The organism is Nocardioides luteus, assembly GCF_014648595.1.
GTDB classification, from domain to species: domain Bacteria; phylum Actinomycetota; class Actinomycetes; order Propionibacteriales; family Nocardioidaceae; genus Nocardioides; species Nocardioides luteus.
Map to the genome: position 1 here is coordinate 56337 of NZ_BMRK01000001.1, position 113658 is coordinate 169994.

Consider the following 113658-nt stretch of genomic DNA (forward strand, 5'->3'; position numbering starts at 1 on the left):
GGTGAACAGGCTGAGCGCGGACAGCAGGGCGGAAGGATCGGCGACGCCCTGGCCGGCGATGTCGAATGCCGGACCGTGCCCGACGCTGGAGAACGGCACACCGGCACCGATCGTGACTGCCGCGGCGGTGCGGCCGGCGAGCAGCTTGACCGGGATGTGGCCCTGGTCGTGGTACATCGCCAGATAGCCGTCGCACTGAGGGTCGCCGAGCAGCACGTCGGCCCCGGTGGGGTCGGTGATGTCGATGCCCTCGCTGCGGAGCCTCTCGGCCGCCGGACCGGAGACGGTCAGGTCCTCCTCGCCGAAGAGCCCGCCCTCGCCGGCATGACAGTTGATGCCGAACATCCCGAGCCGAGGTGCCGGCGTGCCCATCGACTCCAGCGCGCGGTGGAGCGCTCGACCGGCGGCGGCGACCAGATCGACGCTGAGCCGCTGGAGCGACTCGGTCATGGACAGGTGCAAGGTGACATGGGCCATCCGCAGACCGCCGCCGACCAGCATCAGGAAGACCTCGTCCGCCGAGGTGCCGGTCAGCTCCGCGACGAGCGGCGGATAGCCGGCGAAGCTGATGCCGGCGGCGTGCACCGCGGTCTCCGAGTGCGGACCGGCGACGATCCCGCGGTATCCACCGTCCGCCGCGAGCTCCACGGCGGCGCGTGCGTACGCGATCGTGGCAGCCCCGGCCTCGGGGCGTACCTCGCCCACCCGGAGCTGGTCGGTGCTCAGGGCACCGACGTCGACCAGGTCGCACACCCCTGCCTCGGGGAGCCTGCCGGGCTCGGCCGACCGCAGCTCGATCCCGTACGCAGCGGCCGGCCCTTCGAGCGTGCACCGGTCGCCCACGACGACCGGTGCGGTGACGCCGAGCTCTGCGACCGACTTCATCGCGATCTCCGGCCCGATCCCGAAGGGGTCGCCGGTGGTGAGGAGGAGCCTGGGGGACACGCTCACAGCGGCAGCACCAGAAGGGTGTCGGTGCGGCTGCTGTCGCAGACCACCACGCGCTTCTTCAGCAGCGCCCTGCCGTCGACGAAGGCGTGCTCGTCGAGGTAGCGGCCGCTGGCGAAGACGTCGGTCGGCCCGTTTCCGGTGATGCGGACGACCAGGAAGGAGGTCTCGCTGGTGGCACCGTCCTCCCGCTCCGAGAGGATCGCCGGCTGGCCGAGCAGGTGCCGGTAGGCGTGCGGCTCGTAGATGTTGGCCTCCTTGAGCGCGGAGACGCGGTCCTTGAGCATCGCCTTGTTGTTCGCCCAGATGACGCCGGCAGGCAGACCACGGCGGTGGTTGTCGGCGGTGGTCACCTTGTAGAAGGCGTCGTCGGTGAAGTGCTCGGGCCAGTCCTCGATGGGGCCGTCGTCGATCGCACGGACGTAGCTGCCCTGGGCACGACTGATCAGCGTGAAGGCGTCCATCACTTGCTCTCCTCGATCTCGAAGCCCATGGCCTCGCGGTAGACCTTCCAGAAACCGCGGATGGAGGCTTCGGTGACCCGGCTCTCGCTGGAGACCGCTTCGTGGCCGCCCATCTGGACGGTGGCGAACTCGCCGCTGGCGCCGGCGATGCCGCGCTGGACGAAGCCGCCGATGGCGCCATCCTCCATCGACACGTAGCCCGCCGGGCCGACCAGGTTGGACTGCTTCATCCGGACCAGCTGCTGCTCCTCGGTGTCGTCCTCGAAGCCGAGGTAGGTCCAGTTGAGGTCGGTGCTGTCGACGCTGGTCGGCAGCACCTGGCGTACGGCGATCGAGTTCTGGATCTGCTGCAGCACGAAACCTGGGTAGACGGAGAGGATCTGGAGGGTGATGTCGTCGCCGACCTCGCTGAAGCTGTCGACGAGCGAGGGGTCCTCGAGCTGATACTCCGACTCCGAGCGGATCTTCTGGTCCTTGTAGTGCTGGCCGGACTCGGCCTCGCGGTTGATCGCGGACCAGCTGACGTGGTGGGCGCCGCTCTCCGAGACGATGATGCCGCCCTTCTGGTTCAGCTTGTTGAGCCCGAAGGTGGTGAAGAACAGGTGCAGGATGCTCGCGTGGTAGGAGTCCTTGACGTTCTCCATGTAGAGCTTCCAGTTGTTCGGCAGGTTCTGGGTGAAGCGACCCAGCACGACGGGCTTGCGGCCGCCGAGGACACGCTCGATGCGGTCCAGGATCTCCTGGCCGAGGTACTCCTCGATATCGGGGACGTCGTTGTCGAGGCTGCCGAAGACGAGGCCGTGGACGTTGGCGAGCCGGAGACGGCGGGGGCTGTGCGCCTTCTTGCAGAAGTCCGAGCCCATCCCGCCCTTGCCGTTGATGCCTTCCTCGAAGGCGACACCGGTGAGGTCGCCCTGGAGGTTGTAGGTCCACGCGTGGTAGACGCAGGTGAAGTCCTTCGCGTGGCCGTAGTGGTCCATCGCGATGAGGGAGCCACGGTGCGCGCAGCGGTTCTCGAAGGCGTAGATCTCGCCGTCGAAGTCGCGAGTCACAAGGACCGGCTGCTCGCCGATGAAGGTCGCGCAGTAGTCGCCGGGCTCGCTGAGCTCGGCCTCGAGGCACAGGTAGCTCCAGAACGGCCCGTGGAAGATGTTCTGCTGCTCTGCGCGGTAGACCTCCTCGTCCTGGAACACCCAGTAAGGAACCTTGCTGAGTGCCTCAGGCCACTCTCGCGCGGCCGTGGTGGTCGCCTCTGACATCTGTCCTCCAAATTGCCGATTTAACTTGCGTTCGGATAACGAACACATGTATGTTTTTCGAACGGGGTATACCAAAGTGGCTTTTGTCACAGGTGTCAAGAGGGAGTGGTGTTGTGAGCGAGGGAATGGCCGGGCTGGCGAAGGGGCTGGCGGTGCTGGAGGCGTTTGGGCCGGAGACGCCGAGGTTGACGATCAGCGATGCTGCGCGTGCAACCGGTCTCAGTCGGGCCGCGGCCCGACGGTGCCTGATGACCCTGGTCGAAGCGGGATACCTCGCCTTCGACGAGAAGTTCTTCACGCCGACGCCGCGCGTCGTTCGGCTCGGGGCGGTCTATGCCGAGGCCGTGCCGCTGCCACAGCTGGCAGGACCTCATCTGCTGGCCCTGCGGGAAGCCTTGGACGAGTCGGTCTCCCTGGCTGTGATGGAGGGGGACGAGTCTCTCTTCGTGGCGCGCAGCGAGGTGTCGCGGGTCTTCAGTGCTGGCGTACGGGTCGGGGCGCGGCTCCCGCTGTACGCCTCCGCCACGGGCTATGTCCTGCTGGCCGGCCTCGACGAGAACGCGCTCGACGCCTATCTCGAACGTGTGGAGATGGTGGCCTGCACGCCGCGCACGATCGTCGACCCGGGCCGGCTGCGCGAGCGGATCGCACAGGTCCGGGAGGAGGGTGTTGCGGTCAGTGACGAGGAGCTCGAGGTCGGCCTGTTCGCGCTGGCGGTGCCGGTGCGGGACTCGCGCGGAGACATGGTGGCGTCGATATCGGTCAGCGCGGCCGCGGCGCGTCTCGATGTCGCGGATTTCCGGGACCGATGCGCCCGGGTCATGCGTCAGCACGCAGACCAGCTGGGGCGTCAGCTCTGATCGTTCCGCACCGGAGGCGGCCTGAGCGAAAGACATGTGACACGGTGTCGCGCGTACTCTTGTTATCGGGACACGTGTCCGGGTAACGTGAGATTCGTTGTCAGCAGCTCACGCTGGATCCACGGGCAAAGGAGCACCGTCATGACCGCTGTGCAGGATGAGAAGTCCACCGGGTACGTCCGTCAGGGCAAGCAGGCCTATCTCGACACGCTCCGCACGCTCTCCGAGGCGTCGGTCGAGGTGCACTTCGACCCGTTCAAGGACATCGACTGGGACTCGCCGGAGCTCGAGGTGCGGCCGAACGACGAGCGCTGGATCCTCAACGACGCCGACGAGATCGGCGCACATCCGTGGTACAAGGCGCTGCCCGAGGAGCGCCGGATCGAGATCGGGATGTACCGCTGGGCGCAGGTCGCGAAGGTGGGCCTGCAGTTCGAGCAGCTGCTCATCGGCGGCGTGATGAACCACCTGGTCTGGTCGAAGAACAACAACCCGGAGTTCCGCTACGCGACCCACGAGGTCACCGAGGAGACCCACCACACCCAGATGTTCCAGGAGTTCGTCAACCGGGTGAACCCTGACGTCGCCGGTGCGCCGACCCGGTTCAAGGTCCTGGTGCCGTTCATGGCGGCGGCGGGCGCGTTCTTCCCGGAGGCGTTCTTCACCGGCATCCTTGCCGGCGAGGAGCCGATCGACCACCTGCAGAAGGGCGCGATGCGCGCCGGCGGCAGCCACCCCGCTGCCAACCGGATCATGCAGATCCACATCGCCGAGGAGGCCCGCCACATCGGCTTCGCCCACCAGTACCTCGAGCAGCACGTGCCCGAGCTCGGCCGGTTCAAGAAGGCGCTGCTGGCCCTCATCTTCCCGCTCATCATGCGCCAGCTCTGCGACGTGATCATGGTGCCGAGCAAGCAGGCCCGGGACGACATGGGCATCCCGGACGAGGTCGCCCGCGAGATCTGGTGGGACTCGGCGGAGTCCCAGAAGCTGCTGCGCGACCTCTTCGGTGACGTACGCCTCCTCGCCGACAACCTCGGCATCCGCAGGGGTCCGGCCAAGCTGTTGTGGAAGCTGTGCGGCATCGACGGCCGCGCCTCCCGCTTCCGCGCCGAGCCGCGCGCGGCGTCCTACTGAGTCCCGCCCGGTCGCCCCGAGAACGGTAGACAAGTGCCTCACGTCGTCACCCAGTCGTGCTGTGCGGACGCCTCGTGCGTGGTCGCCTGCCCGGTCAACTGCATCCATCCCGCCCCGGGCGAGCCCGGCTTCGCCGAGGCCGAGATGCTCTACGTCGACGCCAAGAGCTGTGTCGACTGCGGAGCCTGCGTCACCGCGTGCCCGGCCGACGCGATCGTGCCCCACACGACGCTGACGGCTGCCCAGACGCCGTTCCTGGCGATCAACGCGGAGTACTTCGAGGTCTTCCCGCACGCGGACCGCACCCCGCTCGCCCTGGTCCACCCTCAGCGCCGGCTGACCCGGAACGGACCGTTCCGGGTCGCGGTGGTGGGCGCCGGACCGGCCGGGATGTACGCCGCCGACGAGCTCCTCAAGCACCCCGAGATCAGCGTCGACGTCTTCGACCGGCTGCCCACGCCCTACGGCCTGGTCCGTGCCGGCGTCGCGCCCGACCACCAGAACACCAAGCAGGTCGAGAAGCTCTTCGGGCAGATCGAGTCGCAGCCCGGCTTCCGCTACTTCCTCGGCGTCGAGGTCGGCAAGGACGTCTCCCACGCCGAGCTGACCGCTCGCTACCACGCCGTGGTCTACACCGTCGGCGCGGCGAGCGACCGGCCCCTCGGGATCGAGGGCGACGACCTGCCCGGGTCGCTGAGCGCGACCGACTTCGTGGGCTGGTACAACGGCCATCCCGACAAGCAGGACCTCCCGGTCCACCTCGACGCGGAGGCTCTCTCCTCCGGCCGGGTCGTCCTGGTCGGCAACGGCAACGTCGCGCTCGACTGTGCCCGGATCCTCGCCGAGGACCCGGAGCGGCTGGCCGGCACCGACATCGCCGACGGTCCGCTGGCGGTGCTGCGCGACAGCGCGGTCCGGGAGGTCGTCATCCTCGGGCGCAGGGGGCCCGAGGAGGCGGCCTTCACGGTGCCCGAACTGGTCGGGCTGGTCGGCCACACCGGGGTCAACGTCGTCGTGGACACAGGTGACATCCCCGTCGCGGAGGCGCTCAGCGGCCCCGGCACCACCAGCCGGCTGCTGCGCGAGATCGCCGGCCGCGAGGTGCGGCCGGACCTGCGTACGATCGTGCTGCGGTTCCGCAGCTCCCCGGTGCGCGTCCTGGGCGACGACCGGGTCACCGCCGTCGAGGTCGGCCGCAACCGGCTCGAGCGCGACGAGGCCGGTGTGGTGCGCGCGGTGCCTACGGGCGAGACCGAGGTGCTCGAAGCCGGGATGCTGCTGCGCGCGGTCGGCTACAAGGGCGTACCCGTCGCCGATCTTCCTCACGACGCAGCGACCGGCACGGTGCCCAACGAGCGCGGCCGGGTGCTCCCCGGTGTGTACGTCGCGGGCTGGGTCAAGCGCGGTCCCAACGGCTTCATCGGCACCAACAAGTCCGACGCCGAGGAGACGGTCGAGCAGCTGCTCGACGACCTCGACGCCGACCGGATCCCGGCCCCGGCCGCCGACCCCGACGACATCACCGCGGTCGTACGCAGCCGCCAGCCCGGCATGGTCGACCTGGCCGGATGGCAGGCGATCGACCGGGAGGAGAGGCGGCGTGGCGACGAAGCCGGCCGTCCCCGTATCAAGATCACCGATGTCGAGCAGATGCGGGGCATCGCCGCGAAGTCAAAGAAACCCCGATACTCTCTAGGACGTCGTAAAGAGCGCTGAGACGCTCGCGACCGACATCACGGGAGCAGGGGGAACGCAGGTGGCAGGGGAGAAGCGCGACGGTCGGCAGGACCGTTGGCGCAAGCACAACGCACAGCGCCGCCAGCAGATCATCGACGCCGCCATCGCCGCCATCGAGGCCGGTGAGCCCGGCGCCGAGGTGCAGGTGCAGCAGATCGCGGTGCGCGCGGGCCTCTCCCGCACGGTCATCTACCGCCACTTCGAGGACCGCGCCGACCTCGACCGCGCGGTGCAGCAGGCGATCCTCGACGGCCTCTGGTCCGACCTGATGCCCGGGATCACCCTGGACGGCACCGTGCCGGAGATCATCGAGCGGGTGATCGGCACCTACGTGCGCTGGGCGCGGGCGCATCCGGCGCTCCACCTCGCCGCCGACCACGACATCGACGGTGGCGACGACGGCCCCTTCCAGCAGGGCATGGAGCAGCTCGCCAGCCGCATCTCGGGCATCGTCGGCACCGCCATCGTGGCGCTGGGCGCCACTCCCACCGAGGAGGAGGCCGAGGCGCTCGACCCGCTGATCTACGGTCTGGTCGGCGCGGTCTTCGGTGCCGTACGCCGCTGGCTGACCCGCACCAACGACCGGCTGCCCGCCGAGACGCTGGAGCGGCTGACCGCCCAGTCCATCTGGTTCGTCATCGACGGCCACGCGCGCGGGTTCGGGATCGAGCTCGACCCGGACATGCCGCTGGAGAAGCTGCTCAGCCAGGACCCGCTGGCCGTCTGAACGCTCCGCCGCCGCTCCGCACATGCCGGTGCCGTCCACGGTGCCACGAGCCCTTAAGTAGGCTTCTGGACGTGGAAGAGATCGACGGCGTACTCACCCAGGACGGGATCGGCGAGGGCGACGGGCTGGAGCGGCTGTGGACGCCCTACCGGATGGCCTACATCCGCGGCGAGAACAAGCCCAGCGACCCCTCCGAGACGAAGTGCCCCTTCTGCCGCGTGCCCACCCTCGACGACGCCGAGGGGCTCGTCGTCCACCGCGGCGAGACCTGCTTCGTGGTGCTCAACCTCTATCCGTACGCCCCGGGCCACATGATGGTCTGCCCCTACCGCCACGTCGCCGGCTACGTCGAGACCACCGACGAGGAGGCCACGGAGATGGGGGTGCTCACCAAGCAGGCCGTACGCACCCTGGCCGGCGTCTCGCAGGCCGAGGGCTTCAACATCGGCATGAACCAGGGCACCGCGGGCGGCGCCGGCATCGCCGCTCACCTGCACCAGCACGTGGTGCCGCGCTGGGTGGGTGACCAGAACTTCATGCCGATCATCGGCCGCACCAAGACGCTGCCGCAGCTGCTCACCGACACGCGTGACCTGCTCGCCGAGGCCTGGGCGACGAGCGCGCAGTGACGCCACCGGCGCCCCGACCGGCCGGCCGCCTCACAGGTGCGGGACCAGCTCCTCGCTGATCCAGCTCCGCAGCCGGGTCGGGGTGGTGGTCGCCGTCGAGCGCTCCTGCTCGGGCTCGAAGCCGTCTCGCAGCCCGGTGGACATCCCCAGCATCGCCTCCGCCATGGCGGGCGGCATGCCCGCACGGAGGTACTGCTCGCGCATCTGCTCGTCGGCGATCCGCTCGACACGCACCTCGTGGCCGACCTCCTCGGTGAGGATCGCTGCGACCTGGGCCCAGGTCAGGTCCTCGGGGCCGTGGACGGCTTGGACGCGGCGGCCGCCCCACTCGCTGTTCAGCAGGGTGAGCGCGGCGACCTCGGCGATGTCCCGCGGGGCGACCCAGCTCATCGGAGCGTCGAGGGGCAGCACGGTCTGGAGCAGACCGGCTCCGACCGACTCGGCCTCGAACAGGAGGTTGGTGAAGAAGTAGCCGCACCGCAGGTGCGTGACGTCCGCGCCGCACCCGTCGAGCGCGACCTCGGTCTCCGCGAGGCCGTCGATGTCACCTGCGCCGTGCCGCTTCTCCGCGCCGACGCTGCTCTGGAAGACGACCCGCCCGATCCGGTTCGCCTCGACGGCGGCGATGACGGACTCGGTCGCGCGGCGATGGTCGGCGATCGGGTCGGGAGAGCCGGCGGGCGGGTTCACCCAGTAGAGGGCGTCGACCCCGGCGGTGGCGGCGACGACCTGCTCCGGCTCGCACGAGTCGGCCCGGACCGGGTCGACGTGCTCGGCGAGGGCGGCGGAGATGTCCTCCGGGTGGCGGGTGAGCAGCGTCGGCCTGACGCCCGCCCGGACGAGCATGTGCGTCAGATGTCGGCCGACGTTTCCTCGCGGTGTCGTGACGGCGATCTTCATGGAGCTCCTCTTCTTCGTCGAAGCCTCCACGCTAGATGGAGATGAGGCCTGATCCTGGCCGCATCTGGGGTCATCATGGAGCCATGGACTCACCTTCGTCGCGGTCGCTGGAGCTGTTGGCGCTGCTCCGCTCGGGGCGGGAGTGGACCGCCCGCGATCTCGCCGCCCGGCTGCAGGTCAGTGAGCGCACCGTGCGCCGCGACGCGATGCGTCTTCGTGAGATGGGGTACGACGTAGGCTCGCGTCCCGGCCCGGGTGCGGTCTACACGCTGCGGCCGAGCATGAGGATCCCGCCGCTGCTGCTCGGCGCGGACGAGGTCTCGACGATCATCACGAGCCTCCTGGTGCTCGAGGCGTGGCTTCCCGACGACGTCACCGCGGCCACCGCGCGTACGAAGCTGGAGCAGGTGCTGCCCGGGAGCCTGCAGCGTCGGGCCGCCGCGGTGGCGCTCTCCACCCAGGTCCTGCGCGATGCTCCGGGAGCCGTCGACTGGGAGCTTGTCGGCACGATCGCCGACGCCGTCGCGGACGGTGCGCGCCTCGCCTTCGACTACACCGACGAGCACGGCCGCCGGTCGAGCCGCGCGGTCGAGCCGTACCGACATCTCCTGCGGAAGCAGCACTGGTACCTCATCGCCTACGACCTCGCCCGCGACGACTGGCGTCTCTTCCGGCTCGACCGGATGCGGTCCGCGGCGGCCTCGCCGGGCTCGCACGAGCGCCACGCGTTCGGCTGGGACTCGATCGACGACTGGCTCACGAGCGACTTCGGGCGAGCGACGTCACCGGTCAGATCGACGAAAGACTAGGCCTCGCGCAGATAGGCGAGGACGGCGGAGACCCGCCGGTCGGTGGCCGGGTCGAGCCGCAGCTTGGCGAAGATGTTGCCGACGTGCTTGCGCACCGCGGCCTCGGTGACGAAGAGCGCGGCGGCGATGCTGCCGTTGGTGCGGCCCTCGGCCATCAGCCCCAGCACCTCCCGCTCGCGCTCGGAGAGCACGTCGAGCGGACCGTCGGGCTGGTGGCGGTCGAGCAGACCGCGTACGACCTGGGGGTCGACGACCGTCTCGCCGCCGGCCACCCGGCGCAGGCTGTCGAGGAAGTCGCGGACGTGGCCGACCCGGTCCTTGAGCAGGTAGCCGATGCCGCCGCCTCCGGTGGTGTCGAGCAGCTCGGCCAGGTAGGCGTCGGCGACGTAGGCAGAGAGCACCAGGACGGCCAGGTCGCGGTGGCGCCGGCGGAGCTCGGCGGCCGCGCGCAGCCCCTCGTCGGTGTGGGTCGGCGGCATCCGGATGTCGGTGATGACCACGTCGGGACGGGTGTGGTCGGTGAAGGCGAGCAGCGCGTCGGCGTCGCCGACCGCGGCGATCACCTCGTGGCCGGCCCGCTCCAGAATGGCGAGGAGCCCCTCGCGCAGCAGCGCGGAGTCCTCGGCCAGCACGATCCTCAGGGGAGCGCGGTCGGGCACGTCATCCTCACCTCCGTCGGTCCGCCCGGCGGGCTGGTGACCTCCAGGTCGCCGTCCAGCGCGGCCAGACGGGTGGCGAGGCCGGCGAGCCCGCCTCCGGGACGCATGGCGGCGCCGCCGGACCCATCATCGCGTATCTCGACCTCCAGCCGGTCACCTGACACACGGCCCTGGATGCGGGCCGAGGTGGCGCCGGCATGCCGGACGGTGTTGGTGAGCGCCTCGGCGACGACGAAGTACGCCGCGGCCTCGACCGGTGGCGGCAGCCGGCCGTCCACCTGCAGGTCGACCGCGACCGGCAGCCCGGCGGCGTCGGCGAGCTCGTGGACCGCCGCGGTGAGCCCGTGGTCGACCAGCACCCGCGGGTGGATCCCGCGGACGGTGGCACGGAGCTCGGCCAGCGCCGTCTCCGCCTGGGAGTGGGCCTGCCGGACGAGGTCGAGCCCGGCGCCCTCGGGCATCTCGAGCTCGGCCAGGCCGAGGGTCAAGGTCAGCGCCACCAGCCGCTGCTGCGCGCCGTCGTGGAGGTCGCGCTCGATCCTCCGGCGCTCGGTCTCGAAGGCGTCGACCAGGTCGACGCGGGAGCGGCGCAGGTCGGCGACGGCCGCGGTCAGCCGGGTCTGGGCGGGCTCCAGCAGCAGGCGCGCCAGGCTGGCCTGGGCGGCGGCGAGGAGGGTGGTGGCGTACAGGCCGACGACCAGCAGCACGAGCCCCGGCACCGCGGCGATCCAGGCCTCGGTGGGCGTGGTGATCTGCCAGGGCCCGAACGCGACCGGGGCGTCTGCGCGGATCAGGACGGGAGCCAGGACGAGCACGCCAGGGAGAGCGATGAGCAGGTTGAGCGCGACGGCGTCGACCAGCCACAGCACCGTGCCGAGCAGCACGGTGTAGCCGACCTCGGGCCCGGAGATCCGCAGCCGGCGCAGCGCCCGGAGCCGGTCGCCCCAGGCGATCGGCTGCGGTGGCTCGATCGCGTCCCGGCCGGCCTCGGGGAGGATCAGCCGGAGACGCTTGCGCTCCACGTCGGCGACGAGAGCCGCCAGCAGCGGGACTCCGGCCAGCACCAGCACCCCGACCAGGATGACCAGGGTGAGCAGCCCGACGCCGACCAGCGCGAACAGGGCGACCGCGACGACGACACCGACCGCGGCGCCGGAGACCAGGTAGGCCAGCGCGCGCCACGGCCAGCCGGATGCGAGCAGCCGCCAGGGCCAGGAGCGCAGCGCGGTCCAGACGTCGGGTGGTGGACTCATGACCGGGAGCCTAGGCAATCCCGGCCCCGGTCGGGGTAGCGCACGCGCTACCTCGTCGTGGCGTCTGCGCCCGTGTGCGCAGCGCGCAGGAGGCGTTTGCTGGTCGACATGACCGTCACCCTCGCTCCCGCACTCCCGGCGCCCTGGCCTCCCGGCCCGCCTCCGGCCGTCGTCCTCGACGGCGTCACCCGCACCTACCGGTCCCGCTCCGGCACGGTCGATGCCCTACGTGGCGTGAGCCATGCCTTCGCAGCCGGGACGTTCACCGCGATCATGGGCCCGTCCGGCTCCGGCAAGTCGACCCTGATGCAGATCGCCGCCGGCCTCGACCGGCCCACCCGGGGCCGGGTCTCGGTCGCCGAGACCGACCTGTCGGGCCTGAGCCGGACGGCCCTGACGAAGCTGCGGCGCGAGGCGATGGGCTTCGTCTTCCAGCAGTACAACCTGCTCGACGCGCTCACCGCCTACGACAACGTCGCTCTGCCCGCCCGTCTCGCCGGCCGCCTCCCGCACCGGGCCGCGGTCGTCGGGGCGCTCGAGCAGGTCGGCCTCCACGGCCTGGCCCGGCGGCGGCCGCCGGAGCTGTCCGGCGGCCAGCAGCAGCGGGTCGCCATCGCCCGCGCGCTGCACGCCCGGCCGGCGGTGCTCTTCGCCGACGAGCCCACCGGTGCGCTGGACCGTCACGCCGGACGCGACGTGCTCGAGCTGCTGCGGGGCCTCGTCGACGCCCCCGCGACGGACACCCCGGGCCAGACGGTGGTGATGGTCACCCACGACCCGCTCGCCGCCTCGTACGCCGACAGCGTGCTGTTTCTCGCCGACGGCCGCATCGTCGGGCAGATGGAGCGCAGCGACCCGGCGCAGATCAGCGCCCGCATGGCCGAGCTGGAGCCGACGCCGTGAGCCTCTTCGCGATCCTCGCGCACAGCCTGAAGACGCTGCGCCAGTCGTGGCCCCCGTACGCAGGCGCCGCGGTCGCGCTGGCCGGCGGCATCGCGCTGATCACCCTGGCCACCAATCTGCTGGGTGCGCTCGGCGCCGGCACCGAGGCCCTGGACGAGCAGACCCGCCGTCAGATCGACGACCTGGGCTCGCTCTTCGGCATCGTGGCCAGCATCTCGCTGTTCATGGCCCTGTTCGTGGTCTCCTCGACCTTCGGGTTCGTGGTGGCGACCCGCCGCCGCGAGCTCGGCCTGCTGCGCCTGCTCGGCGCCACCCCGCGCCAGGTGCGCATCCTGCTGCTCGGCGAGGCGCTCGCGGTCGCGGCGCTCGGCGCGGTCGCGGGCTGTCTGCTCGGCACCGCGGTGACGGCCCCGGTGCTGCGCATCCTGCACTCGCAGGGCGTCACACCGGTCCTGCTCCAGATGCCGAGCCAGCGCACCGCATGGATCATCGCCGCCTCCTGCGGAGTCACCGTCGCCCTGATCGGTGCCTGGCGTGCGGGCGCTCGCGCGGGACGTACGCAGCCGGTCGAGGCGCTCCGCGAAGCGGTCCTCGAGCGACGCCGTCCCACCGTGGTCCAGACGCTGGTCGCCGTCGGCGCGGCCGTGGCGCTCGTCGCGACCGCCGCCTACGCCCGCGAGATGCCGCTGCTCTTCGCCCTGATGGTGGGCCTGCTCCTGCCGATCGTCGCCGTGGTCGGCGCCAACGCGGCGGGCGGTCTCCTCTACACCGAGCTCGCGGCGCTCGTCGGTGGCCCGGTCGCACGCCGCGACCCCTCGGCCCACCTGGCCCGCGACCTCGCCCGCACCAGCGGGCGGATGACCGCCTCGGTAGCGGCGCCGGTGGTGGCCATCCTGGCGGTGGCCGGCTCGATGGTGGTCACGGTCGGAGCCACCGCCGACTGGAGCGAGGGCGCCGACCGGGCCGCGCTCAGCGCCGAGCTCGTCGTCGAGGGGAGCGAGGAACCGGACGCGATCGGCGAGGTGCCGGGCGTGCGGGTGAGCGACGTTCGCCGCACAGCACGGGTGGGGTTCGCGGGCGAGCGCACCGAGGTCGAGGTCGTCGACGTCTCGAGCGCGGCCGCGACCCGGAGTCTGCAGGCCACGAAGGGTGACCTCTCCGACCTGCGCGGGCGGGCGATGGCGGTCACCGAGTCCTACGTCACCGACATCGGCGGCCGGATCGGCGAGACCCGGCGGATGCGGGTGGGGGACCGGAGGATCCAGGTGCGGCTGGTCGCGATCGTGCCCGACGCCCCGAACCTGTGGGGCGACATCATCGTGCCCGACGACCTCCCTGGCATCGGCAGGCGCGCCCGCGACACCGGGACGGTCTTCGTGAGCACCGACGCCGGCGCCGACGTCGCCACCACCGCACGGTCGATCCGGGAGACCGGCGCCGAGGTGAGCGCTGCCGCCGGCTGGATCCGGGCGGTCTCCGACCAGACCCGCGAGATGAACACGCTCGTGCTGTGGGTGATGCTCGGCCCGGCCGGCGTCTACGCCGCGATCGCAGCCGTCAACGCCGTCCTGATCGGGACCAGCCAGCGGCGCCGCCAGACGGCGACCTCCCGGCTCCTCGGCGCCACGCCGGGCCAGGTGCGCAGGACCGCGCTGTGGGAGACCGTTTTCACCGGGGCCGGGGCGATCGTGGTCGGTGGCGCGATCACCGCCTTCACCGGTTGGCTGGTGCGGCAGGCGGTCGTACGCGACGTGCCGGACGCACCGCTGACGTTCCCCTGGCAGGCCCTGGCCGGGATCACCGCGGCCTGCGCGGTGGTGCTGCTTGCCGCCGCCGTCGCCGGGGCGTACGCGCTCCGGGAGAGGGAGGCGTCGCGCTGAGGTGACGGCGGCGGGCGAGGATCAGACGATCGCCCAGACGATGGCCGCTGCCACGAAGCCGACGAGCGAGAGCACCGTCTCCAGCACCGTCCAGGTCGCCAGCGTCTGCTTCACGGACATGTTGAAGTAGCGCGAGACGATCCAGAAGCCGCCGTCGTTGACGTGGCTGAGCACGATCGAGCCGGCGGCGATCGCGACCGCGATGACGGCGAGCTCGGGCTGGGAGTAGCCGGAGCCGAGGGTCGGCGCGATGATGCCGCCGGTGGTCACGATCGCCACGGTCGCCGAGCCCTGGGCGATGCGCAGCGCGCAGGAGATGACGTAGGCGAGCAGCAGCACCGGCAGGCCGGCGTCGGAGAGCACCTCGGCGAGCGCGGCACCCACGCCGGTCGCAGAGATGACCGCGCCGAAGAACGCACCGGCACCGACGACCAGCAGGATCATGCCGACCGGCCGGAGCGATGCGCCGGTGAACTCCGAGATCTCCTCCAGGCTCATCCCGCGCCGGATGCCGAGGAGCCAGAAGGCGAGCAGCACGGCGATCGTGAGCGCGACGGCCGGGTTGCCGAGGAAGGTGAGCACGCTGAGCAGCCGGCCCGGGTCGAGCAGCATCGTGCCGAAGGTCGCGCCGAGAATCAGGACCAGCGGCACCGCGATGACGCCGAGCACGAGGGCGAGCGAGACGGGCGCGGTGGTGGTCTCGGCGTCCTTCTCCGCCTCGGTCTCGGCCACCAGGAGATCCTCGGGCACCGAGACCGGAACCCGCGGGGCGACCCACATCGGGAAGAGGATGCCGGCCGCGGCGAAGGCGGGCAGGCCGCAGAGCAGGCCCATGATGATCAGCCAGCCGAGGTCGACGCCGAGGAGCCCGCCCAGGGCGGTCGGGCCGGGGTGGGGCGGCAGGAAGGCGTGGGTCATCGACAGGCCGGCGAGGACCGGCAGGGCGTAGAGGACCAGCGAGCGGCCGCCGCGGTGGGCGGCGACGTACACCAGGGGCGCGAGCACGAAGATGCCGATGTCGAAGAAGACCGGGATGCCGAAGATCAGGCCGACCAGGCCCATCGCGACCGGCGTGCCGCGCTCGCCGAAGAAGCCGATCAGCCGCGAGGCCAGTACGTCGGCACCACCCGAGCGCTCCAGGAGCGAGCCGAGCACGGTGCCGAGGCCGATGATGAGCGCGATGTGGCCCAGCACCCCGCCGAAGCCGGTCTCGATGAGCGACTCGCTCGAGGAGAGGGCGGTGCCCACCATCTCCTCGACGGACAGGCCGGCCACGAGGGCGAGGCCGATACCGCTGATGAAGAGCGCGATGAAGGGTTCGAGCTTGACCTTGATGATCAGAAAGAGGAGCACGGCGATCGCGGCTGCGCAGAGCAGCAGCAGACCGGTCGTGCTTGTCTGGAGCCAGTGCATGGGTTCTCCGGTCGGTCGGGGTGGGGGAGGGGGTTCAGCGCAGAGCTGCGCGGAAATGGGCGGCGTTGGTGGTGATCTGCTCCCACCTCGCCTCGTCGACGTCGGCGGGCTGGACAACCGACGTCCCGGCGGTCACGGCGAGGGCGCCGGCCCGCAGGAACTCCGCGGCGTTGTCCTCGTCGACACCGCCGGAAGGGATCAGGTCGACCTCGGGGTACGGACCCCGCAGGTCGGAGAGGTGACGCGGGCCGAGCGCCCGGGCCGGGAAGATCTTGACCGCGTCGGCGCCGAGGGTGTGAGCGGTGAGCACCTCGGTCGGGGTGAGCGCACCGAGGATCACGGCGGCGCCCGCGGCGTGGCCGGCGGCGACGATCTCGACGGCCTCCGGCGGCAGCCCGGGCGTGACCAGGAACCGAGCGCCTGCGGCGAGGGCGGCGCACGCCTGCTCGGCGGTCAGCACGGTGCCGGCACCGACGACGATCTCCTCCTCGCGGGTCTCGGCGCTCACGCGGGCGAGCAGGTCGGTCAGGCCGGGCGTCGTGTAGGTCAGCTCGACGGTGCGGATGCCACCGGCGGCCAGCGCGCGACAGAGGGCGACGGGGTCCTCGAGGCGGCTTGCGCGGACGACCACCAGCGCCCGGTCGGCACGGAGCGTGTCGATCGCAGGATCGCTCATCGGGCTCGGGTTCCTTCGTCGGTGCGGCGCAGAGCGCGGCCGGGCAGGGCGTCGGTGCGGTGGCCGTCCTCGATGACCGCGGTGCCGTTGACCAGCACCCAGTCGATGCCGCGCGCCTGCTGGCGCGGCTCCTCGAAGGTGGCGGTGTCCTGGACGGTGTCGGGGTCGAGCAGCACCAGGTCGGCTGCGTACCCCTCACGAATCAGGCCGCGCTCGTGCAGCCGCAGCCGGGCCGCGGGGCGGCCGGTCAGGTGGTGGATGCAGTCGACCAGGTCGAGCACGCCCAGCTCGCGTACGTAACGGGCGAGGTAGCGGGGGAAGGTGCCCCAGGCCCGCGGGTGCGGCCGCTCGCCGACCAGGAGCGCGTCGCTGCCGCCGCAGTGGGTGCGGTGGCGCATGATCGTCTGCACGTTCTCCTCGTGGCCGACGTGCTGCAGGATCGTGGTGGCCATCCGGTCGCGGACGAGCAGGTCGAAGAAGACGTCGGTGGCCACCCGGCCGCCCTCCTCGGCGATCTCGGCGACGGTGCGGCCGACGTATCCGGACAGCTCGGGGTTGCGTACGCCGCTGATCTGGATCGTGCGCCAGTCGGTCACGCAGCCGTGGCAGCCGTCGGTGCCGACATGGTCGAGCTCGTGGGCGATGCGGGCCCGGTCGGTGGGGTCGGCGATCCGGGTGAGCAGCGCATCCGGGCCGCCCGAGGTCGCCCAGCTGGGCAGCACGGCGTTGAGCGTGGTCGAGCCGGGTAGGTAGGGGTAGCTGTCGAGGGTGATGTCGACGCCGTCGGCCAGGCCGGTCTCGATGAGGTCGATCAGCTCGCCGGCGCGGCCGCGGTTGGGCTCGAAGTTCATGGTCGCGTGGGTGAGATGGAGCGCGCAGCCCGAGGCGCGGGCGACGTCGATCATCTCCGCGTACGCCTCCAGCGCGCCGGCGCCGTAGGAGCGGTGGTGCGGGCTGTAGTAGCCGCCCGCCTCGGCGACCGTGCGGCACAGCGTGGCCAGCTCCTGGTCGTCGGCGAACATGCTCGGCGGGTAGGTCAGGCCGCTGCTCATCCCGACGGCGCCCTCCTCGAGACCGACCCGCAGCAGCCGGGCCATCTCGGTGATCTCGGTGGGGGCCGCGGGCCGGTTGTCGGGGCCGACGACCATCAGCCGCAGCGTCCCCTGCGGCACCAGGTACGCCGCGTTGCACGCGATCCCGCGGTCGAGCCGGTCCAGGTAGCCGGCGACGGTGTCCCAGTCGAAGTCGAAGTCGTCCGGCTCGCCGTTCCAGCCCGCGATCTGGCGGCGCAGCTGGGCGCGGGTGGTGGGGTCGGTGGGCGCGAAGGAGAGACCGTCCTGCCCGACGACCTCGAGCGTGATCCCCTGGCTCACCTTGGCCGTGTGGTCGGGGTTGACCAGGATCTGCAGGTCCGAGTGGGCGTGCATGTCGATGAAGCCCGGGGTCAGCGCCCGCCCGGCGGCGTCGATGGTGCGCCGGGCGGCCGGGGCGCCGCCGTCGGTGTGGATGCCCGTGATCCGCCCTGCGTCGACGCTGACGTGGGCGGGGAAGGCCGCGGCGCCGGTGCCGTCGATGACGGTCGCGTCTCGGATGAGCAGGTCGGTCATGGTCGCTCCTCGGGTCTCAGAACCAGGTGCGCACGAGGTCGACGACGATCGGGTCGGCGGCGTCGGCGTCGTCGAGGACCGGGATCAGCCCCCACTTGTCGAAGGCGGTGCACGGGTGGGAGAGCCCCAGGCGGAGCTCGTCGCCGATCTCGACGGGCGCAGCAGCGTCGGTGTCGGCCTCGGGGTCCCAGCGCAGGAACCCGTGCTGGTCGTTGAGCGCGGTGACCGCGACGCCGGTGATCGGGGTGGCCGGGTCGCCGGTGTGCCGGGCGCGCACCAGCTGGGCCTCCGGCATCCCCTCGTCGAAGGGCAGGTCACGCTTGCCGGCGTCGAAGAGCGCCAGCCCTGGCTCCGGCTGGGACGAGATCCGCACCCAGCCGTGCAGCGCGCTGCGCAGGGACGGGCCGGTGGTGCGCGGAGCGCTGCCCAGTGGCGAGATGCCGCGGTAGAAGCCGTCGTCGTGGGTGATGTAGGCGCCGCTGCGCAGCACCACCCGGGCCTCGTCGGAGGCGACCAGCGGGGCGAGCGCGTCGGCGACCTGCTCGAAGTAGGCGCTGCCGCCGGCGCTCACCACCGGGGTGCGCCCCTCGGGCACGAGGTGGGCGACCCGCCGGTGCAGGGACAGCAGGCTGTCGACGTACGCATGGACGACGGAGAGCGCGGCCTCGTCGCTGCTGTGCGAGAGGGCGCCCTCGTAGCCGGTCACGCCTGCGAGCTCGAGGTGGGGTGAGGCCGCCACTGCTTCGGCGACCGCGATCCCGGTCTCCTCGTCACGGGCGCCGGTGCGGCCGCCCGCACCGCCGCGCTCGACGAGGACGGCGAGCGGACGTCGCGCGCCCACCTCGGCGGCATGAGCAGCGAGCGCGTCGTGCATCAGCGCGACCGTCCGCGGCGAGTCGGCCCACACGAAGACCTCCAGGTCGGGGTCCGCGGTGAGCTGGTCGGAGATCCAGCGCAGGGCGAGCGGAGAGACGATCGCGTTGGCGACGATCACCCGGGAGACGCCGAAGGCACGGGCCACGGCGAGCTGCGGGAGGTTGGCGACCGTGATCGCCCAGGAGCCCGCGGCGAGCTGCTCGGCCCACAGCTGCGGCGCCATCGTGGTCTTGCCGTGCGGGGCCAGGGCGACGCCGCGCTCGGCACACCAGGCGGCCAGCACGTCACGGTTGTGGGTCATCGCCGCCCGGGAGAGCGAGAGCAGGGGAGTGGGGAGCTGGGAGAGCCGGGGCGCCTCGTCGAGCACCTCGGCGACGGTGCGTCCCCACAGCGCGGGCGGGATCGCCTTGTGACGCCAGTCGACCCGCTCCTCGCGCAGCGCCGCGACGGCGCTCGTGTCGATGTGGGCTGCCGGGTGATCCATCGCCCGTCCTCTCTGCATGTTGCAAATTATGCAACGACGATTGCGTAATTCGATTCTGTAGTTGTAGCATCGGTCGCGCCGACCGGTCAACGGTCGGCATCGGACCAACAGGTCGGGCCAACCGGACCACGAGGGAGGAGCTGCATCCGTGGGCAGCAGCGGAGACGTGCGGGCGGTCTGCCTGGGCGAGGCGATGGTCGTCCTGCGCCCCGACGGCGACCAGCCGCTGGCGGCGGCGACCACCCTGCTGCGCTCGGTCGGTGGTGCCGAGGCCAACGTGGCCGGAGGCCTGGCCGCGCTCGGCGTGCCGACGGCCTGGGTCTCGCGGCTCGGCCAGGACCCGTTCGGCGACGTCGTCGTCGACGACCTCACCGGCCGCGGCGTGCAGGTCGAGGTCGACCGCGACCCCGCACGTCCCACCGGGCTCTACGTCAAGGAGCCCGCTCCCGGCGGCAGCCGCATGCACTACTACCGCGCCGGCTCCGCCGCGGCCGCGATGGACGCGGACCTGCTCGCCCGGCCCGGCGTCGTCGCGGCGCTCGCCTCGGCCGAGGTCGTGCACACCTCCGGCATCACCCTCGGCATCCTCGAGGAGGACTCGGGCCTCGTCGCCCGGCTCCTCGCGCTGCGCGAGAAGCACGGCTTCCGGCTCAGTGTCGACCTCAACTGGCGGCCCGCGCTGTGGACCGGGGCCAGCACCGCGCCGCTGCTCGCCCTGCTCCGTGCCGCCGACGTCGTCCTGCTCGGCGCCGACGAGGCCCGGGCCGCACTCGGCGCGCAGACTCCGGAGGATCTCCGTGAGCTCCTCGGTCCGCGGCCACGGCTGGTGATCAAGTCGGACTCTCATGCCGCGGGGGAGTACGACGTCGACGGCCGCGCGACCCAGGTGCCGGCGCTCCGGGTCGACGTCGTGGAGCCGGTCGGTGCCGGCGACGGCTTCGCCGCGGGCTATCTCGCCGGGCTCGTCGACGGGAGCGGTCCGGTTGCCCGGCTGCGCCAAGGCCACCTCGTCGCCGCTACCGTGCTGGCCGCACCCGGTGACCATGCGGCCCCGCCGCCCGCCGACGTACGCTCCCGGCTGCTGGCATCCTCCGAGGAGGAGTGGGCCGCGACGCGGGTGAGCGCCGACGGCATCGTCTCCCCGGCGCTGACGAACGATGCGCCGACGACCGACGAGGAGACCCGATGAGCCAGAGCCTCTCCCGCGCGCTGCGGATCCTGATCGAGCTCGGCGAGGGCGAACGGTCCCTCGACCAGGTCGCTGCCAGCCTCGAGGTCCACAAGACCACCGCCATGCGGCTGCTGCACACCCTGGAGGCCGACCGGTTCGTACGCCGCGACGACCGCCAGCGCTACCACCTCGGCTCGCGGCTCTTCGCCCTGGGCGGCGCCGCGCTCGCCCAGCACGCGATCCGCGACGTCGCCCAGCCCCATCTGAACCGGCTCGCGGCCGAGGCCGGCGGACAGGCGGTCCACCTCGCTGCCTACGAGAACGGCACGGCCATCTACATCGCCAAGGTGGAGAACACCCACGCCGTGCGGATGTACTCGCGCGTCGGGCTGCCCGCCGCCCTGCACGCGACCGCCGTCGGCAAGGTGCTGGTCGCCGGCCTGCCTCCCGGCGAGCAGGAGGCGGTGATCGCCGGCATCGACTTCCGGCCCTTCACCAGCCGCACCATCGCCGACGCGGCGGCCTACCGCGAGGTGCTCGCGAAGACCCGGGAGCAGGGCTGGGCCGAGGACGCCGCCGAGCACGAGGACTTCATCAACTGCGTCGGGGCGCCCGTGCGGGACGAGGCCGGGCGCGTGGTCGCCGCGGTCTCGGTCTCCGTGCCCGACGTCATCCTGCCCCGCGAGGGCGTGCGCGGTCTGGTGCCGCAGCTCCTCGCCGCCACCGAAGCGATCTCCGCCGACTGGGTCGGCGCGAGATAGTGAGCCAACCCCGAGAGGAAACCCGTCCCATGTCCGACATCCGCATCTCCACCGACCAGGCTCCTGCCCCCGCCCACACCTTCTCCCAGGGCGTCGTCCGCGGAGGTCTGCTCCAGGTCTCCGGCCAGGGCCCGGTCGACCCCGAGACCAACGAGTACCTCCACCCCGGGGACGTCAAGGCCCAGACCGTACGCACCCTGCAGAACGTCGAGGCGATCCTGGCCGCCGCGGGCGCCGGCTTCGACGACGTCCTCATGCTGCGCGTCTACCTGACCAGCCGCGACGACTTCGCTGCGATGAACGAGGCGTATGGCGAGTTCATCGGCTCCCGGGTGGTCGAGGGCGGCATCCTCCCGTCCCGCACCACCGTGATGACCGGCCTGCCGCGCGAGGAGATGCTCGTCGAGATCGACGCGCTCGCCGTCGCCCGCTAACCCAGGATCCGAGCGAGCTCCCGGCCCAGGAACGGCGCCAGCGTCCGCGCGTAGCGGGCGGTGATGTGGTTGCCGTCGCGGTAGACGATGACGTTGCCGACCACCGCGGGGCAGATCTGCGCGTCGCAGAAGAGGTGGGTCAGGTCGACCAGGTGCGCGTTGGGGTCGCGCTCGACAGCGTCACGGTGGGGGTCCGCGACCAGCACCTCCGCGCGCGGCCGCCCGCACGCCGCGCCGGCGGTCTCCGGGGAGTGCCGCTGGATGCAGCCCAGGGTGGTGCGCAGGTAGTCGGCGTTGTCGGGCTCGAACATCGGGTTGTCCACCAGCGCGATCACCGGGACATCGGTCGAAGGTCGGTGGCCCCACGCCTCGACGAGCCCCTCGACCGTCGACTCATACGGCGTCTCCCCGGGCAGCGGCTTGGTCGTCTTCCGGGCGGAGTGGGTGACGACGATGGCGTCCAGGTCCTTCTGCTCCGGAGCCTGGAGGTACGCCTCGAGCTGCCGGTTCCACTCCGCACAGGCGGGGCGGTTGTCGGCGACGTCGCGACCCAGCGGGCGGGCGTTCCAGTGGCACGCCGCGCGCGAGGCGACGTCGATGCGCCACCCCCGCCGGTCGCCGATCAGGTCCAGCGCACCGACAGGAGCCACCGCGTGGGAGTCGCCGACCATCAGCAGTCGCTTGTCATAGTCCTCGAGCGTGCCGTTCGAGCAGGCGCTGAAGCGCACCGGGCGCTCCTCGAACGACCAGCACTCGCTCCGGTTGTCGTCGTCCTCGCCGATCGCGGCCACCGCCGGGACCAGCTCACCCCGCAGGTCGGTGTTGCGGCACGGCTCTCCCCGGGTGGCGGCCGCCAGCGAGGCCGCGCCCAGGCACTCGGTCTCGTAGGGGTCGGCGGCGGCGAGCCGGGCGGCCGCCGCGATCGCCCGCTCCTCGGCGCGGTCGATCGCGACCAGGCCGCCCCAGCCCGCGCCGATCGCGAGCACGAGCGCAGCCAGCGTGGCGACCAGCGCTCGCGGACCGCCGGGCCTGATGACGTACGTCTGGACCTGGCGGGTAACCAGCCGGTTGGTCGCCCAGGCGAGCAGCGTCGAGACGACCAGCACGCCCGCGGCCGAGGCGACGGTGAGCCGCTCGGCGCCGGAGTGGTAGAGCCAGGCGATCAGCAGGGGCCAGTGCCACAGGTAGAGCTCATAAGAGATGTCGGCGACGAACCGCAGCGGGCGGGTCTCCAGCAGGCGTCGTGGCCCTCGCGGTGACGGCGTCGAGCCGATCATCACCAGCAGGGCGCCGGCGACCGGCCACAGCGCGGCCGGACCGGGGAAGTGGTCGGCGCCGTCCATCACGAAGCCGCAGCTCACCACCAGGGCGAGGCCGGCCCAGGCTGCGTACGGCTTCAGCGACTCCGGGAGGGAGAGCCGGCGCAGCGCGAGCGCGGTGAGGGCGCCCGCGCCGATCTCCCAGAAGCGGGTGATCGAGTTGAAGTACGCAGCCGCCTGGTCGGCGCCGGAGACCTTGACCGCGTAGGCGAAGGAGACCACGAAGGCCATCGCGGTCAAGGCGAAGAGCAGTCGGGCGAGGGTGATGCGGCTGGACAGCCGGCGGCCGGCGCGGGCCAGCAGTGCGACCGCGAGGATCGCCAGCGGCCAGGCGAGGAAGAACTGGCCCTGCACGGCGAGCGACCAGAAGTGCTGCACCGGTGTCGAGGACGGCCCGGCGGCGCCGTAGGTGAGCTGGTTGGCGATGAGCTCCCAATTGAGGGTGTAGGTCGCCGCCGCCACGATCTCGCGGGTCGTCTGGGCCCACAGCGTCTGTGGGACGAGGACGACCATCAGCACGGCCGTCGCCGCCAGCACCAGCAGGGCCGGCGCGGCGAGCCGCGCGAACGTACGCCCGTAGTGCTCGCTCAGCCTCACCCGGCCACGTTCGGCCCGGCCGACCAGCGACCGGGTGGCGAGGAAGCCGGAGATCACCAGGAAGACGTCGATGCCGCCGGAGACGCGGCCGTTGCCGAAGAGGTGAAAGGCGACCACGAGGGCGAGCGCGATGCCGCGCAGACCGTGGATCTCGCTGATGTGGCCCGAGGCGCGGCCGGGGGAGGCCTGCCCAGATTTGGGGCTCTTGGGGTCGGGCTCTGGTGGAGCGGGCGGGGTCGTGCGGAAATCCGAGGTGGCGGTCATGTGATCGCTGTTCCAGTGACGTCGTCGGGTGGGGAGCCGTCGCACCGTACCGGGCAGTAGTGACGTGCAGGCGAACGGGCGGTGTTCGAAATCGTTATCGACTTCTCCTGAGATCCGCCTCGTAGCGCCGCTGAAGGAGATAGGTTGCACCCCGACGTGACTTAGATCACATCCAGGACTGAGGAGTTTCGACGATGAACACGCACAAGATCGGCCGCCTGATGGCGGTCGCCGCGGTCGCGACCCTGTCGACCGCATCGCTGGTGGCCTGTGGAGGCTCGGACGAGGGTGGCGGTGGAGACTCGGGCGACTCCGGCGGCACCGACGTCGGGGTGATCCTCCCCGACGCGACCACGTCCCCCCGGTGGGAGTCCCAGGACCGGCCCAACCTCGAGAAGGCGTTCGCCGACGCCGACCTGAAGGCCACGATCCAGAACGCCCAGGGTGACACTGCCAAGTTCGGTCAGCTGTGCGACAGCATGATCAACCAGAACGTCAAGGTCATCATCATCACCAACCTCGACTCCGAGTCCGGCGCCTCCTGCCTGAAGAAGGCCGCCGACGCGGGTGTGACGAGCATCGACTACGACCGGCTGACCCTCAACGGCGGCGCCTCCTACTACGTCTCCTTCGACAACGTGAAGGTCGGCGAGCTGATGGGCACCGGCCTCGACGAGTGCCTGACCGCCGCCGGCAAGAAGGGTGGCAACATCGTCTACGTCAACGGCGCGGCCACCGACAACAACGCGGCGCTGTTCAAGTCGGGCTACGAGAAGGCGCTCAAGCCGAAGATCGACGACGGCACCTACAAGCTCGTCGGCGACCAGTCGGGGGAGTGGGACGCGACCAAGGCCGGTCAGGTCTTCGACCAGATGTACACCGCCAACGGCGGCAAGATCGACGGCGTGGTCTCCGCCAACGACACCATGGCCGGCGGCATCATCGCTCGGCTGAAGGCGAACAAGGTGCAGGGCAAGATCCCGGTGACCGGCCAGGACGCCTCGGTCGAGGGTCTGCAGAACGTCCTGCAGGGCTTCCAGTGCGGCACCGTCTACAAGAACACCGCGCTCGAGGCGAAGGCGGCCGCCGACCTGGCGATCGCGCTGATCGACGGTGACGAGAGCGCCGCCGAGGAGCTCGTCAACGGCAGCGTCGAGGACACCGAGGCCGGCAAGGACGTGCCCTCGGTGCTCGCCGAGCCCGTCTGGATCACCAAGGACACCGTCGGCACCGTGATCGAGGACGAGCAGGCCGACGCTGCCGAGGTCTGTGCCGGAGCCATCGCCGACCTGTGCACCGAGAACGGCGTGCCTCAGTGAGTCCGCTGCTGGAGCTGCGCGGCGTCGAGAAGTCTTTCGGCGCCGTGCAGGTCCTGCGCGGCGTCGATCTCTCGGTGCAGGCCGGCCGGGTGACCGCCCTGGTCGGTGACAACGGTGCCGGCAAGAGCACCCTGGTGAAGGGGATGGCCGGCATCCACCTCTTCGACGCCGGCGACTACCTCTTCGAGGGCGAGCCGGTGAAGGTCACCAGTCCCAAGGACGCGGCCGCGCTCGGGATCGAGGTCGTCTATCAGGACCTTGCGCTGTGCGACAACCTCGACGTCGTCCACAACATGTTCCTCGGCCGGGAGATGCGCCGGCTCCGCCTGGTCGACGAGGACACCATGGAGCAGCGTGCTCGCGAGACCCTCGACGGTCTCTCGGTGCGTACCCTCAAGTCGGTGCGTACGCCGGTGGCCTCCCTCTCCGGTGGCCAGCGGCAGACGGTGGCGATCGCCCGCGCCGTGCTGTGGAACTCCAAGCTGGTCATCCTCGACGAGCCCACCGCGGCTCTCGGCGTCGCGCAGACCGAGCAGGTGCTGCGGCTGGTGCGGCGTCTGGCCGACCGCGGCCTCGGCGTCGTGCTGATCAGCCACAACCTCAACGACGTCTTCGAGGTCGCCGACGACATCGCGGTGCTGCATCTGGGCCGGATGGTCGGTCAGATCGAGGCGGCCTCGACGACGCGTGAGCGGGTCGTGCAGGCCATCACCACGGGCGTGGTCCCGGAAGGAGGTGCGGCATGAGTCTCGACACCGACGACCCGACCGTCGCCGCCGCGCCGGACCCCGAGCCGGACAACTCGCTCGGCGGGATCTTCCGGGCCTACCTGGCGAAGCTGAAGGGCGGTGAGGTCGGCTCGCTGCCGGCTGTGCTGGGGCTGGTCGCGCTGGTCGTGGTCTTCTCGGCGCTGCGGCCCGAGCAGTTCACCAACTCGTTCAACTTCGCCAACCTGATCGGCCAGTCCGCCGGCGTGACCGTGCTCGCGATGGGCCTGGTCTTCGTGCTGCTGCTGGGCGAGATCGACCTCTCGGCCGGATTCGCGGGCGGCACCTGTGCCGGCGTGCTCGGCGTCTTCCTCACCCGGCAGGACTGGCCGCTGATCCCAGCGCTGCTGATGGCGCTGGCCGCCGGTGCGATCATCGGCCTGTCGATCGGGCTGCTGGTGGCCAGGCTCGGCATCCCGTCGTTCGTGGTCACCCTGGCCGCGTTCCTCGGGCTGCAGGGCGTACTGCTGTCGATGATCGGCGAGGGCGGGACGATCCCCTACCGCAACGACTTCATCAACGGCCTCAACAACGCCAACCTGCCGGTCTGGCTCGGCTGGGCGCTCGGCATCGTCGGCATCGTGGGCTATGCGGCCTCGACGTACGTCGCCGACGCGCGTCGCCGCGCCAAGAACCTCACGGTGCAGCCGATCCTGCTGTGGGCGCTGAAGACCGGGCTGCTGACCGTCGTGGTGCTCGCGGTGGTCGGCTATCTCTCGGTCGAGCGCAGCCGCAACCCGGCGCTGACCTCGCTCAAGGGGGTGCCGGTCTCGCTGCTGGTGATCGTCGGCCTGCTGATCGTGCTCACCTTCATGCTGACCCGCACCGCCTGGGGTCGGCACGTCTACGCGGTCGGCGGCAACGCCGAGGCGGCTCGCCGTGCCGGGATCAACGTGTTCCGGGTGCGGCTGTCGTGCTTCATCCTCTGCTCCACGATGGCTGCGGCGGCCGGGATCATGATCGCCAGCCGCACCAACTCGGTGAACCCCAACACCGGCGGCGAGACGACCCTGCTCTACGCCGTGGGCGCGGCCGTCATCGGCGGCACCTCGCTCTTCGGCGGCAAGGGCCGGGTCATCGACGCCGTCATCGGCGGCACCGTGGTCGCGGTCATCGACAACGGCATGGGCCTCCTGGACCAGCCGCAGGGCACGGTCTGGATGGTCACCGGCCTGGTGCTCCTCGTCGCTGCCAGCGTCGATGCGCTGTCCCGGCGCAGGGCCTCGGCTACGGGGCACGTGTAGCGGCGGGGGTCCGTTCCTTCGTCGAGGTGTCGGCACGCCTCGATGAGGGAACGGGCTCACCGGCGCGGTGGCGGCGCAGCCCGAGGATGCGTACGACGATGGTGGCGAGGTTGGCGACGGCAGCGACCGTCACCCAGATCATCAGCGCCGGGGAGAAGTGGGCGAGCTGGACCAGGCTGATGTCGCGGCCGCCGCCGTAGAGGAACCCGATCAGGTAGGGCAGACCGAAGAGGAGCACGGTGGGCGCCAACCGGGGCAGCAGCCGTGCGGTGAGCCTCGAACCGGCTTTGTCGCCGTGCTTCCGCACCCAGCTGCGCGTCCGGGCGAGCCGGCGGACGCCGAGCGCCGTCGTGAGCAGCGTGAGCGCGGCCAGGACGAGGTCGGTCCACACCCGGATCGGCGACATCGGCTCCACGGCGCGCCCGTCGATGATGTCGGCGACGCTGGTGGCCAGGGTGCCGGTGCCCTCGTTGCCGAGGCCGACTCCGCTGTTGCCCATCACCACGACCCCGTGGCCGCTCTCGGTGAGGAGGACGTCGGCGGTGTAGGTGAACCAGATCCCGCCGTGGCCGACCTCCTGCTCCCCGTGGCGGTCGCCGACCTCCCAGCCGAGCGCGTAGCGGGCATCCGGTCCAGCGGTCTGCATCTGCTCGATGGTGCCCGCCGGCAGCACCCGGGTGCCGTTCGCGGCGACACCGTCGCGCCGCTGGACCAGCAGCCAGGTGGCCAGGTCGTCAGGGGTGGTGATGACGCCATCGGAACCGTCGACGAACCGGTGCGGCTCCGCGGCCGGCGGCGTCAGGCCGTACGCGTAGAGGTGGCCGTCAGCCACGTCGGCCGGAAGGTCCTCCGGGGTGACGTCGATCGTCGTCGTCCGCTTCATCCCGGCCGGCTCGAAGATCGCGCGCTCGAGGTAGTCGCCGAACGGCATCCCCGAGACCCGCTCCACGATGCGCGCGGCGAGATGGAAGTTGGTGTTGGTGTAGGCGTACTTCGCGCCCGGGTCGGTGGCCAGCCCGGCCTGCCGCGCGCGCCGCTCGGCCTCGGCCAGGGTCGACGGCTGCGGCAGGCTCTTCTCTCGCAGGGTGAGGTCGGTGATCCCCGAGGTCTGGCTCAGCAGGTGTCGCACCGTGATCTCCGCGCCGCGGCGGTCCTCGAGCCGGAAGTCCGGCAGGTAGTCGTAGACCGGCGCGTCGAGGTCGACCCGTCCGGCGGCGACGAGCTGCATCACCGCCGCCGCCGTCATCGTCTTGCTCACCGACGCCACCGGCATCCGAGTGTCCGACGTGACCGCGTCCCCCTCCGCATCCACGCCGTACGTCGTGGCGTGCCGGTTCCCGTCCGGTTCGGTCACGACCACCGCGATCCCGGGATAGCCGCTCTTCTCGGCGAAGTCCGCCACGGCCTCCGCGATCGCCTCCCCCTCCTCCGCAGCGGCCGGCTGGGCGAACGGCACGACGAGCACGAGCACGATGGCGAGCAGAGCTCCAAGACGTCTGATCATGCTCCCGATCGTCGTCCCGCCGCGCGTCAGCAGTCGTCAGCCCCCGGACGGATCAGGCGTACGTCCCCGGAATGATCCCGACACGAAGAGCACGCCCACTCGGCGCATCTGCCCCATCTGAGCACGCCGAGTCGGCGGATCTGCCCCGCGTGAGATCGCTGAGTCGGCGGATCTGCCTCGCGTGAGATCGCTGAGTCGGCGCGTCTGCCCCGCGTGAGGTCGTCGAGTCGGCGCGTCTGCCCCGCGAGCGATCGCCGAGTCGGCGCATCTGCCCCGCCTGAGATCGCCGAGTCGGCGCATCTGCCCCGCCAAAAGACGTCGAGTCGGCGCAACTGCCTCGAGACGTCAGCGTACGCGGGGCAGACACGCCGACTCGCCGCGAAATTCTGGGACAGATGCGCCGACTCGGCGTCCGATTGTGGGGCAGTTGCGCCGACTCGGCGTCTGATTGTGGGGCAGACGCGCCGACTCGGCGTCCGGGGGTTTGGCTATGCGGCCGGCGGCGCGGTGCTGCTGCGCTCGATGAGCTCGGCGGGCAGGCGCAGGTGGCGCTCGGTCTGCTTGCCCTCGAGGAGCTCGAGGAGGAGCTCGAGGGCGGATCGGCCCATCTCGTGGAGCGGCTGGGCCACGGTGGTGAGCGGGGGAGTGGCGTCGCGGGCCTCGGGTACGTTGTCGAAGCCGATCACCGAGAGGTCCTCGGGCACCCGCAGGCCGAGCGACTCGGCCACCTCGATCACCTTGATCGCGGAGATGTCGTTGGCGGCGAAGACGGCGGTGGGACGCTCCTCGGCCGGGAGCGAGAGCAGCTCACGGGCCGGGGCCTCGGCCAGCTCGGGGTGGTAGCCACCGACCCGGATCAGGTCGGAGGAGACGCTCAGCCCGGCGTCGTAGAGGGCCTCGCGGAAGCCCTTCTCGCGCAGCGCCGCGGAGCGCAGGTCGGGGCGGCCGCCGAGGAAGGCGATGCGCCGGTGGCCGAGACCGACCAGGTGGTCGACGGCCAGACGCGCGCCGGTGACGTTGTCGGCGTCGACGGTCATCGGCCCGTCGGGTCCGGTGTGGGGGTCGATCGCGACGACCGGGATGGTGGTCTCGTCGGTGATGATCATCGACGGGGTGACCACGATGGCGCCGTCTATGAGGGTGTGGCCGAGACGGGAGAGCGAGCGCCGCTCCCAGCCGGAGTGGTTGTGGGCGCCGGAGCGGCCGGCGTGGGCGAGCAGCTCGTAGCCGGTGCCGTCCAGCGCTGCCGAGATCCCCTTGAGGAGCTCGGCGGAGTAGGGCTCGAACTCGGCGACGAGCACGCCGATGACCCCGGTGGACTTGCGACGCAGGCTCGAGGCGATCAGCGAGGACTGGTAGCCGAGCTGGTCGATGACGGCGAGGACCTTCTCGGCGGTCGCCTCGCTGACCCCGTAACGCTCGTTGATCACCTTGGAGACCGTGGCCACCGAGACTCCTGCCTCACGGGCCACATCCGTGATCGTCACCCGGCGGGGGCGTGGCTGATCGAGCGTGCTCATGCTCTGACAGTAGCCCACTCGAGGGATTGTCGATAACAGGCTACGAAAACGTTATCGACAACGATTGACATGTAGCCCCTCACGCGCCATGCTCGACCACACGATGTGGCGGCAGTCACATGATGTCCCATACCCCGAGCAGTGACGAAGAGGTCCCAAGATGTCGAGGAAGACACAAGCGCTCGCCGCGCTGTGCGCCGGATTGATGATTGCCGCCACCGGTTGTGGTGGCTCGGGCGACTCCGGTGGCGGCGACGACAACACCATCGTCTGGTGGCACAACTCCAACAACGACCCCGGCATGGGGTACTACGAGCAGGTCGCGAAGGACTTCGAGAAGGCGAACCCCGGCGTGGACGTCAAGGTCCAGGCCTTCGCCCACGAGGACATGCTCACCAAGCTCGACGCCGCTTTCCAGAGCGGTGACCCCGAGCAGATCCCGGACGTCTACATGGAGCGTGGCGGCGGCGAGCTGGCCGACCACGTCGAGGCGGGCCTGACCAAGGACCTGTCCGAGGACGCGGCCGAGGAGATCGACATGATCGGCGGCTCGACCGCCGGCTGGCAGGTCGACGGCAAGACGTACGCGCTGCCGTTCTCCATCGGCATCGTCGGCTTCTGGTACAACAAGGACCTCTTCGAGAAGGCCGGCATCACCGAGACGCCGGAGACGATGGACGACTTCTACGACACCGTCGAGAAGCTCAAGGCCGCGAACATCCAGCCGGTCTCGGTCGGCGGCAAGGACGCCTGGCCCGCCGCGCACTACTACTACTGGACCGCGGTCCGGGAGTGCTCGCAGGACGTGCTCGACTCGGCGGTCAAGAGCCTGGACTTCTCCGACCCCTGCTTCGAGAAGGCCGGTGAGGACGTCGAGGACATCGTCGCGAAGAAGCCGTTCAACAAGGGCTTCCTCTCGACGGGCGCCCAGGAGGGCCCGACCTCGGCCTCCGGCCTCCTCGCGACCGAGAAGGTCGCCATGGAGCTCGCCGGCCACTGGGAGCCCGGCGTGATGCAGGGCATCACCGAGGACAAGAAGGGCCTGGGCGAGAAGACCGGCTGGTTCCCCTTCCCGACCATCGAGGGCGGCCAGGGCGACCCGGGCGCGCAGATGGGCGGCGGCGACGCCTGGGCGGTCTCCGAGGGCGCTCCCGAGAAGTCGGTCGACTTCGCCAAGTATCTGCTCTCCACCGACGTCCAGAAGGGCTTCGCCGAGAACGGCATGGGTCTGCCGACCAACCCCGACGCGATCGAGTCGCTGACCGACCCCGCTCTGGCCAGCCTGATCAGGGTCCGTGACAGCGCTCCGTACGTCCAGCTCTACTTCGACACCGCCTTCGGCCAGTCCGTCGGTGGCGCGATGAACGACGCCATCATCAACGTCTTCGCGGGCAAGGGCTCGGCCGCCGACATCGTCAAGGCCACCCAGGCCGCCGCGGACAAGGAAAAGTGAGTCGAACCTGTGACACACGACGTGACCGACCCCGCTCGGGCGGTGCCAGGACACGCCACATCGGGCACCCGGCGTACAGCTTCTGTACGCCGGGCCCCCGGCGGTACGAAGGGTGCCGGACCCAGTGGTGACACCTGGCGCAAGCGCCTCGAGATCCTTGTCTTCGTCACCCCTGCGCTGGCGCTCATCGCGCTCTTCGTCGCCTGGCCGATCATCACGGCCGTGCGCTTCTCGGTCTACGACTGGAAGGGCTTCGGCGACCTGACCGACTTCGTGGGTCTCGAGAACTACGCGGAGGTCCTCGGCGACGAGGTCTTCCGCAGCGCGGTCGCCCACAACGCGGTCATCGTGGTGGGCTCGATCCTGCTCCAGCTGCCGCTCGGTGTGGCGATCGCGCTGCTGCTCAACCGGAGGATGCGGGGCCAGGGCCTGCTCCGCACCATCATCTTCGTGCCGTACGTCCTGGCCGAGGTCATCGCCGCGGTCGTCTGGCTGCAGCTGCTGCAGCCGCAGTACGGCTTCGTCGACGCGCTGACCACGCAGGTGGGTCTGACCCCGCCCGACCAGGGTTGGCTGGGCACCCCCGAGTACGCCCTGTGGATCGTGCTCCTGGTGCTGACCTGGAAGTACCTCGGCCTGGCGGTGCTGCTCTTCCTGGCCGCCATGCAGGGTGTCCCCGAGGAGCTCTACGAGGCCGCGCAGCTCGACGGCGCCTCGTGGTGGCAGACGCAGCGGCAGATCACCATCCCGCTGCTGGGCCCGACGATGCGCACCTGGGCCTTCCTCTCGATGATCGGGTCGATCCAGTGCTTCGACATGATCTGGGTGCTCACCCAGGGCGGTCCCGCCAACGCGACGGCCACCATGGCGACGTACCTGATCGACGAGGGCACCAAGCGCCACAACTACGGCATCGCGGGCGCCGCCTCGGTGATCCTGTTCGTCATCGCCTTCGCGATGGCGCTGGCCTACCAGGTCCTCGTCCTGCGCCGTGACACCCAGGACGACACCAAGCGCTACACCCGGGCGGAGAGCGCCCTGGTCGGAACCCTCTTCCGCAAGCGAAAGGCGGCGTGATGGCCACCGTGACCCTCGACCCCCTCGCCGAGCCCGGGAACGGCTCGGGCGGACCCTCCCGCAAGCAGCGCCGCCGCAGCACCTTCGGTGGTGGCAACCTGTGGGTCTACCTGATCGCGCTCGTAGTCGTCGCGATCACCGTCGGGCCCGTCCTCTACGGCGCGCTGGGCGGCTTCCGCAGCAACGCCCAGCTCGCCGACAAGCCGGCCGGGCTGCCCGACCCGTGGGTCTGGAAGAACTACGCGGGTGTGCTGAACAACCCCTCGTTCTGGCAGTACGCACTCAACTCGACCATGATAGCGATCATCACTACGGTGGTGACCGTCGTGTTCGGGCTGATGGCGGCGTACCCGCTGGCCCGCTACCAGTTCCGGGGCCGCGAGGCGCTGTTCATGGTCTTCGTGCTCGGCCTGCTCTTCCCGGCCGCCGTGGCGATCATCCCGCTGTTCATCATCATCACCCGCAACCTGCAGATGGCGAACACGTGGTGGGGCGTGGCCCTGCCGCAGGCGGCGTTCGCGCTGCCGATGACCGTGGTCATCCTCCGCCCGTTCCTGATGGCGCTGCCCAAGGAGCTGGAGGAGGCCGCGCTGATCGACGGCGCCAGCCGGATCGGCATCTTCTGGCGGGTCCTGATGCCGCTGTCCGCACCCGGGATGATCACCGTCGGGGTGCTGGCCTTCGTGACCTCCTGGAACGCCTACCTGCTGCCGCTCCTGCTGCTGCAGGACAAGATGCGCACGCTTCCGCTCGGCGTCGCCGACTTCTCCACCGAACACTCCGCCGACACCGCCGGTGTCCTCGCGTTCACCACGCTCGCGATGATCCCGGCTCTCGTGCTCTTCCTCGCCTTCCAGCGCCGGCTCGTCAGCGGCCTGCAGGGCGCGGTGAAGGGCTAGTAGGGACAACTGTGACTGACAACGCCCCCCTTCCCGCCTGGCCGCACGTCTCCGACCGTGTGCGTGACCTGCATGCTCAGATGACCTTGGAGGAGAAGCTCGCCCAGATCGTGGGCTACTGGCTCGACCGCGGCGGCGACGTCGTCGCGCCGATGGCCAACGAGATGAGCAGCAACGTCTCGGGCGGGCGACTCTCGGAGATCACCGCCCACGGTCTGGGCCACTACACCCGCGTGTACGGCACCCGGCCGGTCGAGCCCGCCGAGCGGGCCGCCTGGCTGTGGGCCGAGCAGAAGCGGCTGGTCGAGGAGACCCGGCTGGGGATTCCCGCGCTGGTCCACGAGGAGTGCCTGACCGGGCTCGCGACCTGGGAGGCGGCCACGTTCCCCACGCCGCTGGCCTGGGGTGCGACCTTCGACCCCGATGCCGTCGAGGAGATGGCGGGGATGATCGGGGCCGACATGCACGCCCTCGGCATCCACCAGGGCCTGGCGCCCGTTCTGGACGTGATCCGGGACGCGCGCTGGGGCCGGTGCGAGGAGGCCATCGGCGAGGACCCCTACCTCGTCGGGACGGTCGGCACGGCGTACGTCCGCGGGCTGCAGTCCGCCGGCGTGCACGCCACGCTGAAGCACTTCGTGGGCTACTCGGGCTCGCGTGCCGGACGCAACCACGCCCCGCTCTCGGCGGGCCCGCGCGAGATCGCCGACATCTTCCTCCCGCCGTTCGAGATGGCGGTCCTCGACGGTGGCGTGCGGTCGGTGATGGCCTCCTACAACGACATCGACGGCGTGCCGCAGCATGCCTCGGTCGACCACCTCACCACGCTGCTGCGCGAGACCTGGGGCTTCGACGGGGTCGTCGTCGCCGACTACTTCGGCGTCGCCTTCCTCGCGGTGATGCACGCGATCGCCGCCGATCGCGGGCGGGCCGCCGCGTACGCGCTCGAGGCAGGTGTCGACATCGAGCTCCCCAGCGGTGACGCCTACCTCGAGCCGCTCGCTGCACTGATCCGCTCGGGCGAGGTCTCCGAGTCGCTCGTCGACCGTGCCGTGCTGCGCGCGCTGAAGCAGAAGGAGGAGCTCGGTCTCCTCGACGACTCCTTCGCAGCCGCTCTGGAGGCGGGGGCTCCGGAGTCGATCGACCTGGACTCCCCGGCCCACCGGTCGGTGGCCCGCAGGCTCGCCGAGGAGTCGGTCGTGCTGCTCAGCAACGACGGTGTCCTCCCGCTCGCGGGCGACGTCGGCAAGGTGGCGATCATCGGCCCCAACGCCGACCGCTCCGAGGCGCTGATGGGCTGCTACTCCTTCGTCAACCACGTGATGGTGAGCTACCCCGACAAGCCGCTGGGCATCGAGCTGCCGACGATCGCCGAGGCGATCCAGGCCGAGCTCGGCGCCACCTCCTACGAGGTCGTCGCCGGGTGCGACGTCGAGGGCACCGACCGCTCGGGGTTCCCCGCCGCGGTCGCCGCCGCCGAGGACGCCGACGTGGCCGTGGTCGTCGTCGGCGACCAGGCCGGCCTGTTCGGCCGCGGCACCGTGGGGGAGGGCAACGACTCCGAGTCGCTCGAGCTCCCCGGCGTCCAGCGTGAGCTGGTCTCTGCCATCGTCGCGACCGGCACCCCCGTCGTGCTCGTCACCGTCACCGGCCGTCCCTACGCCATCGGCTGGGCGCTCGACGGCGAGACCCGTCCCGCCGCGGTGCTGCAGGCGTTCTTCCCCGGGGAGGAGGGCGGCGCCGCGCTGGCGCGCATCATCTCCGGCGCGGTCAATCCCTCGGGCCGGCTCCCGGTCTCCCTGCCGCGGGTCTCCGGCACCCAGCCCTACAGCTACCTCCAGCCGCTGCTGGGTGGTCCCTCCGAGGTCACCAGCACCGACCCGACGCCGGCGCGCCCGTTCGGCTTCGGGCTCTCCTACACCACCTTCGGCTACAGCGGGCTCTCCGCCGACCGCACGGTCGAGGCGGGAGGCACCTTCGGTGTGGAGGTGACCGTCACCAACCTCGGCGACGTCGCCGGTGTGGACGTCGTCCAGCTCTACGGACGCGACCTGCTCGCCTCGGTGGTCCGCCCGGTGACGCAGCTGCTCGGCTACCAGCGGGTGGCGCTGGAGCCGGGGGAGTCGGCGGTCGTACGCTTCGGCGTGCCGACCACCCGCCTGGCCTTCGCCGACCGCAAGCTCGACCGTGTGGTCGAGCCCGGCGAGATCGAGGTCTGGGTCGCCGCCTCGGCAGGGGAGAAGGTCGCCACCGCCGTGGCGGAGGGCATCGCGGAGCTCTCCGACGTCGAGGCCGCCTCGGCCGCCGGCGAGTCCGGCACCGACAAGGCGCTGCTCACCATCATCGGCGACGTGCACCGGGTCAGCCCCGCCGATCAGCGGATCACCAGGGCGACGGTCTCGCGCGGCTAGCTGCCCGCGCGAGCCACCTGACGAGCGAGGTGGGCGGCGGGGTCGGCGATCACACGACGTACGACGGTCCCCGCCGCCCCACGCACGGCTGCGTCGCTGCCGAGCCCGGAGACCAGCAGCCGGGGAGCGGTGCCGGAGTGATGGCCGATCGAGGCGGCCGTCGGCGCGGTCAGCCAGGGCGCGAGCGTCGCGAACGCGCCACCGAGGACGATCGCGGAGGGATCGAGGAGGGTGAGCACCGAGGAGAGCGCGACGCCGAGGTGTCGCCCGGCCTCGGTGACGGCGTCGAGCGCCGCCCGGTCGCCGGCCTCGCAGGCGCGGGTGAGCTCCTCGACCGTGGACACCTCGGCGCGGGCGAGGATCTCCTGCTGACCGGCCATCCGCTCCAGGCACCCGTGGCCGCCGCAGGCGCAGAGCGGGCCGGCGGGATCGACGACGACGTGGCCGAGCTCGCCGGCGCTGCCGTTGGCGCCGCGGAAGACCTCGCCGCCGATCACGATGCCGCCACCGATGCCGATCTCGCCGGAGACGTGCACGAAGTCGCGCAGCGGAGCGCCGTCGTGCTGGTGACCGCCGAACCACATCTCGCCGAGGGCTGCCAGGTTGGCCTCGTTCTCCAGCTCGACGTCGAGCCCGACGCCCTCCCGGACCGCGTCGGCGAGGTCGACGCGGTCCCAGCCCAGGTTGGGGGTACGCGCCAGCGTGCCGTCCACGGCCAGGCCGGGCACGGCCACGCAGGCGCCGGCCAGCGGCAGGGCCTGGGCGTCGGCGCTCCCGGCAGCCGCCCGGGCCAGCTCGATCAGGTCGGCGACCACGTCGGCCACCTCGCGGCCGCGGTTGTCGCGGCGTACGACATGGTGGTAGCGCGGAGCTCCGGTCAGATCGGTCACGACGGCGGCCAGGTAGTCGATGTTGACCTCCAGGCCGAGCCCGGCGACGCCGCCGGGAGCGAGGCTGAGCGCGGTGGCCGGCCGGCCCCGCTCGGTCGCCGCAGGCGCGCTCTCCTGGAGGAGCCCGGCGGTGATGAGGTCTGCGACCAGGCCGGAGACCGACGACTTCGTCAGGCCGGTGCGGGCGGCCAGCCGGGCCCGGGAGACCGGACCGGTGCGGACGACCTCGCCGAGCACGAGCGCGAGATTGCTCGCCCGCATCCCGGCATGTTGGGCAGGCTCGCTTCGGACCGTCATGCAGGGGATTAGACCAAGTTCTGAACTTTGGGTCAAGAGATCCATTCGATCGCTGCAGAGCGGTTGACAATGTGACGGTCGTCGCGTTTCATCGTCCCATATAGTCCGAGTCGTGAACTAATGTGAGGAAGCAGACTATGACGGATTACACCCCCACCGCGGAGGACAAGTTCACCTTTGGTCTGTGGACCGTGGGCTGGAACGGTCAGGACGTGTTCGGGTCGGCCAGCCGGCCCCACCTCGATGTCGCCCACTCGGTGCACAAGCTGGCCGAGCTCGGCGCCTACGGCATCACCTTCCACGACAACGACGTCTTCGCCATCGACGCGAGCGACGCCGAGCGCCAGGCGGAGATCGACAAGCTGAAGGCCGCCCTGGACGAGACCGGCCTCAAGGTGCCGATGGCCACCACCAACCTCTTCGGCCACCCGGTCTTCCGTGACGGCGGGTTCACCTCCAACGACCGTGAGGTGCGCCGCTACGCGATCGCCAAGGTCGCGCGCAACATCGACCTCGCCGCCGAGCTCGGCGCCACGACGTACGTCATGTGGGGTGGCCGCGAGGGCGCGGAGTCCCACGCCGCGAAGGACATCACGGCGGCGCTGGACCGCTACCGCGAGGCCGTGAACCTCCTCGGCGACTACGTGGTCGAGAAGGGCTACGACATCCGCTTCGCCATCGAGCCGAAGCCCAACGAGCCGCGCGGCGACATCCTGCTGCCGACCATCGGTCACGCGCTCGCCTTCATCAACAGCCTCGAGCGTCCCGAGATGGTGGGTCTCAACCCGGAGGTCGGTCACGAGGAGATGGCCGGGCTCAACTTCGCCGCCGGCATCGCCCAGGCGCTGTGGCACGGCAAGCTCTTCCACATCGACCTCAACGGCCAGCACGGCCCCCGCTTCGACCAGGATCTCCGCTTCGGCGCCGGCAACCTGCGCGGCGCGTTCAACCTGGTCGACCTGCTGGAGTCCAAGGGCTACGACGGCCCGCGCCACTTCGACTTCAAGCCGCCGCGCACCGAGGACGAGGAGGGTGTGTGGGCCTCGGCCGCCGGCTGCATGCGCAACTACCTGATCCTGCGGGAGCGGGCCAAGGCGTTCCGCGCGGACCCGGAGGTCCAGGCCGCTCTCGAGGCCTCGCAGGTCCCGGAGCTCTCCGTGCCGACCCTGGCCGAGGGCGAGACGCTCGAGGACATCCGCAAGGCGACCTACGACATCGAGGCCCTCGACCACGGCTACGCGTTCGAGCACCTCGACCAGCTCGCCATGGACCACCTCCTCGGCGTCCGCTGACGCGGGGGACTAGGTTCGCGACATGCCTCTTGTTGCCGGGGTCGACTCCTCGACCCAGTCCTGCAAGATCGTCGTCCGCGATGCGGAGTCCGGGGCGCTGGTGCGCTCCGGCTCCGCGCCCCATCCGGACGGGACCGAGGTCGATCCCGCCGCCTGGTGGACCGCGCTGCAGTCGGCCGTCGAGGCCGCCGGCGGGCTCGACGACGTCGCCGCGGTCTCCATCGGCGGCCAGCAGCACGGGATGGTCTGCCTCGACGAGGACGGCGAGGTCGTACGCCCCGCACTGCTGTGGAACGACACCCGCTCGGCCGGCGCAGCCGCCGATCTCAACAACGAGCTGGGGGCCGAGGCATGGGCCGAGGCCGTCGGGTCGGTGCAGGTGGCCAGCTTCACCGCCACCAAGCTGCGCTGGCTGGCCGAGCACGAGCCCGACGCGGCGGCCCGGGTCGCCGCGGTCTGCCTTCCTCACGACTGGCTCACCTGGAAGCTCGCCGGAGCGCCGGGGCTGGCGTCGCTGCGCACCGACCGCAGCGACGCCAGCGGCACCGGCTACTACTCGGCCGTGACCGGCGAATACCGCCGTGACCTGCTCAAACGTGCGCTCGGGCGCGACGACATCGTGCTGCCGGAGGTGCTCGGTCCGACTGCGTCCGCCGGGCGCACCGCGGCGGGTGCGCTGCTCGGGCCGGGCTGTGGTGACAACGCGGGGGCATCGCTCGGTGCGGGTGCCCAGCCCGGGGACGTACTCGTCTCGATCGGCACCTCCGGGGTCGCCTGCGCGGTCTCGGAGACGCCGACCGCCGACCCGTCCGGGGCGGTGGCCGGCTTCGCCGACGCCACCGGCCGCTACCTGCCGCTGATCGCCACGCTCAACGCGGCGCGCGTGCTCGACGCCACCGCCCGGCTGCTCGGAGTGAGCCACGAGGAGCTCTCCCGGCTCGCGCTGCAGGCGCCGTCTGGCTCCGGCGGTCTGGTGCTGGTGCCCTACCTCGAGGGCGAGCGCACGCCTGACCGGCCCGACGCGCGTGGCGTGATCCACGGGCTGACCCTGGCCACCTCCGAGCCCGCCTACCTCGCGCGGGCGGCGGTCGAGGGGCTGCTGTGCGGTCTCGCCGACGGCATCGACGCGCTCAAGGCTCAAGGCGTCGAGGTCAACCGGGTCCTCCTGGTCGGCGGTGGCGCCCGCTCGGAGGCCGTACGCCGCCTGGCGCCGGTCGTCATCGGCCACCCGGTCCTCGTCCCCGAGCCGGGGGAGTACGTCGCCGACGGCGCGGCCCGCCAGGCCGCGTGGGTCCTCGCCGGTGGCTCCGAGCCGCCGACGTGGGAGCTCGCCGGCACCGAGACGTACGAGGCCGACCCCGACCCGGCGGTGCGGTCCCGCTACGCCGAGGTCCGCGACCTCACCGAGGGTGTCTAGATGATTGATGCACAGGCTGACCTGCGACGGCCACCCCGTGCATCAATCATCTAGGTCCGGGCACCCGGTGGCCGAGCCGTTGCGGCCACCGGGCACCCGCGTCCGATAGCGTGGCCGCGCCATGTTGGATCACATCAAAGGCTTCGTCCAGGGAGTCGTCCTCGCGCCCATCGTCCGGTTGTTCGTGGCGCTGAGGATCAGCCCCGACGTCGTCACGCTCGTCGGCACCCTCGGGGTGGCGGTCGGCGCGCTGGCGTTCTACCCGCGCGGCGAGCTGCTGCCCGGCACGGTCTTCATCACCTGCTTCGTCTTCAGCGACCTGATCGACGGAGCGATGGCCCGCATGGTGGGGCGCAGCTCGAAGTTCGGCGCCTTCTGGGACTCCACCCTCGACCGCATCGGCGACGGTGCCGTCTTCGGCGGCCTGGCGCTCTACTTCGCCGGCCCCGGCGACTCCGACCTCTACCTCGCGCTGACTCTGTGGTGCGTCGTGATGGGCGCTGTCACCTCTTATGCCCGTGCCCGTGCGGAATCGCTCGGCTTCACAGCCGACGTCGGCATCGCCGAGCGCGCCGACCGGCTGGTCCTCATCCTGGTGATGACCGGCTTCGCCGGCATCTTCTCCCTCGACCTGCTGATCTACATCGCGCTGTGGATCCTCGCCGTCGCCTCGACCATCACCGTCGGCCAGCGGGTCTGGACCGTCCGCCGCCAGGCCCTCGCCGAGGAGGCAGCCGCATGACCGCTCCGACCGAAGCAGACGTACGCCTCGCCACCGAGCTCGTCCGCGGCGCCGGCTCGCTCGCGGCGAAGATGCGCCACGAGGGCATCGACGCGTCGGTCGAGACCAAGACGTCCGTCTCCGACCTGGTCACCGCCGCTGACAAGGCCGCCGAGAAGGCGATCGTCGACCGTCTCGCCACCGAGCGCCCCGACGACGGCATCCTCGGCGAGGAGGGCTCCGCCCGCGACTCGGCCTCCGGCCGGGTGTGGACCATCGACCCGGTCGACGGCACCTACAACTTCGTACGCGGCCTCGACTGGTGGTGCTCCGCGCTCGCGCTCACCGACGGCGACGACATCCTCCTCGGTGCGGTCTACTCGCCCGCCGAGGATGCCGTCTACGTCGGCGGCCCCGACCTGCCCACCACCCGCAACGGCGTCCGGCTCGACGCGATCCCCGACACCCCGCTAGACCTCGCCTGCCTCACCACCTACCTCCACCCCGCCCGGCTCAAGCAGCCGGTCGGCGAGGCCTACATCCGCGTCACCGGCGGAGCCGCCTCGATCCGCATTCTCGGCTCCGGCTCGATGGACCTCACCGCCATCGCCCAGGGCAAGCTCCACCTCTTCTGCCAGCACTCCGTACCCGACTGGGACCGCCTCCCCGGCTGGGCCCTCGTCCTCGGCGCCGGCGGCGCCACCACCCAGGTCGAGGCCGGCGGCGCCCTCTGGTCACTCGCCGGCGCCCCCACCGCCGTCGCCGACGCCGCCCGAGCCCTCACCTCCGAATGACCATCTCGCCGACCCGGCGCATCTGCCCCATCAGAGGACGCCGACCCGGCGCATCTGCCCCGGCTGAGGTCGTCGAGTCGGCGCGTCTGCCCCGGCTGAGGTCGTCGAGTCGGCGCGTCTGCCCCGGCTGAGGTCGTCGAGTCGGCGCGTCTGCCCCAAGCCGTGAGGCAGTTGCGCCGACTCAGCGTGTATGCGTGAGGCAGTTGCGCCGACTCGGCGTCCGTACGTGGGGCAGATGCGCCGACTCGGCGTCATATCTCGGGGCAGATGCGCCGAGTCGGCGATCAGTCCACTTCGGGAACAGTGGCTTGACCTGCGGTTTCCGGGGGTGGTGGACGGCGCGTGGCGAATTACGATCTGGCCATGGCTACAAGCACGAACGAGACGGGTACCTCGCGGGTCAAGCGGGGGATGGCGGAGATGCTCAAGGGTGGCGTGATCATGGACGTGGTCACCCCCGAGCAGGCGAAGATCGCCGAGGACGCCGGGGCGGTGGCGGTGATGGCGCTGGAGCGCGTACCCGCCGACATCCGCGCCCAGGGCGGCGTGAGCCGGATGTCCGACCCCGACATGATCGACGGCATCATCGAGGCCGTCTCCATCCCGGTCATGGCCAAGGCCCGCATCGGCCACTTCGCCGAGGCCCAGATCCTGCAGAGCCTCGGTGTCGACTACATCGACGAGTCCGAGGTGCTGACCCCGGCCGACTACGAGAACCACATCGACAAGTGGGCGTTCACGGTGCCGTTCGTGTGCGGCGCGACCAACCTGGGGGAGGCGCTGCGCCGCATCACCGAGGGCGCGGCGATGATCCGCTCCAAGGGTGAGGCCGGCACCGGGGACGTGTCCAACGCGGTCACCCACATGCGTACGATCCGGCGCGAGATCCGCCGCCTCGGCGCCCTGGACGAGGACGAGCTCTACGTGGCGGCCAAGGAGCTCCAGGCGCCCTACGAGCTCGTCAAGGAGGTCGCCGAGAACGGCAAGCTTCCCGTCGTCCTCTTCACCGCCGGCGGCATCGCGACCCCGGCCGACGCCGCGATGATGATGCAGCTCGGCGCCGAGGGCGTCTTCGTCGGCTCCGGCATCTTCAAGTCCGGCAACCCTGCCCAGCGCGCCGAGGCGATCGTCAAGGCGACCACCTTCCACGACGACCCGGACGTCGTCGCCAAGGTCTCCCGCGGCCTCGGTGAGGCGATGGTCGGCCTCAACGTCGACGAGCCCGCCCGCTCGATCCAGTTCGCGGAGCGCGGCTGGTAGTTCGCGACCGACGTCGCCCGACAAGAGCAGAACCGAAGCGGCTGCGCATCCTTCCGATGGGTGCGCAGCCGCTCCGCGTCTGGTGCGCTGACGAACGGGTCTCACCGAACGTCGGATTCGATGCCTCAACGAATTCAAACCGCGTGTGACTGATACAACAGAACAAAAGGCAAGCAAATACCCTATTTCGATGTAAATCGTCCCGGAGTGATGGATCTTGGATCCATACATACGGGGGCACCGGGTCCCTGTGGAGATGGGGAGTCATGAAGAAGTCGACGAAGGGCGCAGTCGCTGCCGCAGCCGCGGCGGTCCTGCTTCTCGGTGGTGCCGGGACGCTCGCCTACTGGACCGATGAGGGCACCGCCTCCGGCGGGACGCTCACCACCGGCAACATGGCGCTGAGCGACGGCACGTGCGAGCCGGGCTGGACCTACCCGGACGGCTCCGCGGTCGCGACGATCGTCCCGGGCGACTCGATCACCAAGTCCTGCTCGTTCGAGGTGACCGGTTCCGGTGACCACCTCACCGCCACGGTGTCGGCCCCCGGCGAGGTCACCTACACCACCGACAAGGCCACGACGACCATGCAGCTCACCGCCTCTGCGGACTACGAGCTCGGCGGCCAGCCGGTGGGCGACGGTGACTCGTTCGCGATCGACGGCCCGACCACGCTGGTCGCCCAGGTCGAGGTGGTCTTCCCCTACGGGGACGCGACCACGATCAACGCCAACGACACCCAGGACGTCACCGCGACCCTCGACGCGATCACGATCACCCTGACCCAGGACCAGAGCTCGGGCGAGAACCCGAACCCCTGATCGGCGTGTCAGCCACAACCGTCAGCCGGCGTCCATGACGGCCGCAGGCATGGTCTCGTCCCGGCGCCCCTCGCCACCGGGGGAACGACGCCTGCTCTTTCCGAGCCCCAGAGCGGTGCTCGGGTTCGTCGGGCAGTTCGTAGTCTGGTTCGTGATCATCGCCGCCGGAGCCGTGATCGGCCTCGGCGTAGCCGTGCCCAGGATCGTCGGGGGAGAGGCGCTCACGGTGCTCAGCGGATCGATGCGGCCCGGGATGCCACCGGGATCCCTGGTGGTCGTACGTCCGGTGGACCCGGCCACGCTCCGGATCGGCGACGTGATCACCTTCCAGCTGAGATCGGGGGAGCCGGCGGTCGCGACGCACCGCATCACGGGCATCGGCACCGACACCACGGGAGAGCGCATCTTCACCACCCGCGGCGACGCCAACGACGCCGACGACGTGAAGCCGGTGCGCGTGGTGCAGGTGCGCGGCGAGCGCTGGTACTGGCTGCCCTACGTCGGCCGGGTGAACTCGCTGCTGACCGGCGAGCAGCGCGCCATCACCAGGCTCGTCGGCGCCGGGCTGCTCGGTGGCTACGCGCTGGTGATGTTCGGGGGCGCGGTCCGCGACCGTCGCCGGGAGCGCGCCGAGGCTCAGGGGCCGAAGCCATGACGGTCCTACGCCTTCTGCTTGCGCTCCTGATCATGTGGGCCCTCTCCGCGACGCCGGCGGGAGCAGCCACCGAGCCGGTGCAGCTGAGCAACGACGGCCGCACCTGGGCCGCAGACCTGCCCGAGCCGCTGTTCGATCCGGACGTGCGCTGGGTGCCCGGCGACTCACGAGCGGCAGCGTTCTGGGTGCGCGACGCCGGGGAGAGTCGCGGTGCGCTGTCGGTGAGCGCCGACGTCCGCGACACCGACCGCCTGGTCGCCGACGGTGCGATGAACCTGCGGCTGCGCCGCGGATCGGGCCAGTGGCACGAGGTACGGCCCGGCACCAGCATCTCGCTGGGCAGCCTCGAGCGGGGCGGTCGGGAGCGGATCGGTGTGGTCGCTACCTACGCACCGCGCTCCGGCAACGACACGATGGACTCCGGGTTCACCTTCAGTCTCGACGTACGTCTGACCGGGGACGACGCCACCGGCGAGGACGAGCCCGGTCCGGGCGACGACCTGCCCGAGGGCCAGGCTCCGGTCGGCGGTGGCCTGCTGCCCGGCACCGGCAGCCCGGTGCGCTGGTGGCTGATCGCCCTGGCCTCACTCTCGATCGGCGGGGGCACAGCCCTCGTCCTGCGCAGCAAGCGAAAGGGAAGTTCATGACCAGTCCACGACGGCGCCCGGTCGCCGCGCTCCGGCGTGCGGTGAGGTCGACGCGCCTACGCGCCTTGCTCGCCCTCGGCGTGGTCGTCTCGATCGGGGCGACCGGGACGCTGGCCTACTGGACCGACACGGTGGAGGTCAGCGGCGCGACCCTGACCACGGGCACGCTCGACCTCCAGGTCAACGGTGCCGACCCCTACACCGGTTTCACGGCGTTGAGTCTGACCGGCATGTATCCGGGCACGTCCTCGGCCGGCGTCCTCACCGTCCAGAACGTCGGGACCGTCCCGCTGAGCTACACGATGACGAGCGGCTCCTCGACCGCCACACTGTCCCCGCTGACCCTCAAGGTCACCGCCGACACCAGCGTGACCAACGACGGCACGCTGAACCAGACCTGCCCGGGCGCGGCCCTGGCGGGCACCGGTGGCGCGCTCCCGTCGGCCGGCATCGCGACCGCGCGTACGCTCCAACCCGGCTCCTCGGAGACGCTGTGCCTGCAGGTGACGCTCGGCACCGACGCCCCCGATTCTGCCCAGGGCCGCTCGAGCGACCTCACCTTCACGCTCACCGGGACGCAGCTCCCGTGACCGGTTTTCGGCGCTTCGTCACCGTCGCGAGCCGGCGGGCGGGCGACCTCGCGCTCACCCTGGCCGCGGTGGCCGGCGTGGTGTGCCTGCTGACGCTGCTCGCGGGGGTCGCGTTCGACGTGCGGCCGCTCCTGTTCCGGTCCGGATCGATGTCACCGGCGATCCCGACCGGGTCGCTGGCGCTGGCGGTGCCGGTCGACCATCGTGAGATCGCGGTGGGTGACGTGATCTCGGTGCCGTACGAACGCACGCGGGTCACGCACCGGGTCGTCTCGATCGACCACACCGAGGCGAGCTCGATGCTGCGGATGCAGGGTGACGCGAACGACGCCGCCGACCTGCGCCCCTATCAGGTCACCTCCGCCGACCGCGTCGTCTTCTCGGTGCCCCGTCTCGGCGCCGCGATCGCCTGGCTCTCGCATCCGCCGGGGATCTTCGTGCTCGCCGGTTACGCGGCCCTGCTGCTGGCGATCCTGATGCGCCGTCGGGCGAACCCGCCCGCTCCGAACGCCCCGGCGGCCCCCGAGGCGCCCGAAGAACCACGACCTGCGCCGAGTCCCGCAGAGGACCGGCGCCGAGGCCACGGAGGACGGCTCGCGCTCGCCGCCCTCGTGCTCGCGTTGCTGCTCGGCACGGCGACGCCGCCGACCTGGGCGGCCTGGACGGACCCGGTGAGCGTCACCGGCGGCACCCTCGCCACGGCCACCCTGGCCTCGCCGACCGCGGCACCCTCCTCCGGGGGAGGAAGCGGCGGCGCGAACGGCAACTGCCAGGCGCAGAACCTGGTGCTCGGCAGCACGATCACGTTGCGCTGGGAGGGGGTCGCGCCGACCTCCGCGCCGCCGCTGGCGAGTTACGACTACCAGCTGCAGTTCTTCAACCGGAGCACCAACCAGAACCAGGGCCCACCGGTGACCGTCGCGCATTCCGGGGCCGCCGGTTCGAGACAGAGCTACCAGCAGAGCGCGACGGCACTGGGCAACCTGCTCGGCCTCAACCTCTTCTCCAACACCCGGCTGCAGCTGCGGGTGCGCTCGCACCTCGCCGGCACCAGCTGGTACGGCGCGACGACAGTGCTGGTGAACTTCTCCAGCAGCGCTGTGCTCACCTTCGCCTCCTTCGAGTGCAACACCGCCTGAGCCGAGTTCCGCGTCGCCGCTGCGGCGAACTACGCTGCCGCAGTGATTGCACCGACCATCGGCGTACTCGCCCTCCAGGGCGATGTCCGCGAGCACCTGGCCACGTTGACCCGGCTGGGGGTCAAGACCCTTCCCGTACGCCGCCGGGCCGAGCTGGACACCTGCGACGCGCTCGTCATTCCCGGCGGAGAGTCGACGGCGATGTGGCGCCTGGCGCGTACGTTCGAGCTGCTCGACCCGCTCCGTGAACGCGTCCGCACCGGCATGCCCGCGTTCGGCACCTGCGCCGGCATGGTCCTCCTGGCCGACCGGCTGCTCGACGCCGCTCCGGGGCAGGAGACCGTCGGCGGCCTCGACATCACCGTCCGGCGCAACGCCTTCGGGCGCCAGACCGAGTCGTTCGAGACCGAGCTCGAGGTCGCCGGGCTGGACGGCACGGTCCACGCCGTCTTCATCCGGGCGCCGTGGGTCGAGGAGGTCGGCGCTGATGTCGAGGTGCTGGCCAGCGCCGCGGGACACGCCGTCGCCGTACGCCGGGATCAGCTGATGGCGACGAGCTTCCACCCCGAGGTCAACGCCGACGACCGGCTCCACCGGCTGTTCCTGGACACCTGCTGCTGACGGCGGCGAGCGCCACGTAGTTAGAATGGCCTCCTGCTGCCCTGTGGTGTTTCCGGAGGCGGCTCGACCAGGCTTGAAAGCACAGCGACGACGCGGGGCAAAGGACGGTTTCCAGATGAGCGGCCACTCCAAGTGGGCAACGACCAAGCACAAGAAGGCGGCGATCGACGCCAAGCGCGGCAAGCTCTTCGCCAAGCTCATCAAGACGATCGAGATCGCGGCCAAGACCGGCGGTCCCGACCCGTCCGGCAACCCGACCCTCTACGACGCCATCCAGAAGGCCAAGAAGCAGTCGGTCCCCAACGACAACATCGACCGCGCGGTCAAGCGCGGCGGTGGCCTCGACGGCGGCGGCGTCAGCTACGACACGATCATGTACGAGGTCTACGGACCCCAGGGCGTGGCACTCCTGATCGAGTGTCTGACCGACAACCGCAACCGTGCGGCCATGGAGGTACGCACCGCGGTGACCCGCAACGGCGGCACCATGGCCGACCCGGGCTCGGTCTCGCGCCTCTTCGACCGCAAGGGCGTGGTCGTGGTAGCCAAGGCCCAGGAGGGCAAGGAGATCACCGAGGACGACCTGCTCGAGGCCTCCCTCGACGCGGGTGCCGAGGACGTCAACGACCTCGGTGAGTCCTTCGAGATCGTCTCGGACCCGTCCGACGTGGTCGCGGTGCGCACGGCGCTGCAGGAGGCCGGCATCGACTACGACTCCGCGGAGGTGCAGTTCGTCGCCAGCATGGACATCCCGGTCTCGGACGCCTCCGCCGCGGAGAAGGTCTTCAAGCTGATCGACGCCGTCGACGACCTCGACGACGTCCAGAACGTCTTCTCCAACGCCGATGTCCCCGACGAGGTCATGGAGACCGTCGACGCCTGACCGGCGGCGCCCGCGGCGCCGACCCAGCTCCCACGTCCTCGTACGCACCGGCTCATGCCCTGAGCGGTTGGTGGGTACCCAGTAGGTCGCCGAACCGCCACCAGGGCGGGTTCGCCCTATAAGGAGGACACGATGGGATACGGCGTAGGAGCGATTCTGCTCGTGGTCGGGCTGATCCTGGCGCTGGCCGTGCACGTCTCGGTCAGCGGGGTCGATCTGACTCAGGTCGGTTGGATCCTGGCCGCTGTCGGAGCCGTGGTGCTGATCCTGACCGCCGTGACGCTGAACACCGGCGGCCGCGCGCGCACGGTCGCGCGGCGGAGGCACGCGGACGGCACCGAGACCGTCGAGGAGCGACGCACCGACACTCTGTGAGCGGGAGACCTCAGCAGCGACTCGAGGCCTCCGATCGCGTCACATCCTCGTGAATGAGGGTGTCGCGGCGTCGGAGGCAGCAGCCGGCCGGTAGTCTACGAACAGACGTTCGACACCCGGCCGGCTCGGTCGTTGTGGAAGAGGTGCTCCAGTGCGCGTGCTCGGTATCGACCCCGGCCTGACCCGGTGCGGGATGGGCGTGGTCGACGGCTCGCTCGGCCGCCCGCTGTCGATGATCGACGTCGGGGTGATCCGGACCTCCTCGGACCTTCCGGTCTGGGAGCGGCTGGTGAGCATCGAGAAGGGCATCGACGCCTGGATCGAGGAGCACCGGCCCGACGCGGTCGCGATCGAGCGGATCTTCGCCCGTTCGAACGTCTCCACCATCATGGGCACGGCCCAGGCCAGCGGTCTCGCCATGGTCTGCGCCGCGCGACGCGGTCTCCCGGTCGCGCTGCACACGCCCTCGGAGGTCAAGGCCGCCGTCTCCGGCAACGGCCGAGCCGACAAGGCGCAGGTCACCGCGATGGTGACCCGCATCCTGCGGCTGCCGGCCCCGCCGAAGCCCGCCGACGCCGCCGACGCGCTCGCGCTGGCCATCACCCACCAGTGGCGCGGAGGCGCCCAGAACCGCATCGAAGCCGCGGTCGCCGCGGCCGGGAAGGTACGCAGATGATCGCGTCCGTGCGCGGCAAGGTCGCCGCCGTCAGTCTCTCCACCGCCGTCGTCGAGGTCGGCGGCATCGGCATCGAGCTGCTCTGCACACCCAACACGCTGGCCACGCTCCGCACCGGCGAGGAGGCCCGCCTGCCGACCAGCCTGGTGGTGCGTGAGGACTCGCTGACCCTCTTCGGCTTCACCGACACCGACGAGCGCACTCTCTTCGAGCTGCTCCAGACCGCCTCCGGCGTCGGCCCGAAGCTCGCTCAGGCGATGCTCGCGGTGCTCTCGCCCGACGGCATCCGGCTGGCCATCTCGACCGAGGACGCCAAGACCCTCACCAAGGTCCCCGGCATCGGCCAGAAGGGCGCCCAGCGGATCATCCTCGAGCTCAAGGACAGGATCGGTACGCCCTCGGGCACCGCCTCCGCGCCGTCAGCCGCCTCCGTGGCCGCCGCCCCCTGGCGCGACCAGGTGACCGAGGCCCTCGTCGGCCTGGGCTACAGCAGCAAGGACGCCGACAAGGCGGTCTCCGCGATCGAGCCCGAGGCCGGCGACCAGGCCAACATCTCGGTGCTGCTCCGGGCGGCGCTGCGGACTCTCTCAAAGGCATAAGGCATGCACGAGGACGACTTGACCCGGGCCGAGGAGGACTACTTCTCCTCGCTCACCATCGCCGAGGCCGACGGCGACGACGACCGCGCGGTCGAGGCGGCTCTGCGCCCCAAGAGCCTCGACGAGCTGATCGGCCAGCAGCGGGTCCGCGAGCAGCTCAGCCTCGTGCTGGAGGCGGCGAGGCAGCGCGAGCGAGCCCCTGATCACGTACTCCTCTCCGGGCCTCCGGGACTCGGCAAGACCACCCTCGCGATGATCATCGCCGCCGAGATGTCGGCGCCGCTGCGGATCACCTCCGGTCCGGCGATCACCCACGCCGGCGACCTGGCCGCGATCCTGAGCGGGCTCAACGAGGGGGAGGTGCTCTTCGTCGACGAGATCCACCGGATGAGCCGGCCGGCCGAGGAGATGCTCTACCTGGCGATGGAGGACTTCCGGGTCGACGTCGTCATCGGCAAGGGGCCGGGCGCGACCGCGATCCCGATCGATCTGCCGCCGTTCACCCTGGTCGGCGCCACCACCCGCGCTGGTCTGCTTCCCGGACCCCTGCGCGACCGGTTCGGCTTCACCGGCCACCTCGAGCTCTACGACCCCGCCGACCTCGAGCTGATCGTGCGCCGCTCCGCAGGCCTGCTCGACGTCACGCTCAACGACGACGGTGCCGCCGAGATCGCCGGCCGCTCCCGAGGCACCCCACGCATCGCCAACCGGCTGCTGCGCCGCGTACGCGACTATGCCCAGGTCAAGGCCGACGGCACCGTCACCCAGGAGGTCGCCCAGAAGGCGCTCGACCTCTACGAGGTCGACCCGCTCGGCCTGGACCGCCTCGACCTCGCCGTCCTCGACGCGCTCTGCCGCCGGTTCGGCGGCGGCCCCGTCGGCATCTCGACCCTGTCGGTCGCGGTAGGGGAGGAGCGCGAGACGGTCGAGGAGGTCGCCGAGCCGTTCCTGGTCCGCTCCGGCTTCCTGGCCCGTACGCCACGGGGCCGCGTCGCGACCCCGGCAGCCTGGGAGCATCTGGGACTGCCGGTCCCGGCCAACACCGAGGCCGCCGCCTGGTCGACCGATGCCCTCTGGAATGAGGCCTGATTCACACTCGCCACCAGGTGCCTGGTTAGACTTGCACGTCGCCGTGCGCCTGCCGGTGACCACTCAGACTGTCGGAGCCGAACCCCCGTGGAATTCCTTCCTTTCATCGTCATCATCGTCCTGTTCTACTTCCTGTTGATCAGGCCGCAGCAGAAGCGGGCGAAGCAGGCCCGTGAGCTCCAGCTCAACCTCCAGCCGGGCGACCGCGTCATGCTGACCGCTGGGGTCTTCGGCACCGTGACCGAGGTCGAGGAGACCACGACGAACATCAAGGTCGAGGTCGCCGACGGCGTCATCATCCAGGTCGTGCGCCAGGCCGTGGCCCAGAAGGTCACCGAGGCTCCCGCGGAGTCCGACGAGGCCGAGGTCGAGGCCCCCGCCGAGGAGACCTCCGCCGACGCCGAGAACGTCATCGTGGACCTCGACAAGAAGGACTGAGCGACACATGGCACGCAAGACCGCGCGCCCCGGGCGGACGTTGGCTCTGCTCTTCCTGGCGATCGCGATCATGTTCGGCGGCATCGCGTTCGCCGGCACCTGGAAGCCCGAGCTGGGCCTCGACCTCCGTGGCGGCACCGAGATCTCGATGACCGCGAAGAACACCGAGGGCGGTTCGGTCCCGAGGGAGAGCCTCGAAGAGGCCAAGACGATCATCGACCAGCGCGTCAACGGCTCCGGCATCACCGGCGGCCGGGTGACCACCGAGGGCAACGACGTCATCAAGGTCTCCATCCCCGGCACCGGCAAGGTGCAGCAGGAGACCGCCGAGCGCGTCCGTCAGACCGCGAAGCTCCGCTTCCGCCTGGTGGCCTGCAGCCCGCAGCGGCCCTGCGGCTCCGGCGACGCCGGCGCCGGCGGTGGCTCGATGATCGAGGACCCGTCCGGTGGTGCCGCTCCCGGCACCTCGCCGCGTGCTCCCTTCGGCAGCGAGACGGTCAGCGCCTCCGAGGAGTCCGAGAAGGGCTCCGACAAGGACGCCAAGAGCGACCCGAGCCCCTCGGCCTCGGCGTCGGCCGGTGCCGACTCCGAGAAGAAGAAGAGCGAGAACTCGGTCGTCAAGGTCGACGACGCGGTGAAGTTCATGCGCAACGTGCCGCAGGAGTGGGCGACCGCCTACAGCTCCTTCACCTGCCCCACGCCAGGCTCCAAGCCGGCCGAGGACATCGCCGGCAAGCCGCTGCTGACCTGTGACGACGACGGCATGCCCTACCTGCTGACCCCGGCGGTCATCGAGGGCACCGAGATCAAGGAAGCCTCCTACGGCATCCCCCAGCAGCAGGCCAACTACGTCGTGACCCTCGACTTCAAGTCCGACGGCAACAAGGTCTTCGCCGACACCACCGGCGCCATCGCCGGCAGCGGCGAGCAGTTCGCGATCGTCCTGGACGCCAAGGTCATCTCCGCCCCGACCGCCGACTCGCGGATCAGCGGCGGGGCCCAGATCAGCGGCGACTTCACTCAGGAGACCGCGGCCGCGCTGGCCAACAACCTGAAGTACGGCTCGCTGCCGCTCGACTTCCCCGAGGACGGCATCCAGACCCGGGTGATCGGTCCGACCCTGGCCGGCAACCAGCTCACCGCCGGTCTGTGGGCCGGCCTGATCGGCATGATCCTCGTGGTGATCTTCTCGGTGCTCTACTACCGCGCCATGGCCATCGTCGTGATCGGGTCGTTGGCCGTGGCGGGCGCCCTGACGTACGGCATGATCCTGCTGCTCAGCGAGACCGCCGGTGTCACCCTGGACCTCCCGGGCGTCGCCGGTCTGATCGTCGGTATCGGCATCACCGCCGACTCCTTCATCATCCTCTACGAGCGGATGCGTGACGACATGCGCGAGGGCCGCTCGATGCGGGTGGCCGTCGACACCGCCTGGGTCCGCGCCCGGAACACCTGTCTGGCCTCCGACGCCGTCTCGTTCCTGGCCGCGTTCGTGCTCTACGTCTTCGCGACCAACGAGGTCAAGGGCTTCGCCTTCATGCTGGGTCTGACCACCATCATCGACGTGCTGGTGTTCTTCTGGCTCACCCACCCGCTGACCAAGCTGTTGGCCGGTTGGGGCTTCTTCAACAAGGGCCACGTGCTCTCCGGCATGGACAAGCGCGCTATCGGCACCGTCGACGCCCCCACGGGCACCACTCTGGTCGGAGGCAAGGCCTGATGAGCAAGTTCTCGATCTCGCGGCTCGGCAAGGAGCTCTACACCGGCGAGAAGTCGTTCGACTTCGTCGGCCGACGGATGCTCTGGTACGCGATCTCCGCGGTCGTCCTCGTCGCGGTCATCCTCGGTGTCTCGCTCCAGGGCCTCAACCTCGGCATCGACTTCACCGGCGGCACGCGCTACACCGTCACCGTGGCGCAGGCCGACCAGGAGCTCGCCGACGACCTGCGTACGGCCGTCGGGGACACCGCTGTCGAGGCTGCCGACGGCGCCACTGTTCGCACCGCCGGCGGGCAGTCGATCGTCATCGAGACCAAGGCGATCGCCGACAACTCCGAGGCGGACGACGCGATCATGGAGGCGATCACCTCGACCGCCGACGTGGCCGACGACGACGTCAGCCGCACCGGCATCGGCCCCAGCTGGGGTGAGCGGGTCGCCTCCAAGGCGGGGCTGGCGCTGGGCATCTTCCTGATCGGTGTGATCCTGTTCATCTGGGTCTACTTCCGCGAGTGGAAGATGTCGGTCGCAGGTGTGGCCGCGCTGCTCCACGACGTGGTGATCACCGTGGGCGTCTACGCCATCGTCGGGTTCGAGGTGACGCCGGCGACCATCACCGGGTTCCTGACGATCCTCGGTTACTCGCTCTATGACACCGTGGTGGTCTTCGACAAGGTCAAGGAGAACACCCGCAACCTGTCGCGCACCAAGCAGACCTACGCCTCGGCCGCGAACCTCGCGGTCAACCAGACCCTGGTCCGCTCGGTGAACACCTCGATCATCGGTCTGCTCCCGGTCGTCGCGATCCTCTACGTCAGCACCGTCCAGCTCGGCACCTCCTCGCTGAAGGACATCTCGCTGGTCCTCTTCGTCGGTATGGCCGTCGGCACCTACTCCTCGATCTTCATCGCCACGCCGCTGCTGGTGCACCTGAAGTCGCGGGAGAAGGAGGTCGTCGACGCCGAGCGGCGCGCCGCGGCCCGGATGAAGGAAGCCGACAAGTACGCCGCGGTGCCGGTCTTCGACGAGGGCATGGCGGTCGCCGACGGCGAGCCCGACGAGCTCCGCGAAGGCTCCGAGGACCTCCACGAGGCCGGGGTGAGCCGGAGCCCGAGGCCCAACACCGCCCCGACCGGCCGGGGTCGCAACGCCCCCAGCCAGCACCGTGAGGTCAGCGACAGCCGCGCCGCCGGGCGTCCGCAGCCCAAGCGCGAGTCGAGGTCGAAGCGCAAGTGAGTCTCCCCGAGACCGCCACCGGCGGCCGGTCGCTGGAGGAGACCCTCGAGCGACTGGTCGCCGACGTGCCCGACTTCCCCGAGCCGGGTGTCGGCTTCAAGGACATCACCCCGCTGCTGGCCGACCACGCCGGCTTCACCCAAGTGGTCGAGGCGCTGGCCGCTCCGGCCCGCGACACCGAGGGTGCGGTGACGGTCACCAAGGTGCTCGGGATGGAGTCCCGCGGCTTCATCCTCGGTGCGCCGGCTGCCATGCAGCTCGGCGTCGGCTTCGTGCCGGTCCGCAAGGCCGGCAAGCTGCCGCGCGAGACCCACGCGGTCTCCTACTCGCTGGAGTACGGCGAGGCCACCCTGGAGATCCACACCGACGCCATCGCGCCGGGGGAGCGGGTGCTGGTCATCGACGACGTCCTCGCCACCGGCGGCACCGCCGCGGCCACCATCGAGCTCGTCGAGCGCTGCGGTGGAGTCGTCGTGGGCGTCTCGGTGCTGCTCGAGCTCGGTTTCCTCGACCCGCGCAGCAAGCTGCCCGGCACCCCGGTGCACTCCCTGTTGGTCAGTTGACAGGTCCATCATGCAGGTGCCGTCCTAGCCAATGCTCCGGGTGCGGCCGGTAGACTCGGGACATGGCAGAGGATCGCACAGTCGCGCAGCCTCGTGCGCACAACATCGAGGCGCGGGAGAGCAGTGGCCCGGCTCCGTCGGGTCGCAGCGTACGTGCGCGTCTGGCCCGGATCGGCGGGCGCGGCGCCCCGGGCAACCCTGTGCTGGAGCCCCTCTTCCGAGCGGTGCGGTCCAACCATCCCAAGGCCGATCTGGCGCTCCTGGAGCGGGCCTACGTCACCGCCGAGCGACTGCACGGCACGCAGATGCGCAAGAGCGGCGACCCCTACATCACCCACCCGCTCGCGGTGACCACGATCCTCGCCGAGCTCGGCATGACCGAGCCGACCCTGGTGGCGGCGCTGCTCCACGACACCGTCGAGGACACGCCCTACACGCTCAAGGAGCTGACCCGCGACTTCGGTGAGGAGGTCGCCCACCTCGTCGACGGCGTCACCAAGCTCGACAAGGTCACCTACGGCGACTCCGCGCAGGCCGAGACCATCCGCAAGATGGTCGTGGCGATGTCCCGCGACATCCGGGTGCTGGTCATCAAGCTGGCCGACCGGCTGCACAACATGCGTACGCTTCGCTACGTCCCCCAGAAGTCGCAGGAGCGCTCGGCCCGCGAGACCCTCGACATCTACGCGCCGCTGGCCCACCGGCTCGGCATGAACACCATCAAGTTCGAGCTCGAGGACCTCGCCTTCGCGACACTCTACCCGAAGATGTACGACGAGCTGGTCCGCCTGGTCGCCGACCGCAACCCGTCGCGGGAGAAGTTTCTTGCCCAGGTCATCGACCAGGTCGAGCGTGACCTGCACGAGGCCCGGATCAAGGCGACGGTCACCGGCCGTCCGAAGCACTACTACTCGATCTACCAGAAGATGATCGTCGGCGGGAAGGACTTCTCCGACATCAACGACCTGGTCGGCATCAGGATCCTGGTCGAGGACGAGCGCGACTGCTACTCCGTCCTCGGCATCCTGCACTCGCGGTGGAACCCCGTCCTCGGGCGGTTCAAGGACTACATCGCGATGCCGAAGTTCAACATGTACCAGTCGCTGCACACGACGGTCATCGGCCCGCAGGGCAAGCCGGTCGAGCTGCAGATCCGCACCTTCGCGATGCACCGCCGCGCCGAGTTCGGTGTCGCGGCCCACTGGAAATACAAGGAGGACGGCCGCAACGGTGTCGACACCGACCGGCCGATGGACAACGACATGAGCTGGGTCAAGCAGCTCATGGACTGGCAGTCCGAGGTCAACGACCCCGGCGAGTTCCTGGAGTCGCTGCGCTTCGAGATGAAGCGCACCGAGGTCTACGTCTTCACTCCCAAGGGCGACGTGATCGCGCTGCCCGCCGACGCGACACCCGTCGACTTCGCGTACGCCGTCCACACCGAGGTAGGCAACAAGACCATCGGCGCCCGTGTCAACGGGCGCCTGGTGCCGCTGGAGTCGACCCTGGAGAGCGGTGACGTGGTCGAGGTCTTCACCTCGAAGTCGCCCAACGCCGGTCCGTCCAAGGACTGGGCCTCCTTCGTCAAGTCCAACCGCGCCAAGGCCAAGATCCGCCAGTGGCACACCCGCGAGCGTCGCGACGAGGCCATCGAGAAGGGCCAGGACGCGATCGGCCGGCTGATGCGCAAGGAGGGCCTGCCCCTCAAACGGCTGATGTCGCGCGAGTCGCTGATGCAGGTCGCCGACCATTTCGACCTCGCCGACGTCGAGGCGCTCTACGCCGCGGTGGGGGAGAGCCACCTCTCCGCCCAGGCCGTCGTACGTCGCGTCATCGAGGACCGCGGTGGCGACGAGGGCGCCGCCGAGGATCTCGCCGAGGCGATCAACGTCGGCCGCCGGCGCCACGGCAAGGTCTCCGCCGCCAACTCCGACGCAGGCGTGATCGTCAAGGGCTCCCCGGACGTGTGGGTCAAGCTCGCCAAGTGCTGCACCCCGGTGCCGGGCGACGACATCCTCGGCTTCGTGACCAAGGGCGGGGGAGTCTCGGTGCACCGCACCGACTGCACCAACGCCGCCGAGCTCCGCTCCCACCCCGAGCGCCTGCTGGAGGTCGAGTGGGGGTCGACCTCCAACTCGGTCTTCCTGGTCAACATCCAGGTCGAGGCGCTCGACCGCGCCCGGCTCCTCTCCGACATCACGATGGCGCTCTCCGACGCCCACGTGAACATCCTCAGTGCCCAGCTCACCACCACCCGCGACCGTGTCGCGAAGTCTCGGTTCTCCTTCGAGATGGCAGACTCCAAGCATCTGGACACCGTCTTGAAGCAGGTACGCACCGTCCCTGGCGTCTTCGACGCCTACCGCGTCACCCAATAGGAAGTGAGCAGCCGATGGACCCGTTCACCTGGTTTCTGATCGTTCTCGGGATCCTGATCGTAGGTGGGGTCCTGTGGCAGGTGCTGCGCAAGTCAACGCGAGGAGTCGACGCGGCCGTCGCGGACGAGAACCGCACCCAGGCCACGGCCAAGGCCGAGTACAACGGCGCGATGCAGCACCACGGCCCCAACATCGGGCCGACCAACGGCGTCTGAGGAATCCCGAGAGCAGGTGTGACCGGGTAACTGCGCTCCCTCGATCCGGTAAGGTAAAGCAAAGCGCCACTCGGGCGCTCGGGCGAAGGAGCACACCATGTTCACCTGGATCCTCATCATCGGCGGCGTACTCCTCTTCCTGGGGCTCGCCTGGACCACGATCGGCATGGCTCCCAAGGGCATCGACCCCGAGGACGTACGCAACATCAAGCGCGACAACGCAGGCAGGGGCGACTACTACGGCGGCGCCGGTCTGTAACCCATCGCCGAGTCGGCGCAACTGCCCCGAAATACAACGCCGAGTCGGCGTGTCTGCCCCACCAGCGTGGGACAGACGCGCCGACTCGGCTTCTCGGCATCTGAGACGGTCGCGGTGGGTGGACGGGCACTTCGTGGACTTGACGGGTGTTTCAGTGCCCGCCAAGTCCAGGGATACCCGGCCGACCGGGTATCCCTGGACCCCATTCGCCTGACCCAGGTCAGGAGAAGTCAGCCGAGGCGCGCTTGGCCATCTCGAGGAACTGGCGGCGCGACTCGAGGTTCTCCTCGAGGCTCTTGATCTTGCGGTCGTCGCCGGCGGAGCGGGCCTTGTCGAGGTCGGACTCGACCTGGGCGATGGCCTCCTCGAGCTTGGCGATCATGTCGTCGGCACGGGCGGACTTCTCCGGGTCGGACTTGCGCCACTGGGCGTCCTCGGCAGACTTGATGGCCTGCTCGACCTTGCGCATCGCGCCTTCGAGTTCCTTGATCCGGTCGCGGGGGACCTTGCCAGCCTCGTCCCAGCGGTCGGCGATGGCGCGGAAGGAACGCTTGACGGCGTCGAGGTCCTCGCCCTTCTCCAGCAGCGGGAGGAGTTGCTGGGCCTCGGCGAGCAGGCCCTCCTTGACGACAGCGTTCTGGGCGAACTCTGCGTCGAGCGCGGCGTTGGCCTCGTCACGGGCGCCGAAGAAGACGTCCTGGGCAGCGCGGAACTGCTTCCAGAGCTTGTCGTCGACGTCCTTGGGAGCCGGCCCGGCGGCCTTCCACTCGCGCATCAGGTCGCGGTAGCGGCCCGCGGTGGGGCCCCAGTCGGTCGAGGAGGAGAGCTGCTCGGCCTCGACGATGATCCGCTCCTTGATCACCTTGGCGTCCTCGCGCCGGGCGTTGAGCTCGGCGAAGTGGGCCTTGCGGCGACGCGTGTAGGCGGTGCGCGCGGTGGAGAAGCGGCGCCACAGCGCATCGTCGGAGGAGCGGTCGATGCGGGGGAGCGCCTTCCACTGGTCGAGCAGCTCGCGCAGACGGTTGGCGCCGTTGCGCCAGTCGTTGCTCTGCGCCAGCTTCTCGGCCTCGGCGACAAGTGCCTCCTTGGCGACCTTCGCCTCGGCCGCCTTGGCGGCCCGCTCGGCCTTGCGCGCCTCGCGCTGGGTGGCGATGACCGGGGCGAGTGCCTCCAGTCGCGCCACCAGCGAGGCCAGATCACCGACGGCGTTGGCGTCGGTCACCTTCTCGATGACGGTCTTGACCGCCGCGGTCGCCTCGTCCGGCGACGTCTTCCCCGCATGCACGCGCCGCTCGAGCTGCTCGACCTCGAAGGCGAGCTGGTCGAACCGGTTCGTGAAGAAGGCAAGCGCCTCCTCCGGCGTGCCTTCCGGGTACTGCCCTACGGAACGCTCGCCGTCCGCGGTCTTCACGTAGACCGTTCCGTCTTCCTCGACCCGACCCCACTGCTCGCTGGTCACAATGTCCCTACTCTTCGCTTGAGGCGCTAACCTCTTATGAAATCTCCCCCGCCGGACACCGTGCTCGTCACAGTCCCGGTCGGCTCAACTTGCAGGTCCCCGTGGCGTCCCGGCACACCTCGGGGTCCCCATCGTAGTCAGACGCCACGATGCGGCGCTGCACTGTACCGCTGGATAGGGTGTTTCTCGTGTTGATCGCAGGCTTTCCCGCCGGTCCGTGGGGCACCAACTGCTACGTCGCAGCCACTGGTCCGGGCACCGAGTGCGTCGTGATCGATCCCGGCAAGGACGCCGCGAAGGGCGTCGAGGAGGTCGTGCGCGAGCAGCGGCTCAAGCCGGTCGCCGTGGTCCTCACCCACGGCCACGTCGATCACATGTGGTCGGTGACGCCGGTGAGCAAGACCTACGACGCCACCGCCTGGGTCCACCCGCGCGACCGCCACCTCCTCGCCGACCCGCTCCAGGGCATCTCCCCGGAGTCGGCGCAGATGCTGCTGGGCATGCCCGCGGGGACGTACGACTTCGTGGAGCCCGACGACGTCCGCGAGCTGGGCGACGGCGAGCTCATCGACCTGGCCGGGATGAAGTTCCGGATCGACCACACCCCGGGCCATACCGAGGGGTCGGTCACCTTCCGGACTCCCTACCCCGACCACGCCGAGGTCAGTGACGTGATGTTCTCCGGCGACCTGCTCTTCGCGGGCAGCATCGGGCGTACGGACCTTCCCGGCGGTGACCACGCCACGATGCTGCAGTCCCTGACCGACAAGGTGCTGCCCCTCGCCGACGACATCGTGGTGCTCCCCGGACACGGCGAGCAGACCTCCATCGGTCGCGAGCGTGCGACGAACCCATTTCTCCAGGACCTGATCACCACACCATGAGCAACAAGCCGACACCACTCTCCGGTTTCCCGGAGTTCCTCCCGAGCCAGCGCACCGTCGAGCGCGAGGTCGTCGCGACCTTGAGCCGCACCTTCGAGCTGCACGGCTTCGGCAACATCGAGACCCGCGCCGTCGAGCCGATGGACCAGCTGCTGCGCAAGGGCGACACCAGCAAAGAGGTCTACGTCCTCAAGCGGCTCCAGGAGCAGGACGAGTCCCGTGACAAGGGGATGGGCCTCCACTTCGACCTGACCGTCCCCTTCGCCCGTTACGTGCTGGAGCACGCCGGCAAGCTGGACTTCCCCTTCCGCCGCTACCAGATCCAGAAGGTCTGGCGCGGCGAGCGCCCCCAGGAGGGGCGCTTCCGGGAGTTCACCCAGGCCGACATCGACATCGTCGGCCGCGACACCCTGCCGTTCCACCACGACGTCGAGGTCACCCGGGTCATGCTCGAGGCGCTCGGCAAGCTGACCTTCCTGCCCGGCTTCACGCTCCAGGTCAACAACCGCAAGCTGATCCAGGGCTTCTACGCCGGTCTCGGCGCCCCGGACGTCGAGGAGACCATGCGGCTCATCGACAAGCTCGACAAGATGCCCGCCACCGAGGTCGGCAAGCTGCTGGTCGTCGAGGCAGGTCTGACCGACGAGCAGGCGGCCAAGTGTCTCGAGCTCGCCACGATCACCACCACCGACGACTCCTTCGTGGAGAAGGTCCGTGCCCTCGGCGTGGAGAGCGAGCTGCTCGAGGAGGGCCTGGCCGAGCTGGCCACGCTGATCAACGCCACCGCGCCGCTCAACACCACCAACGTACGCGTCGTGGCCGATCTCTCGATCGCCCGCGGCCTCGACTACTACACCGGCACGGTCTTCGAGACCCGTCTCGACGGCTACGAGAGCCTCGGCAGCATCTGCTCGGGCGGCCGCTACGACTCGCTGGCCAGCGACGGCAAGACCACCTACCCGGGCGTCGGCATCTCGCTCGGCGTCAGCCGTGTCCTGGTGCCGCTGGTGCAGAAGGGTCTGCTCGACGCCGACCGCAAGGTGCCGAGCACGGTGCTGATCGCGGTCGCCGACGAGGACAGCCGCGCCGACGCCGATGCGGCGGCTCAGCAGCTGCGCGCCCACGATGTCGCCTGCGAGGTCTCGCCCAACGCCGCGAAGTTCGGCAAGCAGATCCGCTTCGCGGAGCGCCGCGGCATCCCGTACGTCCTGTTCGCCACCGACGGTGGCTACGAGATCAAGGACATCCGCACCGGCGACCAGGTCCCGGCCGACCCGGCCACCTGGACGCCGTCCGACAAGCACGACCTAACCCCGCACGTGGTCTCGACAGGCTCGACCACAGGGGACGACAACGAGGAGAAGAAGTGATCCGCACCCACGACGCCGGCACCCTGCGTGCCGAGCACGTCGGCCAGACCGTGACCCTCGCCGGCTGGGTAGGCCGCCGACGCGATCACGGCGGGGTCGCGTTCCTCGATCTGCGCGAGGCCAGCGGCGTGGTCCAGGTCGTCGTCCGTGACGAGGAGATCGCCCACGCGCTCCGCAACGAGTACTGCATCAAGGTCACCGGCGAGGTCGTCGCGCGCACCGAGGACAACCGCAACCCCAACCTCGCCACCGGCGAGATCGAGGTCGTGGCCAAGGAGCTCGAGGTCCTCTCGGCCGCCGCAGCCCTGCCGTTCCCGATCGACGACCACGTCGAGGTCGGCGAGGACGTCCGCTACAAGCACCGCTACCTCGACCTGCGCCGCACCGCTCCCGGCAACGCCATCCGGCTGCGCTCGAAGGCCAACAAGGCCGCCCGCGACGTGCTCGCCGGCCACGACTTCGTCGAGATCGAGACCCCGACGCTGACCCGTTCGACCCCGGAGGGCGCTCGCGACTTCCTGGTCCCGGCGCGCCTGCAGCCGGGTTCGTGGTACGCGCTGCCGCAGTCGCCGCAGCTGTTCAAGCAGCTGCTCATGGTGGCCGGCATGGAGCGCTACTACCAGCTCGCCCGCGCCTACCGCGACGAGGACTTCCGCGCCGACCGGCAGCCGGAGTTCACCCAGCTCGACATCGAGATGAGCTTCGTCGAGCAGGATGACGTCATCGCCCTCGGCGAGGAGATCGTCGCCGCGCTGTGGAAGCTGATCGGCTACGACGTGCCGCTCCCGCTGCCGCGGATGACCTACGCCGACGCGATGGCCAAGTACGGCTCGGACAAGCCCGACCTGCGCTTCGGCATCGAGATCACCGAGTGCACCGACTACTTCTCCGAGACGACGTTCCGCGTCTTCCAGGCGCCCTACGTCGGCGCCGTGGTGATGCCCGGTGGCGCGAGCCAGCCGCGTCGTCAGCTCGACGGCTGGCAGGAGTGGGCCAAGCAGCGCGGCGCCAAGGGCCTGGCGTACGTCCTGGTCCAGGAGGACGGCTCGCTGACCGGCCCGGTCGCCAAGAACCTCTCCGAGAAGGAGGCGGCCGGCCTGGCCGCCCACGTCGGCGCGAACCCCGGCGACTGCATCTTCTTCGCCGCCGGTGCGGCCAAGTCGAGCCGCTCGCTGCTCGGCGCCGCCCGCCTCGAGATCGGCAACCGGCTCGACCTGCGCAAGGACGGCGACTGGAGCTTCCTGTGGGTCGTCGACGCGCCGCTGCTCGAGCCGGCCTCCGAGGCCGTCGAGTCCGGTGACGTCGCAGTCGGCGCGGGGGAGTGGACCGCGGTCCACCACGCCTTCACCAGCCCGCAGGACGTCGAAGGCTTCGACAAGGACCCCGGCAACGCGCTGGCCTGGGCCTACGACATCGTCTGCAACGGCAACGAGATCGGCGGTGGCTCGATCCGTATCCACCGCGAGGACGTCCAGAAGCGGGTCTTCGACCTGATGGGCATCGGCGAAGAGGCGGCCGAGGAGAAGTTCGGCTTCCTGCTCGACGCGTTCAAGTTCGGCGCCCCGCCCCACGGTGGCATCGCGTTCGGGTGGGACCGGGTCGTCGCCCTGCTGGCCGGCACCGACTCGATCCGCGACGTGATCGCGTTCCCGAAGACGGGTGCGGGATACGACCCGCTGACCGCTGCTCCGGCACCGATCACGCCCGAGCAGCGCAAGGAGGCCGGCGTCGACGCCAAGCCCGCTCCCAAGACCCCGGCGGAGGGTGAATCCGCTAACTGAGGTCAACTCAGGTAAAGCCAGCAGAGTCTCCGGGTCCGACACGTCGGTCCCGGAGACTCTTGCGTTGAGCGGGGAATCGCAACAAGGCATCCCGATACGCCGTATCACTGGATGAAATCGGATCGTTACCGCTCCGGGTCACATCGGGGCAAAGGGATCACATAGAGTTCCATCCGTCGACCTCGTGGGTCGGACGCTGCCATGCGACGGCGGCACCCACAAATACGACTAGACAGAGGAACCATGAGCGAATCGGCCACCGTGTTCGAAGGTGAAGAACTCTCGGGTGGATCGACACCTCCCAGCGCGCCGGGAGAGGCGAAGGCGATCGCCGGCAAGTCGCCGATGAAGCTGGCCATGATGCGGCTTCGCAAGGACAAGCCGACGATGGTGTCTTTGACCGTCGTCATCTTGGTCGTCGTGGCCGCCGTGCTGGCGCCGCTGCTGGTCAAGATGGGTGTGCTGGACCCGTTCAGCTACAACCAGAACCTCCTCGATGCCAACACCATCCCCGAGGGCGGCTGGAGCGGCGCGAGCGGCGCCCACCCGCTCGGCGTGGAGCCCGGCACCGGCCGTGACGCGATGTCCCGCTTCTGGTACGGCATCACCTTCTCGCTGATGATCGCGCTCACCGCCGCGATGCTCTCGGTGATCATCGGTGCCGTGGTCGGCATCATCGCCGGCTTCAGCGGTGGCTGGGTCGACGCGATCCTGAGCCGCTTCACCGACCTGACGCTCTCCTTCCCCTCGACCCTGATGCTGCTGGCGCTCTCCTCCCTGGGGCTGAAGCTGGTCCAGCAGGTGACCGGGCTGCCCAACGGCCCGCTGGCCCAGGGGATCTACTGCACCGTGGTGCTGGCGATCTTCGGCTGGACCAGCACCGCCCGTGTGGTCAGGGGCCAGGTGCTCTCGATCAAGCAGCGGGAGTTCGTGGAGGCGGCGGTCGTGCTGGGTGCCTCCAAGCCGCGGATCTACTTCAAGGAGATCCTGCCGAACCTGTGGGCTCCGCTGCTGGTCCTCGTCACGCTGATGATGCCGGCCTACATCTCTGCGGAGGCGGCCCTGAGCTACCTCCAGGTCAGTGTGAAGCCCCCGACGCCGACTCTCGGCAACGTGCTCGCGGACTCGCTGAAGTACGCGCAGGTGGACCCGTTCTACTTCTTCATGCCCGCGATCCTGATCGCGACGATCGTGATCTCGTTCAACCTTCTGGGAGACGGGCTGCGCGACGCCCTCGACCCGAAGGGCGACAGGTGAGCCTCGGGGCTCCTCAACACAGACAGGTGGCCCGCCAGGGACACCCCTCGCCGCCAGAGGTTGGCGGCGACGACACCAAGGAGAAACGAATGCTCAAGAAGCGAGCTAAGTACGTAGCGGTCAGTGCCGCTGGCGTGCTCGGTCTTTCGCTGGGCCTGGCTGCCTGTGGCGGCGGGGACGGCGGTGGGTCGAGCTCGGCCAAGACGCTGACCATCGTCGCCGAGGACCCGGTGGACCACCTGGACCCGCAGCGCATCTACGTCGGTGAGACCATCTCGCACACGACGCGCCTGGTCTACCGCAAGCTGCTCTCGAACCCGTCGTCGACCGACCCCAAGGTCTCGAGCAAGCCGATCCCCGACCTGGCGACCGACGAGGGCACCTCCGCCGACGGCGCGAAGACCTGGTCCTTCACCATCAAGGACGGCGTGAAGTGGGAGGACGGCTCCGACATCACGTGTGAGGACTTCGCCTACGGCGCGTCCCGCAACTTCGCTGCCGACGAGCTCACCGGTGGTCCGGGCTTCTACCTGACCTCCAAGCTCGCCCTCAAGGGTGAGTACCCGGGCCCGTACGCCGCGACCCCGGAGCAGCAGGCCGACTTCGACCAGGCGGTGTCTTGCGACGGCAAGACCATCACCTACAAGTTCAAGTCGCCGTGGCCCGACTTCCCGCTGGCGATCTCGTCGCTGCACATGATGGACCCCTACAAGAAGTCCTTCGACAAGGGTGCCAAGAACGACGACGTGATCTTCTCCAACGGCCCCTACAAGGTCGAGAAGTGGAACGCCCAGAAGGGCGGCACGCTGGTCCGCAACAAGGAGTACGACCCCGCCACCGACGACAAGTCGCTGCGTGAGGCGCTCCCGGACAAGATCGAGTGGAAGTTCGGCGAGAAGGCTTCGACGATCTACGAGAAGCTCTTCTCCGACAGCCCCGACTCGCAGACCACCATCGTCAGCGGCTCGCGCGTCCCGCCGGAGTTCTACCCGCGTCTCACCGAGGCCGGTGTCAAGGACCGCTACGTCCAGGTCCAGTCGCCGTACGTCGACTACCTGGTTCCCAACCAGAACCAGATGAAGGACCCGAAGATCCGCAAGGCGCTCGCGCTTGCGACCAACGTCGAGGCATGGATCGCCGCCGGCGGTGGCGAGAAGGCCTACACCCCGGCCGACTCGATCGTGAACCCGGCTGTTCCGGGCTACGTGCCCAACCCGGCCTACAAGGACCGCAACCTCAAGGGCGACCCGGCCGCGGCGAAGAAGCTCCTGGCCGAGGCCGGTGCCAAGACGCCGTACCCGATCACCTTCTCCTACCCGCAGAGCGACACCGCTGACAAGCAGGCCGCTTCGCTGGTCGAGGGCTGGGAGGCCGCCGGCTTCAAGGTCACCCTGGACCCGCTGGGCGACGTCTACTACTCCAACATCCAGAAGCCGTCCAACAAGGCCGACGTCATCTGGGGCGGTTGGGGTGCTGACTGGGGCTCCGCGATCACCGTGACGGCTGCGCTGTTCGACAGCCGCCAGATCCAGAAGAGCACCAACGGCCAGAACTACGGCAACTACAAGAACCCGAAGGTCGACAAGCTCTTCGACCAGGCTGCCAACTCCGCCACCATCGAGGAGCAGAACAAGTTCCTCCAGGAGGCGGACGCGGTCCTGGGCGAGGACGTCGCCTACATCCCGCTGGAGATCTCGACCTTCAACTGGGTCCACGGCTCCAAGGTGAAGAACTTCGTCACCACCGACGCCTCCTCGTCCTACCCGGACCTGGCGAGCATCGACGTCGAGGACTGATCCTTCAGCTCCGCAACACCGTCGGTCCGGCTCTCTGAGCGGGACCGACCCTGGAGGCGGGGCTCGCCAGAGCCCCGCCTCCCTCTATGTACCTGGACACGATTCCCCCCGGACGACACCCCAAGACGGTGCTCCGGCCGATCCCAATGAAGGTGAGACCCACCGATGGTCGCCTACATCATCCGGCGCGTGATCGTCGGCTTGCTCATGCTTGTGGCGATGAGCTTCATCGTCTTCGCACTGTTCATGAAGAACCCGGTCGACCCGGCTCAGTTCTCCTGCGGCAAGAACTGCCCTCCCGAGCGCATCGAGGAGACCCGACACGCTCTGGGCTATGACCAGCCGCTGGTCGTCCAGTGGGGCAACTTCCTCAAGGGCGTCGCCGTCGGGCGTGAATACCCCGCCGACGAGAAGATGCGTGAGGCCAACCCCGAGCTGGTCTCCGAGTGCGCAGCCCCCTGCCTGGGCTTCTCCCAGCAGCTGCAGATGACGGTCAACGAGGAGATCGCCGAGGCTGCACCGATCTCGATCTCGATCGCCATGGTGGCGGTTGTCATCTGGGTGATCTTCGGCGTGCTGTTCGGAGTTCTCGCCGCGGTGTTCAAGGGCACGCTCATCGACCGCGGGGTCGTCGGGGGAACGCTGTTCCTCTACGCGTTCCCGACCTTCTTCGTAGGTGCCCTGCTGATCAACTTCGTCGCGATCAAATGGGGGATCTTCCCAGCGCCAGGATATGTGCCGATCGCCGAGGGTGGTGTCGGACAGTGGCTGCTCCAGCTCATGCTCCCCGGCTTCACGCTGGCAGTGGTCTACATGGCGGGCTACGTACGCATGACGCGTGCGTTCGTCCTGGAGTCCATGAGCGAGGACTACATCCGCACCGCCAAGTCCAAGGGGGTCAAGGGCGGCAAGGTGCTCTTCAAGCACGCGCTGCGCGCGGCGCTCACCCCGCTGGTCACCATGTTCGGCCTCGACTTCGCCGCCGTCCTGGGCGGAGCGATCATCACCGAGAGCGTCTTCAACTACTACGGGCTCGGCAAGCTCGCCGTCACCGCGAACAACAACTACGACCTGCCGACGATCGTCGGTCTGGTGCTGCTGCTCGGTGGCTTGGTAATCGTCGCCAACATCATCGTCGACATCCTGTACGCCATCATCGACCCGCGCGTGCGCGTCGCCTGAGGAGGGATCCCATGACTGACCTTTCCAAGACGCCCGAGGCGACGCCGGCCAAGGGTGGCGCGTTCCTCTCGGTGCGAGACCTGAAGGTCCACTTCACGACGTCGGACGGCATCGTGAAGGCGACCGACGGTCTCTCCTTCGACCTCGAGCGCGGCAAGACCCTCGGCATCGTGGGTGAGTCCGGCTCCGGCAAGTCGGTCTCGAGCTCCGCGATCATGGGCCTGCACCGCGGCACCAACGCCATGCTCAGCGGCGAGATCCTGCTCGACGGTGTCGACCTGCTCAAGGTGAGCAACGAGGACATGCGCAAGCGTCGCGGTCGCGACGTGGCGATGATCTTCCAGGACCCGCTCTCCGCGATGCACCCCTACTACACGGTGGGCAACCAGATCATGGAGGCCTACCAGGTCCACAACGACGTGACCAAGCGGGAGGCGCGCAAGCGCGCCATCGAGATGCTCGACCGTGTTGGCATCCCGCAGCCCGACCGTCGCGTGGACGACTACCCCCACCAGTTCTCCGGCGGCATGCGCCAGCGCGCGATGATCGCGATGGGGCTGATCAACAACCCCAGCCTGCTCATCGCCGACGAGCCGACCACCGCGCTCGACGTGACCGTCCAAGCGCAGATCCTCGACCTGCTGCAGGACCTGCAGCGCGACTTCGACGCGGCGATCATCATCATCACCCACGACCTCGGTGTCGTGGCCGAGATGGCTGATGACGTACTCGTGATGTACGCCGGTCGCGCGGTCGAGTACGGCCCGGGCAAGGAGATCCTCACCAACCCGGAGATGCCCTACACCTGGGGTCTGCTCTCCAGCGTGCCGGACCTGACCGCGTCCACCGAGGCCAAGCTGATCCCGATCCGGGGCAACCCGCCCTCGCTGCTCAACCCGCCGCCGGGATGCCCCTTCGAGCCGCGCTGCGACCACACCGCGAAGGTCGGCGGTGACCTGTGCCGGACGACGCTGCCCGACCTCACCCCGGCCAACAGCGGTGGCAGCCACGTCAAGCGCTGCCACATCAAGAACGCCGATGAGGTCTACGAGGCAGAGATCCTGCCCGAGATCGCCCCTGACCTGGTGGAGGACTGATGAGCGACACCACGATTGCCACCGCGGCCTCGGTCGCGCCGGCGAGCACGGAGACCGTGCTCTCGGTCGAGAACCTGAAGATGCACTTCCCGGTCAAGGGAAGCGGGATCGTCCGACGGACGGTCGGCCACGTCAAGGCCGTCGACGGTGTCTCCTTCGAGGTCGCCAAGGGCACGGCTCTCGGCCTCGTCGGTGAGTCCGGTTGTGGCAAGTCCACGACCGGGCGGATGGTGACCCGGCTCTACAAGCCCACCGAGGGCAAGATCAACTTCGAGGGCACCGACATCGCCAACTACTCGGGCAAGCAGCTGCACCCGATGCGGCGTGAGATCCAGATGATCTTCCAGGACCCGTCGACGTCGCTGAACCCGCGTCACACGGTCGGCTCGATCATCGGTGCGCCGCTGCGGATCCACAAGATGGTCCCGAAGGACAAGGTCCTCGACCGGGTCCAGGAGCTTCTCGAGATCGTCGGTCTCAACCCGGAGCACTACAACCGCTACCCGCACGAGTTCTCCGGCGGTCAGCGTCAGCGCATCGGCATCGCCCGCGCGCTGACCCTGCAGCCGAAGCTGCTCGTCGCCGACGAGCCGGTCTCCGCGCTCGACGTGTCCATCCAGGCCCAGGTGATCAACCTTCTGCAGGACCTGCAGAAGGAGTTCGACATCTCCTTCCTGTTCATCGCCCACGACCTCGCGATCGTCCGCCACTTCTGCCCCGAGATCGCGGTGATGTACCTCGGCAAGATCGTGGAGATCGGTGACCGCGAGTCGATCTACGAGCACGCCCACCACCCCTACACGCAGGCGCTGCTCTCGGCCGTGCCCGACGTGAAGCAGGCCGCGATCGGTGGACGTCGTGAGCGGATTCGGCTGGAGGGTGACGTACCTTCGCCGATCAACCCGCCCTCGGGCTGCCACTTCCGCACCCGCTGCGCCATCGCCAAGGACATCTGCTCCGTGGTCGAGCCGCCGCTGCTGCAGATCGGCAAGAAGCACAAGGTCGCCTGCCACTTCCCGGGTGAGATCCACCAGCACCCGGAGAAGCCGGTCACCGCGCCGCTGCTGGGTGTCGACGAGTTCGGTGCGCCGGACCCGGGCGCAAGCCCGGCCGAGGTTCCCGGGGACGGTCCGGGGTACGCGGACACGTGGTACGACCTGGCGAACAACTCGCGGGGTTCTGCCTGAGAGGTCTCGACAAGCTCGACCACCGGGGTGTTCTGTCTGAGGCTCTCGGCGAGTGATTCTCCTGTGTGACAGCGAGATTGTGAAAGACGGTCCGCAGCCAACGGCTGCGGGCCGTCTTTGTTACGTCTGTGTCACACGTCACTGTCGGTATCGAACCGTTATCTGTACTGGTGCCCGAATCGCCACGACTTGGCATAACTTGAGGCAGCGCGCTGGTTCGGGACTGCGCCACAGTGGTCGAGTCTTGGGGCGCAGCCGTGCCTCGACACCGAACGGAGATCCGAACGTATGACTGTGTCCGAAGTGTTGATCCAGGGCCCTGACCCTGAGGTCAATCCGGAACCGAGCGAGTCCGGCGAGATCGCCGGCCGTTCGCCGATGCGGATCGCGATGGACCGGCTGCTCTCCGACAAGGTCGCGATGATCTGCGCCGGCATCGTGCTGCTCTTCGTGCTGATCGCGATCTTCGCGCCGCTGCTGTGCAAGCTCTTCGGTGTCGAGGTACGCGCCGGCGACCCGGTCACCGACACCGACTCCTTCAACTACCCGGTCATCGGTCCGCCCAACTACGGGTTCACCTGGGAGGCGCCGCTCGGGCTCGAGCCCAACTCCGGCAACGATCTGCTCGCCGAGTGGTTCTACGGTGCCCGCACCTCCCTCCTGGTGGCCTCGATCGCGACGATCGTCTCGACCGTGGTCGGCGTCGTGCTCGGCCTGATCGCCGGATACAGCCGTGGCTGGGGTGACCGGGTGGTCACGTTCGTGACCGACCTGTTCCTGACGCTGCCGTTCCTGCTGGTCGCGATCGCGGTCTCGCCGATGCTCGTGGAGCGCTGGCGGGACAACCCCTCGATGCTCGACGACGCCTCCCTGATCGCGCTGATCGTGATCCTCTCCGTCTTCGGCTGGATGGGTCTGGCGAGGCTGATCCGCGGTGAGGTGATCTCGCTGCGCGAGCGCGAGTTCATCGAGGCCGCCCACGTGCTCGGGATGCCGACCCACCGCATCCTGTTCAAGGAGCTGCTGCCCAACCTGGTGGCACCGATCGTCGTCTCGTTCTCGCTGAGCCTGCCGGCCACGATCGCCGCCGAGGCCACGCTGGCCTATCTCGGCGTCGGCGTCACCGGGCGTCCCTCCTGGGGCCAGACGATCCTGCGGGCGCAGAACTGGTTCGACGAGTACCCCTTGTTCCTCTACGCGCCGATCATCGGGATCGTGGTCCTGGTCTTCGCGCTCAACCTGCTCGGAGACGCCATTCGTGACGCCTTCGACCCCAAGTCTTTCCGGTGAGCAGGTCGTCGGAGAGAGGCATCAACCATGGAAGGTGGAGACCTACGATGCGATTGAAGAGAACAGTGATCGCCGCAAGCGCGATCGCTGCGCTGACGCTCACCGCAGCATGTGGTGGCGGGGGCGGCGGTGGCGAGGACAAGACCGGCGAGTTCAAGGCCGGCGGCGGTGCCGGTGCCGGCAAGGACGCCGAGGCCACGGGACCGGTGGAGATCCCCGAGGACGCCCAGAAGGGCGGCACCATCACGGTGATGTCCAACAACGCACCCCACACCCTCGACCCGACCCGGACCTACTACACCGACTCCGGTGCGATCATGTCCGGACTGGTCACGCGGTCGCTTACGCAGTACGTCTACGACGAGAAGACCGGTGACTCGATCCTCGTCCCCGACCTCGCCACGGACCTCGGTGAGGCCTCCGAGGACGGCCTCACCTGGACCTTCACGCTGAAGGACGGGATCAAGTACGAGGACGGCACCGACGTGACCGCCGAGGACGTCGTCTACGGCATCAAGCGCTCCTTCGCCATCGACACCCTGACCGACGGCCCGACCTACCAGACCACCTTCTTCAAGGATGGCGACAAGTACAAGGGCCCGTTCGCAGACACCGACGCCGAGCTGAAGAAGCTGAGCGGCTACGAGCCCGACGCCGGCTGGTACGGCGGCGAGGACTACGACGGTGTCGAGGCCGACGGCAACAAGGTGATCATCCACCTGGCCCAGCCGTTCGCGGAGCTCGACTACTACGCCTCGTTCCCGGTCTTCTCGCCGATCCCGAAGGCGAAGGACAAGGACCCGCTGGCCTACGAGAGCCACCCGATGGCGACCGGCCCCTACAAGTTCGAGTCCTACAAGCCCGGCACCTCGCTGAAGCTGGTCAAGAACGACCAGTGGGACCCGAAGACCGACCCGGGCCGCTTCCAGGCCGTCGACGCGTTCGACTTCAAGTTCGCCCAGGACACTGCGAAGCTCGAGAACCAGATCCTCGGCGACAAGGGCGCGGCGCAGACGATGATGACGTACGACGACGTCACGCCGCCGACCTACAAGGCGATCAAGGAGAAGGCGCCGGACAACCTGATCGAGGGCACCTCGCCGTGCACCTACATGTACCGGCCGGACCAGACCAAGATCAAGGACAAGAAGATCCGCGAGGCCATCAGCTGGGCCTACCCCTACCAGGCTGCCTGGAAGGCGTCCGGCGAGATCGTCGGCGTCACCATCGAGCCCGGCACCTCGATCCTCCCCCCGGGCACCGCGGGTCGTGTCGACTACCAGTACCCGAAGGGCCAGGACGGTCAGACCACCGACCCGGAGAAGGCCAAGGCGCTGCTGAAGGAGGCCGGGGCCGAGGGCTTCGAGCTGAAGTGGTACTACGAGCGTGACGACGAGCAGTCCGTGGCCAAGAAGGACCAGATGGTCAAGGGCTTCGAGGCCGCCGGCTTCAAGGCGACCCCGGTCGCCTCGACCGACGAGACCTATCGCGACGACCAGAGCAACCTGGACGCTCCGATCAACCTCCGCTACGGCGGCTGGTGCTCCGACTGGCCCTCGGGCGGCTCCTGGTTCCCGGCCCAGTGGATCGGCTCGAACGCCAACAAGCCGGGCATGCCGAACCCGACCAACTTCAAGGAGGCCGACGCCGACGCCAAGCAGGCCGAGATCCTGAAGATGGACGCCGACGAGGTGCCCGCGGCCTGGGGCGAGTTCGACAAGTGGATGCAGGAGACCTACATGGTCGAGATCAACGCCGGCTACGACGCGAACGCCTTCATCAAGGGTTCGAAGGTCGGCGGGGTCGTCAACGACCCGGTCAAGGGCATGCCGAGCTTCTCCATCATGTACCTCAAGTGAGGTGACCCCCGGCCGGCGTGGGCCCCCACCCACGCCGGCCGGCCCCCTACTTCTCCGGGCTGACGCCCACGGAAACCTTCTAGGAAGCGAGACCCCCGTCCCATGATCGGTTTTGTCATACGCCGGTTGATCTCAGCAGTGCTCGTGCTGTTCGTGATCTCGGTGGCGGTGGTCGCGCTCTTCACCTATGGTCCGAGCGACCCGGCCCAGGCGATGTGTCCCGAGCCCAAGTGCACCGCCGAGCGCCAGGACGCCATCCGGGACGCGCTGAACCTGGACGCACCGATCCAGGTGCAGTACGCCGAATACATGTCCGGCATCGTCAACGGTCGTCAGATCGCGTTCGGCTCCGAGGCGTACGACTGCGACGCCCCGTGCTTCGGGGTCAGCTTCATCTACCGGGTCAACGTCTGGGACGACATCAAGGACCGGATCGGCCCGACGGTCTCGGTCGCGGTCGGCGCGGGGGCCACCATCCTGCTCATCGGCGTGCCGATCGGGATGTTCGCGGCCAGACGGAGGGGGAGCGCTGCGGACAAGGCGGTCATCGGCGCGACCCTGGTCATCGAGTCGATCCCCTACTACCTCTTCGTCCTGCTCGCCTTCCTCTATCTGGCGGCCGGGGCGGGCATCTTCCCGCAGGAGGGCTACCACCCGCTGACGGACTCTCCGCTGAAGTGGGCCTGGGGTCTGCTGCTGCCCTGGCTCGCTCTCGGGCTGGTGAACTCCTCCAAGTACGCCCGGTTCACCCGCGGGTCGATGATCGAGGCGTTCAACCAGGACTATGTCCGCACCGCCCGGTCCAAGGGGCTGGCCGAGAGCCGCATCGTCAACAAGCACGCGCTGCGGGCCGCGGTGGTGCCGATCGTGACCATCTTCGGCATCGACTTCGGCTCGCTGCTGACCGGCACCATCTTCACCGAGCTGATCTTCGGCATCCCCGGTCTCGGTCTGCGAGCGCTCAACGCCGTCGGCCAGAGCGACCTGCCGGTGATCGAGGCGACCACGCTGATCTCGGCGTTGATCATCGTGATCACCAACCTGCTGGTCGACCTGTTCTACAGCGTCCTCGACCCGCGCGTACGCCTCGGCTGACCCGCGCCGGCCGCCTCTGCTCCGGCGAGGCGGCCGGTGTCGGTGCCGCCCCATAGGGTGGCGGGGTGGATGGTCTGTTCGAGATGTCTTCTTCCGGTGCCGCGCGCGGCGGGTCGCTGAGTCACAGCGACCACGCGGCGGCGCCGCTCGCGGTGCGGATGCGGCCACGTACGCTCGAGGAGCTGGTCGGGCAGAGCTCGCTGCGCGCCGCCGGGTCGCCGTTGCACCAGGTGGTCGAGGGCGGCCAGTCGCTCTCGCTGCTGCTGTGGGGACCTCCCGGCACCGGCAAGACGACCATCGCCTCGATCGTGAGCCGCTCGACCGACCGGCGCTTCGTCGAGATCTCGGCGGTCTCCGCCGGGGTCAAGGAGGTCCGGGCGGCGATCGACGCGGCCCGGGCCGAGCTGGTCGCGACCGGCAAGGAGACGGTGCTCTTCGTCGACGAGGTCCACCGGTTCAGCAAGGCGCAGCAGGACGCGCTGCTGCCGGGTGTGGAGAACCGCTGGGTCACCCTGGTGGCCGCCACGACGGAGAACCCGTTCTTCTCGGTGATCTCGCCGCTGCTCTCGCGCTCGCTGCTGCTGCGGCTGGAGTCGCTGACCGACGACGACATCCGCGGCGTGCTCGTCCGAGCGCTCGAGGACGAGCGCGGGCTCGGCGGCTCGATGACCATCACCGACGAGGCGCTCGACCATCTCGTCCGGCTCGCGGGCGGGGACGCGCGACGCTCGCTGACCTATCTGGAGGCGGCGGCCGGCGCGGCGGTGGAGGGGGAGATCACCCTCGAGGCGGCCGAACGAGCGGTCGACCAGGCGGCGGTGCGCTACGACCGTCAGGGCGACCAGCACTACGACGTGGTCAGCGCCTTCATCAAGTCGGTGCGCGGCTCCGACGCCGACGCCGCGCTCCACTATCTGGCCCGGATGATCGAGGCGGGGGAGGACCCCAGGTTCATCGCCCGCCGGCTGATGATCCTGGCCTCGGAGGACATCGGCCTGGCCGACTCCACGGCGCTGCAGACCGCGGTCGCCGCGGCGCAGACGGTGCAGCTGATCGGGATGCCCGAGGCCCAGCTCACCCTGGCCCACGCCACGATCGCCCTGGCCGTGGCCCCGAAGTCCAACGCGGTCACCAACGCGATCTTCGCCGCGCGCGCCGACGTGACCGCCGGGAAGATCGGCAACGTGCCGCCCCACCTGCGCGATGCCCACTACGAGGGCGCGAAGAAGATCGGGCACGGCGAGGCGTACAAGTACGCCCATGACGAGCCCTTCGGCATCGCCACGCAGCAGTATGCGCCGGACGCGGTCGCCGACGCGGAGTACTACCGCCCGACGAGCCACGGCGCCGAGGCCGGCGTGAAGGAACGTTGGGAGCGTGTCCGGAAAATCGTGCGCGGACAGGATGGATAAGGTAGGCGCACGATGACGAACTCGAGCATGCCCGGCTGGGCGCTGGTGGCGACGCTGACCGCGGTGGGGCTTCTCGTCCTCATCCTGCTGGTGGTCGCCGTGCTCGCGCTCCGCGCGCGCCGCAGCGCGCGGCGCCGGCTCGAGGAGGCCGAGGCGAGCGAGGCAGAGCTGCGCGAGCGGCTCGAGGCGCTGGAGCGGCGGCTGACGCAGCCCGAGACGTCGCTGCGCCGGCGGCGCCGGGACGAGCGGGTTCCCGAGAAGGAGTACGTGATCACCTCCCTCGGGGAGGACGGCGAGCCTGTCGAGGTGGAGCAGGTGGTGCGGCGTACGTTGACCGCACCCGCCTTCGCGGACGCCGTGTTCCGGGAGACGGTGGTGCACAGCGCCGCGCTGGTCCACGGGGTGCGCCGGGCGCTCTCGCCCGAGGTGCGCTTCAAGATCCGCTACGAGATGCACCGCGAGGTCAAGCGGGCCCGCAAGGACCGGAAGAGCGAGATGCGCGAGGCGCTGCGCGAATACCGCGCGCGGCAGCGTGCGGCGGTTGACGATGACGTGGTCTCGACGAGGTCGACGACCGAGGAGGAGAGGCGATGAGGGGCGCGATCTGGTTCGTGGTCGGCGCGGGGGCGGGTGTCTACGCGATGGTCAAGGGGCGGCGTGCCGCCGAGGCCTTCACCGCCGACGGGTTGCGCGACCGCGCGCAGGCGCTCGGTGTCGGCGCGCGGATCTTCCGCGAGGAGCTGGCCACCGGGAAGGCCGAGAAGGAGCTCGAGCTGCGCGAGTGGATCGAGGCTCGCACCCCGGCGATCGCGGCCGGCTCCGCGCCGGCGGAGGGCCGGAAACAGATTGGCGCCGAGGGCGCCGAGCAGACGAGACTTGGACTGAACGGGCCAACCGAGGACCCGAGGCAAGACACGGAAGGTAGTACCCCCTGATGGAGTGGCTGAGCACGGCGGAGATCCGCCGCCGTTTCACGGCGCATTTCGCCGAGAACACCGAGATCGGCGAGCACACGGTGGTGCCGTCGGCATCGCTCCTGCTCGACGACCCCAACCTGCTCTTCGTCAACGCAGGCATGGTGCCCTTCAAGCCGTTCTTCCTCGGCCAGGCGACCCCGCCCTACCAGCGGGCCACGAGCGTGCAGAAGTGCATCCGTACGCCCGACATCGAGGAGGTCGGCAAGACCACTCGTCACGGCACCTTCTTCGAGATGTGCGGCAACTTCTCCTTCGGTGACTACTTCAAGGAGGGCGCCATCACGCTCGCCTGGGAGCTCATCACAAAGTCGGTCGCCGACGGCGGCTTCGGCTTCGACGAGTCGGTGCTCTACCCGTCGGTGCTCAACGGCGACGACGAGGCGGTCGCGCTCTGGAAGAAGATCACCGGTCTCCCCGACGACCGCATCGTCCGGCTCCCCCCGAGCGAGAACTACTGGTCGATGGGCGTGCCCGGTCCCGGTGGCCCCTGCTCGGAGATCCTGATCGACCGCGGCGGCGCCTACGGCAAGGACCGTGACTGGGAGGCGGGTGACCGCTACCTGGAGTTCTGGAACCTCGTCTTCATGCAGGACAACGTCGTCGAGGCGCGGTCCAAGTACGACGTGGACATCGACGGCGCGCTGCCGCAGAAGTCGATCGACACCGGCCTCGGCCTCGAGCGGGTTGCCTACCTGATGCAGGGCAAGAGCAACATGTATGAGACCGATGTCGTCTTCCCTGTCATCGAGAAGGCCCAGGAGCTCACCGGGAAGAAGTACGGCGCCGACTACGACGACGACGTCCGGTTCCGGGTCGTCGCCGACCACGTACGTTCCTCGCTGATGCTCATCGGCGACGGTGTGACGCCGGGCAACGAGGGCCGCGGCTACGTGCTCCGACGACTGATGCGCCGGGCGATCCGCAACATGCGTCTGCTGGGCTACGAGGACCCGGCGATGCCGGAGCTGCTGCCGATCTCTCGCGACAAGATGGGGGAGACCTACACCGAGCTCCACACCGGCTGGGACCGGATCAAGCGGGTCGCCGACTCCGAGGAGGAGGCCTTCCGCAAGACGCTCACCGCCGGCACCCAGATCTTCGACCTGGCCGCGACCGAGGTGAAGCAGAGCGGCTCGACCACCTTCACCGGCTCGAAGGCCTTCCAGCTCCATGACACCTACGGCTTCCCGATCGACCTGACCCTCGAGATGGCCGCCGAGGCGGGTCTCGAGGTCGACGAGGCGGGCTTCCGCGGTCTGATGACCGAGCAGCGCGAGCGGGCCAAGGCCGACGCCCGCGCCAAGAAGGGCCAGCACGCCGACCTGTCGGTCTACCGCGGCATCCTGGACTCCAACGGGCCGACCGACTGGCAGGCCTACACCACCCTCGACACCGAGTCGAAGCCGCTCGCCCTGCTCAAGGAGGGCAAGCCGGTCGACGTGCTCGGTCCCGAGGAGATCGGTGAGATCGTCCTCGACCGCACCCCGTTCTACGCCGAGTCCGGCGGCCAGTCCGCCGACGCGGGCATCATCGAGTTCGACGGTGGCCGGCTCGAGGTCGTCGACGTCCAGCGCCCGGTCAAGGGGCTCGTGGTCCACCAGGTCCGGGTCGTCGACGGCGAGTTCTCGACCAGCTCGGCTGCCGGCGGGCTGGTGCACGCCCAGGTCGACCCCGAGTGGCGGCTCGGCGCCCGACAGGCCCACTCCGGCACCCACGTGGTGCACGCCGCCCTGCGTGAGGTGCTCGGCCCGACCGCGCTGCAGTCGGGTTCGTTCAACCGCCCCGGCTACCTGCGTCTCGACTACGGCTGGACCAAGGGCCTGACCCCGGAGCAGATGCACGAGATCGAAGAGGTCTCCAACAACGCGCTCCGTGCCGACCTGCCGGTCTCCTGGGACTACATGACCCTGCCCGAGGCCAAGGAATGGGGCGCTATCGCGCTCTTCGGCGAGACCTACGACGACTCCAAGGTTCGCGTCGTCGAGATCGGCGGCCCCTGGTCGCGCGAGCTGTGCGGTGGCACCCACGTGGACCACTCCGCCCAGATCGGCACGATCGTGGTCACCTCGGAGGCCTCCGTCGGCTCCGGCAACCGGCGCATCGAGGCCTACACCGGTGTCGAGGGCTTCCAGTACCTCGCCCGCGAGCGCGACGTGGTCTCCGAGCTCAACCTGCTGCTCAAGACCAAGTCCGACGACGTCGTCGGCCGGGTCTCCGACCTCATGGAGCGGCTCAAGGCTGCCGAGAAGGAGATCGCCCGGGCGCGCACGGCGCAGCTGCTCGCCTCCGGCGGGTCGATCGCGGCCTCCGCGGTCGACGTCAACGGCGTCCGGGTCGTCGCCCAGCGAGTGCCGGGTGTCGGCGGCGGCGATGCGCGCACGCTCGCCCAGGACGTACGCTCCCGGCTCGGTGACGCTCCGGCGGCCGTCGTCCTCGTCGGCGACGCCGACGGCAAGGTCGCGGTCGTGGCCGCGGTCAACCCCTCCGGCATCGCCAAGGGCGTCAAGGCCGGCGACCTGATCAAGGAGCTTGCGCCGATCGTCGGTGGCCGAGGCGGCGGCAAGCCCGACTTCGCCCAGGGCGGTGGCACCGAGGTCGGCAGGATCGACGAGGCGCTCGGCAAGGTGAGCTCTCTGGTCACCGGCGCGGTGGCCGGAGCCTGATGCGCACCGGCGTACGCCTCGGTCTCGATCCTGGCGACGCCCGGATCGGCGTGGCCAGGAGCGACCCCACGGGGTTCCTGGCCACGCCGCTCGAGACGGTCAAGAAGGGCCGTGGCGATCTCGCGCGCCTGCAGGCGATCGTCGCCGAGATCGCCGAGGAGTCGACGATGCTCGAGGTGGTCGTCGGGCTGCCCCGCTCCCTCAACGGAGGGGAGAACCCGGCGACTGCTAAGGTCCGGGACTTCGCCGCGTCGTTGGCGCAGCGAGTGGCTCCGGTCCCGGTTCGTCTCGTCGACGAGCGACTCACCACGGTGTCCGCGGAGGCTATGCTCCGAGACCGAGGCCGCAAAGGTCAGGACCGCCGCGCAGTGGTGGACATGGCCGCGGCGGTTGTGATCCTGCAACACGCCTTGGACAGTGAGCGCGCTTCGGGGGCCGCGCCTGGAGAGATCGTTGAGGTCGGTCAGTGAGTGATCGCTACTACCCGCAGGACCCCCGCGACCCGCGTCGACAAGGCCAGGGGGCCTACGGGCGTGACCCGCGCGGCGGCTATCCGCCGCGCCAGCAGAACCCACAGGGCCAGCCGGGCCAGCCGGGGCCGCAGGACCCGCGCGACCCGCGCAGAGCCCGAGGCTCGATGCCCCCGCAGCAGAGTCAGATGCCGCCCCAGCCGGGACAGCAGGCGCAGCCGGGCCGCCGCCCGGCGCCGCGTCCGCGGCCGGGTGCGGGCACGCCCCCGCCGGGCTATGGCCGTCAGGCGCCTCCGCAGGCTCCGGGCGGTTATGCCGGTCCTGCCTACCAGCAGCAGCCGAGCTTCTTCGAGAACGGCCCCACCGACCACGACCCGTACTTCGACGAGGAGCCGCCGAAGCGCAAGCGTCGCTTCGGTGGCTGCCTGGCCGTGCTCGTGGCGCTGGTCGTCGTCGCCGGCGGCTTCTACGTCGTCGGCGACCGGGCGATCGACTACGTCAAGGACATGGTCGCCCCGCCGGCCGACTACGAGGGCCCCGGGACCGAACCCGTCTCGTTCGAGGTGCAGCAGGGCGACTCGGTCTCCGCGGTCGGCCGCAACCTGAAGGAGCTCGGCGTCGTGAAGTCGGTCGATGCTTTCATCGACGCGGCCAACACCGAGGGCCTGACCGTCCAGGTCGGCTTCTACCCGCTGAAGAAGCAGATGAAGGCCGCCGACGCGGTCGAGGTCCTGGCCAACCCGGACAACATCGACACGGTCAACGTCACCATCACCGAGGGGTCGCGGGCCAAGGCGATCTACAAGGTGCTCGCCGAGAAGACCAAGACCAAGCCGGCCGCGTTCAAGAAGGCCGCCAAGGACACCGAGGCGATCGGCCTGCCCGACTACGCCAAGGGCAACGTCGAGGGCTACCTCTTCCCGGCCACCTACGCCTTCCCGCCCGACGCCACGCCGACCGAGATGCTGGCGATGATGGTCGACCGCTGGGAGCAGGCGCTCGGCGACAACGACATCGAGGCACAGGCGAAGAAGCTCAAGTGCGGTGACGGAAAGGCGTGCACGCCGGAGCAGATCATGACCGTGGCCTCTCTCGTGGAGGCTGAGGGCCGCGGCGACGACATGGCCAAGATCGCGCGAGTCATCTACAACCGAGTAGAGAACCCTGGCACCGCGGGGCAGGCAGGTTTCCTACAGATCGATGCGACGGTCAACTATGCGCTCGGGAAGTCCGGAAGCACTGAGCTCGGTGGGGTGAACATCCAGTCTGTCGACTCGCCGTACAACACCTACACCAACAAGGGTCTGCCGCCTGGACCGATCGGAGCCCCGGGTGACGATGCGATCCAGGCCGCACTCAACCCGGCTGATGGCGGCTGGTACTACTACGTGACCGTCAACCTGAAGACAGGCGAGACGAAGTTCGCCAAGAACTATGACCAGTTTCTGAAGTTCAAGGCCGAGTACAAAGACTACTGCGCCACCGAATCGAAGAGCTGCTGAGGAGAAGACTGCGTGAAGTGTGCTGTCCTGGGTGATCCGGTCGCCCACTCGCTCTCCCCCGTCCTCCACCAGGCGGCGTACGCCGAGCTGGAGATGTCCGACTGGTCCTACACTTCGACGCGTGTCCAGGCCGGAGGACTCGCCTCCTACGTCGAGAGCCTGGGTGGGGACTGGCCGCCGAGCCGGTGGCGGGGGCTGTCGGTGACGATGCCGCTCAAGCGCGAGGCGTACGAGCTGGCTCGGTCGGTCTCGCCGCGGGCGCGGCTGGTGGGGGCGGTCAACACGCTGGTGCGCTCCTCGCACGGCTGGGTGGGGGACAACACCGACCTGCCCGGCGCGGTCGCCGCGATCCGGGAGCGGGCCGGTGACGACTTCTCCTGCGAGAACGGTGTCGTGCTCGGCGCGGGGGCGACAGCCGCCTCGACCGGTCTCGCTCTGGCCGAGCTGGGCGTCTCCCGGATCACGCTGCTGGCCCGGAACCCGGGCGCGGCGGGGGAGACCATCGACATGATCTCGCGCCACCGGAGCAAGCCGGTGGTCTCGGTGCTGCCGCTGGAGTCCGTCGTCGACGGTGCCGACGCGGTGGTCTCGACCATCCCCGCGAAGGCGCAGACCCCCGAGCTCGTCGACCGCTGGGCGTCCACGCCGCTGGTCTTCGACGTGGTCTACGACCCGTGGCCGTCCCCGCTCCTCGCGGTCGCGCCCGGGGTGGCCGTCAGCGGGCTCGACCTGCTCGTGCACCAGGCGGTGCTGCAGTTCGAGCTCTTCACCAGCCGTCCGGCGCCGCTCGCCGTCATGCGGGCAGCGGGGGAGAAGGCGCTGGGGATCGCGAAGCCGGAGCCGACGCCGGCATGAGCCGCGCATGAGTGCTGGGGCGGTCGTGCTGGTGAGTGCGGCCGTCGCTGCACTCCTCGCGCTCGGCGTCCCTGCTCTGCTCCGTCGGCTTCCCGAGCCCGTCGACGACCCGCCCGAGGTCCCGTACGCGAACCTGGCGGACTGGCGTCCGCTGGTCCCGCTCGCGGTGGCGGTCTCCGCGAGCGTCGCCGCTCTGCTCGCCTGGCTGGTCGACCCGCCGCGCCTGCTGGTGGCGCTGACACCGCTCGTCCCGCTGTGCGTGCTGCTCGGCTACGTCGACTGGCGTGTCCAGCGGCTGCCGAAGGTGCCGATCCTGGTCGCGTCCGCGCTCGGGCTCGGCCTCCTCGGGATCGAGTGGCTCTGGACCCGGGACACGGCAGTGGCGATGGGCGCGCTCGCCGGGCTGCTGATCGCGCGGTCGGTGTTCTGGCTGCTGTGGCGGATCCTGCCGCACGCGATGGGCTTCGGAGACGTCCGGCTGGCGGCGCTGGTCGGGCTGGTCCTCGGCCGCCTCGGCTGGGACGGGCTGGCGTTCGGGCTCTGGGCCGGGCTGGCGGTCTTCGGCATCTGGGGCGTCGCGAGAGCGGTCGGCCGACGCTCGCGAGCAGCGATGCGCGAGCCCCTGGCGTACGGACCGTTCATGATCTGCGGGATGGTTCTCGGCGTCTTCGCCGTCTCGCTGTGAGCCCGGATGCACGGGGTTGCGCGAGGAGGATGAAAGACTGGAGCCATGTTGCGTTGGCTCACTGCGGGCGAGTCCCACGGTCCGTCTCTGACGGCCGTGATGGAGGGTCTGCCCGCCCATGTCCGGATCACCTCTGACGACATCTCCGGTGCCCTTGCCCGGCGGCGCCTCGGCTATGGCCGCGGTGCCCGGATGAAGTTCGAGCAGGACCAGGTGCGGATCACCGGAGGTGTGCGCCACGGTGAGAGCCAGGGCGGTCCGATCGCGATCGAGGTCGGCAACACCGAGTGGCCCAAGTGGGAGACGGTGATGTCCGCCGACCCGGTCGACGCCGAGGTGCTCGCCGGCCAGGCGCGCAACGCCCCGCTGACCCGGCCGCGTCCCGGTCACGCCGACCTGGTCGGCATGCAGAAGTACGACTTCGAGGACGCCCGCCCGATCCTCGAGCGCGCCTCCGCGCGCGAGACCGCGGCCCGCGTCTCGCTCGGGGCGGTCGCCTCCGCCTTCCTCGAGCAGGCGCTCGGCGTCCGGCTGGTCTCGCACGTCCTGGAGATCGGCGGCGTCCGTACGCCGAGCCACGACGTCCCCGCGCCCGAGGATGTCGCCCGGCTCGATGAGGACCCGGTGCGGGTGCTCGACCCGGACGGCTCCAAGCAGATGGTCGCCCGCATCGACGAGGCCCACAAGGACGGCGACACCCTCGGCGGCGTCGTCGAGGTCGTCGTCCACGGCTTGCCGCCGGGCCTCGGCTCCCACGTGCACTGGGACCGGCGTCTGGACGCGCGCCTGGCCGGTGCGCTGATGGGCATCCAGGCGATCAAGGGCGTCGAGGTCGGCGACGGATTCGAGCTCGCCGCGACCCCCGGCTCCAAGGCCCACGACGAGATCGTTCCTTCCCCCGACGGCATCCGTCGCGCCTCCGGTCGTTCCGGCGGCACCGAGGGTGGCATGTCGACCGGTGAGGTCCTGCGCGTGCGCGCGGCGATGAAGCCGATCGCCACCGTGCCCCGCGCGCTGCGCACCGTCGACGTGGCCACCGGTGAGGAGGCCGTGGCGCATCACCAGCGCTCCGACGTCTGTGCGGTGCCCGCAGCCGGTGTCGTCGCGGAGGCGATGGTCGCGCTCGTGCTGGCCGAGGCGGCGCTGGAGAAGTTCGGTGGCGACTCGGTCGCCGAGACGGCGCGCAACGCCAAGGCATACCTCGAGAACCTGAGGTACGTGTGATGCCGGCTGTCGTACTCGTCGGCCCGATGGGCGCCGGGAAGTCCACGGTCGGGGCGCTGCTCGCCTCCCGGCTCGGGCTCGCCCTGCGTGACACCGACGACGACATCGCGGCGGCTGCCGGCAAGAGCGTCCAGGACATCTTCGTCGACGAGGGCGAGGAGCACTTCCGCGCCGTCGAGGCCGAGGCCGTCGCTGCCGCGCTGGCCGAGCACGACGGGGTCGTCTCCCTCGGCGGCGGTGCCGTCCTGGCCGATCAGACCAGGATCCTGCTCAAGGAGCACACGGTCGTCTACCTGCGTGTCGGTGTCGCGGACGCCGTCAAGCGCGTCGGCCTCGGCTCCGGGCGACCCTTGCTCCTCGGCAACGTACGCGGCCGCATCAAGGCGCTGCTCGAAGAGCGTGCGCCGATCTACGAGTCGGTGGCCACTCTCACCGTCGACACCGACAGCCGCTCGGCCGACGACGTCGCTGCCGAGATCGCCACCGCCCTGACCACCACGGAGCAGAAGTGACTGAGATCGTCATCAGGGTCGAGAGCGCCGCGGCGTACGACGTCGTCATCGGCTCCGGCCTCGCAGGCCGACTCCAAAAGCTTCTGGGCGACAGCGTCGAGCGGGTCGCGTTCCTCTACGCCGCCGAGCTCGCCGAACACGCCGAACCGCTCGTCGAGGAGCTGCTCCAGCACTACGACGTCCTCGGTCTCGGTCTGCCCAGCGGCGAGGACCAGAAGACGGTTGCCGTCGCGGCCGACTGCTGGGAGGCGCTGGGGGAGAAGGGCTTCACCCGCTCCGACGCCGTCGTCACCTTCGGCGGCGGCGCGACCACAGACCTCGGCGGCTGGGTCGCGGCCGGATGGCTGCGCGGCGTACGCGTCGTGCACGTGCCCACCACGGTGCTCGCCATGGTCGACGCGGCGGTCGGCGGCAAGACCGGTGTCAACACCGGTGCCGGCAAGAACCTCGTCGGCGCGTTCCACGAGCCCGCCGGGGTGCTGTGCGACCTCGCGCTGCTGCAGACCCTGCCGCAGGCGGACCTGGTCGCCGGTCTCGGCGAGGTCGTCAAGTGCGGCTTCATCGCCGACCCGGAGATCCTCCGGCTGGTCGAGGAAGCCGATGAGATCACCGCCGACTCGCCGGTGCTCGCCGAGCTGGTCGAGCGAGCGATCCGCGTGAAGGCCGAGGTCGTCGCCGGCGACCTGAAGGAGACCGGCGGCAGCGACGGCCACCCCGGCCGCGAGACCCTCAACTACGGCCACACCCTCGCCCATGCTCTCGAGAAGCACTCCGGCTTCTCGATCCGCCACGGTGACGCGGTCGCCGTCGGCTGCGTCTACGCCGCCGAGCTCGCCCGTCTCGCCGGAGTCCTCTCCGACGACGTCGCCGCCCGCCACGCCCCGCTCTTCGCGAAGGTCGGCCTCCCGACCACCGTCAAGGAGCTCGGGGTCGAGGCCGGGTTCGACGACCTCATCGGCGCCATGCGCGTCGACAAGAAGGCCCGCGGCTCCGTCCTCCGCTTCCTCGTCCTCCACGACCTCGCCGTCCCGCGGATCCTCACCGGGCCGGCCGAGGAGCAGCTGCGCGAGGCTTACGCAGCCGTGAGTGGCTGAGGCCGCGACGGCACCACCAGAGCGGTATGACCCTGGGTTGTAGTGGCGAGAAGAGTTGGGGTGCGGGTGACCCCGTTCGTGCCGAACATCTGGGACAATGGATTCATGAGCGCAACCCCCCGCCTGGACCACGCGGCGATTGCCCGTGCCTGTGAGCGGTTCGGCGTCGCACGGCTACGTATCTTCGGGTCAGCGGTGTCCGGGAGGTTCGATCCTGACCGCAGCGACATGGACTTCTTCGTCGACTTCCTTCCGGAAGTGCAGGATCTGCTGGGTAACTACCTAGCGCTCACCGACGAGCTCGAGCGCATCGTTGGCCGAAAGGTCGATCTGGTGATGACTGAAGCCGTAGAGAACCCTTACTTCGCTGCGCAGGCGTTCCAGAATGCTCAGGAAGTCTATGCAGCCTAGGGCAGCGGCGTTGCTCTGGGACCTTCTCACGGCAACGAAGCGAATCCAGGAGTTCGTCGCAGGCAAGACCTGGGAGGAGTATGCAGCCGACGTCCTGCTTCGTTCTGGGGTCGAGCGGCAGTTCGAGATCGCAGGCGAGGCTATGAGCGTCCTCCGAAAGGAGGATCCGGACACCGCCGCGCGGGTGCCGGAGGTGCACAAGATCATCGGGATGCGCAATGTCCTGATCCATGGTTATGCGGAGATCAGCAACCTCACGGTTTGGCGGACGGCTACGGGCGACCTGCAATCGTTGGTCGAGGCAGTCGACGCTTTGTTGATCGAGGCTGGACCTCCAGCATCTTGATCGTTCGTCTTCAGGTCCTCGACCAGCGCGCGACGTCCTCGTCGGTGACCTCGACCGGCCCCTCGACGCGCTCGGTGACCCGGATGTGGTTGCCGAAGGGTCGCGCAGCGCGCAGTCGATGCCGTAGGGCTGGCGGGTCGGCTGCTGGATGAACTCGACGCCCTTCGCGGAGAGATCCTCGTAGAGCTTCTGGCAGTCGTCGGTGTTGAAGATGGCCACCGCACCCATCGCGCCCTTGGTCACCAGGTCGCGCAGCTGGTCGGCGGTCTCCTCGCTGTGGGCGGGGGAGCGGCCCGACACCTCGAGCCGACGATGTCGCGGAAGGTGCGGCTGAAGGTGCCGAGGCTGCTGAGACCCACGGTGAGCGCGACCTCGGTGACCGGTAGCGCCGTGTCCCGCAGCAGCGCCATGGACCTTTCGATCCGGCGCCGCTGCAGGTAACGGTGGGGCGTCTCCCCGAAGACCGCCTTGAACCGGCGGCTGAAGTGAGCGGGGGAGACGTGCGCGACCCGGGCGAGGGCCGGCACGTCGAGCCGCGCGGCGTCATGCTCCTGAGGGTACGCGGGTCACAGACCCATGTCCTTGGCGATGATCAGCTTCATCACCTCGGAGGTGCCGCCGTAGATGCGGTTGACCCGGTTGTCGGCGTAGAGGCGGGCGATGGGGTACTCGTTCATGTAGCCGTAGCCGCCGTGGAGCTGGAGGCAGCGGTCGACGACACGGTGGGCGACCTCGGTGCAGAACAGCTTGGCCGAGGCGGCCTCGGCGGCGGTCAGGGTGCCGGCGTCCTCCGCCTCGATCGCGCGGTCGACCACGGCTTCGGCGGCGTCGACCTCGGCCTTGCACGCGGCGAGCTCGAACTTGGTGTTCTGGAAGGAGGCGACCGGGGTGCCGAAGACCTTGCGCTCGGCGACGTACTTCTTGGCGAACTCGACGGCCGCGGCAGCCTGCGCGTAGGCGCCGACCGCGATGCCGAGGCGCTCGACCGGGAGGTTCTGGCCGAGGTAGGAGAAGCCCTTGCCCTCCTCGCCGAGGACGTCCTCGACGGGCACGAGCACGTCGGTGAAGGAGAGCTCGGCGGTGTCGGAGACCTTGAGGCCGAGCTTGTCGAGCTTGCGGCCGACCTCGTAGCCGGGGAGCTTGGTGTCGACGGCGAGCAGGGTGATGCCGCCGCGGCGGTCTTCGGGGGTGGCGGGCGCGGTGCGGGCGCAGACGATCACCCGGTCGGCGTTGACGCCGCCGGTGATGAAGGTCTTGGCACCGTTGAGCACGTAGTGCTTGCCGTCCTCGGTCAGCTTGGCGTTGGTGGTCATGCCGGCGAGGTCGGAGCCGGTGCCGGGCTCGGTCATCGCGATCGCCCACATCTCCGCACCGGAGACGAATCCGGGCATCCAGCGCTCCATCTGCTCCTTGGTGGCGAGCTTGAGGAGGTAGGGCAGGCAGAGGCCGACGTGGGTGCTCGAGCCGCCGAAGGAGACGCCGGCGCGGGCGAGCTCCTCGGTCATCACGGCGGAGTACTTGAACGACTCGATCCCGGCGCCGCCGTACTCCTCGGGCACCTGGATGCCCCACACACCGAGCTCGCCCAGCTTGAGGTAGAAGTCGTGGGGGACGATGCCGGCCTCGTACCACTCCTCGTAGACGGGAGCGACCTCCTTCTCGATGAACGAGCGGATGGTCTCGCGGAAGGACTGGTGGTCCTCGGTGTAGATCGTGCGGCGCATGAAGGTGCTTTCTTCTCGGGGTGCTTGTCTCTCAGGGGCGGGCGCCGACGACGCGGAGCGCGAGGTCGGCGTAGAAGTCGGCGAGGGAGTCGGGCGTCCAGGAGCCGTCGTCGCGGTACCACCGGGCCAGGTCGATGCCGAGCGAGAGCAGGGCGGTGGCGGCCTTGGCCGGGTCGGGGGTGTCGAAGTCGCCGCTGCGTACGCCCTCCTCGACGACCTCGCGCATGACGGTGTCGATGGCGCGGCGCAGGCCGGCGATCTCGCGGAAGTGCTCCTCGGTCAGTGCGGCGAGCTCGTAGTTGATCACCCGGGCCGTGGTGTGGGAGCGCGCGTGGAAGAGGACATAGGTGCGTACGGCGGCGGCGACCCGCTCTGCGGGCGTCGCCTCCGAGCGGGTCGCCTCGGTGATCGCCCCGAGGATCACGGTGTGGCCGCGCACGGCGATCGCGTGCAGCAGCTCTTCCTTGGAGCGGTGGTGGACGTAGACCGCGGCGGGGCTGAGGCCGGCGGCGGTGGCGATGTCGCGGGTGCTGGTGCCGTGGAATCCCTTGGCGGAGAAGGCCTGGACCGCAGCGTCGAGCAGACGGGCACGGCTCCGGTCGCCGCGCGCCTGGGTGCTGGTGCGTACCTCGCTCATGTGGTCAGTCTGACACAAAGGTAAGTGGGCGCTTAGATTTGGCTCGCGAAAAGCGTGCGAGGATGCGGGGCGTGAGCAACTCGTTGACGAAGGTCCTCGTCCTCAACGGCCCCAACCTCGGGCGTCTCGGCAAGCGCCAGCCCGAGATCTACGGGCACACCACCCACGACGAGCTGGCCGCCTTGTGCGTCGGCTGGGGGCACACGCTCGGCTTCGCCGTGGAGGTGCGCCAGACCAACCACGAGGGCGACATGGTCGACTGGCTCAACGCTGCCGCTGACGAGCAGATCCCGGTCGTGCTCAACGCCGCCGCCTGGACCCACTACTCCTACGCGATCTACGACGCGTGCGCGCAGCTGACCGCACCGCTGGTCGAGGTGCACATCTCCGAGCCGCTGAAGCGGCCCGAGGAGTTCCGGCACACCAGCGTGATCACCCCGCACGCCACCGCGGTCGTGGCGGGCAAGGGCATCGACGGCTACCGCGAGGCGCTCGAGGTCATCGCCGACAGCCTGGGCGAGACGGGCGGCGGCGCCTGACGGATTGGGTCGGCGTACGCCTCGTTGACTAGGATTCTTCGTGGCCCATCGGGCCCTACGAACCCAGGAACATTGACAACGAGGCCTGCAGAGCTGCAGGACGACAGAGACGAAGGCTGACGGACGGTTATGGCGACGACGAACGACCTCAAGAACGGCATGGTGCTGAAGCTCGAGGGCCAGCTCTGGCAGGTCACCGAGTTCCAGCACGTGAAGCCCGGCAAGGGCCCGGCGTTCGTCCGCACCAAGCTCCGCCACGTCGAGTCTGGCAAGAACGTCGACAAGACCTTCAACGCCGGCACCAAGGTCGAGACCGCGACCGTCGACAAGCGCACGATGCAGTACCTCTACAACGACGGCAACAACTTCGTCTTCATGGACGTGCAGGACTTCGACCAGATCGAGGTCGACCCCGCCATCGTCGGCGACGCCGCCAACTTCATGCTCGAGAACACCGAGGCGATCGTGGCCACCAACGAGGGCCGCGTGCTCTTCGTCGAGCTGCCGCCGTCGGTCGAGCTGACCATCACCTACACCGAGCCGGGTGTCATGGGTGACTCCGCCACCGGCCGCACCAAGCCCGCCACCCTCGAGACCGGCGCCGAGATCCAGGTGCCGCTCTTCATCGAGCAGGGCGAGAAGATCAAGGTCGACACCCGCGAGGGCGGCTCCTACCTCTCCCGCGTCAAGGGCTGACCTGTGGCACACGTCGCCACCGCCCGCACCAAGGCCCGCAAGCGCGCGCTCGACCTGCTCTTCGCAGCCGAGGCCCGCGGTCTCTCCGCCGGTGACCTGCTCGACCAGCAGATCGCCGAGGGACAGGTGCCCAACAACCCGTTCACGGTCAAGATCGTCCGCGGCGTGGTCACCGACGCCGAGCGGATCGATGCGCTGATCACCGCGTTCGCCAAGGACTGGTCGCTGACCCGGATGCCCGCGGTCGACCGCAACGTGCTCCGCATCGGCGTCTGGGAGCTCCTCGACGGTGACGTCGCCTCGGAGGTGGCGATCAGCGAGGCGACCGCTCTGGTGACCGAGCTGTCCACCGACGACTCGCCCTCCTTCGTCAACGGCGTGCTCGCCGCGGTCGCGAAAGACCTGGCCAGGGCCTGAACGAGCCGAGACGTACGCCTGCCCGGGACCGTTCCGGGCGGGCGTCGCGTCATTTCGGGGTGCGCCACGACGCGTGTGTTTTCCGGTTATCGACGATTGCTTCGGTCGGGACCGTATGTTTGGACCCAAGGCTGAGATGGAGGCCGTAACCACGCACCCGTATTCGGAGAGCGCATGACGCAGGACAACAATCCCTATGACGAGCCGGACTCGCGCACCCGGCCGACCGGTGCACCCTCACACTGGGTGACGCCGCCACCGCCGAGCACGGCAGGGCAGCCGCCCGCGTACCAGCCCCAGCCAGACCCGAGTCAGGAGGCGACTCGCATCACCAACCCACAGGTCACCAGCAACGCCGCTCCGCCGACCCCGGCGGCGGTGACCCCGCCTCCTCCTCCGGCTGTCCACGGGCAGGAGGTCCCCAGCGCGACCGACTTCCTCGACCGGCGTGCGGAGTCGGCCGGGTTCGGTCCCGCGACCTGGGGCTGGCGAGGTGCGATCCGCAAGATGTCGGGCGGGCTGATCAGCCCGAAGATGGGCCCGGCCGAGGTCGCCTACGAGCAGGACCGCGCGATGATCCAGCGCGACTTCGACGGCCCGCGCACGATCGTGTTCATCAACCCCAAGGGCGGTGCCGCCAAGACCACCGGCGTGCTCGCCGCCGGCTACACCTTCGGCACCGTTCGTGGCGGGGGAGTCGTGGCCTGGGACAACAACGAGACCCGTGGCACCCTCGGGATCCGCGGCGTACGCAGCACCCACCGCAACACCACCCGGGAGCTGCTCGACAACCTGGCCGCGTTCAACAACGTCTACCAGTCCCGGATCGGTGACCTCGGTGCGTTCGTACGCTCCCAGGGCGACGCCCACTTCGACGTGCTCGCCTCCGACGAGCGGCCCGACGTCACCGGGCAGATCCATGCTGACGACTTCGGCCAGGTGCACCACCTGCTGGAGCGTTTCTACAAGGTGATCCTGGTCGACACCGGCAACAACATGCGGGCCGAGAACTGGCTCGCCGCCGCCGACACCGCCGACCTCCTGGTGGTCACCTCGACGGTGCGCGAGGACACTGGCTACAGCGGTCTGTGGATGCTCGACGCGCTCCAGGAGTCCGGCTACGCCGACCTCAAGCTGAAGACGATCACGGTGCTCTCGGACCCCTCGCCCAAGGTCGACACCAACCTGGCGCGCGACCTGACCGAGGTCTACCAGCAGCGCACGCGCGGCGTCTACCGGGTCCCGTTCGACCCGGTGCTCGTCGCGGGCTCGACGGTGCAGTACTCCCAGCTTTCGGAGGAGACCAAGATGTCGTGGCTCAAGGCGTGCGCCGGGATGGCACACGCTCTGTAGCTGCCGACCGCTAACGTCGGAGGCATGCGCGCAGTCGTCTACTCCGAGAACGGTCCCTCCTCCGTCATGCAACTGGTCGAACGGCCGGTGCCGAAGCCTGGTCCGGGCGAGGTGCTGGTCCGGCTGGTGCGGGCGGGGGTCAACCCCACCGACTGGAAGGTACGTGCCGGGCTGAGTGCGAAGCTCGCCACGCCCGAGGCGACCCCCGGCCAGGACGGCGCGGGGGTCGTCGAGGAGATCGGCGAGGGGGTCACCACCCACATCGCCGGTCAGCCGGTCTGGCTCTTCATGACCCAGCACGGGCAGCCGTGGGGGACCGCCGCGGAGTACGTCACCGTGCCCGCCCACAAGGCCGTCGAGCTGCCCGAGGACGCCTCCTACGACCTCGGCGCCTCGCTCGGCGTGCCGGCGATGACCGCTCACCGGGCGCTGACCTCCGGCTCGGTCGAGCGGATCGCGCCCGGTTCGTTCGAGGGCGTCACCGTCCTGGTCCACGGCGGGGCCGGCGCGGTCGGCAACGCCGCGATCCAGCTCGCCGTGTGGGCCGGTGCGAAGGTGATCACCACGATCAGCTCCGAGGAGAAGGCCGAGCTGGCGCGGGCGGCGGGGGCGCACCACGTCGTCAACTACCGTGAGGGTGACCCGGAAGCGGCCATCCGGGATATCGCGCCAGACGGCGTCGACCAGATCGTCGAGGTCGCCCCGGCGACCAACAACGACCTCGACCGGGCGGTCATCGCCCCTCGCGGCACGATCGCGATCTACGCCAACAACGGTGGCGACGAGCTCACCATGCCGCTGCGGGCGACGTTCTCGCTCAACCTGCGCTACCAGTTCATCCAGCTCTACGGCATCGAGCCGGAGCAGATCCGGGCCGCGGCCGAGGACGTCTCGGCCGCGGTGAAGGCAGGGGCGCTCCGTGTCGGAGCCGAGGCCGGCGTACCTCTGCACCACTATCGGCTCGAGGACACCGCCGCCGCCCACGACGCGGTCGAGAACGGTGCGGTCGGGAAGGTGCTCATCGACCTCGACTGACGTCAGCCCAGATCCGCCCGATCCCCGCCTGCTGCGCGACGCCATACGGGCGCGCTGGCGGCGTTGCCGCCTCTCGACAGGCACCCGGCATGCCTTCGCGGCGGCGCCTGGCCATCACGCCCGCCTGGCGACGCTCGCGACGTCGGCGATCGGGCGGATCTGGGCTAGGGTGGGGCCGATCCTTTAACGAGCCGTCCCGTGAGGCGGAGAAGGAGACCACAACCTTGTCTGATGATGCCCTCGAGCCGGCGACCGATGGTCGCGTCGTGCTCGACGCCCGTGACATCTCCCGAGCGCTGACCCGGATCTCCCACGAGATCCTGGAGCGCAACCGTGATGCGGTGGATCTCGTGCTGCTCGGTCTGCACACCCGTGGGGTGCCGCTGGCCCAGCGGATCGCCGCGCGGATCGAGGCGGCCGAGGGTCATCCGGTGGCCCACGGTGCGCTCGACGTGACGATGTACCGCGACGACCTGCGCACCCATCCCACCCGCGCGCCCCACCACACCCAGATCCCGCCGGGCGGCATCGACGGCAAGACCGTCGTGCTCGTCGACGACGTGCTCTTCTCGGGCCGCACCGTCCGCGCCGCGCTCGACGCGCTGGCCGACTACGGCCGCCCCGCCGTCGTGCGTCTGGCCGTGCTCGTCGACCGCGGCCACCGGCAGCTGCCGATCCGGGCCGACCACGTCGGGAAGAACCTCCCCACCGCCCGCTCCGAGCGGGTCGGGCTGCGGCTGGAGGAGACCGACGGCATCGACGAGGTACGCATCGTCGAGCTCGAGGGGGTGCCTGCATGAGCGAGCGTCAGCGAGCGACAATGAAGGTCAGGCCGCCACGTCCGTACTCTTCGACCCCCTCGACGGAGGTGGCGGCATGACGCGTCATCTGCTGTCCATCGACGACGTGAGCGCCGAGGAGATCCAGCGGCTCTTCGCGACCGCTGCCGAGATGCACGACGTCCAGAAGCGGGAGGTCAAGAAGCTGCCCGCGCTGCGCGGACGCACCGTGATCAACCTCTTCTTCGAGGACTCGACCCGCACCCGATCCTCCTTCGAGATCGCCGGCAAGTGGCTCTCGGCCGACGTCATCAACCTGTCCGCGAAGGGCTCCTCGGCCTCCAAGGGCGAGTCGCTGCGCGACACGGTGCTGACCGTGACCGCGATGGGCGTCGACGGCCTGGTGATGCGCCACTCCGCCTCCGGTGCGGCCCACCAGGTCGCGGGCTGGCTCGACATCCCCGTGGTCAACGCCGGCGACGGCATGCACGAGCACCCGACCCAGGCGCTGCTCGACGGCTACACCCTGCAGCGCCAGCTCGGCGGTCCCGGCTCGCTGGAGGGCAAGCGGATCGCGATCGTCGGCGACCTGACCCACTCGCGGGTCTTCCGCTCCAACGTGAAGTCGCTGAGCAAGCTGGGCGCCTCCGTCGTCGCGGTCGCGCCGCCGACACTGATGCCCTCGGGCATCGCCGAGTGGGCCAAGGCCGACGGATTCGCCACCTCCTACACCCTCGACGACGTCCTCCCCGAGGTCGACGCGGTGATGATGCTGCGCGTCCAGCGCGAGCGGATGAGCGGCGGCTACTTCCCGACGTCCCGCGAATACACGGTGGGCTACGGGCTGACCCGCCAGCGGCTCGGCATGCTGCGCGACGGCGTACCGATCCTGCACCCGGGGCCGATGAACCGCGGCCTGGAGATCTCGCCCGAGGCCGCCGACGCCGCGTCCTCCCGGATCCTCGACCAGGTCTCGGCCGGAGTCGCCATCCGGATGTCCGTCCTCTACCACCTGCTCGCCGGCGAGGAGGGCTGAGCGGTGGTCGAGCCCGCCGACACCCGCCGAAGCACGACTGAGATGAGTAACACGATGAGCCTGTTGATCAAGGGTGCCTCCGTCCTCGGCGCCGAGCCGACCGACGTGTACGTCGAGGAGGGCGTGATCCGCGAGATCGGCTCGCTCACCGCGACCGCCGAGGCTGCCGACGAGGTCGTCGACGCCTCCGGGCTGGTCCTCCTCCCGGGCCTCGTCGACCTGCACACCCACCTGCGCCAGCCGGGCCGCGAGGACGCCGAGACGGTCGCCACCGGTGCGGCCGCCGCCGCGGCAGGCGGCTACACCGCCGTGCTCGCGATGGCCAACACCTCCCCGGTCACCGACACCGCCGAGGCCGCCGTCTCCGTCTGGGAACTCGGCCGCGAGGCGGGCCTGGCCGACGTGTTCCCGGTCGGCGCGGTCACCAAGGGGCTGGGCGGCGAGGAGCTCGCCGAGCTCTCCTTGATGAACCGCTCCCGGGCCGGTGTGAAGGTCTTCTCCGACGACGGCCGCTGCGTCTCCGATCCCCGCGTGATGCGGCGCGCGCTGGAGTACGTCAAGTCCTTCGGTGGCGTGATCTCCCAGCACTCCCAGGACCCGTCGCTGGCTCCGTACGGCTCGGCCTGCTGCCACGAGGGTGAGCTCTCCGGCCGCCTCGGCCTGCCGGGCTGGCCGGGGGTCGCCGAGGAGGTCATCGTCGCCCGCGACGTGATGCTCGCCCGCCACACCGGCTCCCGCGTCCACGTCGCCCACGCCTCCACCGCCGGCACCGTCGAGGTGCTGCGCTGGGCGAAGGCGCAGGCCGAGAAGGACGGCAGCTGGGCGGTCACCGCCGAGGTGACGCCCCACCACCTGCTGCTGACCACCGACCTGCTCTCCGGCTACGACCCGACCTTCAAGGTCAATCCGCCGCTGCGTCCCGCCGAGGATGTCGAGGCGCTGCGCGAGGCGCTGGCCGACGGCACCATCGACGCGGTCGCCACCGACCACGCCCCGCACGCGCGCCAGGACAAGGAGCACGCCTTCGTCGACGCCGCCTTCGGGATGCTCGGGCTCGAGGAGTCGCTCTCGGTCGTCTCGACCGTGATGGTCTCCTCGGGGCTGCTCGACTGGGCCGGCGTCGCCCGGGTGATGTCCTCCACCCCGGCCCGCATCGCCGGACTCGAGGGCCACGGCCGCCCGGTCGCCGTCGGCGAGCCGGCCAACCTGACCCTCGTCGACCCGGCCGCGACCTACGTCGTCGACCGCGACCGCTCGCTCTCGCTCTCGCGCAACAACCCGTGGCACGACCGCAAGCTCACCGGTCGCGTCGTCTCCACCTACCTGCGAGGCGAGCAGACCTACGCCGGTCAGGCTGTCGCGCCATGACCGACGTCTTCACCAACAGGCTGGCGCAGTGGCGCGCCTACACCGAGACCCCGTGGGCCCGCATCCGCTACACCGTGGTGGAGGAGATCCTGCGCCGCCAGTGCACCGACCTGGGGGAGAGGCTGCGGATCCTCGACGTCGGTGGCGGCGACGGGATGGACGCGCTGCCGCTGGCGCGCGCGGGCCACGAGGTCACCATCCTCGACCCGTCCGAGGCCTGGCTGGCCGAGGCGAAGCGCCGGGCTGCGGAGGCCGGCGTTCCGCTGAGCACCATCGTCGGCGGCGTCGAGGAGCTGCCGCCCGGCGAGTGGGATCTGGTGCTGTGCCACTTCGTGCTGCAGTACCGCCCCGCTGACGCCGGAGACGTACGCCGTCTGGCGGCTGCCGTGCGACCCGGCGGTCGGCTCTCGGTGATGGTGCCCAACCCGGCGAGCATGGTGCTGCGCCAGCTGGTCACCGGCGGCCCCGAGGGCGCACTCGGCGAGCTGCGTGCCGACACCAAGCGTACGGTGACGTTCGATCACAACGTACGCAAGATCCCGATGGCCGACCTCGAGGCGGACCTCGAAGCCGCCGGGCTGCGGCTCACCGGCCGCTTCGGCACCCGGATCGCCAACGACCTGCTCACCGACGACGCTGCCAAGCACGACCCCGCCTACTTCAACCATCTCCTCGAGCTCGAGCGCGAGCTGTGCGACCAGGAGCCGTTCGTGCGCGTCGGCGGGATGTACCAGCTCGTCGCCGAACGCCCGGGCTAGGCTCGGAGGCGTGGATAACCTCGAGCGCGTCTACAAGATGCCCTTCGGCTCCGTCTACCCCCACTACGTGACGAAGGTGGAGCGGAAAGGACGCACCGTCGCGGAGCTGCACCAGGTGATCACCTGGCTGACCGGCTTCGACGACGACGCGATCGCCAAGCACGTCGAGGCGGGCACGAGCTTCGAGGAGTTCTTCGCGGCTGCCGACCTCAACCCGGGCGCTTCGCTGATCACCGGGGTCGTCTGCGGCGTACGCGTCCAGGAGATCGAGGACCCGGTCATGCGTCAGGTGCGCTATCTCGACAAGCTCGTCGACGAGCTCGCCAAGGGCAAGGCGATGGAGAAGATCCTGCGGAGCTGAGCGTTGTTCGAATAACCGGTGGACGACGTTCTGGCTCGCCGCGTACGCTCTTCTCATCATGAAGAACCTGCGCTGACCTCCGACCCGCGCCCGAGGCACATCGCCCGGCGGGTCGTCCTCGAACCCGAAGGCCAGCGCGCATGTCCACCACTCTCTCCGCCGGACCCGTCGTCGTCCGCGACCTCTCCGTCTCCTTCCGCAGCGGCTCCGTCCTCGCCGGGATCGACCTCACGGTCTCCCCGGGCGAGCGGATCGCGCTCGTGGGGGAGAACGGCGCCGGCAAGTCCACACTCCTCCGCGCTGTCGCTCGCCGGCTTCCGGCCACCGCGCAGTGCACAGGCACGGTCGAGACGCCCGACGACCTGGTCTGGCTCCCGCAGGAGCCGCCGTTCCGCGACGAGGCCAGCATCGAGGACGTCCTCGCCACCACGCTGAGGCCGCTGCGTGAAGCCGTCGCGACCGTCGAGAAGCTCGCCGACGGCCTCGACGACCCCGAGGTCGCCGAGACGTACGCGAACGCCCTCGACTTCGCGGTCGCCCACGACGCCTGGGACGCCGACCGGCGCGCCATCCTGGCCGCCGAGCAGCTCGGGCTGAGCGGGCTCGACCGCGAGCGGGCCATCAGCACCCTCTCGGGCGGGCAGCGCACCCGGTTGGCGCTGGCGACCGCGATCACCCGCAGGCCCGACGCGCTGCTGCTCGACGAGCCGACCAACCACCTCGACGACGAGGCGGTCACGGTCCTGGCGGAGTTCCTGCGGGAGCTTCCAGGCGTCGTCCTGATGGCCTCCCACGACCGCGTCTTCCTCGACGAGGTCGCCACCGGCCTCTTCGACCTGGACCCGACCGCCTTCGGCACCGACGGCGCCGGCGGCCGCCTCTTCGGCGGAGGTTGGAGCGCCTATGAGGAGGCGCGCAAGGCGGCCCGCGAGCGCTGGGAGCAGACGTACGCCGAGCAGCAGGACGAGCTCAAGCGGCTGCGTGCCGCGACCAGGATCGGCAACGACGCCATCGCCCACAACCGTGGTCCGACCGACAACGACAAGTTCATCTACAAGTTCAAGGGCAGCAACGTCGAGCGCACCGTCGCGCGCCGGAAGAAGGACGCCACCCGCCGGCTGGAGGAGGCCGAGGAGACACAGGTGCAGAAGCCGCCGTCGCCGCTGCGGTTCAAGGCTGCGCTCTCCGCCGCCGGTGCGAGCGGTCGGATGGTGGTGGTCCGCGACCTCGTCGTCGAGCACCGGCTCCGGCTGCCGGTCCTCGACATCACCGCGGGCGAGCACCTGCTGGTCACCGGTCCCAACGGCAGCGGCAAGTCGACGCTGCTCGGCACGATCTCCGGGCGGATCCGGCCGACCTCCGGCGACGTCCAGGTCAGCGCACGGCAGGTCGCGGAGCTCACCCAGGACCCGCAGTTCGGCGACTTGCGCCGCAAGGTCACCGACGTCTACCGGGAGTCGGTGGGGGAGTCGCTCGCCGACCGCGTGCCGCTGCGCGACCTCGGCCTGGTCCACCCACGCGACCTCGGCCGCCCGGTCGGTGCGCTCAGCGTCGGTCAGCGCCGGCGGCTCGACCTGGCGGTCGCGATCGCGACCGGGCCGGACCTGCTCCTTCTCGACGAGCCGACCAACCACATCTCGCTCGCGCTCGCGGGGGAGCTCGAGGAGGCGATCGGGGTCACCCCCGGCACCATCGTCGTCGCCTCCCACGACCGGTGGTTGCGGCGCCGCTGGACGGGCCCGGAGCACCGGCTGGAGCCCTGAGAGGGTCGCAGAGCGGGCCGCTTACGGGCGAAACCCTGTGGATGAGCAGAGTTCTCCACAGGCGGCGAGCTCGTCGTTGCCCGCGCCTTCGGCCCATGGTGCGGTGGACCCATGACCGACAAGAATCCCTACGCTCCAGTCCTCCGCACCCAGACCGACGTCGAGGCCGCCTGGCGACATCTGATCCATCCGCTCGGCTGGCCCGAGCCGCGGCTGTGGTTCATGTTCGTCGGTGCCGACGGCGTCCCGTTCCCGCAGCTGTGCCAGATCGAGGAGCTGCCCGCCGAGATCGGCGCCGACGGCGCCACCAGCGTCGCAGCCACGATGGGCGGGCTGATCTCGGAGCTCGGCTTCGAACGGGTGGAGTTCCTGCTCTGCCGTCCCGGAGGCGGCCCACCCAGCTCCACCGACCGGCAGAACGCCGAGACGCTCTACGCAGCCTGTCGGGCCGCCACCGTGCCGCTCGGCGTCATCCATCTCGCCACCGACAAGGAGTTCTGGCCGATCCCGCTCGACGCGGTCAGTCCGGCCAACGTCTAGAAAGGGTGTCTAGAACTCGAGGGTGTCCTTGGTGTCCCCGAGGTCTCGCTCGACGATGCTGTCGAACGCCGCAGCGGCCGCCTCACGCTCGACGAGGTCACGCAGCGCGTGGTCGATCGCAGCCTGGTTGGTCGTCGTCCCGGCGATCTTCCTCGCCTCGGCCAACAGCTCCTCATCGATGCTGATCGACGTCTCGGTCATTGCGTACCCCCGCACAGACATCCGGATGAAACATCGAAACGCTAGCGGTGCGAACCATGCAATGCAATGACCTGCGACAACCGTCACAACGTGTCGCAATCACCCGTTTGCCGCCTCGGACCGGGGTGTCGGCGGTCACCTCTAGGGTGCGTCGACATGAGCCCTGAGGATGCCGATCGAGCGAGCCGGTCGACGATCCGCAACGCGTCGGGGAGGCGGGCGGATCCGGACATGCCGCGAACCAGATCAGCGGCCTCGGCTCGCGGGATGCCGACGGCGGTGACGTACAGCGGCCTCTTCGAGGCTCCGCGGAGAACGGGCTCCGCATGCGTGGCTGCGTGGAACCGGGTCTTCGCGACGCCGATCACGACCGGCGCGAGATCGGCGTCCCAGACATGTCGGCCGAGCCCGGGCGTTCCGTGAGGGTCGAGATCGACGTATCCGTCGACGACGAGCACATCGAGCGGATCGACGTCGGCGAGGAGCGCCGCGAGCGCGGGCAGCTCACGTTCGTAGAACCTGCCCGGGACGTAGTCGGCGACCTCGTCGAGCCAGACCGAGTGTTGCTCGGTGATTGTGCTGAAGTCGGCATCCCGGCTCACCACGAGTGTGGCGTTCCCGCCGCCGGAGGGTGGGTAGTGGGCGTCGGCCGCCGCGAACCTGGTCGCCACGATCACAGAATAGAGGTGGCCGTGCGGAACACGGATGAGCCGCGCATCAGGTACGTGTCAGGATGGTCCGGGAGCCGACCGACATGGGTCGGCCGGAGCTTTCAAGGGATGAGATGACGGACGCAGCGTGGTACCCGGACCCGACCGGACAGGCCGAGCTTCGCTACTACGACGGGAGCCAGTGGACCGAGCACGTCTCCACCGGCGGACAGCAGTCGACGGCGCCCCTGACGCCGCCTCAGGCGACCGTGGAGCAGGAGGCGCCGACGCAGGTCGGCTCGGCTCAGCCGGCGCAGGCCGCCCAGACGGGCCAGGCGGGCCAGACGGGCCAGGCGCAGGCCGGGCAGAGTGCGTACGGCGAGAGCGCCCAGGCGCAGGCGGCGCAGTATGCCCAGCAGGCCCATGCTCAGGTGCAGGCCCAGCCGGCCGGTGACGCGTTCGCCGGGATCTCCGGTGACCTGATCGACGGCCGCTTCTCCGAGATCGAGGGCCATGGTGCGGTCCTGCAGAACAAGAAGCTCCTGCGCGTACGCATCGGCGAGCCGTTCCAGGCTCGCCAGGGCTCGATGGTCGCCTACCAGGGCAACGTCCAATTCAAGTACCAGGGCGGCGGCGTCGGGAAGTTCCTCAAGAAGGCCGTCACCGGTGAGGGCCTGAGCCTGATGGGCGTCGAGGGGCAGGGTGACGTCTTCCTGGCCGACGCGGCCAAGGACGTCCACATCCTGCAGCTGAACAACTCCGGCATCTCGATCAACGGTGACCACGTGCTCGCCTTCTCGGGCGGCCTGCAGTGGAACATCGAGCGGGTCCAGGGCGCAGGCATCATGACCGGCGGCCTCTTCAACACGACCCTGCGTGGCACCGGCTGGGTCGCGGTGACGACCGACGGTGAGCCGGTGGTCCTCAACGCCGCCGAGGCGCCTACCTTCACCGACACCAACGCGGTGGTGGGCTGGTCGCTGGGGCTGCAGACCAGCCTGCAGAAGTCGTTCACCGCCGGTGCGCTGATCGGCCGAGGCAGCGGCGAAGCCTTCCAGGTCGCCTTCCAGGGCGCGGGCTTCGTCATCGTGCAGCCGTCCGAGGGTGCGGTCGTGCCGCCCCACTCGCACAACTGACACACCCACATACGACGCACGAACAACACCAACGTGGCGTCGGTCACGGGCCAGGCGTGGAGATGACCAGCCCGTGACCGGCGACTGCGGACGGGGCGCTTCTCGCTGATACTGTCGCCATCAGTTGACCGACATCCTTTAAGCACCGTCCCGTGAGGCGGAGAAGGAGGTACGGCGTGCCGCTGCATGCCCACAAAGAAGCACTCCTCGTACTCGAGGATGGTCGCTCGTTCCGGGGGGAGTCGTTCGGCGCCGAGGGTGAGACCTTCGGCGAGGCGGTCTTCTCCACCGGCATGACCGGCTACCAGGAGACGCTCACCGACCCGAGCTACCACCAGCAGGTGGTCATCATGACCGCGCCCCACGTCGGCAACACCGGCGTGAACGACGACGACCCGGAGTCGAAGAAGATCTGGGTGGCCGGGTACGTCGTGCGCGACCCCGCCCGTGTCTCCTCGAGCTGGCGCGCCGAGCGCAGCCTCGACGACGAGCTGCGTGCGCAGTCCGTGGTCGGCATCAGCGGGATCGACACCCGCGCCCTGACCCGCCACCTGCGCGAGCGCGGCGCGATGCGCGTCGGGATCTCCACGGTCGAGACCGACCCCGAGGTCCTGCTGAAGAAGGTGCTCGCCTCCGCCGAGATGAGCGGCGCCAACCTCTCCGACGCGGTCAGCACCCAGGAGACGTACGTCGTCCCCGCGGTCTCGACCGGCTCGACCACCGAGGGCCCGCGGTTCCGCGTCGCGGCCCTCGACCTGGGCATCAAGGAGATGACGCCGCAGCGGATGGCCGAGCGCGGCGTCGAGGTGCACGTGCTCCCGGCGACCGCGACGCTCGAGGACGTGCTCGCCGTCAACCCCGACGGCCTCTTCTACTCCAACGGCCCCGGTGACCCGGCCGCGACCACCGCCCAGGTGGAGCTGCTCCGGTCGGCGCTGGCCGAGGGCATCCCCTACTTCGGCATCTGCTTCGGCAACCAGCTCTTCGGCCGGGCGCTCGGCTTCGGGACGTACAAGCTCAAGTACGGCCACCGCGGGATCAACCAGCCGGTCATGGACCTCACCACCCGCAAGGTCGAGGTGACCGCCCACAACCACGGCTTCGCCGTCGACGCACCGGTCGGCGAGGAGACGAAGACCGAGTTCGGCATCGCGACCGTCTCCCACGTCAACCTCAACGACGACTGCGTCGAGGGTCTCGAGCTCAAGGACGCCGAGACCGGGAAGCTCAAGGGCTTCTCCGTCCAGTACCACCCGGAGGCAGCGGCCGGCCCGCACGATGCCGCCTACCTCTTCGACCGGTTCATCTCTCTGATGGCGAAGGAGGTCTGAGCGATGCCCAAGCGCGAAGACATCAAGTCCGTGCTCGTGATCGGCTCCGGCCCGATCGTCATCGGCCAGGCCTGTGAGTTCGACTACTCCGGCACCCAGGCCTGTCGCGTGCTGCGCGAGGAGGGGATCCGGGTCGTCCTGGTCAACTCCAACCCCGCCACGATCATGACCGACCCGGAGTTCGCCGACGCGACCTATGTCGAGCCGATCACCCCGGAGTTCGTCGAGAAGGTCATCGCCAAGGAGCGCCCCGACGCGCTGCTGGCGACCCTCGGCGGCCAGACCGCGCTCAACTGCGCGGTGGCGCTCGACGAGCGCGGCATCCTGGAGAAGTACGACGTCGAGCTCATCGGCGCGAGCATCGACGCCATCCAGCGCGGTGAGAACCGCGAGGAGTTCAAGAAGATCGTCGCCGAGCTCGGCGGCGAGAGCGCCAAGTCGGTCATCTGCCACAGCATGGACGACCTGCTCGCCGGTGCCGAGGAGCTCGGCTACCCGGTCGTCATCCGGCCGAGCTTCACCATGGGCGGCTCCGGCTCCGGCTTCGCGTTCGACGAGGAGGACCTGCGCCGCCTGGGCGGTGCCGGCCTCGCGGCCAGCCCGACCACCGAGGTGCTCCTGGAGGAGTCGATCCTCGGCTGGAAGGAGTACGAGCTCGAGGTCATGCGCGACCGCAAGGACAACTCGGTCATCGTCTGCTCCATCGAGAACCTCGACCCGATGGGCGTGCACACCGGCGACTCGATCACGGTCGCCCCGGCGATGACGCTGACCGACCGGGAGTACCAGAAGCTCCGTGACCTGGCGATCGGCATCATCCGAGCCGTGGGCGTGGACACCGGCGGCTGCAACATCCAGTACGCGGTCAACCCGGTCGATGGCCGGATCATCGTCATCGAGATGAACCCCCGTGTCTCCCGCTCGAGCGCCCTGGCCTCCAAGGCGACCGGCTACCCGATCGCCAAGATCGCCGCCAAGGTCGCGATCGGCTACACCCTCGACGAGATCGAGAACGACATCACCGCCGGGCCCAACGGCTCGACCGCGGCATCGTTCGAGCCGACCCTCGACTATGTCGTGGTGAAGGTCCCGCGCTTCGCCTTCGAGAAGTTCCCGGGCGCCGACACCACCCTGACCACCCACATGAAGAGCGTCGGCGAGGCGATGGCGATCGGCCGCAACTTCACCGAGGCGCTGCAGAAGGCGCTGCGCAGCCTGGAGAAGCCCGAGGCCGTCTTCGACTGGACCCAGGAGGTCGTCGAGCTCGACAAGCCGGCGCTCCTGGAGGAGATCAAGCTCCCCACCGACGGTCGCCTCAAGCGGGTCATGGACACGATCCGCGCCGGTGCGACGCCGGAGGAGATCTTCGAGTCGACCAAGATCGACCCCTGGTTCATCGACCAGCTCTACCTGATCAACGAGATCGCGCAGGAGATCATCGCCGCGCCCGAGCTCACCGCCGACGTGCTCCGCTACGCCAAGCGCCACGGCTTCTCCGACTACCAGCTCGGCAAGATGCGCGGCATGACCGCCGACGTCGTCCGCGGCGTGCGGCACGCCCTCGGGATCCGCCCGGTCTACAAGACCGTCGACACCTGCGCGGCGGAGTTCGCGGCACGTACGCCCTACCACTACTCCTCCTACGACGAGGAGACCGAGGTGGCCCCCCGGGAGAAGGAGGCGGTCATCATCCTCGGCTCCGGCCCCAACCGGATCGGCCAGGGGATCGAGTTCGACTACTCCTGCGTGCACGCCTCCCTCGCGCTGAGCGAGGCCGGCTACGAGACCGTGATGGTCAACTGCAACCCGGAGACGGTCTCGACCGACTACGACACCTCCGACCGGCTCTACTTCGAGCCGCTCACCCTCGAGGACGTGCTCGAGATCGTCCACGCCGAGCAGGCGGCCGGCCCGGTCGTCGGCGTCATCTGCCAGCTCGGCGGCCAGACCCCGCTCGGTCTCGCGCAGGCGCTCAAGGACAACGGCGTGCCGATCGTCGGCACCAGCCCCGAGGCGATCCACCTCGCCGAGGAGCGCGGCGCCTTCGGCCGCGTCCTCCACGAGGCCGGCCTGGTGGCGCCGAAGCACGGCATGGCCACCACCTTCAACGAGGCCCGCGAGATCGCCGCCGAGATCGGCTACCCGGTCCTGGTGCGCCCCTCCTACGTCCTCGGCGGCCGCGGCATGCAGATCGTCTACGACGACGAGGCGCTGCGGTCCTACATCGAGGCGGCTACCGAGGTCACCCCCGACAAGCCGGTGATGGTCGACAAGTTCGTCGACGACGCGGTCGAGATCGACGTCGACGCCCTCTACGACGGCAACGAGCTCTTCCTCGGCGGCGTCATGGAGCACATCGAGGAGGCCGGGATCCACTCCGGCGACTCCTCCTGCGCGCTGCCGCCGATCACTCTCGGTGCCGCCGAGGTGGAGCGGATCCGCAAGGCCACCCTGGCGATCGCGGTCGGCGTCGGCGTACGCGGCCTGCTCAACATCCAGTACGCGCTCGGCTCCGACGTGCTCTATGTCATCGAGGCCAACCCGCGCGCCTCCCGCACCGTCCCGTTCGTCTCCAAGGCGACGGCGACCCCGCTGGCCAAGGCCGCGGCCCGGGTGATGCTCGGCGAGTCGATCGAGGAGCTGCGCACGGCCGGAGTGCTCCCGGCGACCGGCGACGGGGGAGCGCTGCCCCCGCACCAGCCGATCGCGGTCAAGGAAGCGGTCATGCCGTTCAACCGGTTCCGCACGCCCGAGGGCAAGCAGGTCGACACCGTGCTCGGCCCGGAGATGAAGTCGACCGGCGAGGTGATGGGGCTCGACTCCGACTTCGGCCGCGCCTTCGCCAAGAGCCAGTCGGGTGCGTTCGGCCCGCTGCCGACCCGTGGCCGCATCTTCGTCTCGATGGCCAACCGCGACAAGCGCACCATGATCTTCCCGATCAAGGTGCTCGCCGACCACGGCTTCGAGATCTTCGCGACCGAGGGCACTGCCGAGGTGCTGCGCCGCAACGGCGTCGCCACCCGGCAGATGCGCAAGCACTCCGAGGGCGTGGGTCCCGACGGCGAGAAGACGACCGTCCAGCGGATCCTCGCCGGTGAGGTCGACCTGGTCATCAACACGCCCAACGGCACCTCCAACGCCAAGTCGGCCCGCATGGACGGCTACGAGATCCGCACCGCAGCGGTGATGGCCAACATCGCCTGCATCACCACGGTCCAGGGTCTCGGCGCCGCGGTGCAGGGCATCGAGGCGCTGCGACGCGGCGACATCGACGTGCGCAGCCTGCAGGAGTGGCGCGACCTGGTCGGCCACCACGACGGCGGGGTGTCCGCCAAGTGAAGGCCTACCGGACGCTGTTCGACAAGGTCCTGACCCGGACGGACCCGGAGCGTGCCCACCAGCAGGCCTTCGCCGCGATCCGGGCCGCCGGTCCGGCGTTGGCCAAGGCGCGTACGCCGGGTTCCCCCGTGCACGCGATGGGGCTGACCTTTCCCAACGTGATCGGTCTGGCCGCGGGCTTCGACAAGAACGCGGTCGGGATCGACGCGCTCGGCGGCCTCGGGTTCGGCCACGTGGAGATCGGCACGGTCACCGGTGAGGGCCAGCCGGGCAACCCGGCCCCGCGCCTGTTCCGGTTGCCGGCCGACCGTGCGGTCATCAACCGGATGGGCTTCAACAACGACGGCGCCGAGGCGGTCGCCGCACGCTTGGCCAGCCGGCTTGAGCGGCGCGGCGGCGCGGTCCCGGACGGCCCGGTCCTCGGCATCAACATCGGCAAGACCAAGGTGGTGCCCGAGGACGACCAGGCCGCCGTCGAGGCCGACTACGCCAAGTCGGCACGCCTGCTGGCCCCTTACGCCGACTACCTGGTCGTCAACGTCTCCTCGCCCAACACGCCCGGTCTGCGCACGTTGCAGTCGGTGGAGAAGCTGCAGCCGCTGCTGGAGCACGTCCGCTCGATCGCCGACCAGGTCACCAAGCACCGGGTCCCGCTGCTGGTCAAGATCGCGCCCGACCTCGCCGACTCCGACGTCGTCGAGGTCGCCGACCTGGCGATGGCGATCGGTCTGGACGGGATCATCGCGACCAACACCACGATCGGTCGCGAGGGCCTCGCCTCTTCGCCGAAGGAGATCACCGCGGCCGGTGCCGGCGGTCTCTCCGGCGCCCCGCTCAAGACGCGCGCGCTCGACGTCCTGCGGCTGCTGCGCAGCCGGGTGAGCCCTGAGACGACCCTGGTGGGCGTCGGCGGCATCTCCACCGTCGAGGACGCCCGCGAGCGGCTCGCCGCCGGTGCCGACCTGCTCCAGGGTTACACCGGGTTCATCTACGAGGGCCCGCTCTACGCTCGCCGCATCGCCAGCGGGGTGGGGGCCCGATGACCGCCTTCGGCGCCCGCTACGCCGCCGCCCTCGCCGAGCGCGGCCGGCTCTGTGCCGGGATCGACCCGCACGCCTCGCTGCTCCACGACTGGGGCCTCGACGACGACCTCGCCGGCCTGGAGAGGTTCGCCCTGACCGCGGTCGAGGGCCTGGCGCCCCACGTCCCGGTCGTGAAGCCGCAGAGCGCCTTCTACGAGCGGTTCGGCTCCCGCGGCGTCGCCGTGCTCGAGCGGGTCATCGCCGAGTCGAAGGCTGCCGGAGCGCTGGTGCTGCTCGACATCAAGCGCGGCGACATCGGCTCCACCAGCCAGGCCTACGCCGACGCCTACCTCGACCCGGCCAGCCCGCTGGGCTCCGACGCGGTGACGGTGAGCCCCTACCTCGGCTTCGGCTCGCTGACGCCGTTCGTCGCGACCGCCGAGAAGCACGACGCCGGGCTCTTCGTGCTCGCCCTCACCTCCAACAAGGAGGGCCCCGAGGTGCAGCACGCCACGGTCGAGGACGGCCGCAGCGTCGGCCAGGTCATGCTCGACCACCTGCGCCGGCTCAACGACGGCGAGTCGCCGCTGGGCTCCTTCGGCGCCGTCGTGGGCGCGACGATCGGCGGGGCGGACGGTGCTGGTGTGGCGTACGACTTCGGGTTCAACGGGCCCATCCTGGCGCCGGGCTTCGGCGAGCAGGGCGGCACCCCGGCCGACCTCGCCCGCATCTTCGGCCCCGCCAACGCCAACGTCGTCGCCAGCACCAGCCGCGGTCTGCTGCGCAAGGGCCCCGACGTGGCCGCGCTGCGGGACGAGGCGCGGCGGCTGCGGGACGTGCTCGGCTGAGCGTGTGGGATACCCGGTCGACCGGGAAAACTTGGACTTGACGGGCACTGAAACACCCGTCAGGTCCAGGGATACCCGGTCGACCGGGTATCCCTGGGCGCTGGCACACTGACCAGATGACCAGTCTCCGGGTGGCCCAGCTCCTCGTCGCACCACTCCTCGCCGCGAGCCTGACCGCATGCCTGACGGCCTGCGGTGGCGACCCGATCGACGACTACTGCACGTCGCTGAAGGACCACCAGCAGGAGCTGACGGACACGCTGGGGGAGGGCGGCCCGAGCGGGCTGATCGCCGCGCTGCCGATCTTCAAGGACCTCGAGCGCAACGCGCCCGACGACATCGAGAAGGACTGGACGCGGCTCACCACCGTCGTCGGCGATCTCGACGCCGCCCTGGAGAAGGCCGGCGTCAGTGCCGACGACTTCGAGAACGGCAAGCCGCCCGAGGGTGTCAGCCAGGCCGAGGCGAAGCGGATCGCCGACGCCGCCACGGCTGTGAGCAGCAAGAAGACCCAGCAGGCGTCCGTACGCGTCCAGCAGCAGGCCCGCGACGTCTGCCACACCTCGCTGACCCTGTGAAGCCGTGGACGCCGGAACAGGTCACCCCCGCGCAATCTCTTAGGCGACCCCGATTGCCGCCCCGGCAACGTAATGGCTAGATTGGCGCGAGCGCTTACTTCCAGCGCCCAGCCGGGGGGCACGATCCCGATACCGCGCGACCCGGTTGGCCTGTTGACTACATCTGATCGTGAAAGGGAGTCTTCGTGGCTCTGCCTCCGGACATCACCCCTGAACAGCGCGCTGCCGCGCTGGCGAAAGCCGCGGCCTCGCGCCAGGAGCGGGCTGCTGTCAAGAACAAGGTCCGCACTGGCGGCATGTCCGTCCTCGAGGTCATCGAGGAGGGCAAGCGGAACGAGGTCGTCGGAAAGATGAAGGTCATCGACCTGCTGACCTCCCACCCCGGCCTCGGTGAGGTGCGGGCAACCCAGATGATGGAGCGTCTCGGCATCGCGATGAGCCGCCGTGTGCAGGGCCTCGGCCCCAAGCAGGTGGCCGCGCTGGTCGAGGAGTTCGCTCGCCGATGAGTCTGATGACGGACGAGAAGACCACCGCCGGACCCGAAGGCCACGAGAAGAGACTGGTCGTGCTGGCCGGTCCGACCGCGGTCGGCAAGGGCACCGTCGCCGCGGCGGTCCGCAACGACCACCCCGAGGTCTTCTTGTCCGTCTCGGCGACGACCCGGAAGCCTCGCCCCGGCGAGGTCGACGGGGTGCACTACCTCTTCGTCTCCGACGAGGAGTTCGACGCCATGATCGCCGGAGGCGAGCTGCTGGAGTGGGCCACGGTCCACAACATGGCTCGCTACGGCACCCCGCGCGGACCGGTCGAGAAGGCCCTGGCCGAGGGCCGGCCCGCGATGCTGGAGATCGACCTGCAGGGCGCTCGGCTCGTACGCGAGACCATGCCCGAGGCGATCTTCGTCTTCCTCGCTCCGCCCAGCTGGGAGGAGCTCGTACGCCGCCTGGTCGGTCGAGGCACCGAGACCGAGGCCGAGCGGGAGCGCCGCCTGGAGACCGCGAGGGTCGAGCTGGCGGCCGAGGAGGAGTTCGACGTGACCATCGTGAACCACGAAGTTCATCAGGCAGCCGATGAGTTGGTAACCTTGATGACGCTCGGGCTCCCGAGCAAGTAAATCCAACCAAGCCGACAAGTGAGGCTCACGTGGCTGCCCCTCAGATCGACGCCCAGGGCGTGACCAACCCCTCGATCGACGACCTGCTGACGAAGACCGACAGCAAGTACAAGCTGGTTCTCTACAGCGCGCAGCGGGCTCGCCAGATCAACGCCTACTACTCGCAGCTCGGCGAAGGCCTGCTGGAGTACGTCGGCCCCCTCGTGGACACCCACGTTCAGGAGAAGCCCCTCTCGATCGCGCTGCGCGAGATCAACGAGGACCTGCTGACCTGCGAGGACATCGACCCGGCCGAGCTGGCCGCCCAGGCTGCTGCTCAGGCCGCCGAGGCGCCTGCCGCCGACGCCTGATCTAGGCACTTCGCTGTCCACCAACAGCACCACACCGGCCGCCGCTCACGACGAGCGGCGGCCGAACGTGGTCTTAGGGGTCGCCGGCGGCATCGCCGCCTACAAGGCGGCCGAGCTGCTGCGCCGGTTCACCGAGTCCGGCCATGACGTGACCGTGGTCCCCACGGCCTCTGCCCTCGAGTTCGTCGGCGCCCCCACCTGGGCGGCGCTGTCGGGCAAGGAGATCGCCACCGGCGTCTTCGAGAACATCACCGAGGTCCCGCACGTTCGCATCGGACAGCAGGCCGACCTCGTCGTGGTCGCGCCTGCGACCGCCAACACGCTCGCCCGCGCCGCCCACGGCCTCGCCGACGACCTGCTGAGCAACGTACTCCTCACCGCGCGCTGCCCGGTCGTCTTCGCCCCGGCGATGCACACCGAGATGTGGGAGCACCCGGCCACGCAGGCCAACGTCGCCACCCTGCGCGAGCGCGGCAACATCGTCATCGAGCCCGCCGAGGGCCGGCTGACCGGCAAGGACACCGGCAAGGGCCGGCTGCCCGAGCCGGCCGAGATCTTCGAGCTCTCCCGGGCGGTGCTCGCCCACGGTGCCGACGCCGACCTGGCCGGCCGCCACGTGGTCGTCTCGGCCGGTGGCACCCGCGAATACCTGGACCCGGTCCGCTACCTCGGCAACCGCTCCTCGGGCCTGCAGGGCTACGCCATCGCGCGTGCTGCGGCCGCCCGTGGCGCTGAGGTGACCCTGGTCGCCGCCAACGTGACCCTGCCCGACCCGGCCGGCATGAAGGTCGTACGCGTCGGATCGACCTCCGAGCTCCGCGACGCGGTGGTCTCGGCGGCCGCCGGTGCGGACGCGGTGGTGATGGCCGCAGCACCCGCGGACTTCCGCCCGACCGGCGTGAGCGAGGCCAAGATCAAGAAGGCCGCCGACGGGTCGGCGCCGACGATCGAGCTGATGCAGAACCCCGACATCCTGGCCGAGATCTCCCACAACCGGACCAAGCCCGGTCAGGTCGTGGTGGGCTTCGCGGCCGAGACCGGGGACGAGACCGGGTCGGTGCTCGACCTGGCCGCGGCCAAGCTGAAGCGGAAGGGTTGCGACCTGCTCGTCGTCAACGACGTCAGCGGCGGAGCGGTCTTCGGCAGCGAGGTCAACAAGGCAGTCATCCTGGGCGCCGACGGAGGCCACGTCGACGTACAGGAGGGGGCGAAGTCCGCCCTCGCAGAGGTGATCTGGGACCAGATCGCGCTGCGGCTGGATGAACATCGCGCAAACTGACGACACGCCACGCGCCACGATGAGGACTCGCCCTGCAGTCCTGGGGTTCGGGGTCTATGTTTGTCGACCAGAACGATTGACGACTGTCTTCTAGAACAACCCACATGAACCTGTGAAACGGAGCAACACGTGACCGGACGTCTCTTCACGTCGGAGTCGGTGACCGAGGGGCACCCGGACAAGATCGCCGACCAGATCAGCGACACCGTGCTCGACTACCTGCTCGAGCACGACCCCAAGAGCCGGGTGGCTGTCGAGACCCTGCTCACCACCGGCCTGGTCGTGGTCGCCGGCGAGGTGACCACCGACGCCTACGCGCCGGTCGCCCAGCTCGTGCGCCAGAAGATCCTCGATATCGGCTACGACTCCTCCCTCAAGGGCTTCGACGGCCACTCCTGCGGGGTCCAGGTCGCCATCGGTGCCCAGAGCCAGGACATCGCGCAGGGTGTCGACACCGCCGAGGAGCATCGGCTCAACACCTCGATCGACGAGCTCGACCTGCAGGGCGCCGGCGACCAGGGCCTGATGTTCGGCTACGCCTGCGACGACACGCCCGAGCTCTTCCCGCTGCCCATCAAGATGGCGCAGACCCTCGCCGAGAAGCTGACCGCGGTCCGCAAGGACGGCACCCTCGACTACCTGCGACCCGACGGCAAGACGCAGGTCACCATCGAGTACGACGACGAGAACAAGGCGGTCCGCGTCGACACCGTCGTCCTCTCCACGCAGCACTCGGAGGAGACGACCCAGGAGCAGCTCCACGCCGACATCAAGAAGTACGTCATCGAGCCGGTGCTCGAGCAGTTCAAGTCCTCGGTGCCCTTCGACGGCTACAAGCTCCACATCAACCCGACCGGTCGCTTCGTCGTCGGTGGCCCGATGGGTGACGCCGGCCTGACCGGCCGCAAGATCATCGTCGACACCTACGGCGGCATGGCCCGCCACGGCGGCGGCGCCTTCTCCGGCAAGGACCCGTCGAAGGTCGACCGCTCGGCTGCGTACGCCATGCGCTGGGTGGCCAAGAACATCGTCGCCGCGGGCCTCGCCCGTCGCGCCGAGGTCCAGGTCGCCTACGCCATCGGCAAGGCCCAGCCCGTCGGTGTCTTCGTGGAGACCTTCGGCACCCACACCGTGCCCGAGGCCAACATCCAGAAGGCGGTCCTGGAGGTCTTCGACCTGCGCCCGGCCGCGATCCTGCGTGACCTCGACCTGCTCCGCCCGATCTACGCCAAGACCGCCGCCTACGGTCACTTCGGTCGCGAGCTCCCCGAGTTCACCTGGGAGCGCACCGACCGCGCCGACGCGCTCAAGGCCGCCGCGGGCGCTTGATCCGGCGCCCCAGGGATACCCGGTCGACCGGGTATCCCTGGACTTGACAGGCACTGAAACACCCGTCAAGTCCACAAAGTGCCCGTCAAGCTCGACGCCCTGTCTCATTCATCGAGACGGGGTGTCGGCTGGTTTCCAAGCCAACCACCCGGTCGGCCCGACAGGGCCGACCCTTGTCGGCGCAGGCTGATAGAAATGGCGGTTGTGAGCCGGGGACAGCAGGAGTCAGCCGGGGCAGCCGAGCTCGAGCTGCCCGGGCTGGTGCGCGACCGGGTCAAGGAGGGCCGCGCGAAGGCCGCCGCGACCAGGGCGCGCAAGGCCGCGGAGGCGTCGCTGGCCGAGGTCGACCCGGTCGCGAAGGTGCTGGTCGACCTGCCGCTGGCCCACCTGGACCGGCCCTTCGACTATTCCGTTCCGGCTGCCATGGCGCAGGAGGCTCAGCCCGGGGTGCGGGTCAAGGTGCGGTTCGGCCCCAAGGACGTCGACGGCTACGTCGTGGCCCGGGCCGAGGCCTCCGAGCACTCCAAGCTGCAGCCCCTCAAGCGTGTGGTCAGCCCCGAGGTAGTCCTGACGCCGCAGGTGGCGGCGCTGAGCGAGTCGGTGGCCAAGCGCTACGCCGGCGCTCGGGCCGACGTGCTCCGGCTGGCCGTCCCTCCCCGGCATGCCTCGACCGAGAAGGAGACCCCGCCGGCGGCCCCCGCGGCGAACCTGTTCGATTCGGCTGCCGCGACCGCCGCCTGGGCGGGCCACGAGCCGGCGGCCGCGTTCCTGCGCCATCTCGCCTCCGGCGGCAGCCCACGCGCGGTGTGGCACGCCGCGGCCGGCACCGACCACGCCGACCTGATCGCCCATGCGGTCGCGGCGACGCTCGCCTCCGGGCGGGGCGCGCTGGTCGTGGTGCCGGACTGGAAGGACCTGGCGCGCCTCGACACCGCGATGACGCGGGTGCTGGGGGAGGGGCAGCACGCCGTGCTGGCCGCCGACGCCGGGCCGGCCTCGCGCTACCGCGAGTTCCTGCGGGTCTCCCGCGGTGCGGTGAAGGTCGCGATCGGCACCCGGGCCGCGGCCTTCGCGCCGGTGCACGATCTGGGACTGGTCGTCGTGTGGGACGACGGCGACGACCTGCTGGCCGAGCAGCGTGCGCCCTACCCGCACGCGCGTGACGTGCTCCTGCTGAGAGCCGAGCAGGAGCAGGCCGCCGCCCTCGTCGGTGGCTTCGCGCGCACCGTCGAGGCCGGGTTCCTGACCGAGACCGGCTGGGCTCAGGAGATCCGCCCGACCCGCGCGCTGGCTCGCGAGCGGGTGAGTGTCGAGATCACCGGCGACACCGACTTCGACCTCGAGAAGGACCCGCTCACCCGCGCCTCCCGGGTGCCGCGCGAGGCCCACGAGGTGATCCGCGCCGCGCTCGCCACCGGACCGGTCCTGCTGCAGACCCCGCGCCGCGGCTATGCCGCCTCGCTGGCCTGCGACCGCTGCCGTACGCCGGCCAGGTGCTCCTCCTGTCAAGGGCCGCTGCAGCTGGGCGGGCC

Annotated in this window: 109 protein-coding genes (2 of these 109 running past the window's edge); 89 read left to right on the top strand and 20 right to left on the bottom strand. The window is 69.9% G+C overall.

Annotated elements, in window-relative coordinates:
• The 3 genes in view from IEY81_RS00265 to IEY81_RS00275 are tightly spaced (at most 2 nt apart) and all read right to left on the bottom strand, a layout consistent with a single transcriptional unit that may run on beyond the window.
• Nucleotides 1-945 carry the 5' portion of a PdxA family dehydrogenase gene (locus IEY81_RS00265; protein ID WP_229787117.1) on the bottom strand. Its footprint begins 15 nt before the window's first position, so the window shows 945 of its 960 coding nt (coding positions 1-945); the start codon lies at nt 943-945; its stop codon lies beyond the left edge, outside the window.
• A 2-nt stretch (nt 946-947) separates the two neighbouring features.
• Nucleotides 948-1412, bottom strand: coding sequence for an aromatic-ring-hydroxylating dioxygenase subunit beta (locus IEY81_RS00270; RefSeq protein ID WP_189116446.1), 465 nt, complete (start codon nt 1410-1412; stop codon nt 948-950).
• The gene (locus IEY81_RS00275; protein WP_189116447.1) at nt 1412-2671 is read right to left on the bottom strand and encodes an aromatic ring-hydroxylating dioxygenase subunit alpha; all 1260 of its coding nucleotides are present in this window, start codon (nt 2669-2671) and stop codon (nt 1412-1414) included. Before IEY81_RS00275 ends, IEY81_RS00270 begins: the two co-directional genes overlap by 1 nt.
• Nucleotides 2672-2784: 113 nt before the next feature.
• On the opposite strand from IEY81_RS00275, the gene IEY81_RS00280 reads away from it, so the two are divergent.
• The 5 genes from IEY81_RS00280 to IEY81_RS00300 all read left to right on the top strand — a co-directional run bounded on the left by IEY81_RS00280 (nt 2785) and on the right by IEY81_RS00300 (nt 7761).
• Nucleotides 2785-3531, top strand: a complete 747-nt coding sequence (locus tag IEY81_RS00280; protein ID WP_229787118.1) for an IclR family transcriptional regulator domain-containing protein — start codon at nt 2785-2787, stop codon at nt 3529-3531.
• Between the two features lie 141 nt (nt 3532-3672).
• Nucleotides 3673-4668, top strand: a complete 996-nt coding sequence (locus tag IEY81_RS00285; protein ID WP_189116448.1) for an AurF N-oxygenase family protein — start codon at nt 3673-3675, stop codon at nt 4666-4668.
• 33 nt (nt 4669-4701) lie between these two features.
• Complete coding sequence (locus IEY81_RS00290; protein ID WP_189116449.1) at nt 4702-6384, top strand: FAD-dependent oxidoreductase; 1683 nt, start codon at nt 4702-4704, stop codon at nt 6382-6384.
• Nucleotides 6385-6424: 40 nt separating this feature from the next.
• Nucleotides 6425-7132 carry a TetR/AcrR family transcriptional regulator gene (locus tag IEY81_RS00295; RefSeq protein ID WP_189116450.1) on the top strand — a complete coding sequence of 236 codons (708 nt, stop codon included), beginning with the start codon at nt 6425-6427 and terminating at the stop codon, nt 7130-7132.
• A gap of 71 nt (nt 7133-7203) precedes the next feature.
• Nucleotides 7204-7761 carry an HIT family protein gene (locus tag IEY81_RS00300; RefSeq protein ID WP_189116451.1) on the top strand — a complete coding sequence of 186 codons (558 nt, stop codon included), beginning with the start codon at nt 7204-7206 and terminating at the stop codon, nt 7759-7761.
• A 30-nt stretch (nt 7762-7791) separates the two neighbouring features.
• On the opposite strand, the gene IEY81_RS00305 is transcribed toward IEY81_RS00300, so the two are convergent.
• Nucleotides 7792-8661, bottom strand: a complete 870-nt coding sequence (locus IEY81_RS00305) for an NAD(P)H-binding protein (protein WP_189116452.1) — start codon at nt 8659-8661, stop codon at nt 7792-7794.
• Between the two features lie 83 nt (nt 8662-8744).
• On the opposite strand from IEY81_RS00305, the gene IEY81_RS00310 reads away from it, so the two are divergent.
• A complete protein-coding gene (locus IEY81_RS00310) occupies nt 8745-9470 on the top strand; it encodes a helix-turn-helix transcriptional regulator (RefSeq protein ID WP_189116453.1) in 726 nt (241 codons plus the stop codon).
• Here the strand turns inward: IEY81_RS00310 and IEY81_RS00315 are convergent.
• A complete protein-coding gene (locus IEY81_RS00315) occupies nt 9467-10129 on the bottom strand; it encodes a response regulator transcription factor (RefSeq protein ID WP_189116454.1) in 663 nt (220 codons plus the stop codon). The genes IEY81_RS00310 and IEY81_RS00315 overlap by 4 nt on opposite strands.
• A complete protein-coding gene (locus IEY81_RS00320; RefSeq protein ID WP_189116455.1) occupies nt 10108-11382 on the bottom strand; it encodes a sensor histidine kinase in 1275 nt (424 codons plus the stop codon). The genes IEY81_RS00315 and IEY81_RS00320 overlap by 22 nt, the downstream gene beginning before the upstream one ends.
• 108 nt (nt 11383-11490) lie before the next feature.
• Between IEY81_RS00320 and IEY81_RS00325 the strand changes: the two genes are divergently transcribed.
• The gene (locus tag IEY81_RS00325) at nt 11491-12285 is read left to right on the top strand and encodes an ABC transporter ATP-binding protein (protein WP_189116456.1); all 795 of its coding nucleotides are present in this window, start codon (nt 11491-11493) and stop codon (nt 12283-12285) included.
• Nucleotides 12282-14165 carry an FtsX-like permease family protein gene (locus IEY81_RS00330; protein WP_189116457.1) on the top strand — a complete coding sequence of 628 codons (1884 nt, stop codon included), beginning with the start codon at nt 12282-12284 and terminating at the stop codon, nt 14163-14165. Before IEY81_RS00325 ends, IEY81_RS00330 begins: the two co-directional genes overlap by 4 nt.
• 21 nt (nt 14166-14186) lie before the next feature.
• Here the strand turns inward: IEY81_RS00330 and IEY81_RS00335 are convergent, their stop codons facing one another.
• The 4 genes from IEY81_RS00335 to IEY81_RS00350 are packed head-to-tail and all read right to left on the bottom strand — an operon-like array spanning nt 14187 to nt 19239.
• Nucleotides 14187-15578: a GntP family permease gene (locus IEY81_RS00335; protein ID WP_189116458.1), complete on the bottom strand. Its 1392-nt coding sequence runs from the start codon at nt 15576-15578 to the stop codon at nt 14187-14189.
• 34 nt (nt 15579-15612) lie between these two features.
• Nucleotides 15613-16254, bottom strand: coding sequence for a bifunctional 4-hydroxy-2-oxoglutarate aldolase/2-dehydro-3-deoxy-phosphogluconate aldolase (locus tag IEY81_RS00340; protein WP_189116459.1), 642 nt, complete (start codon nt 16252-16254; stop codon nt 15613-15615).
• Nucleotides 16251-17861: an N-acyl-D-amino-acid deacylase family protein gene (locus IEY81_RS00345; RefSeq protein WP_189116460.1), complete on the bottom strand. Its 1611-nt coding sequence runs from the start codon at nt 17859-17861 to the stop codon at nt 16251-16253. Before IEY81_RS00345 ends, IEY81_RS00340 begins: the two co-directional genes overlap by 4 nt.
• Before the next feature lie 16 nt (nt 17862-17877).
• Nucleotides 17878-19239 (bottom strand): type III PLP-dependent enzyme domain-containing protein, encoded by a 1362-nt coding sequence (locus tag IEY81_RS00350; RefSeq protein ID WP_229787119.1) that lies wholly within the window; start codon nt 19237-19239, stop codon nt 17878-17880.
• A gap of 130 nt (nt 19240-19369) precedes the next feature.
• Here IEY81_RS00350 and IEY81_RS00355 point away from each other — a divergent pair, with 130 nt between their 5' ends.
• The 3 genes from IEY81_RS00355 to IEY81_RS00365 are packed head-to-tail and all read left to right on the top strand — an operon-like array spanning nt 19370 to nt 21587.
• Nucleotides 19370-20410 (top strand): sugar kinase, encoded by a 1041-nt coding sequence (locus tag IEY81_RS00355; RefSeq protein ID WP_189116461.1) that lies wholly within the window; start codon nt 19370-19372, stop codon nt 20408-20410.
• The gene (locus IEY81_RS00360) at nt 20407-21153 is read left to right on the top strand and encodes an IclR family transcriptional regulator (protein ID WP_189116462.1); all 747 of its coding nucleotides are present in this window, start codon (nt 20407-20409) and stop codon (nt 21151-21153) included. Before IEY81_RS00355 ends, IEY81_RS00360 begins: the two co-directional genes overlap by 4 nt.
• A 29-nt stretch (nt 21154-21182) precedes the next feature.
• The gene (locus IEY81_RS00365; protein ID WP_189116463.1) at nt 21183-21587 is read left to right on the top strand and encodes a RidA family protein; all 405 of its coding nucleotides are present in this window, start codon (nt 21183-21185) and stop codon (nt 21585-21587) included.
• Here IEY81_RS00365 and IEY81_RS00370 read toward each other — a convergent pair.
• Nucleotides 21584-23767: an acyltransferase family protein gene (locus IEY81_RS00370; RefSeq protein ID WP_189116464.1), complete on the bottom strand. Its 2184-nt coding sequence runs from the start codon at nt 23765-23767 to the stop codon at nt 21584-21586. The two genes, IEY81_RS00365 and IEY81_RS00370, sit on opposite strands and share 4 nt — an antisense overlap.
• Nucleotides 23768-23961: 194 nt before the next feature.
• Between IEY81_RS00370 and IEY81_RS00375 the strand changes: the two genes are divergently transcribed.
• Genes IEY81_RS00375 through IEY81_RS00385 form a run of 3 tightly spaced genes read left to right on the top strand, consistent with a single transcriptional unit; the run spans nt 23962 to nt 27097 of the window.
• Nucleotides 23962-25086 (top strand): sugar ABC transporter substrate-binding protein, encoded by a 1125-nt coding sequence (locus IEY81_RS00375; protein ID WP_189116465.1) that lies wholly within the window; start codon nt 23962-23964, stop codon nt 25084-25086.
• Nucleotides 25083-25832 (top strand): ATP-binding cassette domain-containing protein, encoded by a 750-nt coding sequence (locus IEY81_RS00380; protein WP_189116466.1) that lies wholly within the window; start codon nt 25083-25085, stop codon nt 25830-25832. The genes IEY81_RS00375 and IEY81_RS00380 overlap by 4 nt, the downstream gene beginning before the upstream one ends.
• Nucleotides 25829-27097 (top strand): sugar ABC transporter permease, encoded by a 1269-nt coding sequence (locus IEY81_RS00385; RefSeq protein ID WP_189116467.1) that lies wholly within the window; start codon nt 25829-25831, stop codon nt 27095-27097. The genes IEY81_RS00380 and IEY81_RS00385 overlap by 4 nt, the downstream gene beginning before the upstream one ends.
• On the opposite strand, the gene IEY81_RS00390 is transcribed toward IEY81_RS00385, so the two are convergent.
• Nucleotides 27081-28601, bottom strand: a complete 1521-nt coding sequence (locus tag IEY81_RS00390; RefSeq protein ID WP_189116468.1) for a serine hydrolase domain-containing protein — start codon at nt 28599-28601, stop codon at nt 27081-27083. The genes IEY81_RS00385 and IEY81_RS00390 overlap by 17 nt on opposite strands.
• Before the next feature lie 488 nt (nt 28602-29089).
• Entirely contained in the window at nt 29090-30121 is a 1032-nt protein-coding gene (locus IEY81_RS00395; RefSeq protein ID WP_189116469.1) for a LacI family DNA-binding transcriptional regulator, read from the bottom strand.
• A gap of 160 nt (nt 30122-30281) precedes the next feature.
• Between IEY81_RS00395 and IEY81_RS00400 the strand changes: the two genes are divergently transcribed.
• From IEY81_RS00400 to IEY81_RS00415, 4 genes are read left to right on the top strand one after another with little or no spacing between them, the layout of a single operon-like run.
• On the top strand, nt 30282-31574 hold the full coding sequence (locus IEY81_RS00400; RefSeq protein WP_189116470.1) for an ABC transporter substrate-binding protein: 1293 nt from the start codon (nt 30282-30284) through the stop codon (nt 31572-31574).
• Nucleotides 31575-31583: 9 nt separating this feature from the next.
• Entirely contained in the window at nt 31584-32651 is a 1068-nt protein-coding gene (locus IEY81_RS00405; protein ID WP_189116471.1) for a carbohydrate ABC transporter permease, read from the top strand.
• Nucleotides 32651-33550 carry a carbohydrate ABC transporter permease gene (locus IEY81_RS00410; RefSeq protein ID WP_229787120.1) on the top strand — a complete coding sequence of 300 codons (900 nt, stop codon included), beginning with the start codon at nt 32651-32653 and terminating at the stop codon, nt 33548-33550. Before IEY81_RS00405 ends, IEY81_RS00410 begins: the two co-directional genes overlap by 1 nt.
• 11 nt (nt 33551-33561) lie before the next feature.
• Complete coding sequence (locus tag IEY81_RS00415) at nt 33562-35961, top strand: beta-xylosidase/alpha-l-arabinosidase (RefSeq protein ID WP_229787121.1); 2400 nt, start codon at nt 33562-33564, stop codon at nt 35959-35961.
• Here the strand turns inward: IEY81_RS00415 and IEY81_RS00420 are convergent.
• Nucleotides 35958-37148 carry an ROK family transcriptional regulator gene (locus IEY81_RS00420; RefSeq protein WP_189116472.1) on the bottom strand — a complete coding sequence of 397 codons (1191 nt, stop codon included), beginning with the start codon at nt 37146-37148 and terminating at the stop codon, nt 35958-35960. The genes IEY81_RS00415 and IEY81_RS00420 overlap by 4 nt on opposite strands.
• A gap of 137 nt (nt 37149-37285) precedes the next feature.
• Here IEY81_RS00420 and xylA point away from each other — a divergent pair, with 137 nt between their 5' ends.
• The 23 genes from xylA (at nt 37286) to IEY81_RS00535 (ending at nt 57535) form a co-directional block, all read left to right on the top strand.
• Nucleotides 37286-38440, top strand: a complete 1155-nt coding sequence (xylA, locus tag IEY81_RS00425) for a xylose isomerase (protein WP_189116473.1) — start codon at nt 37286-37288, stop codon at nt 38438-38440.
• Nucleotides 38441-38462: 22 nt separating this feature from the next.
• Complete coding sequence (xylB, locus tag IEY81_RS00430; protein ID WP_189116474.1) at nt 38463-39857, top strand: xylulokinase; 1395 nt, start codon at nt 38463-38465, stop codon at nt 39855-39857.
• Between the two features lie 121 nt (nt 39858-39978).
• Nucleotides 39979-40599, top strand: coding sequence for a phosphatidylinositol phosphate synthase (gene pgsA / locus IEY81_RS00435; protein ID WP_189116475.1), 621 nt, complete (start codon nt 39979-39981; stop codon nt 40597-40599).
• The gene (locus IEY81_RS00440) at nt 40596-41372 is read left to right on the top strand and encodes an inositol monophosphatase family protein (protein ID WP_189116476.1); all 777 of its coding nucleotides are present in this window, start codon (nt 40596-40598) and stop codon (nt 41370-41372) included. The genes pgsA and IEY81_RS00440 overlap by 4 nt, the downstream gene beginning before the upstream one ends.
• 363 nt (nt 41373-41735) lie before the next feature.
• Complete coding sequence (gene pdxS, locus IEY81_RS00445) at nt 41736-42632, top strand: pyridoxal 5'-phosphate synthase lyase subunit PdxS (protein WP_189116477.1); 897 nt, start codon at nt 41736-41738, stop codon at nt 42630-42632.
• Nucleotides 42633-42898: 266 nt separating this feature from the next.
• A complete protein-coding gene (locus tag IEY81_RS00450) occupies nt 42899-43453 on the top strand; it encodes an alternate-type signal peptide domain-containing protein (protein ID WP_189116478.1) in 555 nt (184 codons plus the stop codon).
• 34 nt (nt 43454-43487) lie between these two features.
• Nucleotides 43488-44108 carry a signal peptidase I gene (locus tag IEY81_RS00455; RefSeq protein WP_229787122.1) on the top strand — a complete coding sequence of 207 codons (621 nt, stop codon included), beginning with the start codon at nt 43488-43490 and terminating at the stop codon, nt 44106-44108.
• Nucleotides 44105-44755: a hypothetical protein gene (locus IEY81_RS00460; protein WP_189116479.1), complete on the top strand. Its 651-nt coding sequence runs from the start codon at nt 44105-44107 to the stop codon at nt 44753-44755. Before IEY81_RS00455 ends, IEY81_RS00460 begins: the two co-directional genes overlap by 4 nt.
• Nucleotides 44752-45345, top strand: a complete 594-nt coding sequence (locus IEY81_RS00465) for a SipW-dependent-type signal peptide-containing protein (protein ID WP_189116480.1) — start codon at nt 44752-44754, stop codon at nt 45343-45345. The genes IEY81_RS00460 and IEY81_RS00465 overlap by 4 nt, the downstream gene beginning before the upstream one ends.
• Nucleotides 45342-46484, top strand: coding sequence for a signal peptidase I (locus IEY81_RS00470; protein WP_189116481.1), 1143 nt, complete (start codon nt 45342-45344; stop codon nt 46482-46484). The genes IEY81_RS00465 and IEY81_RS00470 overlap by 4 nt, the downstream gene beginning before the upstream one ends.
• Nucleotides 46485-46526: 42 nt before the next feature.
• Nucleotides 46527-47105, top strand: a complete 579-nt coding sequence (gene pdxT, locus IEY81_RS00475) for a pyridoxal 5'-phosphate synthase glutaminase subunit PdxT (protein ID WP_189116482.1) — start codon at nt 46527-46529, stop codon at nt 47103-47105.
• 115 nt (nt 47106-47220) lie between these two features.
• The gene (locus IEY81_RS00480; RefSeq protein ID WP_189116483.1) at nt 47221-47988 is read left to right on the top strand and encodes a YebC/PmpR family DNA-binding transcriptional regulator; all 768 of its coding nucleotides are present in this window, start codon (nt 47221-47223) and stop codon (nt 47986-47988) included.
• Between the two features lie 132 nt (nt 47989-48120).
• Nucleotides 48121-48363 (top strand): DUF6458 family protein, encoded by a 243-nt coding sequence (locus IEY81_RS00485; protein ID WP_189116484.1) that lies wholly within the window; start codon nt 48121-48123, stop codon nt 48361-48363.
• A gap of 151 nt (nt 48364-48514) precedes the next feature.
• Complete coding sequence (ruvC, locus tag IEY81_RS00490) at nt 48515-49039, top strand: crossover junction endodeoxyribonuclease RuvC (RefSeq protein ID WP_189116485.1); 525 nt, start codon at nt 48515-48517, stop codon at nt 49037-49039.
• Nucleotides 49036-49638 carry a Holliday junction branch migration protein RuvA gene (ruvA, locus tag IEY81_RS00495; protein WP_189116486.1) on the top strand — a complete coding sequence of 201 codons (603 nt, stop codon included), beginning with the start codon at nt 49036-49038 and terminating at the stop codon, nt 49636-49638. Before ruvC ends, ruvA begins: the two co-directional genes overlap by 4 nt.
• Nucleotides 49639-49641: 3 nt before the next feature.
• On the top strand, nt 49642-50727 hold the full coding sequence (gene ruvB, locus IEY81_RS00500; protein ID WP_189116487.1) for a Holliday junction branch migration DNA helicase RuvB: 1086 nt from the start codon (nt 49642-49644) through the stop codon (nt 50725-50727).
• Nucleotides 50728-50814: 87 nt separating this feature from the next.
• A complete protein-coding gene (gene yajC / locus IEY81_RS00505; RefSeq protein WP_189116488.1) occupies nt 50815-51165 on the top strand; it encodes a preprotein translocase subunit YajC in 351 nt (116 codons plus the stop codon).
• Nucleotides 51166-51172: 7 nt separating this feature from the next.
• Nucleotides 51173-52885, top strand: coding sequence for a protein translocase subunit SecD (gene secD, locus IEY81_RS00510; protein ID WP_189116489.1), 1713 nt, complete (start codon nt 51173-51175; stop codon nt 52883-52885).
• The gene (gene secF, locus IEY81_RS00515) at nt 52885-54120 is read left to right on the top strand and encodes a protein translocase subunit SecF (protein ID WP_189116490.1); all 1236 of its coding nucleotides are present in this window, start codon (nt 52885-52887) and stop codon (nt 54118-54120) included. Before secD ends, secF begins: the two co-directional genes overlap by 1 nt.
• Nucleotides 54117-54683, top strand: a complete 567-nt coding sequence (locus tag IEY81_RS00520; RefSeq protein WP_189116491.1) for an adenine phosphoribosyltransferase — start codon at nt 54117-54119, stop codon at nt 54681-54683. Before secF ends, IEY81_RS00520 begins: the two co-directional genes overlap by 4 nt.
• Nucleotides 54684-54745: 62 nt before the next feature.
• Nucleotides 54746-57061, top strand: a complete 2316-nt coding sequence (locus IEY81_RS00525; protein ID WP_189116492.1) for a RelA/SpoT family protein — start codon at nt 54746-54748, stop codon at nt 57059-57061.
• 14 nt (nt 57062-57075) lie between these two features.
• Nucleotides 57076-57276, top strand: coding sequence for a hypothetical protein (locus tag IEY81_RS00530; RefSeq protein ID WP_189116493.1), 201 nt, complete (start codon nt 57076-57078; stop codon nt 57274-57276).
• Between the two features lie 97 nt (nt 57277-57373).
• Nucleotides 57374-57535, top strand: a complete 162-nt coding sequence (locus IEY81_RS00535; protein ID WP_189116494.1) for a hypothetical protein — start codon at nt 57374-57376, stop codon at nt 57533-57535.
• A gap of 220 nt (nt 57536-57755) precedes the next feature.
• On the opposite strand, the gene IEY81_RS00540 is transcribed toward IEY81_RS00535, so the two are convergent.
• On the bottom strand, nt 57756-58994 hold the full coding sequence (locus IEY81_RS00540; protein WP_189116495.1) for a DUF349 domain-containing protein: 1239 nt from the start codon (nt 58992-58994) through the stop codon (nt 57756-57758).
• Between the two features lie 188 nt (nt 58995-59182).
• Here IEY81_RS00540 and IEY81_RS00545 point away from each other — a divergent pair, with 188 nt between their 5' ends.
• From IEY81_RS00545 to IEY81_RS00660, 24 genes are all read left to right on the top strand, one after another.
• Complete coding sequence (locus IEY81_RS00545; protein ID WP_189116496.1) at nt 59183-59878, top strand: MBL fold metallo-hydrolase; 696 nt, start codon at nt 59183-59185, stop codon at nt 59876-59878.
• A complete protein-coding gene (hisS, locus tag IEY81_RS00550; protein WP_189116497.1) occupies nt 59875-61248 on the top strand; it encodes a histidine--tRNA ligase in 1374 nt (457 codons plus the stop codon). The genes IEY81_RS00545 and hisS overlap by 4 nt, the downstream gene beginning before the upstream one ends.
• On the top strand, nt 61245-63029 hold the full coding sequence (aspS, locus tag IEY81_RS00555; RefSeq protein WP_189116498.1) for an aspartate--tRNA ligase: 1785 nt from the start codon (nt 61245-61247) through the stop codon (nt 63027-63029). The genes hisS and aspS overlap by 4 nt, the downstream gene beginning before the upstream one ends.
• 243 nt (nt 63030-63272) lie before the next feature.
• The gene (locus tag IEY81_RS00560; protein ID WP_189116499.1) at nt 63273-64286 is read left to right on the top strand and encodes an ABC transporter permease; all 1014 of its coding nucleotides are present in this window, start codon (nt 63273-63275) and stop codon (nt 64284-64286) included.
• A gap of 89 nt (nt 64287-64375) precedes the next feature.
• Nucleotides 64376-66082, top strand: coding sequence for an ABC transporter substrate-binding protein (locus tag IEY81_RS00565; RefSeq protein WP_189116500.1), 1707 nt, complete (start codon nt 64376-64378; stop codon nt 66080-66082).
• A gap of 165 nt (nt 66083-66247) precedes the next feature.
• Nucleotides 66248-67264 (top strand): ABC transporter permease, encoded by a 1017-nt coding sequence (locus IEY81_RS00570; protein WP_189116501.1) that lies wholly within the window; start codon nt 66248-66250, stop codon nt 67262-67264.
• Between the two features lie 11 nt (nt 67265-67275).
• Complete coding sequence (locus IEY81_RS00575) at nt 67276-68361, top strand: ABC transporter ATP-binding protein (RefSeq protein WP_189116502.1); 1086 nt, start codon at nt 67276-67278, stop codon at nt 68359-68361.
• Nucleotides 68361-69548 carry an ABC transporter ATP-binding protein gene (locus tag IEY81_RS00580; RefSeq protein WP_189116503.1) on the top strand — a complete coding sequence of 396 codons (1188 nt, stop codon included), beginning with the start codon at nt 68361-68363 and terminating at the stop codon, nt 69546-69548. The genes IEY81_RS00575 and IEY81_RS00580 overlap by 1 nt, the downstream gene beginning before the upstream one ends.
• Nucleotides 69549-69836: 288 nt before the next feature.
• Nucleotides 69837-70838, top strand: a complete 1002-nt coding sequence (locus tag IEY81_RS00585; protein ID WP_189116504.1) for an ABC transporter permease — start codon at nt 69837-69839, stop codon at nt 70836-70838.
• Nucleotides 70839-70903: 65 nt separating this feature from the next.
• Nucleotides 70904-72697, top strand: a complete 1794-nt coding sequence (locus tag IEY81_RS00590; protein ID WP_189116505.1) for an ABC transporter substrate-binding protein — start codon at nt 70904-70906, stop codon at nt 72695-72697.
• A gap of 102 nt (nt 72698-72799) precedes the next feature.
• Nucleotides 72800-73792 carry an ABC transporter permease gene (locus tag IEY81_RS00595; RefSeq protein ID WP_268244480.1) on the top strand — a complete coding sequence of 331 codons (993 nt, stop codon included), beginning with the start codon at nt 72800-72802 and terminating at the stop codon, nt 73790-73792.
• A gap of 83 nt (nt 73793-73875) precedes the next feature.
• Nucleotides 73876-75204 (top strand): replication-associated recombination protein A, encoded by a 1329-nt coding sequence (locus tag IEY81_RS00600; protein ID WP_189116507.1) that lies wholly within the window; start codon nt 73876-73878, stop codon nt 75202-75204.
• A gap of 12 nt (nt 75205-75216) precedes the next feature.
• Complete coding sequence (locus IEY81_RS00605) at nt 75217-75798, top strand: hypothetical protein (protein ID WP_189116508.1); 582 nt, start codon at nt 75217-75219, stop codon at nt 75796-75798.
• Complete coding sequence (locus tag IEY81_RS00610; RefSeq protein WP_189116509.1) at nt 75795-76139, top strand: DUF6167 family protein; 345 nt, start codon at nt 75795-75797, stop codon at nt 76137-76139. Before IEY81_RS00605 ends, IEY81_RS00610 begins: the two co-directional genes overlap by 4 nt.
• 8 nt (nt 76140-76147) lie before the next feature.
• Nucleotides 76148-78844 carry an alanine--tRNA ligase gene (gene alaS, locus IEY81_RS00615; protein ID WP_189116840.1) on the top strand — a complete coding sequence of 899 codons (2697 nt, stop codon included), beginning with the start codon at nt 76148-76150 and terminating at the stop codon, nt 78842-78844.
• Nucleotides 78844-79314, top strand: coding sequence for a Holliday junction resolvase RuvX (gene ruvX, locus IEY81_RS00620; RefSeq protein WP_189116510.1), 471 nt, complete (start codon nt 78844-78846; stop codon nt 79312-79314). Before alaS ends, ruvX begins: the two co-directional genes overlap by 1 nt.
• A complete protein-coding gene (mltG, locus tag IEY81_RS00625) occupies nt 79311-80816 on the top strand; it encodes an endolytic transglycosylase MltG (protein WP_229787126.1) in 1506 nt (501 codons plus the stop codon). Before ruvX ends, mltG begins: the two co-directional genes overlap by 4 nt.
• 12 nt (nt 80817-80828) lie before the next feature.
• On the top strand, nt 80829-81671 hold the full coding sequence (locus IEY81_RS00630) for a shikimate dehydrogenase (protein WP_189116511.1): 843 nt from the start codon (nt 80829-80831) through the stop codon (nt 81669-81671).
• A 7-nt stretch (nt 81672-81678) separates the two neighbouring features.
• Nucleotides 81679-82356: a prepilin peptidase gene (locus IEY81_RS00635; RefSeq protein WP_189116512.1), complete on the top strand. Its 678-nt coding sequence runs from the start codon at nt 81679-81681 to the stop codon at nt 82354-82356.
• 45 nt (nt 82357-82401) lie between these two features.
• On the top strand, nt 82402-83580 hold the full coding sequence (aroC, locus tag IEY81_RS00640) for a chorismate synthase (protein WP_189116513.1): 1179 nt from the start codon (nt 82402-82404) through the stop codon (nt 83578-83580).
• Entirely contained in the window at nt 83580-84092 is a 513-nt protein-coding gene (locus IEY81_RS00645; protein WP_189116514.1) for a shikimate kinase, read from the top strand. Before aroC ends, IEY81_RS00645 begins: the two co-directional genes overlap by 1 nt.
• On the top strand, nt 84089-85186 hold the full coding sequence (gene aroB, locus IEY81_RS00650) for a 3-dehydroquinate synthase (protein ID WP_189116515.1): 1098 nt from the start codon (nt 84089-84091) through the stop codon (nt 85184-85186). The genes IEY81_RS00645 and aroB overlap by 4 nt, the downstream gene beginning before the upstream one ends.
• A gap of 105 nt (nt 85187-85291) precedes the next feature.
• Complete coding sequence (locus tag IEY81_RS00655) at nt 85292-85597, top strand: nucleotidyltransferase family protein (protein ID WP_189116516.1); 306 nt, start codon at nt 85292-85294, stop codon at nt 85595-85597.
• A complete protein-coding gene (locus tag IEY81_RS00660) occupies nt 85572-85943 on the top strand; it encodes a HepT-like ribonuclease domain-containing protein (protein ID WP_229787128.1) in 372 nt (123 codons plus the stop codon). The genes IEY81_RS00655 and IEY81_RS00660 overlap by 26 nt, the downstream gene beginning before the upstream one ends.
• 239 nt (nt 85944-86182) lie before the next feature.
• On the opposite strand, the gene IEY81_RS00665 is transcribed toward IEY81_RS00660, so the two are convergent.
• From IEY81_RS00665 to IEY81_RS00675, 3 genes are read right to left on the bottom strand one after another with little or no spacing between them, the layout of a single operon-like run.
• Nucleotides 86183-86470 (bottom strand): helix-turn-helix transcriptional regulator, encoded by a 288-nt coding sequence (locus IEY81_RS00665; protein WP_229787129.1) that lies wholly within the window; start codon nt 86468-86470, stop codon nt 86183-86185.
• Between the two features lie 39 nt (nt 86471-86509).
• Nucleotides 86510-87667, bottom strand: a complete 1158-nt coding sequence (locus tag IEY81_RS00670; RefSeq protein ID WP_189116517.1) for an acyl-CoA dehydrogenase family protein — start codon at nt 87665-87667, stop codon at nt 86510-86512.
• Between the two features lie 31 nt (nt 87668-87698).
• On the bottom strand, nt 87699-88304 hold the full coding sequence (locus tag IEY81_RS00675) for a TetR/AcrR family transcriptional regulator (RefSeq protein ID WP_189116518.1): 606 nt from the start codon (nt 88302-88304) through the stop codon (nt 87699-87701).
• Nucleotides 88305-88375: 71 nt separating this feature from the next.
• On the opposite strand from IEY81_RS00675, the gene IEY81_RS00680 reads away from it, so the two are divergent.
• From IEY81_RS00680 to IEY81_RS00735, 12 genes are all read left to right on the top strand, one after another.
• Nucleotides 88376-88843, top strand: a complete 468-nt coding sequence (locus IEY81_RS00680) for a type II 3-dehydroquinate dehydratase (protein ID WP_229787131.1) — start codon at nt 88376-88378, stop codon at nt 88841-88843.
• 129 nt (nt 88844-88972) lie between these two features.
• On the top strand, nt 88973-89539 hold the full coding sequence (efp, locus tag IEY81_RS00685) for an elongation factor P (RefSeq protein WP_189116520.1): 567 nt from the start codon (nt 88973-88975) through the stop codon (nt 89537-89539).
• Between the two features lie 3 nt (nt 89540-89542).
• On the top strand, nt 89543-89956 hold the full coding sequence (gene nusB, locus IEY81_RS00690; RefSeq protein ID WP_189116521.1) for a transcription antitermination factor NusB: 414 nt from the start codon (nt 89543-89545) through the stop codon (nt 89954-89956).
• Nucleotides 89957-90130: 174 nt separating this feature from the next.
• Complete coding sequence (locus IEY81_RS00695; protein WP_189116522.1) at nt 90131-91309, top strand: MinD/ParA family ATP-binding protein; 1179 nt, start codon at nt 90131-90133, stop codon at nt 91307-91309.
• A 24-nt stretch (nt 91310-91333) separates the two neighbouring features.
• Nucleotides 91334-92344, top strand: a complete 1011-nt coding sequence (locus IEY81_RS00700) for an NADPH:quinone reductase (RefSeq protein ID WP_189116523.1) — start codon at nt 91334-91336, stop codon at nt 92342-92344.
• 224 nt (nt 92345-92568) lie between these two features.
• A complete protein-coding gene (gene pyrR, locus IEY81_RS00705) occupies nt 92569-93144 on the top strand; it encodes a bifunctional pyr operon transcriptional regulator/uracil phosphoribosyltransferase PyrR (protein ID WP_189116524.1) in 576 nt (191 codons plus the stop codon).
• 76 nt (nt 93145-93220) lie between these two features.
• Nucleotides 93221-94159 carry an aspartate carbamoyltransferase catalytic subunit gene (locus tag IEY81_RS00710; RefSeq protein ID WP_189116525.1) on the top strand — a complete coding sequence of 313 codons (939 nt, stop codon included), beginning with the start codon at nt 93221-93223 and terminating at the stop codon, nt 94157-94159.
• Between the two features lie 54 nt (nt 94160-94213).
• On the top strand, nt 94214-95527 hold the full coding sequence (locus tag IEY81_RS00715; protein ID WP_189116526.1) for a dihydroorotase: 1314 nt from the start codon (nt 94214-94216) through the stop codon (nt 95525-95527).
• Nucleotides 95524-96285, top strand: coding sequence for a methyltransferase domain-containing protein (locus tag IEY81_RS00720; RefSeq protein ID WP_189116527.1), 762 nt, complete (start codon nt 95524-95526; stop codon nt 96283-96285). Before IEY81_RS00715 ends, IEY81_RS00720 begins: the two co-directional genes overlap by 4 nt.
• A gap of 10 nt (nt 96286-96295) precedes the next feature.
• Nucleotides 96296-96646, top strand: coding sequence for a DUF2200 domain-containing protein (locus tag IEY81_RS00725; protein WP_229787133.1), 351 nt, complete (start codon nt 96296-96298; stop codon nt 96644-96646).
• A gap of 140 nt (nt 96647-96786) precedes the next feature.
• Nucleotides 96787-98409, top strand: coding sequence for an ABC-F family ATP-binding cassette domain-containing protein (locus IEY81_RS00730; RefSeq protein ID WP_189116528.1), 1623 nt, complete (start codon nt 96787-96789; stop codon nt 98407-98409).
• A 111-nt stretch (nt 98410-98520) separates the two neighbouring features.
• Entirely contained in the window at nt 98521-98949 is a 429-nt protein-coding gene (locus IEY81_RS00735; protein ID WP_189116529.1) for a hypothetical protein, read from the top strand.
• Between the two features lie 9 nt (nt 98950-98958).
• Here IEY81_RS00735 and IEY81_RS00740 read toward each other — a convergent pair whose 3' ends face one another.
• Together IEY81_RS00740 and IEY81_RS00745 are read right to left on the bottom strand one after the other, a co-directional pair.
• Nucleotides 98959-99150 (bottom strand): type II toxin-antitoxin system VapB family antitoxin, encoded by a 192-nt coding sequence (locus IEY81_RS00740; protein ID WP_189116530.1) that lies wholly within the window; start codon nt 99148-99150, stop codon nt 98959-98961.
• Between the two features lie 83 nt (nt 99151-99233).
• Nucleotides 99234-99821, bottom strand: coding sequence for an endonuclease V (locus IEY81_RS00745; RefSeq protein ID WP_189116531.1), 588 nt, complete (start codon nt 99819-99821; stop codon nt 99234-99236).
• Nucleotides 99822-99934: 113 nt separating this feature from the next.
• Between IEY81_RS00745 and IEY81_RS00750 the strand changes: the two genes are divergently transcribed.
• From IEY81_RS00750 to IEY81_RS00805, 12 genes are all read left to right on the top strand, one after another.
• A complete protein-coding gene (locus IEY81_RS00750; RefSeq protein ID WP_189116532.1) occupies nt 99935-100936 on the top strand; it encodes an AIM24 family protein in 1002 nt (333 codons plus the stop codon).
• Nucleotides 100937-101112: 176 nt separating this feature from the next.
• On the top strand, nt 101113-102267 hold the full coding sequence (gene carA, locus IEY81_RS00755) for a glutamine-hydrolyzing carbamoyl-phosphate synthase small subunit (protein ID WP_189116533.1): 1155 nt from the start codon (nt 101113-101115) through the stop codon (nt 102265-102267).
• 3 nt (nt 102268-102270) lie between these two features.
• Nucleotides 102271-105606, top strand: coding sequence for a carbamoyl-phosphate synthase large subunit (gene carB / locus IEY81_RS00760; RefSeq protein WP_189116534.1), 3336 nt, complete (start codon nt 102271-102273; stop codon nt 105604-105606).
• Complete coding sequence (locus tag IEY81_RS00765; protein ID WP_189116535.1) at nt 105603-106649, top strand: quinone-dependent dihydroorotate dehydrogenase; 1047 nt, start codon at nt 105603-105605, stop codon at nt 106647-106649. The genes carB and IEY81_RS00765 overlap by 4 nt, the downstream gene beginning before the upstream one ends.
• Nucleotides 106646-107476: an orotidine-5'-phosphate decarboxylase gene (gene pyrF, locus IEY81_RS00770; RefSeq protein ID WP_189116536.1), complete on the top strand. Its 831-nt coding sequence runs from the start codon at nt 106646-106648 to the stop codon at nt 107474-107476. The genes IEY81_RS00765 and pyrF overlap by 4 nt, the downstream gene beginning before the upstream one ends.
• Before the next feature lie 116 nt (nt 107477-107592).
• A complete protein-coding gene (locus tag IEY81_RS00775; protein WP_189116537.1) occupies nt 107593-108054 on the top strand; it encodes a hypothetical protein in 462 nt (153 codons plus the stop codon).
• A gap of 185 nt (nt 108055-108239) precedes the next feature.
• Entirely contained in the window at nt 108240-108560 is a 321-nt protein-coding gene (mihF, locus tag IEY81_RS00780; protein ID WP_189116538.1) for an integration host factor, actinobacterial type, read from the top strand.
• On the top strand, nt 108557-109168 hold the full coding sequence (gene gmk, locus IEY81_RS00785) for a guanylate kinase (RefSeq protein ID WP_229787135.1): 612 nt from the start codon (nt 108557-108559) through the stop codon (nt 109166-109168). Before mihF ends, gmk begins: the two co-directional genes overlap by 4 nt.
• A gap of 29 nt (nt 109169-109197) precedes the next feature.
• Nucleotides 109198-109518 carry a DNA-directed RNA polymerase subunit omega gene (gene rpoZ / locus IEY81_RS00790; RefSeq protein WP_189116539.1) on the top strand — a complete coding sequence of 107 codons (321 nt, stop codon included), beginning with the start codon at nt 109198-109200 and terminating at the stop codon, nt 109516-109518.
• Between the two features lie 13 nt (nt 109519-109531).
• Nucleotides 109532-110797 (top strand): bifunctional phosphopantothenoylcysteine decarboxylase/phosphopantothenate--cysteine ligase CoaBC, encoded by a 1266-nt coding sequence (gene coaBC / locus IEY81_RS00795; protein ID WP_506330870.1) that lies wholly within the window; start codon nt 109532-109534, stop codon nt 110795-110797.
• 129 nt (nt 110798-110926) lie between these two features.
• The gene (metK, locus tag IEY81_RS00800) at nt 110927-112126 is read left to right on the top strand and encodes a methionine adenosyltransferase (RefSeq protein WP_189116541.1); all 1200 of its coding nucleotides are present in this window, start codon (nt 110927-110929) and stop codon (nt 112124-112126) included.
• A gap of 195 nt (nt 112127-112321) precedes the next feature.
• A protein-coding gene (locus tag IEY81_RS00805) for a primosomal protein N' (RefSeq protein ID WP_189116542.1) crosses the window boundary here: on the top strand, nt 112322-113658 show its 5' portion. The gene runs 760 nt beyond the window's last position; 1337 of the gene's 2097 nt are visible here — the first part of the coding sequence; its start codon is at nt 112322-112324; the stop codon falls past the right edge of the window.

Excerpts from the sequence above, each read along its gene's own strand:
- IEY81_RS00270 (WP_189116446.1), bottom strand. The coding sequence starts at position 1,412 with ATGGACGCCTTCACGCTGATCAGTCGTGCCCAGGGCAGCTACGTCCGT.
- IEY81_RS00275 (WP_189116447.1), bottom strand. The coding sequence starts at position 2,671 with ATGTCAGAGGCGACCACCACGGCCGCGCGAGAGTGGCCTGAGGCACTC.
- IEY81_RS00285 (WP_189116448.1), top strand. The coding sequence starts at position 3,673 with ATGACCGCTGTGCAGGATGAGAAGTCCACCGGGTACGTCCGTCAGGGC.
- IEY81_RS00305 (WP_189116452.1), bottom strand. The coding sequence starts at position 8,661 with ATGAAGATCGCCGTCACGACACCGCGAGGAAACGTCGGCCGACATCTG.
- IEY81_RS00310 (WP_189116453.1), top strand. The coding sequence starts at position 8,745 with ATGGACTCACCTTCGTCGCGGTCGCTGGAGCTGTTGGCGCTGCTCCGC.
- IEY81_RS00320 (WP_189116455.1), bottom strand. The coding sequence starts at position 11,382 with ATGAGTCCACCACCCGACGTCTGGACCGCGCTGCGCTCCTGGCCCTGG.
- IEY81_RS00325 (WP_189116456.1), top strand. The coding sequence starts at position 11,491 with ATGACCGTCACCCTCGCTCCCGCACTCCCGGCGCCCTGGCCTCCCGGC.
- IEY81_RS00335 (WP_189116458.1), bottom strand. The coding sequence starts at position 15,578 with ATGCACTGGCTCCAGACAAGCACGACCGGTCTGCTGCTGCTCTGCGCA.
- IEY81_RS00340 (WP_189116459.1), bottom strand. The coding sequence starts at position 16,254 with ATGAGCGATCCTGCGATCGACACGCTCCGTGCCGACCGGGCGCTGGTG.
- IEY81_RS00345 (WP_189116460.1), bottom strand. The coding sequence starts at position 17,861 with ATGACCGACCTGCTCATCCGAGACGCGACCGTCATCGACGGCACCGGC.
- IEY81_RS00350 (WP_229787119.1), bottom strand. The coding sequence starts at position 19,239 with ATGCAGAGAGGACGGGCGATGGATCACCCGGCAGCCCACATCGACACG.
- IEY81_RS00360 (WP_189116462.1), top strand. The coding sequence starts at position 20,407 with ATGAGCCAGAGCCTCTCCCGCGCGCTGCGGATCCTGATCGAGCTCGGC.
- IEY81_RS00365 (WP_189116463.1), top strand. The coding sequence starts at position 21,183 with ATGTCCGACATCCGCATCTCCACCGACCAGGCTCCTGCCCCCGCCCAC.
- IEY81_RS00370 (WP_189116464.1), bottom strand. The coding sequence starts at position 23,767 with ATGACCGCCACCTCGGATTTCCGCACGACCCCGCCCGCTCCACCAGAG.
- IEY81_RS00375 (WP_189116465.1), top strand. The coding sequence starts at position 23,962 with ATGAACACGCACAAGATCGGCCGCCTGATGGCGGTCGCCGCGGTCGCG.
- IEY81_RS00385 (WP_189116467.1), top strand. The coding sequence starts at position 25,829 with ATGAGTCTCGACACCGACGACCCGACCGTCGCCGCCGCGCCGGACCCC.
- IEY81_RS00390 (WP_189116468.1), bottom strand. The coding sequence starts at position 28,601 with ATGATCAGACGTCTTGGAGCTCTGCTCGCCATCGTGCTCGTGCTCGTC.
- IEY81_RS00395 (WP_189116469.1), bottom strand. The coding sequence starts at position 30,121 with ATGAGCACGCTCGATCAGCCACGCCCCCGCCGGGTGACGATCACGGAT.
- IEY81_RS00400 (WP_189116470.1), top strand. The coding sequence starts at position 30,282 with ATGTCGAGGAAGACACAAGCGCTCGCCGCGCTGTGCGCCGGATTGATG.
- IEY81_RS00410 (WP_229787120.1), top strand. The coding sequence starts at position 32,651 with ATGGCCACCGTGACCCTCGACCCCCTCGCCGAGCCCGGGAACGGCTCG.
- IEY81_RS00420 (WP_189116472.1), bottom strand. The coding sequence starts at position 37,148 with ATGACGGTCCGAAGCGAGCCTGCCCAACATGCCGGGATGCGGGCGAGC.
- xylA (WP_189116473.1), top strand. The coding sequence starts at position 37,286 with ATGACGGATTACACCCCCACCGCGGAGGACAAGTTCACCTTTGGTCTG.
- xylB (WP_189116474.1), top strand. The coding sequence starts at position 38,463 with ATGCCTCTTGTTGCCGGGGTCGACTCCTCGACCCAGTCCTGCAAGATC.
- pgsA (WP_189116475.1), top strand. The coding sequence starts at position 39,979 with ATGTTGGATCACATCAAAGGCTTCGTCCAGGGAGTCGTCCTCGCGCCC.
- IEY81_RS00440 (WP_189116476.1), top strand. The coding sequence starts at position 40,596 with ATGACCGCTCCGACCGAAGCAGACGTACGCCTCGCCACCGAGCTCGTC.
- pdxS (WP_189116477.1), top strand. The coding sequence starts at position 41,736 with ATGGCTACAAGCACGAACGAGACGGGTACCTCGCGGGTCAAGCGGGGG.
- IEY81_RS00450 (WP_189116478.1), top strand. The coding sequence starts at position 42,899 with ATGAAGAAGTCGACGAAGGGCGCAGTCGCTGCCGCAGCCGCGGCGGTC.
- IEY81_RS00455 (WP_229787122.1), top strand. The coding sequence starts at position 43,488 with ATGACGGCCGCAGGCATGGTCTCGTCCCGGCGCCCCTCGCCACCGGGG.
- IEY81_RS00460 (WP_189116479.1), top strand. The coding sequence starts at position 44,105 with ATGACGGTCCTACGCCTTCTGCTTGCGCTCCTGATCATGTGGGCCCTC.
- IEY81_RS00465 (WP_189116480.1), top strand. The coding sequence starts at position 44,752 with ATGACCAGTCCACGACGGCGCCCGGTCGCCGCGCTCCGGCGTGCGGTG.
- IEY81_RS00480 (WP_189116483.1), top strand. The coding sequence starts at position 47,221 with ATGAGCGGCCACTCCAAGTGGGCAACGACCAAGCACAAGAAGGCGGCG.
- IEY81_RS00485 (WP_189116484.1), top strand. The coding sequence starts at position 48,121 with ATGGGATACGGCGTAGGAGCGATTCTGCTCGTGGTCGGGCTGATCCTG.
- ruvA (WP_189116486.1), top strand. The coding sequence starts at position 49,036 with ATGATCGCGTCCGTGCGCGGCAAGGTCGCCGCCGTCAGTCTCTCCACC.
- ruvB (WP_189116487.1), top strand. The coding sequence starts at position 49,642 with ATGCACGAGGACGACTTGACCCGGGCCGAGGAGGACTACTTCTCCTCG.
- secD (WP_189116489.1), top strand. The coding sequence starts at position 51,173 with ATGGCACGCAAGACCGCGCGCCCCGGGCGGACGTTGGCTCTGCTCTTC.
- secF (WP_189116490.1), top strand. The coding sequence starts at position 52,885 with ATGAGCAAGTTCTCGATCTCGCGGCTCGGCAAGGAGCTCTACACCGGC.
- IEY81_RS00525 (WP_189116492.1), top strand. The coding sequence starts at position 54,746 with ATGGCAGAGGATCGCACAGTCGCGCAGCCTCGTGCGCACAACATCGAG.
- IEY81_RS00530 (WP_189116493.1), top strand. The coding sequence starts at position 57,076 with ATGGACCCGTTCACCTGGTTTCTGATCGTTCTCGGGATCCTGATCGTA.
- IEY81_RS00535 (WP_189116494.1), top strand. The coding sequence starts at position 57,374 with ATGTTCACCTGGATCCTCATCATCGGCGGCGTACTCCTCTTCCTGGGG.
- hisS (WP_189116497.1), top strand. The coding sequence starts at position 59,875 with ATGAGCAACAAGCCGACACCACTCTCCGGTTTCCCGGAGTTCCTCCCG.
- IEY81_RS00560 (WP_189116499.1), top strand. The coding sequence starts at position 63,273 with ATGAGCGAATCGGCCACCGTGTTCGAAGGTGAAGAACTCTCGGGTGGA.
- IEY81_RS00565 (WP_189116500.1), top strand. The coding sequence starts at position 64,376 with ATGCTCAAGAAGCGAGCTAAGTACGTAGCGGTCAGTGCCGCTGGCGTG.
- IEY81_RS00570 (WP_189116501.1), top strand. The coding sequence starts at position 66,248 with ATGGTCGCCTACATCATCCGGCGCGTGATCGTCGGCTTGCTCATGCTT.
- IEY81_RS00575 (WP_189116502.1), top strand. The coding sequence starts at position 67,276 with ATGACTGACCTTTCCAAGACGCCCGAGGCGACGCCGGCCAAGGGTGGC.
- IEY81_RS00580 (WP_189116503.1), top strand. The coding sequence starts at position 68,361 with ATGAGCGACACCACGATTGCCACCGCGGCCTCGGTCGCGCCGGCGAGC.
- IEY81_RS00585 (WP_189116504.1), top strand. The coding sequence starts at position 69,837 with ATGACTGTGTCCGAAGTGTTGATCCAGGGCCCTGACCCTGAGGTCAAT.
- IEY81_RS00595 (WP_268244480.1), top strand. The coding sequence starts at position 72,800 with ATGATCGGTTTTGTCATACGCCGGTTGATCTCAGCAGTGCTCGTGCTG.
- IEY81_RS00600 (WP_189116507.1), top strand. The coding sequence starts at position 73,876 with ATGTCTTCTTCCGGTGCCGCGCGCGGCGGGTCGCTGAGTCACAGCGAC.
- IEY81_RS00605 (WP_189116508.1), top strand. The coding sequence starts at position 75,217 with ATGACGAACTCGAGCATGCCCGGCTGGGCGCTGGTGGCGACGCTGACC.
- IEY81_RS00610 (WP_189116509.1), top strand. The coding sequence starts at position 75,795 with ATGAGGGGCGCGATCTGGTTCGTGGTCGGCGCGGGGGCGGGTGTCTAC.
- ruvX (WP_189116510.1), top strand. The coding sequence starts at position 78,844 with ATGCGCACCGGCGTACGCCTCGGTCTCGATCCTGGCGACGCCCGGATC.
- IEY81_RS00635 (WP_189116512.1), top strand. The coding sequence starts at position 81,679 with ATGAGTGCTGGGGCGGTCGTGCTGGTGAGTGCGGCCGTCGCTGCACTC.
- aroC (WP_189116513.1), top strand. The coding sequence starts at position 82,402 with ATGTTGCGTTGGCTCACTGCGGGCGAGTCCCACGGTCCGTCTCTGACG.
- IEY81_RS00645 (WP_189116514.1), top strand. The coding sequence starts at position 83,580 with ATGCCGGCTGTCGTACTCGTCGGCCCGATGGGCGCCGGGAAGTCCACG.
- IEY81_RS00655 (WP_189116516.1), top strand. The coding sequence starts at position 85,292 with ATGAGCGCAACCCCCCGCCTGGACCACGCGGCGATTGCCCGTGCCTGT.
- IEY81_RS00660 (WP_229787128.1), top strand. The coding sequence starts at position 85,572 with ATGCTCAGGAAGTCTATGCAGCCTAGGGCAGCGGCGTTGCTCTGGGAC.
- IEY81_RS00670 (WP_189116517.1), bottom strand. The coding sequence starts at position 87,667 with ATGCGCCGCACGATCTACACCGAGGACCACCAGTCCTTCCGCGAGACC.
- IEY81_RS00675 (WP_189116518.1), bottom strand. The coding sequence starts at position 88,304 with ATGAGCGAGGTACGCACCAGCACCCAGGCGCGCGGCGACCGGAGCCGT.
- efp (WP_189116520.1), top strand. The coding sequence starts at position 88,973 with ATGGCGACGACGAACGACCTCAAGAACGGCATGGTGCTGAAGCTCGAG.
- IEY81_RS00695 (WP_189116522.1), top strand. The coding sequence starts at position 90,131 with ATGACGCAGGACAACAATCCCTATGACGAGCCGGACTCGCGCACCCGG.
- IEY81_RS00700 (WP_189116523.1), top strand. The coding sequence starts at position 91,334 with ATGCGCGCAGTCGTCTACTCCGAGAACGGTCCCTCCTCCGTCATGCAA.
- IEY81_RS00710 (WP_189116525.1), top strand. The coding sequence starts at position 93,221 with ATGACGCGTCATCTGCTGTCCATCGACGACGTGAGCGCCGAGGAGATC.
- IEY81_RS00715 (WP_189116526.1), top strand. The coding sequence starts at position 94,214 with ATGAGCCTGTTGATCAAGGGTGCCTCCGTCCTCGGCGCCGAGCCGACC.
- IEY81_RS00720 (WP_189116527.1), top strand. The coding sequence starts at position 95,524 with ATGACCGACGTCTTCACCAACAGGCTGGCGCAGTGGCGCGCCTACACC.
- IEY81_RS00730 (WP_189116528.1), top strand. The coding sequence starts at position 96,787 with ATGTCCACCACTCTCTCCGCCGGACCCGTCGTCGTCCGCGACCTCTCC.
- IEY81_RS00735 (WP_189116529.1), top strand. The coding sequence starts at position 98,521 with ATGACCGACAAGAATCCCTACGCTCCAGTCCTCCGCACCCAGACCGAC.
- IEY81_RS00740 (WP_189116530.1), bottom strand. The coding sequence starts at position 99,150 with ATGACCGAGACGTCGATCAGCATCGATGAGGAGCTGTTGGCCGAGGCG.
- IEY81_RS00750 (WP_189116532.1), top strand. The coding sequence starts at position 99,935 with ATGACGGACGCAGCGTGGTACCCGGACCCGACCGGACAGGCCGAGCTT.
- carB (WP_189116534.1), top strand. The coding sequence starts at position 102,271 with ATGCCCAAGCGCGAAGACATCAAGTCCGTGCTCGTGATCGGCTCCGGC.
- pyrF (WP_189116536.1), top strand. The coding sequence starts at position 106,646 with ATGACCGCCTTCGGCGCCCGCTACGCCGCCGCCCTCGCCGAGCGCGGC.
- IEY81_RS00775 (WP_189116537.1), top strand. The coding sequence starts at position 107,593 with ATGACCAGTCTCCGGGTGGCCCAGCTCCTCGTCGCACCACTCCTCGCC.
- gmk (WP_229787135.1), top strand. The coding sequence starts at position 108,557 with ATGAGTCTGATGACGGACGAGAAGACCACCGCCGGACCCGAAGGCCAC.